Here is a 115,343-nt window from a genome sequence, read left to right as displayed (position 1 = left end):
CGTCCGAACTCGCACCGGGCGTCGCGCGCGCGACGGTCGAGGTGTGGCAGGAAGCCGGGCTGCCGGCCGGCGTGCTGAACCTGGTGCAGGGCGAGAAGGACACCGGCATCGCGCTCGCGAATCATCGGCAGATCGACGGGCTGTTCTTCACGGGCAGCTCGGATACCGGCACGCTGCTGCACAAGCAGTTCGGCGGCCGTCCGGAAATCGTGCTCGCGCTCGAGATGGGCGGCAACAACCCGCTCGTGATCGGCGAAGTCGAGGACCTCGACGCGGCCGTGCACCACACGATCCAGTCGGCGTTCCTGTCGGCCGGCCAGCGCTGCACGTGCGCACGCCGCATCTTCGTGCCGCAGGGCGCGTTCGGCGACCGCTTCCTCGCACGCTTCGCCGACGTTACGTCGAAGATCACGGCCGACGTGTTCGACGCCGATCCGCAGCCGTTCATGGGTGCGGTGATCTCGGCACGCGCGGCCGCGAAGCTGGTCGACGCGCAGTCGCGCCTGATCGAGCAGGGCGCGAAGCCGATCATCGCGATGACGCAGCGCGATCCGCGCCTGGGCTTCGTGAATGCGTCGATCATCGACGTGACCGGCGTGGCCGACCTGCCCGACGAAGAGCACTTCGGCCCGCTCGCGCAGATCGTCCGCTACGCGACGTTCGACGAAGCGATCGAGCGCGCGAACGACACGGCATTCGGCCTGTCCGCCGGGCTGCTCGCCGACGATGAGCACGCATGGACGCACTTCCGCCGCACGATTCGCGCCGGGATCGTCAACTGGAACCGGCCGACCAACGGCGCATCGTCGGCCGCGCCGTTCGGCGGCGCAGGCCGGTCGGGCAACCATCGACCGAGCGCGTACTACGCGGCCGACTATTGCGCGTATCCGATGGCGTCGGTGGAAAGCACGCAACTGACCTTGCCCGCGAGCCTGTCGCCGGGCCTGCATTTCTGATCGAGGGAACGACGATGAACGCACAAGAAGCCAATTTCGACGGACTCGTCGGTCCGACCCACAACTATGCCGGGCTGTCGTTCGGCAACGTGGCGTCGCTCAACAACGAGAAATCGGCCGCGAACCCGAAGGCTGCCGCGAAGCAGGGGCTGCGCAAGATGAAGCAACTCGCGGATCTCGGTTTCGCACAAGGCGTGCTGCCGCCGCAGGAGCGGCCGTCGCTGCGCCTGTTGCGCGAGCTCGGCTTCTCCGGCAAGGACGCGGACGTGATCGCGAAGGCTGCCAAGCAGGCGCCCGAACTGCTCGCCGCGGCGAGTTCGGCGTCGGCGATGTGGACCGCGAACGCGGCCACCGTCAGCCCGTCGGCCGACACGAGCGACGGCCGCGTGCACTTCACGCCGGCCAACCTGTGCAGCAAGCTGCATCGCGCGATCGAGCACGACGCGACGCGCCGCACGCTGTCGACGCTGTTCGCCGATCCCGCGCACTTCGCGGTGCACGAGGCGCTGACCGGCACGCCGGCGCTCGGCGACGAGGGTGCGGCGAACCATACGCGCTTTTGCGCCGAATACGGCAAGCCGGGCGTCGAGTTCTTCGTGTACGGCCGTGCGGAGTACCGCCGCGGCCCCGAGCCGAAGCGCTTCCCGGCGCGCCAGACCTTCGAGGCGAGCCGCGCGGTCGCGCATCGCCACGGTCTCGCCGAAACGGCGACGGTCTATGCGCAGCAGGATCCGGACGTGATCGATGCGGGCGTGTTCCACAACGACGTGATCTCGGTCGGCAACCGTGACACGCTGTTCACGCACGAACGCGCGTTCGTCAACAAGCAGGCGATCTACGACACGCTGACGGCCACGCTCGATGCGCGCGGCGCGCGGCTGAACGTGATCGAGGTGCCGGATGCGGCCGTGAGCGTGAACGACGCGGTCACGTCGTACCTGTTCAACAGCCAGCTGCTGTCGCGCGCGGACGGCTCGCAGGTGCTCGTCGTGCCGCAGGAATGCCGCGAGAACGAGAGGGTCGCCGCTTATCTCGACGAGCTCGCGGCCGGCAACGGCCCGATTCGCGACGTGCTCGTGTTCGACCTGCGCGAAAGCATGAAGAACGGCGGCGGCCCCGCGTGCCTGCGCCTGCGCGTGGTGCTGAACGACGCCGAGCGTGCGGCCGTCACGTCGAACGTGTGGATCAACGACACGCTGTTCGCGTCGCTCGACGCGTGGATCGAGAAGCACTACCGCGACCGTCTCGCACCGGAAGACCTCGCGGATCCGACGCTGCTCGACGAGTCGCGCACCGCGCTCGACGAGCTCACGCAGATCCTGCGCGTCGGGTCGCTGTATGACTTCCAGCGCTGAGCCCGGCATGCCGGCCGCCACGCTGCTCGACGACTTCCTCGCGTTCACGCTCGCGGGCGGTGCGCCGGCCGAGACGGACGGCGCATGCGCGGGCGGCGCGGTGCGCTGGCAATGGCTCGGCGACGGGCTGCTCGCACTCGAGCCGTCCGCAGCCGCGGATACGGCGGCGCGCGCGAGCGTGCTCGTGTCGGCCGGTGTGCATGGCGACGAGACCGCGCCGATCGAGCTGCTGTCGATGCTCGTGCGCGATCTTGCAGCGGGCACGCTGCCGCTCGCGTGCCGATTGCTCGTCGTGCTCGGCAACGTGCCGGCGATGCGCGCGGGCGAACGCTATCTCGACGACGACCTGAACCGCCTGTTCAGCGGCCGCCACGCGCACGTGCCGGCGAGCCGCGAAGCGCCGCGCGCGGTGCAGCTCGAAGCGGCGGCCGCCGCGTTCTTCGCGGCCGCGCCGACGGGCACTGCGCGCTGGCACGTCGACATGCACACGGCGATCCGCGCATCGGTATTCGAACAGTTCGCGCTGCTGCCGCACACGGGCACGCCGCCGACGCGCACGATGGTCGAATGGCTCGGCGACGCGCGCATCGCGGCCGTGCTGCTGCATACCGCGAAGGGCAACACGTATTCGCATTTCACGGCCGAGCATTGCGGCGCGCTCGCGTGCACGCTCGAACTCGGCAAGGTGCGGCCGTTCGGCCAGAACGACCTGTCGCGCTTCGCGCCGGCCGATCGTGCGGTGCGCAAGCTGGTGTCCGGTGCGCCGCGCGACGTCGACGCTCCGCTGCCGCGCGTGTTCACCGTGATCGACCAGATCACGAAGCAGAGCGATGCACTGGAACTGTTCGTCGCGGCCGACGTCGCGAACTTCACCGCGTTCGCGCGCGGCACCGTGCTCGCGCAGGACGGCGATTACCGCTACACGGTAACGCACGACGAGGAACGCATCGTGTTCCCGAATCCGACCGTGAAGCCGGGCCTGCGTGCGGGCCTGCTCGTCGTCGACACGACGCGCGACACGCTCGCCGCGCTCGTCTGACCAATGAACGCTTGCGCGCGGCCGTGGCGACCCGCGGCCCGCGCATCGTTGCGCAGCCGCTCTCTTGTTGCGCTGCTGCCCGCATGCCGCGCAGACGGCGCGCGCGCCGCGCCTTGCGTATTTGCGACATCGTCTTGCAAGTTCGACGGACGTCCCGGCGGCCGCCGTGCTCGCAGCGCAACATCGTGGATTGGCGGCCGCTTTGCCATATCGGGCCGCGCGGATTGGTACAATCGCGGCCTTGCGGCTGTTGCGCCGCATCAAGGCGCGGCATCGGGATTGTCGTTGTCATCCGACCCTGCAATGATGCATGCGCCCGTAGTTCCGGAACATTCGAGTATCGAGGAGAACACCTGATGAAGTTGGATTGGCGTAAAGTGGCCGCGCACGCGGTAGTGGCGGCATCGGCCGTGGCGGCAGGCAGCGCGATGGCTGCGGATCTGAAGGAGATCCGGTTCGGCGTCGAGGCCTCGTACGCGCCGTTCGAATACAAGACGCCCGACGGCAAGCTGACCGGCTTCGACATCGACATCGGCAACGCGGTGTGCGCGAAGCTGAAGACGAAGTGCGTGTGGGTCGAGAACGACTTCGACGGCTTGATCCCCGCGCTGCAGGCGCGCAAGTTCGACGCGATCAACTCGGACATGACGATCACCGACCAGCGCAAGCACGCGATCGCGTTCACCGATCCGATCTACACGATCCCGAACCAGCTGATCGCGAAGCAGGGCAGCGGCCTGCAGCCGACCCCGCAGGCGCTGAAGGGCAAGCGCGTCGGCGTGCTGCAGGGCACGATCCAGGAAGCGTACGCGAAGAAGAAGTGGGCGCCGGCAGGCGTCGACGTCGTGCCGTACCAGACGCAGGACCTGGCCTACGCCGACCTGAAGTCGGGCCGTCTCGACGCGACCTTCCAGGATTCGGAAGCGGGCTCGAAGGGCTTCCTGTCGAAGCCGCAAGGCCAGGGCTTCGGCTTCGCCGGCGGCACGGTCAGCGACGCCGAGATCCTCGGCTCGGGCGTCGGCTTCGGCCTGCGCAAGAACGACGCGGCACTGAAGACCGCGCTCGATCAGGCGCTGAAGGAACTGAAGGCCGACGGCACGATCGACAACCTCGCGAAGAAGTACTTCAGCGTGCCGGTGACGCTCAAGTAAGCGTTTCGATCCGTCGTACGATGCAGCCGGCCGCTTTCGCGGCCGGTTTGCTTTTGGGGCGCGCCGTTTGTTGGCGCTGCCGGCGGCCCGCCGGTTGCGTTACGTGGGGAAGAACCGCCCCAGTTCCCGCGCGAGCTCGTTGAGCACGCTCATCTCCTGCTGCGTGATCTTGCGCGCGGGCTGGACGCCGGCCCAGTCGCCGTACAGCAGCGCGACGGGCTTCGTGCCGACGCGCACGGGCAGCAGCACGAAGGCGCGCGTATCTTCCAGCGCATCGAGATACCACGCGGGCAGGCGCTTCACCATCTTCGGCTCCTGCGCGTGCTCGATGAAGATGCCGACCGAGTTGGTGATCGCGAGATGGAAGACGTCCGGCTCGAAGCGCTCGTCGAAGCGCAGCCGGTCGAGCGCGGCATCGACGCCGGGGCCGAAGCCGAGACGCGCGGCGAACGTGCCGTCGTCGCGACGCACGAACATCACGGTGCGCGTGAACGCGAGGCCGGCGAGCAGGCTTTCCGACGCGAGCGCGAGCACCGGCGTCAGCACGTGTTCGGACGGCAGCGCGCGCAGGTCCGCGAGGCCGGCTTCGAGGCAGGCCTCGGGCTCGGCCTGCGCCCGCGCGATCGCATCGGCGTTCGCGCGCAGCTCGACGATCTCCCGCATGACGGTGTCGCTCGCTTCCTCGCTCGCGAGCCGGTCGGCGATCTCGACGAGCGCGTCGGATTCGATCTCCAGCGCCGTGCCGTAATGCTGCGCGAGCGCCGCGATGCGCGCGTCGCGCTGCGGGCTCGCGGGCATCACGAGCGCACTGGCCACGTCGGTCGAGCAGCGGCTCACCGCGCGCAGCCAGCGCACGCGCTCGGGGCTGTCGTCGGCGGATGCGTCCGGGACGCGCCGGCGGTCGTCGTCATCGTCGTCCCCGTCGAGCGGGCCGGCGAGCGCGGCCTGGTCGTCGCCGTCGGCCATCCCGGCGCGAATCACGTCGGGCAGGCGCCAGCTCGCGGCGGCCTCGAGGCCGATCTCGTCGAAGCCGACGCCCAGCACGTCGATGCACGCCGCCTCTTCGTCGCCGTTCAGTTCGGCGGCGCGGCGGCGGATCCGATCCCATTCGCTGTCGAGATAGCAGACCACCAGGAGCTTGCCGACCTGGCGCATCAGCGTGCAGACGACGGCTTCCTCGCCGCCGCGCAACTCCGCATGCTCGGTCAGCTTGCGCGCGACGCAACCGGACAGCAAGGTGCGGTTCAGCTCGAGTTTCGCGTCGATGCGGCGCGGCGTGCTGTGGTGGAAATGGTCGACGAGCTTCAGCCCGACGACGAGATGGCCGACCGTGTCCATGCCGAGCACCATCAGTGCTCGCGTGACGGTCGTGATGTTGCCGCCGAATGCCATGTACATCGCGGAATTCGCGAGTCGCAGCACCTTCTGCGTGAGCGCGAAGTCCGACAGCACGACGCGCACGAGCGCAGTGAAGTCGAGGTCGTCGTTCTTCATCGCGGCCATCGTCGCGCGCAGCGATTCCGACAGCAGCGGGAAGTCGCCCCGTTCGTTCATCCGGGCCCACAGCTTGTCGAGCAGCGCCGAGCGGGGCAGGTGTTCGGTGATTGACATACGGATTTGTCCGGTTCGCCGCGTGCGTCAGGCGGCGTGCAGGCGTAGTTGCTGCGCCTCGAAGCGCCGTGCGAGCTCTTCGGACGGCAGCGCCTGGCAGACGAGCCAGCCCTGGATATGGTTGCAGCCCATCTCGGTCAGCAGTTCGCGCTGTGCCTCGGTCTCGACGCCTTCGGCGACGAGTTCGAGATCGAGCGTCTGCGCGAGGCCGACCACCGCCGACACGATCGCGCGATCGTTGCGCGACGTCAGCAGGTTCTCGACGAAGCTGCGGTCGATCTTCAGCTTCGCGAGCGGGAAGCGCTGCAGGTACGCGAGGCTCGAATAGCCGGTGCCGAAATCGTCGATCGCGAAGCGGATGCCGAGATCGGTCAGCTCCTCGAGCAGCCCCTTCGCCTGCGCGGGATCGTGCATCAGCAGGCTTTCGGTGATCTCCAGCACGATGCGGCGCGGGTCGATGCCGGTGAGCGCGATCGCCTCGCGCACGCTGTGCGTGAAGCGCGGGTCGCGGAACTGCTGCGGCGACACGTTGACCGCCACATACTGCAGCGCGAGCCCCTGGCGGTCCCACGCGACGAGCTGCATGCACGCGGCCTTGAGCACCCAGTTGCCGAGATAGTTGATCAGGCCGATCGATTCGGCGAGCGGAATGAAGGTCGCCGGCGGCACGAGGCCGTGCACCGGATGGCGCCAGCGGATCAGCGCCTCGACGCCGTCCACCGCGCCCGACTGGCTGCGCGTGATCGGCTGGAAGTGGAGCGAGAACTCGCCGTTGCGCACGCCGTCGTACAGGTCGGCCTCGAGCTTGAGCCGCTCGGCATCGGCCGGATCGTCGACCGGCGCATGAAACGCGAGCGCATTGCCGCCCGATGCCTTCGCCTGCGCGAGCGCATGGTCGGCGCGGCGCAGCAGCGGGCTGTGGTGCTGCGCGCGATGCGGCGCTGCGCGTTCGTCGGGATACAGCGCGATGCCGATGCTCGCGGACAGGTGCACGGTCTGCCCCTGGTACACGTACGGTTCGCGCACCGACGCCTGCAGCCGGCGCGCGAGCGCGTCCGCGGCGTCGCTTGCGCGTGCGCGGTTCGGCGCGGTGAACACGACCGCGAACTTGTCGCTGGCGACACGCGCGAGCTGTTCGCCGGGCGTGACGAGCGCCTGCAGCCGCTGCGCGGTTTCGCGCAGCAGCGCGTCGCCGGCGTCGTAGCCGAGTGCGCGGTTGATACGCTGGTAGTCGTCGAGATCGAGCAGCAGCAGCGCCGCGCAGGTGCCGGCCTCGTCGGCGGCCTGCTGCGCGCGCATCAGCGCGGGCACGAGCGCGGACAGGTTGCCGAGCCCTGTCATCTGATCGTGGTGCATTTCGTACGTCAGGCGCGCCTCGAGTGCGCGCCATGCCGACACGTCGAACGCGGCGATCGCGAAGCCGTCGACGCCGTGGTGGCGGCTCTTGTACGCGCGAACCTCGACGTCGAGCGGGTAGGTGAGCGACTTGACGATGCACATCGTCGCCTTCTCGACCTGGCCGGAACGCGCGGCGCGCGCAAGCAAGCCTTCGAGCACCGCGGTATCCTGTTCCGCGATCAGGTCGCGCAGCGTCAGCGTGTGCAGGTAGTCGCGGTGATAGCCGATGAAGCGCAGGCTTGCGTCGGAGACGTACAGAAAACGCAGCTCGCGGTCGACATGGGCGAGGAAATCCACCGTGCCGACCGTCTGCTCCAGCCAGTTGCGCACGGTATCGTCGCGGCGCGGCGCGCCGGCGCGCGCAGGCATCAGCGCGCCGCCCGACCAGGCGAAGCGGCGCAGCGTATGCAAGGCGTTGCGCCAGGAGCCCTTGCGTGGCGTCTGTTTCCTGTTGGCTTCCATGTGTCTCGCTGACGTGAAGGGCTGGAACCGGTTGTCCGGAAGGAATAACGGCAGGCTGCGCGGAATCTTTAACCGGCCGGCCGGCCGCGGCTGGCGCTACCGCCGGACCGGGTCGTGCAGGCCGGCGTTCGACCGTCGAACGCCGGCGTGGCCTACATCGAGGCTGACTTTATAAGAAATGAGGACGCAGATGAAGCGAAAACTGTTGGTGGGCGCCGCGGCGGCGCTGCTGGTGGCCGGTCATGCGCTCGTGGCGCAGGCGGAACTGAAGCCGGGCGACACGGCGCCCGGCTTTACGACGCAGGCGTCGCTGGGCGGCAAGACTTACACGTACTCGCTCGCCGATGCGCTGAAGCATGGGCCGGTCGTGTTGTATTTCTACCCGGCCGCGTTCACGAAGGGCTGCACGATCGAGGCGCATGCGTTCGCGGATGCGGTCGATCATTACAAGGCTTACGGCGCGACGGTGATCGGCGTATCCGCAGACAACATCGACACGCTGTCCAAGTTCTCGGTGAGCGAGTGCCGCAGCAAGTTCCCGGTCGCGGCCGACCCGGACGCGAAGATCATCCGCGAATACGACGCGAAGCTGCCCGCGCTCGATCGCGCGAACCGCGTGTCCTACGTGATTTCGCCGGAAGGGAAGGTGCTGTACGAATACACGAGCCTGTCGCCCGACAAGCACGTCGAGAACACGCTCGGCGTGGTCAAGGCGTGGGCCGACGCGCACCCGAAGCAATAAGCGCACGGCAAGGCGGCCCGCAGCGCGGGCCGCCGGCAGCAGGAAACGCGCGGCAGCGCGGGGCGCGTTACGCGCGCAACGCCTGCTCGATCGGCACGCCGCCGCCGACGAAGCCGACGACCTTGCGCGTGATGCCAAGCTTGATCGCTTCGATCGCGGCCCATGCGACGTCCTGGCGCGACACGGGCGGCGCCGCGTCGAGCGGCTCCTCGGTCAGCGCGATCTTGCCGACGCCCGGGCCGTCCGCGAGCGGGCCGGGGCGCAGGATCACGTAGTCGATGCCCGACGCGATCACGCGTTCGTCTCCTTCGTGTTTCATCTGTGAATAGTGGCGCAGCGCGTCGCTGGTGCGCTCCGGCCAGTACGCGGTCAGCGAACTGATCACGACCAGCTTCTGCACGTTGTAGGCGAGCGCATGCTCGGCCGCGCGCGCGACCGCGTCGCGGTCGATCTGCTCCTCTTCGGCGGCGCCTTCCGACTCTGCCGAGCCGGCCGCGTAGATCACATGCGTGATGCCCTGGAACGCGTGCGAGAAATCGCCCGTCAGATCGGCCTCGACGACCTTCGCGCCGGGCAGCGCATAGCCGTGCCGGCGCACCAGCGCAGTCACCTCGAATTCCGGCTGCTTGAGCAGCAGATCCGCGCAGGCCTGGCCCGTGCGGCCGGTCGCGCCAATCAGCAGTACCTTCGTCGTCATGAAACCGCTCCTTGCTCGATGCGTCATCCTTCCAGATAGGGACGGACGACTGATACTCAAGTGTATGTCGAATTGGGCAGGCGGCGCGCAGGTAATGAGGGCCGTAGCGCACAAGGCTTGCCGGCGCGGCCGCGCGCGGGGCCCCGTCGGCGCCGCGTCGCGCACGCCGATTGCGGAATCGACCCGCCGACCGGCTATCATGTGCGCGATGCATTTTTCGCCGCTACGCAATACAACGCGGCGACCAACCGGTTGGAGTACACATGGCATTACCCCTGGACAACGTCAGCATGGCCGTGTTCTGCGACTTCGAGAACGTCGCGCTCGGCGTGCGCGACGCGAAGTACGAGAAGTTCGACATCAAGCCCGTGCTGGAGCGGCTGCTGCTGAAGGGCAGCATCGTCGTGAAGAAGGCGTACTGCGACTGGGAGCGCTACAAGGGCTTCAAGGCGTCGATGCACGAGGCGAGCTTCGAGCTGATCGAGATCCCGCACGTGCGCCAGTCGGGCAAGAACTCGGCCGACATCCGGCTCGTCGTGGATGCGCTCGACCTCTGCTACACGAAGTCGCACGTCGACACGTTCGTGATCATCAGCGGCGACTCGGATTTTTCGCCGCTCGTGTCGAAGTTGCGCGAGAACGCGAAGAAGGTGATCGGAGTCGGCGTGAAGAAGTCGACGTCGGACCTGCTGGTCGCGAACTGTGACGAATTCATTTTCTACGACGATCTGGTGCGCGAGCAGCAGCGCGCGCTGGCGAAGCGCGAACAGCAGCGCACCGGCAACGGCGGCGCGAAGCGGCCCGACGAGCCGTCGCGCAAGCCCGAGATCGAAGCGCGCCGGACCGAGGCGATCGCACTCGCGGTCGAGACCTTCGACGCGCTGGCGTCCGAGCGCGACGACGTCGGCAAGATCTGGGCGTCGGTGCTCAAGAGCGCGATCAAGCGCCGCAAGCCGGACTTCAACGAGTCGTATTACGGCTTCCGGGCGTTCGGCAACCTGCTCGACGAAGCGCAGGCGCGCGGCCTGCTCGAAGTGGGGCGCGACGACAAGTCGGGCGCGTTCGTATCGCGGCCGCGCCAGTCGGCCGCGGCCGAGCCTGTCGCCGCGGCGCGCGACATGGGTGCCGCGCCGCACGGCCATGGCGCGCGGCACGCGGAGCCGGCGCCGGCCAAGCGTGCGGCGCGGCGGCGCGGGCAGCGGGCCGAAGCGGCCGTGCATGAAAGCGTGCAGGACGAGGTGGAAGAGGCGACCGTCGCCGACGTCATCAGCGAAGCGGCGATCGTGCCGGCCGAAGTGACGGAAGCGGTGGAAGCGGCCGAAGCGACCGGTACGCACGGCGACGCGAAGGACGGCCGCAAGCGCGCCCGCAAGAGCGCGGCGAAGAAGACCGGTGCGAAGAAGGGTGGCGACGCGAAGGCCGCCGGCCGTCACGCAGCCGCGAAGCCGGACGAGGCGGCGCATGGCGGCGCGAAGCATGGCGCCGACAAGCATGCGGACGGCAAGCATGCGGACGGCAAGCATGCCGAAGCGGCGCATCGCGATGCGGAGCACGGTGAGGATCGGCACGTCGCGGCGCAGCACGCGGTGCCGACGGCCGGCGAGTACGGCGCTTCGGTGCCTGCCGCGCAGCCGTCGCATGAAGCTGCGCCGGCCGAACTGGCTGGTGAATCGGCCGGTGAATCTGCCGCTGAAGCAGTGGCCGCCGCAAAGCCGAAGAAGCCGGCCCGCAAGACGGCCACCCGCGCGCGTCGTCCGCGCAAGACGGCGGCGGCCGCCGAATAACGGTCGTACGGCCGCCCGGTCGCCCGGTCGCCCGGCGGGGCGGTGTCCGACCCAGGGCGCCGCCCGCGCCGCAAACCCGGCCAGCGCCATGCCGGCCGATGCACTCCCTTACCCGTTCAGCACGTACGGCCGCGTCATCACTTCGAGGAAGTGACCGTCCGGGTCGTCGAAATACACGCCGCGCCCGCCGTTGTGGCGGTAAATGTCGCCGGGCTGCCGTTTCGCCGGATCGGCCCAGTGGGGCAGCCCGCGCTCGCGAATGCGCGCGAACACGCGATCGAAGCCGGCTTCATCGGTCAGGAACGCGTAGTGCTGGGCTGTGATCTCTCCCTCCTTTTCGTAGAAATCGAGCGACACGCCGTTGTCGAGCTGGACCACCAGCATCGCGCCGAACGGCGTCGGCGCGGGCAGTTCCAGAAGTTCGGTGAGGAAGCGGCTCGACGCGCGCTTGTCGTGGCACCAGACGATCGTATGGTTCAGCTGGACGTTCATGGCGTGCCTCCGGGACGGGGCGCGAGGGTGGGCATGGACACACGATAGCCGATCGCGGCCGGCGTGCAAGCCGGAGCCGCGGCGAACCCGGCCGCAACGGCGGCGGCAGGCGCGCGGCCAGGCGCGAATCGTCGGCTGAAACGATCTGGACGATCGGCTATTTTTCGGGGGCAAAGGTCGTTGGCGCGGCTGCTTGCGCCGCCAGGAATCTCTGTCAACCATGGCCGTCATCCACCGGATGACGAACCGACGATGCGCAACAGGGAGACAGCCGATGCGCTTTATGCTGAACGGGCAGCCGTTCGATGTCGACGGCGATCCCGATACGCCGCTTCGGTGGGGCATTCGCGACTCGGCCCGGCTGACCGGCACCCAATACGGCTGGGGTATCGGCGCGTGCGGCGCCTGCGCCGTGCATCTCGTCGGCAAGGCCGCGCGCGGTGGCAGCAGGTGCCCGTGATGATCGACGACGCGGTGCAGCGCTTGTCGGACACGCGGCCGACGCAATCGACCGGCGCTGACTATCGCTGAGCGTCGGGTGACGCCGGAGGGGGGCGCCGGAGCGGGACGCCAACGCAGGCCGCGCACGGCGATCGACGCGTTGCGCCGCGACCTTCCCGCGGCGCCGGCCATACACGGAGCGGGGCGGCATGCCCGTTCGTCCCGTGTACGGCCGCTTGCCGTTACCGGCTTACTCGCCGGCCACTGCCGGCCCGCCCGAACTGCCGCGGCGGTTGCGGCGCTTCTCGCTCCACACGCGCAGCCGGTCCATGTACAGATAGACGACCGGCGTCGTATAGAGCGTCAGCACCTGCGACACGACCAGGCCGCCGGCGATCGCGATCCCGAGCGGCGCGCGCAGCTCGGCGCCGTCGCCATGGCCGAACGCGAGCGGCAGCGCGCCGAGCAGTGCCGCCATCGTCGTCATCATGATCGGCCGGAAGCGCAGCAGGCACGCCTCGTGGATCGCATCGAACGACGACTTGTGGGCGTTGCGCGTCTGGTCGATCGCGAAGTCGACCATCATGATCGCGTTCTTCTTCACGATACCGATCAGCAGGATCACGCCGATCAGCGCGATGATGCTGAACTCGGTCTTGAACAGCAGCAGCGCGAGCAGCGCGCCGACGCCGGCCGACGGCAGCGTCGACAGGATCGTGATCGGGTGGATGTAGCTCTCGTACAGGATCCCGAGCACGATGTAGACGGCCAGCAGCGCCGCGAGGATCAGGATCGGCTGGTCGTTCGTCGACTGCTGGAACGCTTGCGCGGTGCCCTGGAAGCTGCCGACGATCGTCGGCGGCACGCCCACTTGCGCCATCGTCTGGTAGATCACCTGGGTCGCTTCCGACAGCGATACGCCCGGCGGCAGGTTGAACGAGATGGTCGTCGCGACGAACAGCCCCTGGTGGCTGACCGACAGCGGCGTCGTGCTCGGGCCGAAGGTCGCGATCGCCGACAGCGGGATCATCGTCGACTTCGACGTCGACACCGCCGCACCCGACGACGCGCTCGACTTGCCGCTCGACGCGATCGAGTTGAGCGCCTGGTTGCGTGCGGAATCGGACGCGATCGCCGCGGCACTGGTGGTGCCCGTGCCGGCGCTCGACGTGCGGGCCGACGTCGCGACGAAGGTGCCGGCGGCCGCGTTGGTCGTCTGCGAGCCGTTCGCGCTGCCGCCCGACGTGCTGATCCACACTTCGTTCAGCATCTGCGGGCTCTGCCAGTATTTCGGCGCGACTTCCATCACGACGTGGTACTGGTTCAGCGGGTTGTAGATCGTCGAGACCTGGCGCTGGCCGAATGCGTCGTACAGCGTGTTGTCGATCTGCGACGGCTTGATGCCGAGCCGCGCGGCGGTCGCGCGGTCGATCGTCACCATCGCTTCGAGGCCGCCTTGCTGCTGATCGGAGTTCACGTCGGTCAGCTCGGGACGCTTTTGCAGCGCCTCGGTCAGCAGCGGCCCCCACTTGAACAGCTCGGCGCTCGAATCGCCGAGCAGCGTGAACTGGTACTGCGCGTTGCTCTGCCGGCCGCCGACACGGATGTCCTGCGCGGCCTGCAGGAACGTGCGTGCACCCGAGACCTCCGACAGCGGCTTGCGCAGCTGCTGGATCACCTGGTCGGCCGACAGCTTGCGCTCGGTGCGGTCCTTCAGCGTGACGAACATGAAGCCCGAGTTGGTCTGCGTGCCGCCGGTGAAGCCCGCGACGCTCTTCACGTTCGGGTTGGCCTGCACGATCCGCATCATCTCGGAGAACTTCAGCTTCATCGCCTGGAACGAGGTCGACTGGTCGGCCTGGATGCCGCCGATCATCAGCCCGGTGTCCTGCTGCGGGAAGAAGCCCTTCGGCACGACGATATACAGGTAGACGTTCAGCCCGATCGTCGCGAACAGGGTCAGCAGGATCAGCAGCGGCCGGCGCAGCGCCCACGACAGCGAGCGCTCGTAGCCGCGCTGCATCCGCGTGAAGAAGTGCTCGAGGAAGCGGCCGAGGCGACCTTCCTCCTGCACGTCGTGCGACTCGCGCAGCAGCCGTGCGCACATCATCGGCGTGACGGTGAGCGACACCGCGAGCGACACGCCAATCGCGAGCGACAGCGTCAGCGCGAACTCGCGGAACAGGCGGCCGACGATACCGCCCATCAGCAGGATCGGCAGGAACACCGCGACCAGCGAAATGCTCATCGACAGCACCGTGAAGCCGACCTCGCGCGCACCGTCGAATGCGGCCTGCAGCCGCGGCTTGCCGTTCTCGATGTGACGCGTGATGTTCTCGAGCACGACGATCGCATCGTCGACGACGAAGCCGGTCGCGACGATCAGCGCCATCAGCGACAGGTTGTCGATCGAGAAGCCGAGCAGGTACATCGCGCCGAACGTGCCGATGATCGAGATCGGCACCGCGACGCTCGGGATCAGCGTCGCGCGCCAGTTGCGCAGGAACAGGAACACGACCATCACGACCAGGCTGACCGCGATCAGCAGCGTGTGCTCGGTGTCCTTCAGCGACGCGCGGATCGTGGTCGAGCGGTCGAGCACCGGCGTGACCGTGATGTCGGCCGGCAGCGACGCGGTCAGTTGCGGCAGCGCCGCGCGCACGCGGTCGATCGTCTCGATGATGTTCGCGCCGGGGGAGCGGTACAGGATCACGAGCACCGCGCGCTTGCCGTTCGACAAGCCGAGGTTGCGCAGGTCCTCGACGCCGTCGACGACCTCCGACAGGTCGGACAGCCGCACGGCCGCGCCGTTGCGGTAGGCGACGACCAGGTCGCTGTATTGCGACGCCTGCGAGGCCTGGTCGTTCGTATAGAGCTGGTAGTGCTTCGGGCCGAACTCGATCGCGCCCTTCGGGCTGTTCGCGTTCGCGGACGCGAGCGCGGCCCGCACGTCCTCGAGGCCGATCCCGTAGTGGAACAGCGCATGCGGTTCGAGCTCGACGCGCACGGCCGGGTTTGCGGAGCCGCTCACCGACACCTGGCCGATGCCGTCGATCTGCGACAGCGACTGCTGCAGCACCGTCGACGCGGCGTCGTACAGCTTCGCGGGCGACGAGGTCTCCGACGTAAGCGACACGATCATGATCGGCGAGTCGGCCGGGTTGACCTTGCGGTACGTCGGGTTGCTCTTCAGCGACGCGGGCAGGTCGGCGCGCGCCGCGTTGATCGCGGCCTGCACGTCGCGCGCGGCGCCGTCGATGTCGCGGTTCAGCCCGAACTGCAGGATGATCCGCGCGTTGCCGACGGTGCTCGTCGACGTCATCTCGCTGACGTTCGCGATCGAGCCCAGGTGCCGCTCGAGCGGGCTCGTCACGCTGGTCGCGACGGTCTCGGGGCTCGCGCCGGGCAGCGATGCCTGCACCGAGATGGTCGGGAAGTCGACCTGCGGCAGCGGCGACACCGGCAGCTTGATGAACGCGAACAGGCCCGCGAGCGCGACGCCGAGCGCGAGCAGCGTCGTCGCGACGGGGCGGTTGATGAAGGGGCGCGACAGGTTCATCGCTTACGCACCCGTATGCTTGCCGGCGTCGGGGCCGTGCCGTTCGAACCAGCCGCGCACGCGGCGCGCGAGCCCGTCGAAGCCGAGGTAGATCACCGGCGTCGTGAACAGCGTCAGCACCTGCGACACGATCAGGCCGCCCGCGATCGCGATCCCGAGCGGCTGGCGCAGCTCGGAGCCCGCGCCGGCGCCGACCATCAGCGGCACCGCGCCGAGCAGCGCGGCGAGCGTCGTCATCAGGATCGGCCGGAAGCGCAGCAGGCACGCCTGGTAGATCGCCTCGCGCGGCGGCTTGCCTTCGACGCGCTCGGCCTCGAGCGCGAAGTCGATCATCATGATCGCGTTCTTCTTCACGATGCCGATCAGCAGCACGATGCCGATGATCCCGATGATGTCGAGGTCGTGCCCGGTGATCATCAGCGCGAGCAGCGCGCCGACGCCGGCCGACGGCAGCGTCGACAGGATCGTGATCGGGTGGATGTAGCTCTCGTACAGCACGCCGAGCACGATGTACATCGTGACGACCGCCGCGAGGATCAGGAACAGCTGGTTCGACAGCGAGGCCTGGAACGCGAGCGCCGCACCCTGGAAGCGCGTCTGGAACGACGTCGGCAGCCCGATGTCCTTCTCGGCCGCATCGATCGCCTTCACCGCTTCGCCGAGCGACGCGCCCGGCGCGAGGTTGAACGAGATCGTCGTCGACGGGAACTGCGACAGGTGCGCGACGAGCAGCGGCGACGGCCGCTCGTGGAACGACGCGATCGACGACAGCGGCACCTGGCCGCCGCCCGCGGACGGCAGGTAGATGTCGTTCAGCGATTCGGCGTAATGCTGCTCCTTCGGCTCCGACTCGAGAATCACGCGGTACTGGTTCGACTGCGTGAAGATGGTCGATACGATGCGCTGGCCGAACGCGTCGTACAGCGCGTTGTCGACGGTCGCCGGCGTGATGCCGAAGCGCGCGGCGCTCGCGCGGTCGATCGCGATGTAGACCGACTGGCCGTTGCTCTGCAGGTCGGTCGCGACGTCGGCGAGCGACGGCTCCTGCTGCAGCCGCGTGACGAGCTTCGGCACCCAGGTCGCGAACTCGTCCGGGTTCGGGCTCGTCAGCATGAACTGGTACTGCGTCGGGCTCACGGTCGAGTCGATTGTCAGGTCCTGCACCGACTGCATGAACAGCGAGATGCCGGTGACGTGCGCGACGCGCTGCTGCAGGTCGCGGATGATCTGCGCGGCCGTCTCGGAGCGGTCGTCGCGCGCCTTCAGGTTGATCAGCATCCGGCCGCTGTTCAGCGTGATGTTGCTGCCGTCGACGCCGATGAACGACGTCAGGCTCTCGACGTTCGGGTCCTTCAGGATCTCGGTCGCGAGCGCCTGCTGGCGTTCGGCCATTGCGCCGTAGGAGATCGACTGCGGCGCCTGCGTGATCGCCTGGATCACGCCGGTATCCTGCGCGGGGAAGAAGCCCTTCGGCACGTAGACGTAGAGCAGGGCGGTCAGCGCGAGCGTCAGCAGCGCGACGACGAGCGTCGAGCGCTGGCGGTTCAGCACCCACTCGAGCGCGACCCCGTAGCGCGCGATCACCCAGTCGATCGCGCGGTGCACGCGCGCCTCGAAGCGGTGGCTCTCGGGCGGCGGCGAATGGCGCAGCAGCTTCGCGCACATCATCGGCACGAGCGTGAGCGATACGACCGCCGAGATCACGATCGTCACCGCGAGCGTGATCGCGAATTCGTGGAACAGCCGGCCGACCACGTCGCCCATGAACAGCAGCGGGATCAGCACCGCGATCAGCGACACCGTCAGCGAGATGATCGTGAAGCCGATCTGCTTCGAACCTTTCAGCGCGGCCTCGAGCCCGGTATCGCCTTCCTCGACGTAGCGCGCGATGTTCTCGATCATCACGATCGCATCGTCGACGACGAAGCCGGTCGCGATGGTGAGCGCCATCAGCGACAGGTTGTTCAGCGAGAAGCCGGCCATGTACATCACCGCGAGCGTGCCGATCAGCGACAGCGGCACCGACAGGCTCGGGATGATGGTCGCGTAGATGTTCGCGAGGAACAGGTACATCACGAGCACGACCAGCCCGACCGCGAGCAGCAGCTCGAACTGCACGTCGCGCACGGCCGCGCGGATCATCGTCGTGCGGTCGGTGACGATCTGCACGTCGAGCGCGGCGGGCAGCGTTTCCTGCAGCTTCGGCAACTGCGCCTTGATCGCGTCGACGGTCTGGATCACGTTCGCGCCCGGCTGGCGCTGCACGTTCAGGATGATCGCGGGCTCCGCGTTGACCCACGCGCCGAGCTTGGTGTTCTCCGAGCCGGCGACGACCTTCGCGACGTCGGTCAGCATCACCGGGCGGCCGCTCTTGTAGGCGACGACCGCGGAGTTGTACTGGTCGGCGCTCGTCAGCTGGTCGTTCGCGTTGATCGTGTACGCGCGCGTCGGGCCGTCGAAGTTGCCCTTCGGCGTGTTCACGTTCAGGTTCGAGATGGTCGTGCGCAGGTCGTCGAGGTTCATCCCGTACTGCGCGAGCGCGGTCGGGTTCGCCTGGATCCGCACGGCCGGCCGGTTGCCGCCCGACAGGCTGACGAGGCCGACGCCCGCGATCTGCGAGATCTTCATCGCGAGGCGCGTGTCGGCCAGGTCCTGCACCTGCGTGAGCGGCAGGGTCTTCGACGTGATGGCGAGCGTCAGCACCGGCGCGTCGGCCGGGTTGACCTTCGCGTAGATCGGCGGGGCCGGGAGGTCGGACGGCAGCAGGTTGCCGGCCGCGTTGATCGCGGCCTGCACTTCCTGTTCGGCGATGTCGAGCGGCAGGTCGAGCGAGAACTGCAGCGTGATCACCGATGCGCCGGCCGAGCTTTGCGACGACATCTGGTTCAGCGACGGCATCTGGCCGAACTGCCGTTCGAGCGGCGCGGTGACCGACGACGTCATCACCTCCGGGCTCGCGCCCGGATAGAAGGTCTGGACCTGGATCGTCGGGTAGTCGACTTCGGGCAGCGCGGCGAGCGGCAGGAAGCGCAGCGCGACGAGGCCGGCCAGCATGATCGCCGCCATCAGGAGGGCGGTGCCGACCGGCCGGAGAATGAAGAGGCGGGATGGATTCATCGAGCGGCCCGCGCGTTACTGGGCCGCGGGGGCCGCTGTCTGCGACGCGCCGTGCTTGTGGCCGCCGCGGTGGGCGGTCGCACCCGATGCGCCCGCGGCCGATGCCGTCGCAGCGGCGCCGTGCGCGCCCGACGCGCCTTTCGGCTTGTCGGCCGGGATCGAGATCGTCGAGCCTTCACGGAGCCGGTCGGAGCCGTCGGTGACCACGCGTTCGCCGACGGCGACGCCGCTGACGATGCTCGTGCGCTCGCCGTCGACCGGGCCGATCGTGACCTTGCGCACCGTCACCGTGTTGTCCGGCTTCACGATGTACACGAACTGGCCGATCGAGCCGGTCAGCACGGCGGGCGTCGGCACGATCGTCGCATTGCGCATCACGTCGACGAGCAGCCGCGTGTTCACGAACTGATTCGGAAACAGCAGGCCTTCCTGGTTGGCGAACGTCGCGCGCAGCTTGACCGTGCCCGTGCTCGTGTCGATCTGGTTGTCGAGCGTTTCGAGCGAACCCGTCTCGAGCGGCACCGTGTTGTTGCGGTTGTACGCGGTGACCGACAGTTTCTGGCCCGCGTTCACTTGCTTGAGGATCTGCGGCAGGTTGTCTTCCGACGTCGTGAAGATCACGCTCATCGGCTGGAGTTGCGTGATCACGACGATCCCGCCCGAATCGCCCGCCGTCACGTAGTTGCCGGGGTCGACCTGGCGCAGGCCGACGCGGCCCGACACCGGCGCCGTGATGCGCGCGTACGTGAGGTTCAGCTTCGCGGAATCGATCGCCGCCTGGTCGGTCTTCACCGTTCCTTCGTATTGCTTGACGAGCGACGTCTGGGTGTCGACCGTCTGCGACGCGATCGAGTCTTGCGCGAGCAGCGTCTGGTAGCGCTTCAAGTCGATGCGGGCGGTCGCGAGCAGCGCCTCGTCACGCGCGTGCGTGCCTTCGGCATTCTCGAGCGCCACCTGGTACGGCCGCGGGTCGATCTGCGCGAGCAGGTCGCCTTTCTTGACGATCTGGCCTTCCTGCGTGACGATCGCGACGACCTCGCCGTCGATCGGCGCGACGATGCGTGTATAGCCGACGTTGGCCTGCGCGGTCTCGATCTGGATGCGCGCAGAGCGGATCTGCGCGGCGAGCGACGCGAGTGCCGCTCGCTGTACGTCGAGCGCCGCACGTGCTGCCTCGAAGGCTTCGCGCGACGTCGCATCGTCGGGCAGCATCGCCTGCTGGCGACGGAATGCGAGTTCGGCCTGAGTGAGCTGCGCGGCGGTCGATTGTTGCTGCGCGCGCAGACTTTCCTCGCTGGCGCGCGCCTGGCGCAGTGCATTCTCGGAAATCACGGGATCGATTTCGGCGAGCCATTGGCCCTTGACGACCTTGTCGCCGAGCTTTGCCTTCAGCGTTTTCAACTGCCCCGACACCTGCGCACCAACGTCGACCTGCTTGAACGCCTGCAGCGCACCAGTCGCGAGTACTGCGTTTTCGAGATCGTTGCGCGTGACGTGTGCAGTCAGGTACTGCGGATGCTTGTTTGGCGCGAATATCGTTAGGGCTACGACGGTGGCGATGACGACGACCGCGAGCGTCCCGATCGCCAGCGTGCGGCGCGGGCGCCGCGCGGCGGGCGAGGCAGGGTCCTTCGAAGGGGGCGTGGGCTTTTGTTGGTTGTCCATCGTGTTCTGTCAGGAAGACGGCGCGGCGTGCCGGAAAACAGGCGGGGCGCGGCGCGTGGGCATACGGTGCCGGGCGGGCCGGCTCGGTCCGGGCCCTCCCGGTTCGCGCGGGAAAAGAGCGGTGCGCACCGCGAATGCGGCGCGACGATGGGCATGATCCTACGTCCCGTCCCCGTTACAGTCCAGTGCGCTATCTTTCAACGGGTTACGGTCGTTACAGAACGCGACGGGACGATGACGGAGCGATTACATGACGCTGCGCCGGGCCGGCGCGCCGCCGATCTCTCGGGTGATTTTCGCGATGCATTCGCGCAGCGCGGGCACCACGTGTTCGTGCAGCCATTCGGGCGGGCACTGGCTGGACGCGCCGCCGCAGTTCACCGAATAGCGCTGGCCCGACGGACCGACGAAACCGGCCGCGACCGCGTTCAGTCCTTCGCGCCATTCGCCGATCGCCATCGCGTGGCCTGCGCGTATCGCTTCGTCGAGCGCCGGGTTCAGGCGCGCCGACACATGCGGCCAGTCGTCGCCGGCCGTCGCGCGCAGCGCATCGAGCAGCGTGCGGCGTTCGTCGTCCTCGAGCGCCGCGAGATACGCGCGGCCGACCGCCGTGCGCGCGATGTCCATCCGCGAGCCGATCTCGAGACGCGTGACGAGCACGGCCGAACGCGGCCGGATCACATCGATCGCGACCATGTCGAGCCGGTCGCGCACCGCGAGGTGCACCGACAGCGACGTGCGCTCGGCGAGTTCGATCATGAACGGCCGCGAGCGTGCGCGGATGTCGAAGTTGCGCAGGAAGCCGTGGCTCAGTTCCAGCACCGACGCGGTCAGCACGAAGCGCTCGCTGTCGGGTAGCTGGAACAGGAAGCCGGCGCTGACGAGCGTCGCCGTGATGCGCGACACGGTCGGCTTCGGGATGCCCGTCAGTTCGGTCAGTTCGCGGTTGCTGACCGGGGCGTCGGCGGCCGCGATGCGGCGCAGCACGGCGAGGCCGCGCGCGAGCGCGGTGATCTCGTCGGGCGACGATTCGCGGTCTCGGGGCGCGGGAGGCGTTACAGGTGTCGACACGAGGGATTCTCTCTATTTCCGAAACTCGATTTCAATTTTGTTGGTATTGTAGGATGATTGTCAAAAGATGCATGTTCCATGGGTGAATCGTTCATCGGATGAGATTTTACGGGTTCACCCTTGGTTTATTAGGAAAACGCTCAAATGAGCATTGCCGGAAACTGCAGGAACCGGTGCAAATACCGCTTGACTTGTCGGGCGGAAACGGAAAGAATGTCTCACGTTTTCGAAACATCGTTTCAAGAGTTTAACCGGCAACGGTGTTTCGCGCAGTCTCTCAGGTTCTAGCACGGCCCTCGGAATGGCTAGAACTTTTTTAGCGCCACGGTCTCCGTGGCGCTTTTTTTTGTCCGTTATCCGGTGACCGCCTGGTTTGCCGCGATCGAAAGTCCTCCGCTCCGGTGCCCCGGGGCCGGCACTGCCTGCCGCTTCCGGCACGATCCATCGCCCCGCCCGCGATTTTAATTAATTTCGACTATCGGGAAAATTCCGGCAATACGTCGTCGGTTCGCGCGCGATGTGCATCGGACCCATCCGGTGCGCCGGCGGGGCGTCTCGGGCATCGCACGTCCGTCCGTACCGAGCCTGTCGCCCCCCACGTGCCGGAGCCCCCCTACGCAAAAGTAGGGGGGTGACCCATCCCGGCCAGGCGCGCACATCTGCAGAATCCAGATACGGGTCGATCCGAAGATGTCGTCGGCCCGCGTCCGCAGCACAGCATGACGTCCAGTGCGTATCGCTGGTTGACCCCTTGGATGGAGGTCATATGTTCAGTACCCGCGCGTGTTGCAGCAGTGTGGCGGCACTGTTGCTCCTGATGTGCGCCGTTCCCTCGTTCGCCCAGTCGTTCCGCGTCCAGTGCCCGTCCACCACGCCGTCCCATCCGACCGCGCTGGCGCCCGGGGTTGGCGAACCCGCCTACACGAAGCCGAGCTACACCGGCCAGAATTCCACGTCGACCGGCACCGTGAACGGCGCGATCAAGTGCCAGCAGATTTCGGGCGGCGACGGCTACGCCACGATGGCCAACGGCGTGCAGACCTACCTGTTCGCGTTCGGCCCGCTGTCCGGGCTCGCGGACATCAAGGCCGGGCTGCCCGGCACCGAGCTCGCGTCGGTGTTCAACACCGTCGGCGATCCCAGGACGGACGTGCACTACAACGGCGCGGTCGGCCTCGCGCCCGATCCGGATGCCGGCGGCGCGCTGACCGGCCACGTCGATCCCCGCCCGATCATGGACATCGGCGTGATGAACGGCAACGAGCCCGCGCCGCTGATGGCGATCGACGAGGACGACGAGTTCTTCCTCACGCTCACGAACGTCGGGATGATCATGCGTCCGGACCTGTTCGAGAAGCATACGGTGCACTTCCACGGCTATCCGAACGCGTCGTCGTTCTATGACGGCGTGCCGGATGCGTCCGTCGCGATCAATATCGGCGCGAGCTTCACGTACTACTATCTCGCGCCGGATGCGGGCACCTATTTCTGGCACTGCCACATCACGCCGCCGGAGCACCTGCAGATGGGCATGGTCGGCCAGGTCTACGTACGGCCGCGCCAGGACCGGGTGCCGAAGGGCGTGTCGCTGTACGAGGCGCTGGTGACGCAGCAGTCGGACCTGCGCACGCGCTGCGGCAACGACATTCTGTGCACGACGCCGCTGCCGCCGCAGAACAACGGCCTCGTGCGCGCGGCCAACCCCAACATTCCGGCGACCACACCGGAAACGCTGTCGCTCTACGCGTACAACGACGGCGACGGCTCGACCGCGTACGACGTCGAGTATCCGATCCAGATCCACGGGTTCGATCCGAACTTCCACTTCGTCGGCATGACGTTCAATCCGGAGCCGTTCACCGACATGAAGGACAAGTTCTTCCTGCTGAACGGCCGCAGCTATCCGGACACGGTGACCGACGGGGCGATGTCGACACCCGCATCGGACAGCTCGATGCATCCGTCGCAACCGCTGTCGACGCTGATCAACATTCCGGCCGGCGGCCGGGCGCTGTTGCGGATCTCGGATCTCGACGTGACCGAATACCAGACGCTGGCGTCGCTCGGCATCCCGATGCACGTGATCGCGATCAATGCCCGCATGCTGCGCGACATGGCCGGCAACAACCTGGCCTACGACACGAACTCGATCACGCTCGGGGGCGGCGAATCGCTCGACCTGATTCTCGACGCCAGCGACAAGACGAAATACCACTCGGGCCAGATTTTCTATCTGTACACGCCGAACCTCGATCACCTGTCGAACGATCAGGAGAACTTCGGCGGCCTGATGACCGAGGTCCACATCTGCAGCGCGGTTGATCCGATTACGAAGCATTGCACCCTTTGAAGACCGGGGCCCGCCCGCGCCATCGGGCGGGCCCGGCCGGGAAGTCCTGCCCTAGGAGAAAAGCCGTGGGACACATCACTCATCATGCGTGGACCGCGACGCTCGCCCGTCTCGGACGGCTCGCGCGCGTCGGCGTCGCGACGCTCGCCGCGTTGCTGTCGATGCACGCGCTAGCCGCCGCACCGGGCATCACCGGCAAGGTCTTCAATCTCACCGCCGAGGAGGCGCGCATCACGCAGCCCGACGGCTCGAGCGTCTACTCGTGGGGTTACGGCTGCGCGACGACCAGCGCGACGGCGCCCGTATTCTCGCCGGCGGCGATCGCCGGCGCGACCTGTCCGACGATGCAGATCCCCGGCCCGACGCTGATCGTCAGGCAGGGCGACACCATCACCGTGACGCTCACCAACAACCTGCCGGTGGCGGCCGGCAACACGTCGATCCTGTTTCCCGGCTTCGTCGTGTGCACCGGGACGCTGAGCCCGGACGGCAAGACCTGCACCGGCACCTCCGGCGTGTCCGGACTGCTGGCGCAGGAGGCGCCGCACGGCACGACGGTCACCTACACGTTCGTCGCGTCGACGCCGGGCACGCATACGTACTACAGCGGCACGCAGGGCGACCTGCAGATCGAGATGGGGATGTACGGCGCGATCATCGTGCTGCCGAACACGTCGGTCAACACGGCGGGCTGCATGGCGTTCCCGGACACCGGCAGGCCGTTCGGCCAGCACGATTTCCGCAACGCGGCGGCGGCGTTTGATAACAGCGCAGCCTGCTATGACCGTGAGTATCTCTTTCAGTTGTCCGAAATGGATCCGCGCATCCATCAGCAGGCGGAACAGCAGGTCGCGGCGAATGCATCGTGCCTGAAGCAGGCCGGCTGCATGACCGTCGAGACCGAGCCTTATCACCCGGCCTATTTCATGGTCAATGGCCGTTCGATGCCGGACGACATGGATCCGAACTACGCGCCGCAGTATCCGCACCAGCCGTACAACGGCAACCCGCACATGCATCCGGGCGAACTGGTGCTGCTGCGGATCGTCGGCACGGGCCGCTGGCAGCATCCGTTCCACGAGCACGGCAATCACGTGCGCGTGCTGGCGCGCGACGGCAACCTGCTGCTCAGCGCGGTTGACCCGGCTCACCAGGGGAACCCGCGGCTGCCGGCCGGCCCGCTGCTGTTCACGACCACCACGACGCCGGGCCTGACGATGGACGGGATCTTCTACTGGACCGGCAAGGGCCTGAACTGGGACGTCTACGGGCATTACCCGGGCGACGGCTCCGTGTGTGTCCCGGACGCGAACGGCTACTACACGACCGCGTCGAATCCGCCGGCCCCGCGCAACGCGCCGAACTACTACGAGTGGTGCCAGGACCACGGCAAGGCGCTCGAGAAGGCGCCGTTCGGCAAGGTCGGCAGCGGCGGGCCGGTCACGCTGCCGGACTCGAACATCCTGACCAACGGCTTCTGGTATGGCGGCAGTCCGTATCTCGGGCCGGACGCGACCACGCGCGCCACGTCTCCGACCGGGACGTCGCCGCCCAGCAACACGAACCTGAACCCGGCGGCGACGGAAGCGGGCTTCGCATTCATGTGGCACTCGCATAACGAACGCGAGATCACGACGAACAACATCTTTCCCGGCGGATTGATGATGATGATGCTCGTCGATCCTCCGGTGTTTGTGATCGACGAATCCAATTAGGGGTGGGGGAGAAACGCGATGAAATCCACCAAGCTCACGGCGACGCTTCTTGGCCTGTTCAAGGCAGGGGTCGCGGCATCCATGTTGCTGACGGCCGGCGAGGCCTGTTTCGCGCAGGCGGTCGTCAACCTGACGGCGAAGGCGTCCACGGCGATGATGCCGGACGGACAGTCCGTGCCGATGTGGGGCTACAGCTGTACGCCGGCCGCCGTCGCGGCGGCGCCGGCCGCGAATGCCACTTGCGCGGCGGCGAACACGACCGCCGGCGCGAACTGGTCGCCGGTGGTGATCACCGTGCCGGCAGGGCAGCTGCAGATCAACCTGACGAACAACCTGCCGGCGCCCGTGCCGACCTCGCTCGTGATCGTCGGGCAACTCGGCGGCGGTCTCGGTGACAAGCCGACGACCACGCCGAGCCCGGTCCATCCGACACAGACCGCCACGACCTGGCCGATCGTCACCGCGACCTCGACCGCGCCGATGGCGTCGTTCGTGCCTCCCGCGCAAGGGCCGCGCGTCGAGTCGTTCGGGACCGAGGTGGCGGCGTCGACCGATCCGAAATCGCATACCACGCTCACCTGGCCGAATCTGAAGCCCGGTACCTACCTGCTGGAATCGGGCACGCACCCGTCGATCCAGGGGCCGATGGGCCTGTACGGCGTGCTGGTCGTGAAGAGCCCGGCCGTCGCAAGTTCAACCTGCGCATCGACGAAGCAGGCGTATCCGAATTCGGCGTCATGCTATGACGCCGACGTGCCGCTCGTGATGAGCGAGATCGATCCGGTGCAGAACGGGGCAGTCGCCGCGGCCGTGGCGACCAAGGGCTTCAGCGAAACCGCCGCGTGGTCGGGTCAGCCCGGCGGGTGCGGCGATTCGAAGTCCACATCGTTCGGTACCTGCTATCCGCCGGTGGTGAATTACGATCCGCGCTACTACCTGATCAACGGCGTCGCATTCGATCGCACCAACCCGAACGCATCGGCGTTCCCGCCGAGCGCGAACGTGCCGGCGTCGACCGGGCAGGTGCTCGTGCGGCTGGTGAACGCCGGCCTGCGCATGCACGTTCCGGCCGTGGTCGGCGCGCAAACCGGCAATCCGTCGGTGCCCGGGTTCTCGCTGATCGCCGAGGACGGCAACGCGTTGCCCGGCGCCGCGCGCATCCAGAACTCGGTGTTCATGGCCGCCGGCAAGACCTATGACGTGATGGTGAACGCGCCGGCCGCCGGGGCGATGCCCGTGTACGACCGCGAGCTGAGCCTGTCGACCAACAATCTGCGTGACGGCGGGATGCAGGCCTACATCGCAGTCAACAACGCGCAACCGTCGGCGACCGCGGGCATCGGCGAAGTGCCGACCGCCGCGGGCGCGAACTACTACTTCGTGCCGGGCACGACGCTCGCCGTGTCGGATCCGGCCAAGGGCGTGATCGCGAACGACTCCGGCGTCTACGGCGTGAAGGTCCAGACGCCGCCCGGCAACGGCACGCTCAAGCTGAACACGGACGGTACGTTCACGTACCTGTCGAGCAGCGCGGCGAACGACAGCTTCGTCTACCAGTCGACGAACGGCACGCCGCCGGTGACGGCGAAGGTGACGCTGACCGCTTGCACCACGAGCAACAAGTGCCTGTCGGTTCCCACGGCCGGCAATGCGAACTTCTCGAGCAACATCGCGTCGCAGGTTCAGATCGGTGCGCCCGGCGTGCTCGCCAGCGCGAGCGATCCGGCCGGGCTGCCGCTCACCGCGCAAATCGTCGCGTCGAGCGCGACGAACGGCACCGTGACGCTGAATCCGGACGGCTCGTTTACCGCGGTGCCGACGACGCCGCCGATGGCCGGCGCGTCTGCGCAGAAGGTGACGTTCCAGTACAAGGTCACCAACACGCAGAACCAGACGAGCACGAACGCCGGGACCGTGACGGTCACGTTCAATCCCGGCAGCGGGCTGGTCGTGAACGTGATGGATGCGCCGAGCATGGCGCCGGATGCGACCGCGCCGAACAAGATGGTCAGGCTGACCGACTATCGCTGGATCATCGAGGAAGACCGCACGATGCAGATCGATCCGGCCTGCCAGGTGAATTCGACGACGGCGCGGCCGGCGAACTGCCCGCCGTTGCCGCAGCCGGTGCCGACGCTCGGCACGAACTTCCATACGAGCTACATGCCGGTGGTGGCGGCCGGCTGCGTCGGCACCGTCGCGTGCGAATCCGGGCAGACCGTGTACGACCCGGTGTCCAACAAGCACTTGGCGACCGTGTGCGACGTCGGCAACGGCGTGTGCCGCACCGGCACGAACGTTTCGCAACAGGCGGCGGTCGATCCGAAATACGTGGCGCTCGATCCGACCAAGCACTACTACATCTCGATCCTGCCGGGCGATGCCGGCAACACGTTCGTGAACAGCGGCGGCGTGCCGCCCAACACCACGCGGCAATTCAGCATCGCGCTCGACTGCCCGTCGGGCCCGAGCGGCGCGGATTTCGCGCCGGGCACCGGCAAGTGCGGCCACAGCATGGGCGGCGCGCCGATTTCGCCCGCGCAGATCGCGGCCGCGCAGGCCGGGCAGACCGCGACCGGGCAAGCCGGGCAGCTCAACGTGCTGCTGACGGAAACGCCTTACCAGACGGCGAAGCTGTCGGTGTTCGTGTTCGAGGACGATGCGCCGCTGAACGGCGAAGTGGATGTCAGCGGCGGGTCCGACGGTTTCGGCACCGCGCGCGAGCCGGGCCTCGGCGGCTTCGAGGTCAAGCTCTGGGACGACGCCGGCGGCACCGGCGACCCGACTGGGCAAATGACCTATGACATGTTCAACATGCCGCTGTCGAATTCGCTGCAGGGCACCGTCGATCCGCTCACCGGGCTCAACGCCTGCCCGATCTCGACGGCGACCGACGGCCTGGTCGGCATGATCCCGACCTGCCCGAAGTACGAATCGGACGGCAAGACGCTGTCGCCGCTGGTGGGCCAGGCTGTCATCGCCAACCTGATGCCGGGCCGCTATGGCGTGATCGCGACGCCGGCCGCCGACCGGATCGGTCGCGGCGAGGAATGGCTGCAGACCAACACGCTCGACGGGCAGAAGGCGCACGACGCGTTCATCAAGGTCGGCGGCCCCGCGTACTTCCAGGAGTTCGGGCCGGCTGGCTATCACGTGTCGATCGGCTTCGCGAATCCGAAGATCATCAACGCGCGGCGCACCAATGCGACGAAGACCGGGCTGTGCGACACCGGCGCGTGCCCGAACACGATCACGGGCCGCGTGACGAACCTGCACTACGGCCGGCCGCCGAACGAGAACCTGTACAGCAGCGGCTCGCACGATTCGCTGGCGTTCTCGCAATGCTACGTGAGCGTCGGCGATCCGGACGGCGAGGATTACGGCTTCACGAAGTGCGACAGCCAGGGCAAGTTCACGATCAGCGGGTTGCCGAGCGGCACGACGCGCATCACGGTCTTCGATCAGTGGAACGACCAGATCGTCGACGGGCTGGCGAAGGCGGTGCAGCTGCCGGCGGCCAACGGGAGTACGACGGTCGACGTCGGCGATCTCTCGGTGCTGCAGTGGCAGACGAACCTCTATACGCGGACCTTCATCGACCTGCACGGCGACGGCATCTCGCATCCGGACGACCCCGGTATCGCGCTGGCGTCGGTCAACATGCGGTTCCGCGACGGCAGCTTCTCGAGCTTCAACGCGAGCGACGGCAATGGCTACGCGCCGTTCAACGAAGTGTTCCCGCTGTTCAACTGGTACGTGGTCGACGACGACCAGACGCGCTACAAATCGACCGGCACGCACGTGGTGTACGACGCGGGCGGCCCGGTCGACCGCACCGGCGTGCCCGGCAGCGGGAACTCGACGATCGCCGCGAACTTCGCGAACACGGTCGAAACCTTGCCCGTGCCGTCGAACCTGCAGGTGCCGGGCGCCCGCTACTGCGCGGACGCGGATTGCGCGTCGACCGGCAGCGGCTCGACCGGCCGGGTCGATCCGCCGTGGGTAAACTCGGAGGCATGGCAGGGCTTCTCCGGCCAGAACTCGTTCATCGAGTTCGGCAAGACGCCGTTCGCGAAGGGCGAGAACGGCGGGATTCGCGGCGAGGTGATCTATGCGTCGACGCGGCCGTTCGACGATCCGACGCTGCTGATCCACACGAAGTGGACCCCCAACGTGCCGAACGTCACGGTGAACCTGTACCAGGAGGGTACGGCCGCGGACGGCACCGCCAACCTGACGCTGGTGGACACGACCAAGACGGCGAGCTGGGACGACTGGGCGCAGGGCTTCCGCGCGGACGGCGTGACGCCGAACATGAACTGCCCGGGCCAGGACCCGAACGACCCGTTCTACTTCACGCTGAAGAACAGCACCAACTGGCTCGATCCGCAGCATCGGCAGTTGCCGGCGAATGCACAGTTCAAGTGCTACGACGGCATGCACGTGTTCAACCAGATCCAGCCGGCGCCGTATGACGGGATGTACAAGTTCCCGAGCGTGACGGCGACGGACGCGGGCGGCAAGCCGGTCGCGTCGAACTGCACGATCTGCGTCGGCAAGAACCCCGTCGACGGCACGCCGATGCTGCCGGCCGGCAAGTACGTGGTCGAGATCATCGTGCCGCCGGGCTATGAACTGGTGAAGGAGGAAGACAAGAACATCCTGATCGGCGACAACTACATCGCGCCGGTGACGCAACAGTTCGCCGGGATTGGCGCGGTCTTCATCCTGCCCGACCAGGCCGCGGTGAACTCGACCTACAACCCGAACAACCCGCAGAACCTGACCACCAACCTCGGTTCGACGCCGCATGCCGAAGGCGACACCGGCAGCGTCGAGCGGTTCTGGCCGTGCGTCGGCGAGCTGCGCATCGTGCCGGACTACATGAGCCTGTTCCCCGGCTCGAAGGAAGTCGCGCCGTTCGCGGGTGCTTCCCGGCATCTGTGCGATCGCAAGGAGGTGATGCTGACCGACGAGGAATCGGTGCTCGCGAAGTTCTGGATCTTCAGCTCGACGCACGTCGCGGCGCACTACACGGGCTTCATGCTCGACGACTTCTCGTCGGAGTTCGACCCGTATTCGCCGCAGTTCGGCGAGAAGTTCGCGGTGCCGAACGTGCCGATCTCGTTCAAGGATTTCTCCGGCAACGAAACCTCGCGCACCTATTCGGACCAGTGGGGCATCTACAACGGGCTGACCTTCTCGACCTGGGAAGTGAACCCGCCGAACCCGACCGGCTATGCGCCGACGATGATGGTCGCGTGCATGAACGACCCGGGCCCGATCCCCGACCCGAACCATCCGGGCCAGACGATCAGCGATCCGCTGTACAACCCGGCCTACAGCCAGTTCTGTTACGAGATTCCGTTCATGCCCGGACAGACGCAGTACATGGATACGCCGGTGGTGCCGGTGCAGTCGTTCGCCGACGGATACAACCAGCCCGACTGCGCGTATCCGGATGCGACGCCGGCGATCTCGAGCGTGACCGGCGACGCGATCGGCGCCGGTGCGGGCCCGTGGGTCAGCGGGCCCGGCAAGACGCTGACGATCAACGCGCTGGGCGACCAGCAGGTGCCGAACCACGCGTACACGGGGCCGAGCCAGAGCACGGCGCCGTTCAACCAGAAGTTCATCACGCGCCACTACGGCTTCGGCGGGTCGCAGGGTACCGGCACGGTCACGATCGCGGGCGTCAACGCGCCGGTCGTGTCGTGGAGCGACACGCAGATCGTCGTGACGGTGCCTGACCTGAGCATTCCGGTGCTGCCGTTGCCGACGGCACCGTCGACCTGCACGATCCAGCAGATGGGCGCGCCGGCGACGCAGTGCGGCGAACTCGTGGTCACGGCCGGCAACGGCAAGCGCTCGATCGACGCGGTCACGGTGACGGTCGGCGGCAAGACGCCGACCTACGTCGGCGGCGAGAACGGCGCGAGCAATGCGCTGCAGACCGCGATCAACAACGCGAGCGCGGGCGACATGATCGTCGTCGGCCCGGGCACGTACAACGAGATGCTGGTGATGTGGAAGCCGGTCCGGCTGCAAGGCGTCGGCGCTGCGTCGGTGACGGTCAACGCGAACACGCATCCGTCCGGCAAGCTCGATCCGTGGCGTCGGCTGATCGCGTGCCTGTTCGGCACGTCGCTGGACGGCGGCGCGATTTCTGCCGCGTACGACCCGACGAAGCCGGTCTCGCCGACCAACAACCCGTACGATCCGTCCGGGACCTACCAGTGCTCGACGCAGATGCAGGGGCACGTGGATCCGATCCCGTTCGAGCCGACCGTCGGTTGGGACAGCATGCAGAACGGCAACCTGGGCGAGCTGCTGATGGAGCCGTCGCTGCTGGGCGCGTATGAGGGCGCGGGCATCACGGTGCTGGCCAAGGGCGTGCAGCCGAGCACGAACTGCACCGCGAATGGCGTCTGCACGCTGCTTACGCGGCACGACTGCACGACGGACCCGAACAACCCGAACTACAGCAACTTCCTGTGCAACCCGTCGCGCATCGACGGGATCACGTTCACCAACAGCTCGCAGGGCGGCGGCGGGATCTTCCTGCACGGCTGGAACCATTACACGGAGGTCTCGAACAACCGGGTGACCGGCAATGCCGGCACGCTGTCGGGCGGCATCACGGTGGGCCAGGTGGAGGTGCCGGACGGCACCATCGCCGCGGACGGCGTGACGCAGTTGCCGTTCATGTACAACACGTTCGTCAACGTTCACCACAACGCGGTGACGGGGAACGCGTCGTACGGCGACGAGATCAACTCGACCACGCCGTCGGCGGCGGGCGGCGTGACCCTCTGCTCGGGCGCCGACTACTACCGGTTCAACTACAACTGGGTATGCGGCAACATCAGCGGCGGTGACGGCGGCGGCGTCGCGCACTTCGGGTTCAGCTACAACGGCGACCTGTCGCACAACGTGGTGTTGTTCAACCAGAGCAACAACCCGACGTTGCCGACGTACGGCGGCGGCATCATCGCGCAGGGCGTGCCGCCCGACGGCACTTTCTGCGAGAACTCGACCGTCGATGTCGATTGCGCGCCGCAGCTGTCCGACGGCATCGGCCCGAATCTCGTGATCGACGGCAACCTGATCATGGGCAATACCGCGGAAAGCGGGAAGGGCGGCGGCCTGCGGCTGCAGAACGTCAACGGCACGGACGTGCAACGCAGTCTCGGCAACCCGAACAACTGGTACCAGGTGAACGTGATCAACAACATCATCGCGGACAACGTGGCCGGCTGGTCGGGCGGCGGCGTGTCGCTGCAGGATGCGTTGCGTGTGAACTTCGTCAACAACACGGTGATCGCGAACGATGCGACGGCGTCGGCGGGCGTGCTGTTCAATACGCCGGCCGCCTCACAGTCGAACGTGCCGCCGCCGGGATGCACGAGCAGCCCGAACAGCGCGGACTCGACCTGCACGAGCTTCATCGAGGCATCGACGCAGCAGCCGGCCGGGCTGGAGACGGCGAACCATACGCAGAATCTGCTGGCCGCGTTCGTGCCGCCGGCGGGTTTCACGGGGCATGTCACGTGTCCCGCGAACGCGCCGAACTGCACGAAGTTCTCGAACCCGGTGCTGACCAACAACGTGTTCTGGCGAAACCGCACGTTCTACATTTCGGTGAGTTCGCAGCCGAACCCGAATATCCCCGGCGTGCAGAACGCGGTCACGTTGAATCCGGTCCTGAACCAGAAGGGGCAGTCGACAGGCTTCTGCGTGACAGGCGGCACGACGCCGCCGGTCTACTGGGATATCGGCGCATACGGCGACACCGGGCCGACCAACCATCAATCCGGGCTGACGATGGACCCCGAGTACTCGATCATGACCAGCACGGCTGGCTACGCCGCGACCAACATGGCGGCGGATCCGCAGACGGTGGGCCAGTACTGCAACGGCTCGCGGGTGCCGCCGGAAGCCGGCGGGAACGGCTTTGCCGTGCCGCCCGGGATCGCCGACGCGGTGATGCCGAATCCGCTGTTCGGGCTGATGCCGACGGCCACGCCCGATGAAGGCAACCAGTGGATCAACATGTCGTACGGACCGCTGTCGCTGTTCAACGAGGCGCTCACGCCGGGGAGCGCGGGTTACAACGTGATGATGGGCAACTACTCGATCAAGGGCACGTCGCCGGCGATCGGGGCGGCCACCGCGAACGGCGCGCCGGATCACGACATCTTCGGCACGCCGCGGCCGCAAGCCAACGGCTACGACATCGGCGCGGTCGAGTACGTGACGCCGGGCCTGCTTGGCGGCCTGCTCGGCGGCGGCGGGCCGATTGATCCGCTGGCGTTGGGCGGGAACCAGCCAACCGGCTTGGCGGGCTTGCTCGCCGGGCTGCGAGGTGCCGGCGGGATCCCGGGCCTGTTCAACGGACTCAAGCCGCTGACGCAGATCCAGGCGCCGGCGTTGCGGCGGCCGCCGGCGGGCGTGCCGCAGGTCGCACCGGCGACGCGGCCGGCCGGTACACTGACGCAGTCTCCGGCGCTCGCGCGGCCGCCGTCGGGCGTGCTGTTGCAAGCCCCGGCCCAGACGCCGCCGCGCACCAGCACGCCGGCGCCGACTCCGGCGCAGGCGACGCCCGCGGCGCTCACCGGGGCGCTGCCATGAAACCGGCCGCTTGGCGCACGGCAGCGGCGCTGCTGCTCGCGGGCGGCGCCTGCGTAGTCGCGGTCCGGCCCGAGCCGGCCGCGGCCGGGCAGGACGCGCCGGCCGCGGCCGCCCGCGGGCACTCGCCGTACGTGCCCGTGAGCCTGCCGCGCGAGGCGAAGGCCTATTACCAGATGGGGAAGGGCGTCGACGACCTGCACGTGCGCAGCACCGCGTCGGGCAACCTGATCCGCTTCAGCTACCGTGTGGTCGATCCGGACAAGGCGCGGCTGCTCGCCGACACGAAGGCGACCGTCTACCTGTACGGGGAAACGAGCCACGCGATGCTCGTGATTCCGGTGATGGACCAGATCGGCGCGCTGCGGCAGACCGGCCGCATGGTCGTTGGTCAGGAGTACTGGATGGTGTTTTCCAACAAGGGAGGGCCGATCAAGCGCGGCGAACGGGTCAGCATCCTGATCGATTCGCTGCACATCGACGGGCTGGTGGTCGAGTAATCACATACGAACGCGTGCCGCCGCGCATCGGCAACGGGCGGCCTGCATGCGGGGAGACAAGTCATGAACCGGTTTCTTTTCAAGTCGATCTCGGTGGCATGCGCCGCCGTCTTTCTGACTTGCGGCCAGGCCGCCTCCGCGGCCTCGGCGGCGGGGAATGCGCAGGCAGCGTCGGCCGCGCACATGGACGCGGCGCAGATCGCCGCACGCAATGTCGCGGCGCGCGGCGGGCTGCAGGCGTGGCAGGCGGTGTCGACGCTCAGGATGACGGGCCAGCTCGACGCGGGCGGCAAGAAGAACGTGAAGCTGCCGTTCACGCTGACGCTGAAGCGCCCGCGCAAGAGCCGGCTCGAAATCCAGTTCGAGCAGCAGACCGCCCTGCAGGTGTACGACGGTTCGCAGGGCTGGCTCGTCAGGCCGTACCTCGGCCGCAACGACGTCGAGCCGTATACGCCGGCGCAGCTCAAGTCGGCCGCGTCGTCCGCCGAGCTCGACGGCCCGCTGATCGACTACGCGAACAAGGGCACCACGATCCAGACGCTCGGCACGGAGCAGGTGGAAGGTCACCGCGCGTACGTGCTGAAGCTGACGACGAAGGACGGCGAGGCGCGGCGCCTGTGGGTCGACGCGTCGAGCTTCCTCGAACTGAAGATCGACGGCGAACCGCGCGTGCTGGACGGCAAGACGCACAGCGTCGCCATCTTCTATCGCGATTACCGCAAGGAGAACGGGCTCGTCATGCCGCACACGCTCGAGACCGTCGTGAGCGGCGTCAGGCAGACGCACCGGATCACGATCGAGCACGTCGCGCTCAACGAGACGGCCGATGACGCGCTGTTCGGCAAGCCGCCGCTCACCATCGCCAGGGCGGCGGTCCACCCGACGGACAGCCCGACGAGGTGACGGCCATGCGACGGATCGGATCGTGGGTGCTCGCCGGCTGCGCGATGGCGGCCCTGTGCGCGTGCGGGCAATTGCCGGGGCAGGACCTGACCGCGGATCAGGTCGTCGAGAAGAACATCGCGGCGCGAGGCGGGCTCGACGCATGGCGCAAGATCCAGACGATGGTCTGGTCGGGCCATGTGGACAGCCCGAACGCGCCCGTGCGCGAGATGCCGTTCATCCTCGCGATGAAGCGGCCGAACAAGACGCGCTTCGAGCTTAGCGTGCTCAACCAGAAGGCCGTGCGCGTGTTCGACGGCCGCGAAGGCTGGAAGCAGGGCGCGAACGGCGGGGCGGGCCTGCGGCCGTATACGCCGGGCGAGTTGATGTCCGCGCGCGACGAGCAGGTGATCGACGGGCCGTTGATCGACCATGACGCGAAGGGCATCGGCGTGACGCTGGACGGCGTCGAACCGCTCGGCGGCCACGACGCGTACCGCCTCGCGGTGAAGCTGCCGTCCGGCGCGGTGCGTCACGTGTGGATCGACAGCCACACGTTCCTGGACGTGAAGGCCGACCGCGTGGTGCGCGGGCCTGGCGGCCCGCTCACCGTGGAGGTGAGCTACAGCAACTTCAAGCGCATCGACGGCCTGCAGATCCCGATGAAGATCGAGAGTGGCACGGCGGCGGCGCCGGCCAAGGACACGCTGATCATCGACAAGGTGTCGCTGAATCCGCCGCTCAACGACGCGATCTTCGCGCGGCCCGCGTCGCCGGGCGGACGCCGTCCGGTGGCAATCGATGCGAACGCGGCGCCGCTGCAGCCCGGCGCCGGCCGGCCGACGGTACGGCCATGAACGGCATCGGGGGGCGGCTGCGCGCCCTCGCGGGGGCGTGCCCGCCTGCGTCGCGCAGACGGCTGGCGCGATGGCTGCTGCTGGCCGTGCTGGGTGCGAGCGCCGGGCACGCGATCGGCGACGAGGCGGCGGCGCCCGCTGTGCCGACTGCATCCGCCGCATCCGCCGCGCCGGCGGACGCGGGCGCGGCGATCTTCCAGCGCGGCATCCTCGGTTCGGGCGCGCCGCTCGAGGCGGTGCATCAGGACGGCGTGCGCCTGCGCGGCGCCGCGGCCGCCTGCATCAATTGCCACCGGCGCAGCGGCCTAGGTTCGAAGGAAGGCAACAATACGATCCCGCCGATCACGTGGCGCTACCTTGCGCATCCTCGCGCGCAAACCGGCGAGGATCTCGACATTCCGTACGTGCCCGGCATGCGCGCCGATCGCGAACCGTACACGGAAGAACGGCTCGCGCGGGCCGTGCGCGACGGGATCGATTCGGAAGGCCGGCCGCTCGGCAGGCTGATGCCGCAGTACGCGCTCGACGATGCCGACATGGCCGCGCTGACCGGCTATCTGAAACGCCTCGACCGGCGCACGCTGCCGGGCGTGACGGACACGGTGCTGCATTTCGCGACGATCGTCACGCCGGACGCGGACCCGGTGAAGCGGGCCGGCATGCTCGACGTCCTGCAGCACTATTTCGCGGACAAGAACGCGTTTCCGTTCGGCGTGACACCGCCGCTGCGCTCGACGCGAAAAATGATGTTCATGGTCAATCGGCACTGGGAGCTGCATGTCTGGTCGCTCACCGGGCCACCCGACACGTGGCATGCGCAGCTGAACGCGTATCTCGCGCGGCAGCCGGTGCTGGCCGTGGTGTCGGGGCTCGGCGGCCGGAACTGGGCGCCGGTCCACGACTTCTGCGAAGAGGCGGCCGTGCCGTGTCTCTTTCCGAACGTCGAAGTGCCGGTCGAGACCGATCACGATTTCTATTCCGTGTACTTCTCGCGCGGCGTGCTGCTCGAGTCGGACCTGATCGCGAAGCGCATCCTGGACGAAGCCGGCGCGCGGCCGGTGAAGACCGTCTGGCAGGTCTATCGCGCGGGCGACAACGGCGAGCGCGGCGCGCAGGCGCTGGCAGCCGCACTGAAGGCGCGCGGCATCGCGGTGTCGAATCACGCGCTCGCGCCCCGCGACGGCGTCGCGCACGCGTTGCGCCGAATGCCGCGCGACGACGTGCTCATGCTGTGGCTGCGGCCGCCCGATCTCGCGGCGCTCGACCATGTGCCGCCCGCATCGGACACGGTGTTCATGTCGGGGCTCCTCGGCGGGCTCGACAGCACGCCGCTGCCGACGAGCTGGCGCGGCGTGACGCGGGTCGCCTATCCGTTCGACTTGCCCGAAGGGCGGCGTGTGCGGGTCGACTACGCCTTCGGCTGGTTCACGATTCGGCAGATTCCGATGGTCGCGCCGCAGGTGCAGGCGGATACCTATCTCGCATGCGGCCTGCTCGCCGAAACGCTGAGTCACGTGGTCGATTCGTTCGTGCCCGAGTATCTGGTCGAGCGCATCCAGGACATGCTCGAACGCCGCATCCTGACCGGCTACTACCCGCGCCTGACGCTCGCGCCCGGGCAGCGCTTTGCGTCCAAGGGCGGCTATATCGTGCGGTTCGCCGGGCCGGACCGCACGAAGATCTCCGCCGACGGAGACTGGATCGTTCCGTGAGCGGCGGTGCGCGCCTGCGGATGGAGTAGGGATCAGACCGCGTATGGAGGGAGTCGCCCCATGCCGGTTTTGATGGCCGCTTCGCACAATGTAGGCATCGTGCGACGTGCCGATGTCGCGCCGGAGCATCGCGGCATACGATGCGGGGAGGGAAACCGCCATGACAACGTTCCTGGTCGGCCATGATGCGCGACATCGCCGGGTACATCGCGGCTGGCTGATGGTGCTCGTGGCGCTCGCGCTGCTGCAGGCGTCCGTCGCGCACGCGTTGCCGATCTTTGCGCGCCAGACCGGGCAGAGCTGCGTCGCGTGCCATGCTGGCGGACAGTTTCCGGAACTCACGCCGTACGGGCGCATGTTCAAGCTGAACGGCTATACGTTGGGCGAGCGCACGATTCCGGTCGCCGCGATGGCCATCGGCGACCTGAGCAAGACGAGAGCGAACAGCGACGCCAGCGGCAATCCGATCAATACCAGGAACGGCCTGCCGATGTTCGATTTCGCGAGCGTGTTCCTCGCCGGAAAGATCACCGACAAGATTGGCGGTTTCGCTCAGTTTACTTATACGAATTACGATCATCAGGACCCGAGCGGAAAATGGAAGGGGCACTGGGGATCGGACAATACCGACTTCCGCTTCGTCGACCGGATCATGTCCGCCGGGACCGATCTGATCCTCGGCTTGACGGTGCACAACAATCCGACGGTGCAGGATGTCTTCAACACGGCGCCCGCGTGGGGTTTCCCGTACATTGCGTCGACGATCAGCCCGGTCGCCAAGATCCCGGCCCTGCCGATCATCGAAGGCGCGCTCGCGACGCAGGTCGTGGGAACAGGCGCCTACCTGTACTGGAACAAGACGATCTACGCCGAGGCGACCGTCTACAGCACGGCTGACGGCATCTGGTCGTTCCTGAGCCACGGCAACGACGAAGGGAACCCGGTGCACCCACAAGCCTACCTGCGCGGCTACAACCCGTATGCGCGCATCGCGCTGACGCGCGACTGGGGGCCGCACAGCGTGATGGTCGGCGCGTTCGGGATGAGCGTCGACGTCTATCCGAACGACCCCAACAATTTCCCGATTTTCGGCACCGGCGTGACGCGCTATCGCGACTACGGCTTCGACGCGCAGTACGAGTACCTGCTGGAGCCGCACACGATTACCGCGCAGGCGCGCTATGTGCGCGAGAACATTCACGATCCGAACAATTTCGTGCTGGCCGACAACACGGCGGCGAATCTCAATTCGTTGCGGCTCAAGGCCGGATATGTCTACCAGAACAAGTACGGTATTGCGCTGTCGTTCTTCAATACGACCGGTACACCGGACAGCGCGCGATACTCGGCAAGCGGGAATTTCCATCCGAACACGCAGGGCTGGATGCCCGAGATATTCTGGATTCCGATGCAATACGTGCGCGTCGGCCTGCAGTACACGCACTTCAGCAAGTTCCTCGGCGCGACGACCAACTACGACGGCAATGGCCGCAACGCACGGGACAACGACACGCTGTTCCTGTACCTATGGGTCGCGTCGTTCTGACCTCCCGGCCGGCGTTCCCCGTTCGCCAGGCCGACTGGAGCACGCGCAGCGAGCGGGTGGCGCGCATCTCGCATCGCGTGTCGATGCAGATGCGCACCGTCGCCGAACGGAATCGGTTCGCGCGGCGGCGGAAATTGCGGCAAGGAGATGCCTGACATGAACAAGGTGGCTTATATCGTGTCGCTTGCGATGGCGCTGGCCGGGGCGGGTTGCCACGACCTGGAGCGGTCGCGGCAGGTCGACAACCCGGCCGTGTCGGGCAAGACCATCGCGCTGCAGGTGTGCTCGAACTGCCATGGCGCGGCCGGCGTGTCGGTGTCGCCGATGTTTCCGAAGCTGGCCGGACAGCGCAAGGAATATCTCGTCGATCAGTTGACCGACTTCAAGCATCACGCGCGCGCCGATCCGAATGCGAAGCGCTACATGTGGGGCTTCACGCATCTGACCGATGCGCAGATCGACGAGCTCGCGGATTATTTCTCGGGCCAGCCGGCGGTGCTCGGCGCAGCCGACGATCACGCGCTGCTCGACGCGGGCAAGGCGATCTTCGTGTCGGGGCTGCCCGACAAGGGCGTGTCAGCCTGTGTCGGGTGTCATGGCCAGCATGGCGAGGGCATGAGCGCGTTTCCCCGGCTCGCCGGCCAGCACGCGGACTACGTGCTGAAGCAGCTGAGGATTTTCCGGGAAACCGACACGCGGCCACGCGGCGCGATGATGAAGGCGGTGTGCGCGAACATGACGGAGCAGGAGATGCGCGCGGTCGCGGCCTACGTCGAGGCCTTTCCGGCGGAAGCCGACGCACCGGCGAGCCCGGCGAGCCCGGCGAGCCGGCAGGCCGAGCAATGAGCAGGCGCCGCCGGACCGGCGTCAGATGCGGCAGGTGCCGCGGGGTTGGCAGATGAACGGCGCCGGCGGCGATCGTTTAGGTGTCTCGCCTTCCCCGGGGCGGGGCGCCTCTTTTTATTCGAACCCGATGGTTCCATTCCGGTGACGCTCATGAAAGCAATTCAATCGTCACGCGGCGGCATGATGTCCGCTGCCGCGTCACTGTATCGGCAACATCGCGCGCCGGCCGCGGTTCGCGCGTGCGAGCCGGGCGGCGACCGTCCGTTTCTCGCACGCCTGTCGATCATCGACTGGCTGTTCGCACTGGCACTCGTGGCGGGCGCAGGCTACGCGCTTGGGCACTACCACGCGCACATGGATGACTACGACAAGGCGGTGCTGATCGGCACCGTGCCCGCGCTGGCCGCGCTCGGCTGGCGCTGGAAACCCGCGCGGGTGCTGATGGCGACGATCGCCGTGCTGTCGCTGCTGTCGATCCAGATCTACCAGGGCGACCTCGCGCGCGCCGATTCGGCGTTCTTCCTCAAGTACTTCCTGTCGAGCCAGTCGGCGATCCTGTGGATGAGCGCGCTGTTCGTGCTCGCGACGCTCTTCTACTGGATCGGCTTGCTCGCGCGCTCGGAATCGGGCGCCGCGATCGGCCAGAAGCTCACGTGGGTCGCCGTGCTGATGGGCTTCACCGGGCTGATGGTGCGCTGGTACGAGTCCTACCTGATCGGCGCCGACGTCGGGCATATCCCCGTGTCGAACCTGTATGAAGTGTTCGTGCTGTTCAGCCTGATTACCGCGCTGCTCTACCTGTATTACGAAGGGCATTACGGCACGCGTGCGCTCGGCGCATTCGTGCTTCTGGTCATCAGCGCGGCCGTCGGCTTCCTGATGTGGTATTCGGTCGCGCGCGACGCGCAGCAAATCCAGCCGCTCGTGCCGGCGCTGCAGAGCTGGTGGATGAAGATCCACGTGCCGGCGAACTTCATCGGCTACGGCAGCTTCGCGCTGTCGGCGATGGTGTCGGTCGCGTACCTGATGAAGGAGCGTGGTGTGCTGGCCGATCGCCTGCCGACGCTCGAGGTGCTCGACGACGTGATGTACAAGTCGATCGCGGTCGGTTTCGCGTTCTTCACGGTCGCGACGATTCTCGGCGCGCTGTGGGCGGCGCAGGCGTGGGGCGGCTACTGGAGCTGGGACCCGAAGGAAACCTGGGCGCTGATCGTATGGCTCAACTACGCGGCCTGGCTGCACATGCGCCTGATGAAGAGCCTGCGCGGCGCGGCTGCCGCGTGGTGGGCGCTCACGGGCCTGCTCGTGACGACGTTCGCGTTCCTCGGCGTCAACATGTTCCTGTCCGGGCTGCACAGCTACGGGCAACTCTGACGCACGCGCGGCGTTTCCTACCATGTTCTACCCATGCACTTCGGCGAGCATTACTACTATGAGCCGCGCGCGTGCCGGACCAGAATGTCCCGACGAGCATCGCTGCATTCCGGGTGTGACGTAGGAGGAGCTGCCATGAGACGCGTCTATTTTCTATTGCCGACGGCGCAATGCGCGCGGTCGATCGTGGGTGAACTGCTGTCGCTGCGCATCGAGTGGCGACATATCCATTGCCTCGCGAATCACGATGTCATGCGCGACGGCTTGCCGGGAGCCACGCTGTTGCAACGCAGCGACCTGCTGCCGTCGCTCGCGCGCGGCACCGCAGTCGGCTTTGCGACCGGCATGCTGCTGGGGCTGCTCGTCCTGGTGTTCCCGCCCGCGGAATTGCCGATCGGCGGCGGCGTCGTCGTGGCGATCACGCTGTTCGGCGCGGCGTTCGGTGCATGGGTGTCGACGATGATCGGCATCGACGTGCCGAGCACGCGCCTGAAGCGTTTCGAGGACGGCATCGAGCATGGCGAATTGCTGATGATGATCGACGTGCCGACCGATCGCGTTCACGAGATCGAAGACGCGATCAAGCTTCGCCATACCGAAGCGCATCTCCAGGGAGAGGATCCGACCATCCCGGCATTTCCGTGAGCCGCCGGCGGGCCGACAGCAGCCCGATATACGCGTTGCCGGACGTCATCGCTTGATGACGCCGGGCAACGGATCGTGCACGCGATGCCCGGCGGCGTCGCCGCGTGCAGGCTGCCGTGTGTCTCAACTTAACTTGCGGCGCGAAGGCGCTTGTAGCGCGCGAGCACGCGCGGCACGTATTCGCGCGTCTGCGGCAGCGACGGGATGCGATACCCGGCCCGGATCACCGCGTTCTCTCCGGCGTTGTACGCAGCGAGCGTGAGTTCGACGTTCTCCTTGAACAGGTCGAGCAGGAAGCGCAGGTACCGTGCGCCGGTCAGCACGTTGTCACGCGGATCGAACATGTCGCCGCCCGAGAAGCGCCGCGCCGTTTCCGGCATCAACTGCATGAGCCCGAGCGCACCTTTGCCCGATACCGCCTTCGGGTTGTATCCCGATTCGACGTCGATGACCGCGCGAAGGAGTTCGGGCGGAACATTGAATGCCTGACTCGCCTCGGCAATCACGTCCGCGAACGACGACGGCGCGGCAGCCGGTTTCGCCGTGGAATGCCTCGTCGCGGATTCGGCCGGCCGGGCGGCCGCGACGATCACTTTCAGATTGGCCGTGCCGGGCTCGTTGGTCAGGACGATGACACCATTGTTCGACACCGTGCCGAATATCTGCGCGTGGGCGGCGCACGACCATGCCGACGCGATTCCCACGCATGCGGCAACGATGGCTTGCTTCAATCCGGATGAAGGTTGGCGGTGCATCTTTCAGGTCTCCTGCACCTGCATTGTCGTGGCCGGGCCATCGCATCGACAATGGGGCACCCTCCTACACTTCGATACCCGAAACGACGCCCGCAGGCAACGCTGCAAGTCTGTTACCGAAGTATTCGTCGGTAACGAGCCGTAATCGATCGAAGTTGACGATTCTTACGCCGAGCAGTTGTTTTCTGCTCAAGGCAATCGTTGCGGTAGAAGAAATGTTTTTGCGCGCGACAAAAGCGATCGGAAACTCCGCCATCCGTAGTCGCACGGATGCAAAGAAAAACGTCGAAACGATTCAACTCTGAAACACATCCTGCTGCTGCGCGACGTTTCCGCTGCGGAATGCGTGGCGCGAGTGCCTAGCGCGGCGCGGTGGCGCGATCCTTGCTGTGTCGACAGGCGTGGCCAGTCGCGCGCGGGAGAGCGGCCACCGGACCGGACAAGGGGAAGCATTGACGAAATGCGTCCGGCGCCGTGCAACGAGACCTCGATGTCCAGCACGGTACAAGCGCGTGAATCCTTGGGGGAAAGTCGTGAATACTAAATATCGCGTGATCCTTGCGGAGGATCACGATCTGCTGAGAAACGGGCTCCGGTCGATGCTTTGCGCGCAAGGCGATTACGATGTCGTCGGCGAAGCGCGGGACGGCAAGGAAGCATGCCATCAGGCAATGACGCTCGCGCCCGATCTGATCCTGATGGATCTGTCGATGCGCGGGATGAACGGCATCGATGCGAGCGCGACGATCAAGCGTAGAACGCCGACCATCCGGATCGTCGTGCTCACGGTGCACCAGAGCGAGGAATACGTGCGCGAGGCGTTGCGCGCGGGCGTCGATGGCTACGTGCTCAAGGACGTTTCGTTTGACGAATTGCTGCTCGCGATGCGCATGGTCATGCAGGGAAAGAAGCACCTGAGTGCCGACGTGTACGGCTACATGGTCGACTCGTTCGTGACCGGTCGCGACATGCCTGCGCCGAAAAAGGCCTGGGACATCCTGACCGCGCGCGAACGCAGCGTGCTGAAGCTGATCGCGGAAGGGCGTACCAACCGGCAGGTCGGTCAGTACCTGAACCTGAGCCCGAAGACGATCGAGAAGTATCGGGCGAGCATGATGCACAAGCTCCATCTTGCGAATCTGACGGAACTGGTGCTCGTCGCGATGAACATGGGGCTGTTGACCACACTCGCGGCGAAATGCGCGGAGCCGAACGCGGACGACGTGGCGCCGCACCCGGTAGTCGACGCAGGGACGGCGGCGGACGTCGTCGTGCGGCTGGACGACTATCCGGCGGGTGGCGCGAAGCGCTGAACGCGGCTGCACGTCAGAGCGGCCAGGTTGCCGAGACGCGCGTACCCGTCGTGGCGGACGACCGGATCGTAAACGTGCCGCCGTGCGACTCGATGCGGTGCTGCATGCCGATCAGCCCGAGCCCCGCCGCGCGCGCGTCGTCCGTCGAGAGCGGGCTGCGCTCGTAGCCGACGCCGTTGTCGTCGATCGTCAGCAGCAGGCCGCCCGCGTCGTGTTGCAGGCCGAGCACGATTTCGGTGGCCTGTGCGTGCTTGACGATGTTGTGGAGCGCCTCCTGCGCGACTCTGAACATGTCCGCCTTCAGATGATCCGGTATGTCGTCGTCGTCGACGTCGCAATTGAACTCGACCGACAGCTGATCCGCGTCGCGCTCGATGCGCCGGCACAGCGACGCGAGCGCGGCCGGCAGTCCGAGCTTGTCGAGCATCGGCGGCCTCAGTTCGCCGCAGATCTGGCGTACTTCGCCGATCGTCTCGCGGATCCGCAACACGGCGTTGTCGAGCAGATTCGTTGCGTCGGCGATGTCGCCGCGGCGAATCCGCATGAGCGCGTCCTCATTCATCAGTTTGATGAGCGTCAGCGCCTGGCCGAGCCCGTCGTGCAATTCCGCGGCCAGCCGATGTCGTTCCTTCTGCTGGCCAATCAGCAGATACGTGTCGCGGGCATGCACGCCCGCATCGTTTGCGGCGCCGCCGCGCCGTTCGGGTTCGGGCGTCGGCGGCTCTTCGAACAGTGTCAGCGACAGGCGTGTGCCGGGAAGCACCTGCTGATGTACGACGAATTGTGCGGGATGGCCGCTTCGCCCGCTGAGCATCGCCGCGAACGAGTGTTGCTGCAGGTCGACGCTCCTGGACAGTTCTTGCGCCAGTTCGACGTGGGTATCCTCGGGCGCCAGCTCGCACAGGTGCAGGCGGACGAGCTCGGCGGGTGTATATCCGAACAGCGCCGCGGCGCTGCGATTGGCCGATACGATGGTTCCGTCGTCGGCGAGAATGGCAAGCGCCGCGCCGCGTGCATCGGTGACGATACCGGTGCGGCGATCGTCCGGACGCACCGCACTGCGCAGCTTGCGCATCGCATCGATCAGATCGAGCAGCCTGATCCGTGGTCCTTCGGGCTGGCGGTCAATCATGGTAGCTCCCGATGCTCAATTTTCAGGAAACCGTAAGGTTTCCGTCATTCTAGGACGTGACTGAGCCCGTCTGCAACATGGGGATTGCGCGTGTACGGCATAGGGACATACCTGCCGCATGCAGCGGGGCATTCCCTCCAAGCGGGCATGTCCTACTGGCCTTTGGGGGGCGTCATCCCATGACGCTCGCGATCAAATTCATGACACTGCAATGGCGGGGCACGGAATTGTCCGCTGCCTGGACTCGTGTCAGGGAGGCCGGTATGAACAGGATCGCCAGATCGACGATGGGCGCATTCGTGGTCGCTGGCGTCGCGCTTGCCGCGACGCCAGCGTGGTGTGCGCCCGATGGCAGCGTGCTCGAGAACGCCGGCGGCGTGGCCGCCGAAAACGCAGCAGCGAACGCGAACGTCACGGAGAACGCCGCGCCGGATGGCGGCAATAGTCTGATGGGACACGACATGCAAAACGGTGTCGAAAATCCCGCCAGCAACGCCGCCGACAGCGCCGCGACGCACGCCGCGGAGCAGGCGGCTGAGCCTGCTGCCGAGTCCATGATGCAGCACGCCGCCGAGCAAGCGACGGAGCCCGCCCCAGAGCCCGTGATGCAGCACGCTGCGGAGCAGGCGATGGAACCCGCGACCGAGCCCCCGATGCAGCCCGCTGCGGAGCAGGCGATGGAACCCGCGACCGAGCCCGCGATGCAGTCCGCCGTGGGGCAGGCGACGGAGCACGCTACCGAGCCCGCGATGCAGCCCGCCGCGGAGCAGGCGACGGAGCCCGCTGCCGAGCCCGCGATGCCGCCTACGGAGCCCGCCACCGGAAGCCCCGCGGCGCCCGTGCCGGCGGCACCCGCCGGGAATGCGGCGGACAAGGCCGAAGCACACATGACCGAGGGCGCGACCGCAGTCGCCGGCATGCACATGCATCACGCCGTCACGCCGGGCACTGTTCACACGATGGTCCAGTACGCGGTGCCGTCGGTTCAGCTCGTGCGCGACGACGGTCAGGCCGTCTCGCTGGCCAAGGAACTCGACGACGGCCGGCCGGTGATCCTGACGTTCATCTACACCAGCTGCACGACCATCTGCCCGATGATCAGCCAGACGCTCGAGCAACTGCAGGGCGAACTCGGCGCCGACCGCAGCAAGGTGCACATCATGTCGATCTCGATCGATCCGGAGGCGGACACGCCGGAGCGCCTCAGGACCTACGCGGCACGCTTCGGCGCCGGCCCCGAATGGCAGCACTACACCGGCACGGTCGATGCGAGCGTCGCGGCGCAGCGCGCGTTCAACGTGTATCGCGGCGACAAGATGAACCACACGCCGGTGACGTTCGTGCGGGCCGCGCCGGGCCAGCCGTGGCTGCGTATCGACGGCTTCGCGACGCCGACCGAGCTGCTCGCTGCCTATCGCGACGTCGTCGCGTCCAACTAGGTGCCACGTCTCTGAAAAGGAGCGTCGAAATTGGACAACAAGCACCGTGTGCTGATCGTCGAGGATCAGCATCTGTTGCGAGTCGGCCTGAGTCACCTGGTTTCGGAGCTGGCCGACTACTGCATCGTCGGCGCGGCGAGCGGCGGGGTCGAGGCCTGCCGTCTCGCCGAGAAAACGCGGCCCGACCTGATCCTGATGGATCTGTCCATGCCGGGCGGCAGCGGCTTCGACGCGATCGCGACGATCAAGCGCGACGTGCCGCATGCGCGGATCATCGTCCTCACGGTTCATCGCAGCGAAGACAACGTGAGAGAAGCGTTTGCCGCCGGCGCGGACGGCTACGTGGTCAAGGATTCGCCGTTCGCTGACCTGGTTCGCGAGATGGGTTTCGTGATGCAGGGCAAGTGCGTGGTCAGCCTCGATGCGTATCGGGCCCGCGCCGGCCTGCCCGGGCTGCACGACACCAACGCGCACCGGGCGCGATTGTGGAACGCGCTGACGAATCGCGAGCGCACGGTGCTGCGGCTCGTCGTCGAGGGGCACACGAGCCGGCAGGTCGGCGAGTGCCTGAAGGTCAGTCCGAAAACGGTGGACAAGCACCGTGCCAATCTCATGCGCAAGCTCGGCGTCGCGAATCTGACCGGTCTCGTTCACTTCGCGATCGACGTCGGTGTGCTCACGCTGAACGACGACGACCGTGTGTGAACACCCTCCATTGGGGCAGGGCCCAACAGGGGGAGATCTACCCATGGGGATGGACGGCACTCCCTACTTCTGACCCGTACCGACGTGAACAAGAATGCAATCAGCGGCATCGGCAATGCCGACGCCGCGGGTCGATACAGGGAGGAAGCCGTGAGCCACGAATCGTTCTCGATCCCGGCCGGCGCGTCGGGCCAGCGGCAGCGTGACGGACGACACGTGTGCCGCGCGTGCGCGAGTCGCGGCTTCACGCTGCTCGAGCTGCTTGTCGTGATGGTCATCATCGGGTTGCTGGCAGGGCTCGTGGCGCCACGGTATTTCGAACAGGTCGGCAAGTCGAACGTGAAGATCGCGCGGGCGCAGATCGTGTCGCTCGGCCAGGCGCTGGATCAATACCGGCTCGACGTCGGTGCCTATCCGACCACCGAGGAGGGGCTGGATGCGCTCGTGAACAAGCCGCAAAGCGCATCGCGGTGGAGTGGTCCCTATCTGCAGAAAGCCGTTCCGGTGGACCCGTGGGAGCGGCCCTATCAGTACCGTTCGCCGGGCGAGCATGGCGACTACGACCTGTTTTCGCTCGGCAAGGACGGACGCGGCAGCGGTACCGGCGAGAACGTGACGATCTCGTCGTGGTAGGGGCAGCATGGCTGCGGTCGCTGCACATATCGTGAGCAGTCCGCAAGGAGAGTCGACGTGAAATTCGTGCTGCGTGTATTCGATACGAGCGGCTCGGTGCAGACGCTTCGCATCGACAGCGACTCGCCGGCGAGCGCGGCATCGCTCGCGCGCGCGCGGGGCCTTCGCGTCGTATCGGTCAGCACGGACTCCGGGCGCCAGCGGCGCGGCGCGAACCGGTTCGGGATACCGGGTGCGCGGTTCGACGTCGACATGTTCGCGCGCGAGTTGGCGGCGCTGCTCGATGCGGGTGTCGGCCTCGTCGACGCATTGCGCACGCTTGGCGGCAACGCGCGGCGCGAAGCGTCCGCACAGGTGTGTCGCGACCTGCTGCGGCAACTCGAGGAAGGGCAGTCGCTGTCGGCGGCGCTCGAGCACGCGAGCCCGATCTTTCCGCCGGTACTGGTGGCGTGCGTGAAGGCGAGCGAGCAGACCGGCGGCCTGGCCGACAGCCTGACGCGCTATTCGCACAATAGCGCGACGCTGCGCGAGTTGCGCGCGCGGGTCGTGTCGGCGGCGATCTACCCGACGGTGCTGCTGTTCGTCGGTGCGGCCGTCGTGCTGTTCCTGCTCGGCTTCGTGGTGCCGCGCTTCGCGACGCTGCTCGAACACAGCGGGCGCGAACTGCCGCTGATGTCTCGGCTGCTGATGGCGTGGGGCAGCATGGTGCATGCGCACGGCCCCGAGCTGACGGGCTGCCTCGCGGTCCTGGCGGTGGCCACCGGTGTCGCACTGCGGCGTCCGGCACTGCGCATCTGGCTCGCCGATCGTCTGCTGGCGCTGCCCGGCATCGGGCAACACTTCCGCGTGTTTCGCCAGTCGCAGTTCTATCGCACGACGGCGATGCTGGTCGACGGCGGCATTCCCGCCATCCGCGCGTTCGACCTCGCGCGCGGCCTGGTCGGCCGCGCGGACCAGGCCGCGCTTGCGGGCGCGCTGCAGCAGGTCCGCAATGGCGCGAAGATTTCCGATGCGTTCCAGCAGGCCGGCCTTGCGAACGCGATCGGCTACCGCCTGTTGACGGTGGCCGAAAAGACCGGCGGGCTCGGGCCCGTCCTCGACCGGATCGCCGCGTTTCAGGAAGCACAGGTGTCGCGCACGATCGACCTGATTTCGAGACTGATCGAGCCTGCAATGATGATCGTGATCGGCGTGGTGATCGGCGGAATCGTCGTGTTGATGTACATGCCGATCTTCGAGATCGCGTCGAGCATTCAGTAGGCCGTCCTGGAGACGCGCGTGGACACCGTTACTTCCTCCCCCGACCACCATCCCGACCCGGATGCCGAACTGCGCGACCTGCTTCGCACGCTCGGCGAACGGCACGGTTCCGGCATTCGCGCACTCGAGGCGTTGACGGCGCAGACGGCGCTGGGCGCGGACGAGATGCGCGAGCGGCTCGCCTCGCAGTTCCGGATGAAGCCGATCGGGATACGCGAGCTGAACCGCCTGGAGCCGGATTTCGAGCTGGTGCCGTTCGTCGAGGCGACGGCGCGCCTCTGCGTGTGCCTGCGCGATCCCGAGCGCGGCGTGCTGCTGTTCGCGATCGCCGATCCGCTCGATGCCCGCACGCGCGGCTGGGTCGAGCACCGGATGCGTGCGCATCCGGCGCTGCCGTACGGCTGGGCGCTCGCGAGCGCGGGCGACCTGGGTGCCTATCTCGCCGTGCGCGAGAAGGACATCCGCGCGATGGATTCGCTCGCGTTCGACGATCCGATCCAGAGTGCGCCCGATCCGGCGTCGCTCGCGTTGACGCTGCAGGGCATCAGTAGCGACGACAGCCCGGTGGTGCGCCTGCTCAATTCGACGATCTACGACGCGCTCAAGATGCTGGCGAGCGACATTCACCTCGAATGCCGCGCGAACGGATTGATGATCAAGTGCCGGGTCGACGGCGTGCTGACGGTGGTGGGGCGCGTGGAGGGCCGCGACGTCGCGGACCAGGTGCTGTCGCGTGTGAAGGTGATTTCCGAGCTCGATATCGCGGAGCGCCGCATTCCGCAGGACGGGCGCTTCAAGGCGATGTATGCCGGACGCGAGATCGATTTTCGCGTGTCGATCATGCCGAACCAGTTCGGCGAGGACGCGGTGTTGCGGATTCTCGACCGCTACCAGCTGTCCCAGTCCGCAGGCGGCCTGACGCTCGAGGCGCTGGGATTCCAGCCCGGCGACACGCGCTTCATGAGGTCGATCGCGTCGATGCCGTACGGGATGCTGCTCGTCACGGGCCCGACCGGCAGCGGCAAGACCACGACGCTTTACGCGATCCTCACTGAAATCAACAACGGACTCGAGAAGATCGTGACCATCGAGGATCCGGTCGAGTACCAACTGGGCGAGATCCTGCAGATTCCGGTCAACGAGGCGAAGGGCCTGACGTTCGCGCGCGGATTGCGCTCGATCCTGCGGCACGATCCGGACAAGATCATGGTCGGCGAAATCCGCGATCCCGAAACCGCGCAGATTGCCGTGCAGGCCGCACTGACCGGCCACCAGGTGTTCACCACCGTGCACGCGAACAACGTGTTCGACGTGATCGGCCGGTTCACGAACATGGAGGTCGATCCGTACAGCTTCGTGTCGGCGCTCAACGGCGTGATCGCGCAGCGGCTGCTGCGTCAGTGCTGCCCGGACTGCCTCGCCGAGGACACGGCGGACCCGGATGCGCTCGCGCGCTCGGGCATCGACCCGGACACGGCCGGCAGCTACCTGTTTCGCCGCGGTACCGGGTGTGCGATGTGCCGCGGCAGTGGCTATCGCGGCCGGCGTGCGATCGCGGAGGCATTGCGCATGAACGACGAACTGCGGCAACTGCTGTCGGAGCGCGCGCCGCTCGGGCATATCAAGGCGGCGGCGCTGCGCTACGGCATGACGACGTTGCGGGCGTCGGCGATCGACCTGGTGAGGCGGGGCGAAACGACGCTCGAGGAGATCAATCGTGTCACCATGGTCGAATAATCCGCTTGCGATCGGCGTCGGAACGCGCGAGATCGTCGTCGGCATCCGCCCACCCGCACTGTGGCGGCCGGGCCGGCGCGGGTTCGTCGCCGATCCGCTGAGCGTCGTCATTCCCGACGAATGCTTCGGGATCGAGACGGCGGTGCTCGATGCCCTGCGTGCAGCGCTTGCCGCGACGCCCGGTAGCGACGGCGGCGCGAAGCGGCCGCAAGCGCGCGGCGCGCACATCGTGCTCGACGATTTCTGGTGTTGCCACGCGATCCTGCGCGGCGACTTCCGCGCGCTGCACGCACGCGAACTCGAGGAAATCGCCCTCGCGCATTTCTCTGACACGTATGGGGTCGCCGCCGAGTCGCTGGTCACGCGCTTCTGCGTGCGGCAGGGCGGCCGTGCGCTCTTTGCCAGTGCGCTGCCGCGCACGCTGTACGACGGCATTCACGAGACGGGCGCAGCCGGCGATGTCCGCATCCGCTGTCTGCGCGCAGGGCTTCCGGAGACGCTGAATCGGGTCGCGGTGAAGATCGACGGCGATGCAATGCTGCTCGTCGTTGGCGAAGCGTTGCTGCAGGCGGTCATGATCGAGCGTGGCGAGTGGGCCGCGTACGATGCGCAGCGCCTCTTTCCGGGCGAGTCCGGCGATGCGTCGCGGCTTGCCGAGCTCGCCGAGCAACTGTTCGAGCGCTCGGCGACGCGCTCGGGCCTGAAGCGCGACGACTGCCACGTCTATCTGTCCGGCGTCGACACGGACGCCGCGCCGTTCGAGGCACGCTTTGCCGCGGCCGTCCTGCCGGACCGCGCGGCGCTCGATGGTTCGCCTGCGCGCCGGTTGCTGGAGTACGCGTCATGATCCGCACGCTCGACATCGATTTTTGCCGGCGCCGCGCCCGCATCGGCACGAGCGGCGCGATCCTGCTCGGCGTCGCCGTGTTGGTGTGGGGCGTGTGCGCCGTCCGGCTCTGGCACGCGTATGCGGAAAATGATCGCGTCAGGGAGAGCCTGGCGGTCGTCCAGCATCGCACGTTCGCGCAGCAACACGTCACGAAGCCGCCGCCGACCGCGGCCGCCCGGCTGGCGGAAAAGCAGAGCCAGGCCGTGCTGGGCGAATTGACCGTGCCGTGGCAGACGCTCTTCTCGATCGTCGAGGACTATCCGGGCCATGACGTCGCACTGATCGGCATCGACCAGAACCCGTCACAGGGCCAGATTCGCATCACGGCCGAAGCGAAGGACCCGGACGCGATGATCGCGTACCTGAAGTACTTGCAGACGAGCGTCGTGCTGCGCGAGGCGACGCTCAACGGTCATCTCGTCGAGGACAACGTGGCGGGCAAGCCGGTGCGTTTCCAGATCACGGCCGTCTGGAGGAAATCATGAAAGCCGATCGTTTGGCGGACCGCCTGCTCACGCTTCGCTTCGAGTGGCGACGCGCATTCGGTCTGCCGGGGCTCGCCGGGATGCTGATGCTCGGCGCCGCAGCCATCACGTATGCGGCGATCGCCAGCGTGGAGTCCGACACGCGCGCGATGCAGGCGCCAGCCGGTGTGGTGCGGGCCGCACGCAGCCATCGTCCGGCCGACACGCCCGGCGCGGCGGCGGACGCGACGACGCTCGATACGTTGCCGGGGCTCTTTCCGCGTTTTTCGCAAAGCGCGGACGACATCGCGTCGATCTTCGAGCAGGCGCGCGACAGCCATCTGACGCTCGGGTCCGCCGAGTATCAGGTGACGACCGAGCCGGGTGCGCGCTTCGCGCGCTACCAGGTGCTGCTGCCCGTGAAGGATGAATACGGCGCGATCCGGCATTTTCTCGCATCGGTGCTGAATAACGTGCCGAACGCGGCGCTGCAGGAAATCCACGTCGAGCGTCCGGCCGTGGGCAGCAGCATGCTCGACGCGCGGGTGCGTTTCGAGCTCGTCTATCGGAGCGCCCAGCCATGATCTCCGCCGTCATGAAGCCCGCTTCGCGCAATCGGCTCGTACTCGCGCTGGGATGCCTCGTCGTCGCCGGCACCGGATATCGCGTGCTGGTGGCGGCGATGCAGCAACCGGCGCCGGCGCCGGCGGCTGCAAGCGTCGTCGTCCATCGCGATGGTGCGCGCGCGGCGCCCGCGCCGGCACGCGCGCGTGTCGCGGCTGCCGCTCATGCCGCGGCGCCTGCGCCCGCGTCGCATGATGCGGCGGCGACCCCGCGGGAAAAGCTCGCCGCATTGCGTGCGCCCGTGTCCGTCGAAGCGGCACACGATCCCTTCACGGCGTCGTCATGGCTGCCGCCGCCGCCCGTCGTGCCGCCGCCGCCCGAAACGCGTCCGGCGCCGCCGACCGCGCCGCCGGTGCCGTTCGTCTATCTCGGCCAACAGGATGCCAAGTCAGCGAAGCCTCACGTGTTTCTCGGCAACGGAGATCAGTTGCTGATCGTTTCTCCGGGCGACGTGATCGACAGCCAGTATCGCGTCGACTCGGTGTCCGAGTCGAACGTGGTGATCACCTATCTGCCGCTGAACCAGACCCAGATGGTGCCCATTCCAGTGGAAGGAAAGTAAATGGAAACCATACATACACGGGGTGCGCGCCGCAATGGGGAAGGCGGCCGGTCGACACGCCTTTGCTCCGCCCCCCCGGCCGATGCGCGACCGGCGCCGGCGAGCCGGTGCGCGACGAAACGCGCGCTGGCGATCGCCGTGGCGCTGCTCGCATGCGGCGGCTGTGCGCATGTGCCGAACGTTCACGACGATCCGACCAACGCGCAGGTGAAGATCGACGCATTGCACGACCGCAACGAAGCAGTCGACGAGCTGCTCGACAACGCGGAGGCGTTTCGCCAGAAGAACGAGTTCGACGACGCGGCGCGCTCGGTCTACATGGCGAAGCAACTCGATCCGACCAGCGAGCGCGCGCGCCGGATCGGCACGATGATCGAGCAGGACCGCAAGCATCTTGCGATCCTGCAGGAAGCGGACCGCATGATGAAGCGCGGTTCGTACGCGCAGGCAGCCGAACGCGTGCATCGCGTGCTGGTCGAGGATCCGGCCAATACGATGGCGACGCGGATGCAGGCGGAACTCGACGAAAAGCGCCGCCAGCAACACGCGGAGCGCGACGACAAGCTCGCGGCGTCATCGATCATGCGCACGCCGGTGTCGCTGCAATTCCGCGACGCGAACGTGCGGATGGTGTTCGAGGCGTTGTCGCGGACGTCCGGGCTGAATGTCATTTTCGATCGCGACGTGCGCGCAGACCTGAAGACGACGATCTTCGTGCAGAACGCGTCGTTGCAGGACACGGTCGACATGATCCTGTTGCAGAACCAGCTCGACAAGAAGCAGATGAACGCGAACACGCTGTTCATCTATCCGGCGACGCCGGCCAAGGAGCTCGAATACCAGGAGCTCAAGGTGCGTACGTTCCAGTTGTCGAACGTCGACGCGAAGCAGATCCAGTCGCTGCTGAAGAGCCTGTTGAAGGTGAAGGAGGCCGTGATCGACGAGCGCGCGAACACGGTGACGATCCGCGGCACGCCGGACATGATCAAGGTGGCCGACGAGATGATTGCCGCCCAGGACTTGCCGCAGCCGGAGGTGATGCTCGAGGTCGAGGTGCTGGAGGTATCGCACGACCGGATGTCGCAGTTGGGTATCAACTGGCCCAATTCGTTTACGGTGTCGACGCCGAGCTCGGCCGATACATGGGGGGTGCTGCACCATCTGCCGATCAATGCGCTGAACGTCAGCAGCCTGTCGGCCACCGCGGACTTCAAGCTGACCGATACCGACGCGAATCTGCTCGCGAGTCCGCGCATCCGCGCGCGCAACAAGGAGAAGGCGCGCATCATGATCGGCGACAAGGTGCCCGTGATTTCCAGCTCGAGCACGCCGAGCACCAGTGGCCCGTCGTTTACGCAGATGATCCAGTACCTCGACGTGGGCATCAAGCTCGAGGTCGAGCCGGAGGTCTATCGCGACGGCGACGTCGGCATCAAGCTGAATCTTGAAGTCAGCAACATCACCAACACGATCTCGAGCGGCAACTCGCAGGGGCTGAGCTCGCTCGCGTATCAGATCGGTACGCGCAGCGCGTCGACCAGCCTGCGGCTGCGGGACGGCGAAACGCAGATCATGGGTGGCCTGATTTCGGACGAGGACCGCCGCAACGCGAACAAGGTGCCGGGTCTCGGCCAGTTGCCGGTGCTCGGCCGCCTGTTCTCGGATCACGGCGGCGATCACAAGAAGACCGAGATCGTGCTGCAGATCACGCCGCATATCGTTCGGCCGCAAGTTGCGGCGGATGCGGACACGCAGGAAGTGTGGTCGGGCACCGACGTCAACGTGCACGCCGATCAGCTGCTTGTCGATCGGATCAATGACCTGTTGATGAAAGGTAACCTCGTGATCTTGTTACGCATTGTCGAATGCGTGCCCCTTGAGCGCCTTGAGCGCGGCGACGTGTCGTCGCCATCATTTTAAGGCCGGTTTCCGTCACCCTCTTTCTTAACGGGGTCGATCGTCGCGATGGTTTCGGGTTTCAAGTTCAGCCTGGTCGCCGGGCAACATGATCATTTGTTCACTTTGGTGTGATCGGTGACCATTGACTCTCCTGAGCTTTTGGGGGGTTGCGTATGTGTTTTGTTTTCCGCCAGGGTCCCGGCCTGCATGTCGAACTGGTTGGACGTACCCACAAATCCGGCGATCTGCGGGTCTGTCCATTGCGTCCTTGCGCAGGGGCGGACCAGCGGGGAGTGAAAAGCAATGCCAAACCGCCCAAATTGTTTATGAATGTCATGTGATTTCTCCAGACCAATGAAAACAAATCGATCATCGCCCTCGGTCCACGACTGAAGGTTCTGCGCCAATCCAACTCACCAATTTCCGCCGTGATCAAGTAGGGTCACGAAAAAAACGCCTCTGTCACCGTGCTGAATGCGAAGATATGGACATCTGTCTATGTTCATCAAATGGCTCCCCAAGGTTCTCGGTTGTCTTGGGATATAGGGAACCGTGCGCGGTTTACTGTTCGGTGTGACGGGCGTGATGCCCAGCCTTCTCGCGCCGCAGCTGTTGATCCAGCCGGGCGACGGGCAATGAAGTGGCGCCCGCAGCGGGCACCACCGTGACGCCGGTTGCGTCGCCGGCACCGGCCGAGCCGGCTGCCGCGGCGGCCGCCGCGCCGGCGGCGCCACCCCCGACGCTGCAGATGCCGGCGGGCGATATCCCGAGCGAAAACCCGCTTCGCCCGGTCGGGAAGTGAGCCGTGGCCGCCCGCAACGCAGCGACGCGCGTCGGCCGCATCGGCCGGCGCGGCTTCACGTTGATCGAGATGGTCATCACGCTCGCGCTCGTGTCGATCCTCGCGCTCGCGATCATGCCGTTTTCCGAACTGATCGTGCAGCGTCAGAAGGAGCAGGAGCTGAGCGCCGCGTTGCGTGAGATCCGCACTGCGCTCGATGCGTACAAGGACGCGTGCGATGCGGGGCAGATCGACAAGGAGGCGGAAGCGTCCGGCTATCCGCCGTCGCTGACCGTGCTGGTGACGGGCGTGAAGAACGCCCGCGACCCGAAGGGCGGCCTGGTGATGTTCCTGCGCCGGGTGCCGCGCGATCCGTTCTTCACCGGCGATCCCGATACGCCCGCCGAGGACACCTGGGACGTGCGCGCGTACGGCACGCCGCCGGACCCGGCGGCCGACGCGGCCCCCGCCGGCATGGAGGCCGGCAAGGACGTGTTCGACGTGACCTCGAAATCCGCCCGCGTCGGCATCAACGGCATTCCGTACAAACAATGGTGACGGTTCATCATGAAACCCGCTCGCATGCGCAGGATCCGCGGCTTTACGCTGATCGAAATCGTGGTCGTGATGGCCATCATCGGGCTGCTTCTGACGTTGGCCGTGCCGCGCTACATGCACAGCATCGAGCGCGGCAAGGAACAGGTGCGGCGGCAGAACCTCGCGGTGATGCGCAATGCGATCGACCAGTATTACGGTGACAACGGGCAATACCCCGAGACGCTCGACGAACTGGTCGCGAAGCACTATTTGCGTGCGGTGCCGGTCGATCCGGTGAATGGCGACGACAAATGGGCGACGATCGCATCGCCGGACGAGACCCAGCAGGGCGTCTACGACGTGGGGCCCGCGAGCAGTGCGCAAGGCGCGCCGCCGGCTGTGGCGGGACCGGCGGGCGCGGGCGGAGCGGCGAAATGAGCCGGTCCGGCCGCGCCGCGGGGATCGCACGCACGCGTGCGATGCATGCCCGCCTGCGCGGCGGGCGGCAGCGCGGGCTCGTGCTGCTCGCGCTGCTGATCGCGCTGATGCTGATGTCGATCGCGCTGGCCGGCGCGCTCGATGTCTGGTCGCTGCAGCGGCGCCGCGAACAGGAGCGGCAATTGCTGTTCGTCGGCGACCAGTACCGGAGGTCCATTATCGGGTACTACCGTCTCGCGCGCGCGTACCCGCAAACGGTCGACGACCTGCTGGACGATACCCGCTTCGCGAAGCCCATGCATCATCTGCGCCGCGCGTATCCGGATCCGGTCAGCGGCAAGAACGACTGGTCGTTCCTGTGGCGGGCCGACCGGTTCTACGGCGTATCCAGCAGCTCGGATGGCGCGACGATCAAGCGCGCGGGATTCCCGCAGCGCTATCTGGACTTCGAGGGCGTCGAAACCTATCGGCAATGGAAGTTCCTGTACCTCGCACCGGGGCTGGCCGCGCCGGTCGACGCAGCGTCGGCGGCCGTGCCGGCGCGGCCGGCCAGTGCGCCGAGCCTGTCCGGGTTTCCGGGCGGCTCGCTGCCCGGACAGCTGCCGGGCGGCCTGCATTGACGCGTGTTCGGCAACGCGCGACGCCGACCGCGCGCAAAAAAAAGCGCGACGCCCGCAATGGGCATCGCGCATAAACCGGCGTGGAGCGCCGACGAATGAAACGTGACGAAGAAGCGAGGCGCAGCGCGCCCCGATGGACCGGTCAGGCCTTCGCGAGCTTGATGCTGGTCGGCTCGGCCGTCAGGTAGCCGACGCTTGCGCCGAAGCGGTCCTTGAAGTTCGCGCGCACGAGCGGATCGAGCGTCGGCTTGACCTTGTCGTGCAGCGGCGACTCCCAGTCGCCCGCGTGCTGGAAGTTGCTCATGATGTAGGTCCAGCCGTTGATCTCGTCGACCGCGTGCAGGCCCGTCGATTCGGCGCCGGCCGGGCACGACAGCACGCGCGTGAGCGCTTTCGTGTCGACGTTGTACGCCCACAGGAAGTTGTTCACGTGCATGCCCGAGTCTTCGCCGATGAAGAGCGTGCGCAGCTTCTCGGAGAACTTCAGGTTGTCGGGGTTCGCGATCTTGTCCGGGTTCGCGAGGTTGCCGAGCGCATCGGCCGCGGCGAGGTCCTCGCCGACGAGCGCGGCCGGTGCGCCCATGTCGACCGGCACCCACTCGCTGTCGATCGCGCCGCCCGACGTGTCGCGCTGGCCGGCCTTCAGGTTCAGCGCGTAGACGGCGCCCGCGGCGATCTTCTTGTCCACCGCGACGTCGCGCGACACCGCATTGCCCTTGACCATCGACGTCTCGATCCGCGACATCGCCGTGTAGACGATCTTGTCCTTCGCGTCGACCGTCGTGCCTTCGAGCTTCGTGAACGCCATGCTGCCGCCGATCAGCGCCGCATAGCGGTGCGTCTCGAGGAACGCGGCCGCCTTTTCCATCCCGGGCTTCACGCGCATCCAGTTGAACTTGCCGCCGAAGTGGATCTTCGTGTAGCTCGCGTCGTTCGGGTCGGTCGTCGTCAGGTCCATGATGTCCGACGCCTTCAGCGTGTTCGCGAGCGTCTCGATCTCGTTGCTCGTCGCGTGGCCGATCTTGAGCCACGTGAGCGTCGCGCTACCTGCGCCGGCCGACGACGTCTGCGTCCACTTCGCGACGAACAGCGTGCCGGCCGACAGGTCGGCGGCCTTGTCGGCGACGAACATGAACAGGCCGCCGTTGGTGGCGTCGTCACCCATCATCACGGTGCGCTGGTCCGGCATCACCTGGATCAGCTCGTGCGAGATGCGGCCGAGGCAGTAGTGCTTCTTCACCGTGCCCGTGCCGTCCGGGTTCACCGTGATCTCCGGCAGATGACCGTAGTGGTAGGGGTTCGCCTTCGTCTCGTCGCCGAACGTGTTCTTGCTGAATGCCTTGAACTGCGCGTCGGTCGCGGCCTTCGTCGCGTCCGGCTCGTATTCCTCGCTCGACAGGTGCGTGCCCCACGGCGACAGGCTCGCGCCGCAGGTGATCCACAGGCCGTGCGCCTTCGACGTGTCGACGTTGTGGTACTTGACGACCTTCAGCGCGCCGCTCGCCGGATCCTGGTCGAGCGTGAGCACCGCGATCGGCGACGGCAGCTGGCCGTACTGCGACGCGCTCGCCTGGTCGCGCGTCGTGTATTCGAACTGCACGACCGCGAACACCGTGTTGCCCTTCACGCCGGCCACGTTCGCGTTCTTCAGCGTCAGCAGCGAGCTGCCGTCCGGGCAGTCGGAATAGAACTGGCGCTCCTTGCCGGCCACCGAGCGGTCGATGATCGGCTGGTTGTTGATGTCGTAGTAGCCGCCCGCGAGCGTCGTGCCGCCCTTGCCGTCCGGCACCAGGTCGCCCGTCACGAAGAACGGCCGGTACGCGAGCTTGAAGTTGCGCGACGAGCCGTCGGAGAACGACACCGCCAGCGTGGAGCCGACCGTCGTCGTGGCCATCGCGGCCGCGTTGTCGAGCGTGGGCGCGGCCATCGCCGAGAACGCCGCCGACGTGAATGCAGCGGCGGCAGGCGTTGCCGCCGGATTGTCGTCGCCGCCGCAGCCCGTCAGCAGTGCCGGCAGCGCGAGGCCGGAGAGCGGCAGCATGGGCGCGCCGGCGAGAATCTTCAGGGCTTGACGACGGGAAGCATTGGGCAACGCGGGCATGTGGAGTCCAGTTTCGGTTGTTGGAAGAATGGCCTTCGCGAAGCAGGCGATCGGCAAGCTTCGTGAAGGCATATTGAAAACTGGACGGAAGTGTAGGGATGCTAGATGAAAGTTTTTTGAATTGAAACCGTAATGATGCGTCGGGCATCCGTCAGGTGTAGTGCCGGACGCCCGTCGCAGGATCGATCGTGCCAGGTCGTGTTCAGTCGCGTTCGGGCGTCGCCGAGATGCGATGGATCGACAGGTCGGCGCCGTCGAATTCGGCTTCGCGATCGAGGCGCAGGCCGACGGTCGCCTTCAGCGCGCCGTACACGAGCGCGCCGCCCGCGGTGGCGATCACGATGCCGCCGAGCGTGCCGATGAGCTGCGACATGAACGACACGCCGCCAAGGCCGCCGAGCGCGGGCACGCCGAACACGCCGGCCGCGAGGCCGCCGAGCGCGCCGCACATGCCGTGCAGCGGCCACACGCCGAGCACGTCGTCGATGCGCCACTTGTTCTGCACGCAGGTGAACATCGCGACGAACAGCGCGCCGGCCGCGGCACCCGTGACGAGCGCGCCGATCGGGGGCATCACGTCGGAACCCGCGCAGACTGCGACGAGGCCTGCGAGCGGGCCGTTGTACGTGAAGCCGGGATCGTTGCGGCCCGCCATCCACGCGGCGAGCGTGCCGCCGACCATCGCCATCAGCGAGTTCACGGCGACGAGGCCGCTGATCTTGTCGAGGGTCTGCGCGCTCATCACGTTGAAGCCGAACCAGCCGACCGCGAGCACCCACGCGCCGAGTGCGAGGAACGGGATGTTCGACGGCGGATGCGCGGCGATCCGGCCGTCCTTCGCATAGCGGCCGTGGCGCGCGCCGAGCAGCAGCACGGCCGGCAGCGCGACCCAGCCGCCGAATGCGTGCACGACGACCGAGCCCGCGAAATCGTGGAACGGCGCGCCGAATGCATGCGTGAGCCAGTCCTGCACGCCGAAGCGGTCGTTCCATGCGATCCCTTCGAAGAACGGATAGATGAAGCCGACGATGATCAGCGTCGCGACCAACTGCGGGTTGAATTTCGCGCGTTCCGCGATGCCGCCGGACACGATCGCCGGGATCGCCGCCGCGAACGTCAGCAGGAAGAAGAAGCGCACGAGTGCGTAGCCGCTGTGCTGCGACAGCGTGCCGATGTCGTCGAAGAACTCGACGCCGTACGCGATCGTGTAGCCGATGAAGAAGTACGCGAGGGTCGACACCGAGAAGTCGACCAGGATCTTCACGAGCGCGTTGACCTGGTTCTTCTTGCGGACCGTGCCGAGTTCGAGGAATGCAAAGCCCGCGTGCATCGCGAGCACCATGACGGCGCCGATCAACAGGAACAGTGTATCGACGCCGGATTTCAGACCATCCATGCCGTGGCTTCCTTGCGCAAAAATCGGGCAAGGAACGCAAGTATCGAGCCAACTTGGGGAGCGATTGCGTGGAATTGGTGCGGAGGGCCGTGCGGTGCGGCATTCCGGTGAAACGTGCACGGTTGCGGGGCAGGCCGTGCGCGGCCGGGGTGTTGCAGCCGGTGCACGCGCGTGGTGCGAAGCGTGCGGGACTGGTGCGTGCGATGCGCGGCGTGGTGCGCCGCGATGCACCGGTCTGGCGCGTCAGCGGCGCGCGAACAGCATGCGCGGCCGGCGCAGCCGCAGCGCGCACGCCGACCAGTACGTGGCGACGGTCGCGAGCCCGAGCGCGGCGAACGCGAGCGCCGCGAAGCCCGCAAGCGACTGGCCGTCGCCGTCGGCGCCGAGGATGCCTTGCGCGACGATCAGCGCGGCCGTCCAGAAGCCGATCACCGCCTGGGCGAGCAGGCGCGCGCACGCGACACGGCGCGGGCGCCCGGCCGCGCGCAGGCGCGATGCGGACGGTGAGCGCAGACACAGGAGCAGGGTGGTGGCGAGCACGGCGGCCAGCGCGATGAACCAGTCGATGAGGAAAGCCATGAATACGCGGGAAGCGGGTGGAGCAGATTGAATCCTGTCCACTTTAGTGTCGCCACGCCTGCGATTGAATCAGACGAATCCGAAATTGAAAGGCATTTTTAATCGCGAGTCGTCAGTGGCCAGGTTCCGCAGGCGGTATCATCGACGTCGGTCCAACCATTCAGGCCGTGCGACGCGCGGCCGGAGATTGCTGATGAAGATGAATACTTGGCGGGCACGTGGCGTGCCCGGGGCCGTGCTGGCGGCCGCGACCGTCGGTGCGGTGCTGTTGCTCGCGGGCTGCGAGAAATCCGGCGCGCCGGCCACGCAACCCGATACGGCCGCGAGCGCGGCTGCCGACGCCGCGAGCAATGCGGCCAAGGCGCTCGACCAGGTGGCGAGCACCGTCAACCAGCAGATCAATGCCGCGAAGGCCGGCATCGCGACGGCGGCATCGGCCGTGCCGCCGCTGTCCGCGAGCGGTCTCGCGTCCGCCGCGCAGGCGCAGATCGATGCGGCTGCATCCGCGGTGGTCGCGCATGCAGCGTCCGAAGCCGGCGCGAAGATCTCGGAGGCCGGCAAGAAGCTCCAGCAGTGGAGCCAGCAGAATGCCGCCGGCGCGAAGCCCGCCAGCGGCGAGTGACGGCGCGCTTGCGCAATCCGCTAAATGTAATTATAGTGGTTACACATTGTCGCCGGCTGCGGTTCGGGCCGGCGTCGCCGAGTGAGTGAGGAATGAATACCAGCAGCCGGTTCGCGTTTGCCGTTCACGTGCTTGCCTTGCTGTCGATGCAGGAAGGCGTGCCGCTGTCGTCCGACATCATCGCGGGCAGCGTGAACACGAATCCGGCGCTGATCCGCCGGCTGCTGTCGATGCTGGCGGCCGCGGGGCTGACCACGTCGCAGCTCGGCGCGGGTGGCGGCGCGCTGCTCGCGCGGGAGCCCGGCGAGATCACGCTGCTCGACGTGTATCGCGCGGTCGACGATGCGCAGCTGTTCGCGTTGCACCGCGAGGCGCCGAATCCGGCGTGCCTCGTCGGGCGGCACATCCAGGGCGTGCTGATCGACTATATCGGCGATGCGCAGCGCGCGATGGAAGCGTCGCTTGCCACGCGCACGCTCGCCGACGTCACGGCGGACGTGCTCGAATCGGAGCACCGCAGCCGGCCGGCAGGAAGCGCGGGCGCATGAGCGCAGGCAACGGATGGCGCAGGGCAGGAGGCCGGGCGGCGCGCAGGCGCGGCGACCGGCACGACGGAGTTCGGCTCCGTTTTTTTTCGGTCTTATATGTAATCGTAGTAGTTACTTTTTATTTGTGGAGAATCGACATGACGCAACCTACCTTGAACATCGCACTCTTCGGCGCCACCGGCATGATCGGCTCGCGCATCGCCGCGGAAGCCGCGCGCCGCGGCCATCGCGTGACGGCGCTGTCGCGCCATCCCGGCACGGCCGATGACGGCATCACCGCGAAGGCGGCCGACCTGTTCGACGCGGCCAGCATCGCGGCCGCGCTGCCGGGTCACGATGTCGTCGCCAGCGCGTACGGCCCGAAGCAGGACGATGTCGCGAAGGTCGTCGCGGCGGCGAAGGCGCTGGTGGCCGGCGCGCGTCAGGCCGGCGTGAAGCGGCTCGTCGTCGTGGGCGGCGCCGGTTCGCTCGAAGTCGCGCCGGGCAAGCAGCTCGTCGATACCGAAGGTTTCCCGGACGCGTACAAGGCGGTCGCGCTTGCGCACCGTGATGCGCTCGGCTATCTGGAAACGGTCGAGGATCTCGACTGGACGTTCTTCGCACCGGCCGCACTGATCGCGCCGGGCGAGCGCACGGGCACGTTCCGCACCGGCGTCGGCAAGCTGATCGCGGATGCGCAGGGCAACAGCAAGATCTCGGTGGAAGACTACGCGGTCGCGTTCGTCGACGCGCTCGAGCAACACAGCTTTGTGCGCGAGATCGCGACGGTCGCGTATTGAGCGGCATCACGGCCGGCGGCGCGCCAGCGCGGGCATTCGCCGCGCGCGGTGCGCGGGGCGTGACGGGCAGTGACTTCAGGCGATTCCACCTCGACGGGCGGAATCGCCTGTTTCGTCTGGTGTGCGAATTTCCGCCGTGCCGACGCGAGCGGGATCGTGTGCGTTGCGGATGTTTCGATGACTGATTGGTATTTATCCCGGTCGACGCCGGGCGGCGCTTTCCATATTGTTCCCCGTCATGCAGGATGTATAGAAAAAATTTCTATCCACGAGGGACTGGGTAAATGGATGCCATCGATCGCAAGCTGCTGGAGTTGTTGCAGGCAGACGCCACATTGCCGATCGCGGAGCTCGCGCAGCGCGTGAACCTGTCGCAGACGCCGTGCTGGAAGCGCGTGCAGCGGCTCAAGGAAACCGGCGCGATCCGCGCTCAGGTCGCACTGTGCGATCCACGCAAGCTCGGCGTCGGCACGACCGTGTTCGTCGCGATCCGCACGAACCAGCACACCGAGGAATGGGCGCAGCGCTTCACTCAGGCGGTGCGAGACATGCCGGAAGTCGTCGAGGTGTACCGGATGAGCGGCGAGACCGACTATCTGCTGCGGGTCGTGGTGGCCGGCATCGACGATTACGATCGCGTGTACAAGCAACTGATCCGTGCGGTGCCGCTGTTCGACGTGAGTTCGTCGTTCGCGATGGAGCAGATCAAGTATTCGACCGCGCTGCCGGTGCGCGATCTGGCCGAGCCGGCGTAGCGCGGGACCGCGGCGGTGCGTGGCTGAGCATCCGCCACCGGCGCTTGCCGCCGGCGCTCGTTCAGCGGCCGCGCGCCAGTGCGCGCGCACGTTCGTCCGCCAGCGCGTCGCGGCGCACGAACTCCGCGACGAACGGGCTGGCCGGATGGTGATGCAGCGCGTAAGGCGTGTCCCATTGCGCGAGCTGGCCGTCCTTCATCACGCCGATCCGGTCGGCGATCGCGAACGCTTCCGCCTGGTTGTGCGTGACGAGGATCGCGGTGTGACCGGTACGCTTCAGGATGTCGCGCAATTCGAATGCGAGCCGCTCGCGCGTATCGACGTCGAGATTCGAGAACGGCTCGTCGAGCAGCAGCAGCTCCGGCGACGGCGCGAGCGCGCGGGCGAGCGCGACGCGCTGCTGCTGGCCGCCCGACAGTTCGTGCGGATAGGCGCCGCCAGAATCGGCGAGGCCGACGAGTTCGAGCAGGTCCGCGGTGCGGGTGCGGCGTTCGGCCTTCGGCATGCGCCGCAGCCCGAAAGCGACGTTGTCGGCCGCGCTCAGGTGCGGGAACAGCGCATAGTCCTGGAACATCATCCCGATGCGCCGACGCTCGGGCGGCACGTCGAGCGACGGCGCCGCGACGGGCGAGCCGTCCAGCACGATGCGCCCCGTGCGCACGGGCTCGAAGCCCGCGATCGCGCGCAGCACGGTGGTCTTGCCGCAGCCGGACGCGCCGAGCAGGCAGCCGATGTCGCCGCGCGGCAGCGCGAGGCTCAGCCCGTCGACCACCGTGCGGCGGCCGTGCGGCGTGTCGTAGGCGACGCAGAGGTTGTCGAGTTCGAGCAGGTTCACGGTGTCAGGCTCCGATCTTGTGGCGGGTGCGGGCGAGCAGGATCACGGGCACGAGCCCGGCCAGCACGATCGCGAGCGCGGCGACCGCGCCTTCCTCGTAGGTGCCGCGCGCGGCTTCCGCATACAGCCAAGTCGCGAGCGTGTCGAAATTCAGCGGGCGCAGCAGCAGCGTCGCCGGCAGCTCCTTCATCGCGTCGACGAACACCAGCAGCGCGCTCGTCGTGAGCGCGGGCCGCAGCAGCGGCAGGTGCACGCGGCGCAGCGTGCCGCCGGCCGTCTCGCCGAGCGAGCGTGCCGCTTGCTCGAGCGACGGCGGAATGCGCGCGAGGCCGGCCTCGATGCTGCCGGCCGAGATCGCGAGAAAGCGCACGGTGTACGCGATCACGAGCGCGGCCGCCGACCCCATCAGCAGCAGTCCGTCGCGGCCGAGCGCCGCGCCGAGCAGCCGGTCGGCCGCGGCGAACGGGATCAGCAGGCCGATCGCGAGCACGGTGCCCGGCACCGCGTAGCCGAGGCTCGCGAGCCGTGCGCACAGACGGGCCGGGCCCGCCCGCGCGCTGTCGCGCTGCGCGCGGGCCGCCCACGCGACGACGAGTCCGCACGCAAGCGTTGCGACGGTCGCGGCGGCGGCGATCGTCAGCGTGTGCGTGAGTCCGGTGAGCAACTGCGCGGAGACGCCGCCGACGAGATGCAGCCGCTTGCCGGTCTCGACCGCGAGGTACGCGGCCGGCGCGCCGAAGCCGAGCAGCACGGGCAGCCAGCCCAGCGCGGCGGCGCTCCACGCGGCCGCGCCCGTCAACCGGCGCGGTGCGATCGGCCGCATGCGCCGGCCATGCGCGTAGCGCTGGCGGCGGCGTCCGTAGCGTTCGAGCACGATCATGCCGACGACGATCGCGAGCATCGCGAGCGCGATCTGCGCGGCGCCTGCGAGATCGGAGCGCGTGATCCACGTGGTGTAGACCGACACGGTCAGCGTCTGCACGCCGAGGAATTCCGACGCGCCGATGTCATTCAGCGTTTCGAGCAGCGCGAGGCTCATGCCGACCGCGATCGCGGGCCGCGCGAGCGGCACGACGACGCGCCAGAACGTCGCGATGCGTCCCGCGCCGAGCGTGCGCGCGGCTTCGAGCAGGCTCGCGGACTGCGTGACGAACATCGCGCGCGTGCTCAGGTAGACATACGGATACAGCACGAAGCCGAGCACGAAAATCGCGCCGGGCAGCGAGCGCAGGTCGGGCAGACGGAACTGACGCGGGCTGTCGAAGCCGAGCAGCCAGCGGACCGCTCCCTGCACGGGGCCGATCGGGTGGAGCAGGTCGAGATACGCGAACGCGACGATATAGGTGGGCACCGCGAGCGGCAGCAGCAGCGCCCAGGTCAGCATCCGGCGGCCGGGAAAGTCGTAGGCGGTGACGAGCCACGCGCAGCCGGTGCCGACCACCGACACGATCGCGCCGACGCCCGCGAGCAACAGCAGCGTATTCGCGAGCGCCTGCGGCAGCACGAATTCGCCGAGATGGCGCCAGTGCGCGAGATCCGCGCCGAACGCGGCGGCGACCAGCACCACGAGCGGCGCCGCGACCGCCGCGGCGATCGCGACGGCCGCGCTCAGCCAGAGGCTGCCCGCGCGCAGGCGGAACGGCTGGCGGCGCGCGCGGACGGACGGTGCATCAGTTGTCAAAGCCGACCCGGTCGACGAGCTGGCTGGCCGCCTTGCGATGCTTCGCGATGTCCGCCAGCGGCAGCGGATCGACCTTCAGCGTGCCGAAGCTCGCGATCACCGGATCGAGCTTCACGTTCGCGCGCACCGGGTATTCGTAGTTGGCCTGCGCATACAGCGCCTGCGCTTCCGGCGACACCAGGTATTCGAGCAGCTTCACCGCGTTGGCCTTGTGCGGCGCGTGCTTCGCGACCGTCGCGCCGCTGATGTTCACGTGCGTGCCGCCGCTCTTCGCGTTCGCGAACGTCGGCCGCACGACCTTGATCGCGTCGCCCCACTTGCGCGCATCGGTGCCGGCTTCCGCGTTCTTCATGTGGCCGACGTAGTACGCGTTCGCGAGACCGACGTCGCAGATGCCGCCGAGGATGTCGCGCGCGACGTCGCGGTCGCCGCCCGTCGCCTTGCGCGCGAGGTTCGCCTTCACGCCACGCAGCCACTTTTCGGTCGCGGCTTCGCCGTCGTGCGCGATCATCGCCGCGACGAGTGCCGTGTTGTACGGATGCTGCCCCGAGCGGATGCAGACCTTGCCCTTCCATTTCGGATCGGCGAGATCCTCGTAGCGGAACGCGTCGACCTTCAGGTCCTTTTCCACGTACAGCACGCGATCGCGCAGCGACAGCGCGTACCAGTCGCCCTGCGCGCCCCGCAGGTTCGCGGGAATCGCGTCGTCGAGCACCTTCGAACGCACCGGCTGCGCGAGCCCGCCGTCGACCAGGTCGAGCAGGTTGCCGATGTCAACCGTCATCAGCACGTCGGCCGGCGACTGCGCGCCTTCGGCCTTCACGCGCTCGAGCAGGCCGTCCTTCACGAACACCGTGTTGACCTTGATGCTGCTCTGCTTCGTGAACGCATCGATCAGCGGCTGGATCAGCTTCGGTTCGCGGGTGGTGTACAGGCTCACCTCCTCGGCCGCCTGGGCAAGCGGCGCGAACGCGGCGGCGGCAAGGGCGAGGGCGCCGGCGAGCGGCAGCAGGCGGGTGCGCGGATTCGACATGGAGACTCCGGTGAGGCAGGCGGACGAAGAGGTGTTCCGGGGCGTGCCTGCCGCCCGAGCGACCCGAAACATTACAAAGCGAAAGATTTCGGATTCTAGATCGGAATGGGAATGATTATCAAATGAAAGCTTGCGGAATGCGGCGAGGAAGACGGGAGGAGCGCGCGCAACGGGGCGTCGCAGCGCGTGCGCAAGCGCGTAGAATGCCCGCTTCAACGAATTTGACGGAGCCGCACCGACCATGAACGATCAGCGCAAGAAGAACCCTGTCCGCAACGTGAGCATCCTGATCGTCGTGGCCGTGCTGCTCGTGATCGGGACGATCCTGTACAACGCGATCTCGCAGAAGCGCGCGTACGACGAGGCCCATCCGGCCGAGGCCGCGAGCGCGAGCGCCGCGTCGCACTGACGCTGACGTGCGCGATCGCTCAGCGGCCCGGTTGGGCCGTGAGCGACGCTCAGGAACGGCGGGGGGACGGCCAAGGACGGCTGGCGACGCGCGATGCGTCGCCCGGTGCCGGGAGAGACGCGGGCGCCGAAGCCGGCGCGCCGCGCAGAGCGGTCAGCCGTGCGTCAACGTGACGCAGGCGCAAACTTCGGGCGGATCCGTGCATAGAACACGACCGCGAGCAGTACGAGCCACGCCGCGCCGACATAGAGCGCGACCCGCGTGTCCTCGAACCAGCCGAGTATCACGATCACGAAACCCATGAACGCGATCGTCAGTGCGGGGGCGACGGGCCACAGCGGCACCTTGAACTTCAGCGCCGCGACCTCCGCGCGCGACAGGCGACGGCGCATCGCGACCTGCGACAGCAGGATCATCAGCCACACCCACACGGTCGCGAACGTCGCGATCGCCGCGACCACCAGGAACACGTCCTTCGGCATCAGGTAGTTGAGCAGCACGCCGATCAGCAGCGCGCCGGCCATCACGAGCACCGTGACCCACGGCACGCCGTGCCGCGACGTCGTCATCAGCACGCGCGGCGCCTGGCCCTGCCGTGCCATCCCGAACATCATCCGGCCCGCGCCGAAGATGTCGCTGTTGATCGCCGAAATCGCCGCGCTGATCACCACCAGGTTGAGGATCGTCGCGGCCGACTTCACGCCGAGCGCCGAGAAGATCTGCACGAACGGGCTGCCGTCGTTGCCGACGCTGGTCCACGGGCTGATCGACATCAGCACGACCATCGTCAGCACGTAGAACAGCAGGATGCGCGCGGGCACCGCGTTGATCGCACGCGGAATCACGCGCTCCGGGTCCTTCGCCTCGCCGGCGCTCATCCCGATAACCTCGATGCCGCCGTACGCGAAGATCACGACCGACAGCGACGCGATCAGCCCGCCGATCCCGTTCGGCAAGAAGCCGCCGTGGTTCCACAGGTTCGTGAACGTCGGCACGTCGGCCGAATGGCCGAAGTGCATGCCGGCCAGCAGGATCGCGACGCCGCCGCCGATCATCGCGATGATCGCGCCGACCTTGATGATCGACAGCCAGAATTCGAGCTCGCCGAACACTTTCACGTGGCACAGGTTCAGCCCGCAGATGACCGCGACGACGCCGAGCACCCAGATCCATTGCGGGACATCCGGAAACCAGAAGCCCATGTAGATGCCGAACGCGGTGATGTCGGCGATCGCGACGATCACCATTTCGAGCGTGTAGGTCCAGCCGGTGACGAAGCCGGCAAACGGGCCGAGGTTTTCGGTCGCGTAGTGGCCGAACGAGCCGGCGACGGGTTCGCGCACGGCCATCTCGCCGAGCGCGCGCATCACCATGTAGACGGCCGCGCCGCCCAGGATGTAGGCCAGGATCACGGCGGGGCCCGCGAGCTGGATCGCGGACGCCGAGCCGTAGAACAGGCCGGTGCCGATCGCCGAGCCCAGCGCGAGAAAGCGGATGTGCCGCGAGCTCAGGTGGCGCTGCAGGTTCTTCATCGAGTCTCCGATATCGTTATGCGACGGACCGGGCGAGCAGGGCCGGCCCGGTTGGCTCAAGTTGTCTATACAACTTAAATGTGAACGAATGATAACAAGCCGGGCCATGTGACCGGAATCGGGTATTCCCTGACTGGCGCAACCGGTGGAATCGAGGGTGGGGCGAACGCACGGTGTGCGGGCGGGCCGTGCGGAGCGGGCGGGTCATGCTGCGGGGGGCGTGCTGGAACGGGGGGGCGCCGCCGGGCCGGCCCGCTGCGTGCGCGGGCGGCCGGCGGCGGCCGGACGACGTTATGCGGTCATGCGGGCAGCCGGATCACGCTCGCGTCCTTGCGGATCAGCAGCGACGACGCGAGCATCTGCTTGCACTGGTGCGCGAGCACCTTCAGGTCGTGCGTGAGCTCGGCGCCCACCGCGTCGGATTTTTCCGCGGACACGACCATCGCGTCGAGGTCGCGGGTGAGCTGTTTCGTCGCGTCGAGCTGGTCGGCCGGCGGCGGCTCGCCGGCTTCCGCCTTCTCGAGGTTATCGAGCACGGCGGACAGGCCGCGGCGCAGCGCATCGTCGCGGACGAAGTTGTCGTCGGCCGTGCATGCGCTGCGGATCAGCGGCGCGGCCGCGGTGATCTGCGCGCCGAGCACGTGCGTCTGCACGAGCAGATCGTTGAGTTCCGGCACGAAGCGCTGGTGTGCCTTCGGTTCGATCATCATCCGCTGGAACGCCTGGCCGAGGTTCGCGAACGCGATGTGCACGTCCTTGCGCGCGAGGCGGTAGCGGTAGTCGTCGTCGAGGGTGGCGGCGGGCGTCTCGATCGCCGCGGCGACGACCGGCACGACGGCCGCGCCGTCGGCGGCCGGCACCGGCGGCGGCGACGCGCCGCGCCCGGCGCGCCACACGGCCTCGAAATACTTGCGGGTCGACGTCAGCATGTCGGTGACGAGCTTGCCCATCAGCCGGTATTCCCAGTACGGGAACAGGCGGCTCGCGGCGATCGCGATCATGCAGCCGACCACGGTATCGATCGCGCGCTCGCCGATGATCCGCATGCTGCCCGGCGCGAGCAGGTGGAACATCAGCAGCACGTACGACGACGTGAACACGACGCTTGCCGCGTAGTTGAACAGCAGCAGGCTGTAGCTCATCACCATCGACCCGAACATGATCGCGATCAGCAGGTGCGGCGACTTCACGGTGTAGATCAGCGCGATGCTCGCCGCGCAGCCGATCAGCGTGCCGACGATACGCTGCGCGTTGCGCTGCTTGGTCAGCGAGTAGCCGGGCTTCAGGATGATGATGGTCGTCATCACGATCCAGTATGCGTTCGTGAGCGGCAGCAGCCGGCCGAGCCAGAACCCGACCGCCACCGCGATCGTCACGCGCAGCGCGTGGCGGAAGCTCGGCGAGCGCATGTTCAGGTTCGAGAAGATCAGGAGCGGCGACATCCGGCGGCGCTGCAGAAAGCGCGTGAGCGCCTTGTCGATCTTCAGTTCCGTCTGCTGCGGGTCGGCGTGACCCGACAGGTTGCGGCGCATCCGGTCGATCAGGCGCGTCGCGCTCCAGATGCGCCGGAACGTCGCGAGCACCGCCGCATACGCTTCCGCGTTGCTCGCCGCGAAGTTCTTCTTGCGCATCAGCTCGATCTCGTACTCGATCGCGCGCAGTTCGGCCTTCACGCTGATCCGCGAATGCGGCGCGCGGTTCTCGAGCACCGCGAGGCCGATCTCCTCGAGATCGGCGGCCGCCTTGCAGATCAGGTCGCGGTAGAAAATGATCAGGTCCGAGCCGCCGAACGTGTTGCGCACGAGCGGGTAGTCGGTGTGTGCGCCGACGAACAGCTCGTGCAGGTCGACGCTGTTGATGAACAGGTTGTACATCGTCGTGCGGCCGGGATCGAGCTTGCCGCGGCGCAGCTTCGGCAGGTTGCGCAGCACGATGTCGCGCGCGGTTTCCTGCGTTTCGACCGCGGTGATCTGCTTCGCGACGAGATTGCGGTAGCACTCGTCGAGATCGGCGTCGAGATCGTAGAACTGCGCGCGCGCGAGCAGGTAGTCGGCGCACGCGAACAGGCTTTCGGCGAGCGCCTGCTGCTCGATCCGGCGTGCCTGCCATTGCGACACGAGCGTCGCCCAGTAGGTGTACCAGAGGCCGCCCGCGAGAATCCAGCCGGCGTTGATGAACGCCTGCAGCGGCGTGAATTTCTCCTCGAGCGTCATTACCATCATGAACAGCGTCGCGAAGCTGATCTGCGGCCAGCGGTTGCCGTAGACGACGATCAGCGACAGCACGAACGTGAGCGGCACGATCGTCAGCCACAGCGCGAAGATGTTCGGCGTGGCGAGGCCGGTCGCGAGCGCGGCCAGGAAGCCGATCACGCTGCACGCGAGCATTTCGTTGTGCTTGTACTTGAGCGGGCCGGGCATGTCGACGACGCACGCGCCGAGCGCGCCGGTCGAGATCGTGAAGCCGAGCTCCCGGTTGTGAAACACGATCAGGCACAGCACGGCCGGCAGCGACACGCCGACCGCGATCCGCAGGCCGCCGAAAAAGTACTGGCTGTAGAAAAATTTTCTGATTTCGACCGAATAGCGCATCGATGGGCTGAATGACAGACGAAGACGCCGGGGCGGCGTATTGACTGGCGACGAGTCTATCGTATTTCGCGGTCCGCAAAACCTGGCTTTCCGGACGATGCGCTTCGCGACGGCCCTTTTGCTATCCTTGGTGATCCTGTTCGCCCGGCCCGGCCGGCGCGAGGCTCCGACACCCGCTTCATGCTCCATCTCTTCTACTCGAACCGTCACGAAACCCTGGCCGACGCGCTGCTCGACGATCTGGCTGCATTCCCGGCCCGCAACGGCCCGTGGGCGCCGCAACAGGTCATCGTGCCGAGCGCCGCGCTGCGCCGCCGTCTCGAACTCGACATCGCCGCGCGCCACGGCGTGTGCGCGAACGTCGAGTTCACGTATCTCGCGCAATGGCTGTGGGCGCAAATCGGCCGCGTGATGCAGGTACCCAAGCGCTCGCCGTTCGCACCCGACCGCCTCGTGTGGCGCTGCTACCGGCTGTTCGCGCAGGCCGCGGACGGCGCGCCGTGGCTCGCGTCGCCGCGGCTGGCCGCGTATCTGTCCGCGTCCGACGATGCGATGCGCTACGAACTCGCGCATCGCGTCGCGGCCGTGCTCGATCATTACCTGACCTATCGGCCCGAATGGCTGGCCGCGTGGCAGGCCGGCGAGTCGGTGCTCGCGGGCGACGCCGCGCCGCGCGGGATCAGCGACGCCGCACGCGACGACGAGCACTGGCAGGCCGCGCTGTGGCGCGCGCTGCTCGCCGAGCTGAGCGAGAGCGGCACGCCGCCCGCACACCGTTTCCTCGTCGACGCGCGCCACCTCGATCCCGATACCGTCGCGGGCGCCGACTGGCCGGAATCGGTCAGCGTATTCGCACTGCCGACGATGCCGCCGCTGCACGTCGCGCTGCTGCGCGAGCTGTCGCGCTGGATCGACGTGCGCGTCTATGCGCTGAACCCGTGCCGCGAGTTCTGGTTCGACATCGTCACTGCCGCGCATGCGGAGGCGCTCGACGCGGCCGGTCGGCTCGACTACCAGGAAGTCGGTCATCCGCTGCTCGCGGAGTGGGGCAGGCAGACGCAGGCGCAACTGCACATGCTGCACGAACTGACCGAAAGCGCCGCGTCAGGCGATGCGTCGCGTTTCGTCGGGAATCCCGCACCGACCTGGCTCGCGCGCGTGCAGAACGCGATCCTCGACCTGCAACCGGAGGCCGAACTCGGCGACGTACCGGCCGAGCGCGGGATCGAGGTGCACGTGTGCCACAGCCTCGCGCGCCAGCTCGAAGTGCTGCACGACCGCCTGCTCGCATGGTTCGACGCCGACGCGACGCTGCAGCCGGCCGACGTGCTGGTGGCGGTGGCCGATCTCGCGGCGGCGGGGCCGCTGATCGATGCCGTGTTCGGCACGGCGGGCGCCGGCGGCGCGCGCGTGCCTTACCGGATCACCGGCCTGCCGCCGTCGCAGGCGAACCCGGTCGCGCGCGTGCTGCTCGAGTGGCTCGCGTTGCCGGAGCGGCAGGTCGGTGCGCCGGAGCTGGTCGAATGGCTGCGTGTCGACGCGGTGGCGGCCCGCTACGGGATCGACGCGGCCGCGCTCGAGACGGTGCAGACCTGGCTCGCGGCCGCCGGCGCGCGGCGCGGGCTGTCGCCGACGGTGAGCGACGATGCGGCGGTGCCGGCACCGCGCCACACGTTCTCCGATGCGCTCGCACGGCTCTTTCTCGGCTATGCGATGCCCGAAGGCGCGGCACCGGTCGGCGCGTGGCTGCCGATCGAGGCGGCCACCGGCAGCGAGGCCGAACTGCTGGGCCGGCTTGCGCGCTTCACCGACGATCTCGACGGCTTCGCGCGGCGGCTTGCCGACGCGCACACGCCGCGCGCCTGGAGCGAACTGTTCGCCGACACGCTCGCGCGATTCTTCGACTCCGGCGCCGCGTATGCCGACGCGCTCGCCGGCGTGCGCGACGCGCTCGACGCGATGCTCGCCGCGATGACGGAAGGCGCACCCGACGAGGCATTGCCCGCGGCCGTCGTGCGCGCGGGGCTGGCTGCCGCGCTCGACGACCCGGCCCGCGGCGGGGTGCCGTGGGGCGGCGTCACGTTCTCGTCGCTGACGAGCCTGCGCGGGCTGCCGTACCGCATCGTGTGCCTGCTCGGGATGGACGACGGCGTGCTGCCGAGCCTCGCGCGCGCCGACGAATTCGACCTGATGGCCGTGCTGCCGAAGCTCGGCGACCGCCAGCGCCGCGACGACGAGCGCAACCTGTTCCTCGACCTGCTGCTCGCCGCGCGCGATCGGCTGCTGATCGCGTATACCGGGCGCAGCATTCGCGACAACGCGCCGTTGCCGCCCGCGGCGCTCGTCGACGAACTGCTCGACCATCTCGCGCTCGTCACGGCCGGCGCGGATGCCGCGCCGGATGAGGTCGACGCGGCGCGCCGTGCGTTCATCGTCGAGCATCCGCTGCAGCCGTTCGCGGCCGAGTATTTCCGGCCCGGCAGCGAACTGGCTTCATACGACGCCGAGCGCGCAACCCTGGCGTCGCTGCTGGCGGCCGAAGCGTCCCGCGACGCGACGCGCGAGCAGCCGTTCTTCGCGCAGCCGCTGCCGGCCGAGCCGGTCGAACCCGTCGCGTTCAGCGAATTCGAACGGTTCTGGCGGCATCCGGCCCGCGCGCTGCTGCGCGCGCGGCTCGGCATCGTGCTGTCCGACGCGCAGGCCGAACTGCTCGACACGGAGCCATTCGCACTCGACTTCGCCGGCAGCGACGCGCTCGCCGAGCGCGTGCTGCCGCTCCTGATCGAAGCGGGCGACGGCGGCGTGCTCGATCATGCGCTGCGTATCGCGGACGCGAGCCCCGAACTGCCGGGCGGTGCCACGGGCGCCGTCTGGCGCGACCAGGCGCTCGGCTCGATGACGCAGCTTGCGTCGAACGTGCGCGGTGCGCTGGCCGACGGGATGGAGCGGCGACCGTTCACGCTTTCGGTCGCACCCGCGTGGCCCGACACCGACCAGGCGCTGTTCGGCGCCGACGACGCGCTGCTGTCCGGCGATGCGGTGCGTGCGCCGCTCGAACTGCACGGCACGCTGAACCGGCTGACGCCGGCGGGCCAGGTCATCTATCGCTATGCGCGACCGAGCGCGCGCGATTACCTGTCCGCGTGGCTCGCGCACCTCGTCTACTGCGCGGTGGAACCCGACGGCCCGCGCCGCACGCTGTGGTTCGGCAGCGGCGGCGCGTTCGAACTCACGCCGGTCGCGGCGCCGCTCGAGCGTCTCGCGCCGCTCGCCGCGCTGTTTCGCGCGGGGCGGCGCATGCCGCTGCGGTTCTTCCCGCGCAGCGCCTGGGCACGCATCTCCGACGGCGAGGCGAAGGCGGCGAGCGTGTGGATCAACGAGCGCGTCGCGAGCGAAGCCGACGATCCGGCCATCGCGATCGCGTGGCGCGGTGCGCATCCGTCGCTCGACGAACCGTTCGGCACGCTCGCACGGCTCGTGTTCGAGCCGATGCTCGAACATCTGAAGGAGGTCGCATGAGCGCCGTATCCCAGCCGCAAGCGGCGCTCGAACTCGACGTGTTCGCGTGTCCGCTCGACGGCGTCAACCAGATCGAGGCGTCGGCCGGCACCGGCAAGACGTGGAACATCTGCGCGCTGTACGTGCGCTTGCTGCTCGAAAAGGATCTCGGCGCGGACGAAATCCTCGTCGTGACCTTCACGAAAGCGGCCACGGCCGAACTGCACGAGCGGATCCGCGGGCGCCTCGCACAGCTCGCGCATGCGCTCGACACGGGTGACGACGGCGGTGATCCGTTCGTCGCACGCCTGCTCGAGACGACGCTCGGCGAAGCCGGTGCGCTCGATCCCGAGACCGCCGCGAAACGGATTCGACGCGCGCTGCGCGCATTCGACCAGGCGGCGATCCACACGATCCACGCGTTCTGCCAGCGCGCGCTGCAGGAGGCGCCGTTCGCGGCCGCGATGCCGTTCGCGTTCGACATGCAGGCCGACGATGCGGCATTGCGCTTCGAGCTCGCGGCGGACTTCTGGCGCACCCGCGTCGAGCCGATGGCCGCGCGCTGGCCGGGCTTCGCGACGTGGCTCGTCGATTCGGGCGCAGGCCCGGCCGCGCTCGACGCGCAGCTCGCGCGCCGGCTGAAGAAGCCGCTCGCTGCGCTGCGCTGGGACGGCGTGGCCGAACCGGACGAAGCGGCGGAGGCCGCCGCCGCCGAATGCTTTGCGGAGGCTGCGCGGATGTGGGCCGACGAGCGCGACGCGATCGACGCGCTGCTGCGCACCGCGCAGCCGGTGCTCAACCAGCGCTCGCACAAGCCCGACGCGGTCGCCGATGCGCTCGGCGCATGGTCCGCGCATTTCGCGCAGGGCAATGCGGCGGCCGCGCTGCCCAAGGCGGCGCTCAAGCTCACGCGCAGCGCGCTCGTGAAAGCGACGAAGAAGGGCGGCGTGACGCCCGAACACGCGTTCTTCGACGTGGCCGACGCGCTCGAAGCGGCGGTGGCCGCGGCCGAGGCCGCGCAGCGCGCGCGCTGGCTCGCGCTGGTCGCCGACTGGCTCGACACGGCGCCGGCCGAACTGGCCGAGCGCAAGCGTACGCGACGCGTCGTGTCGTTCGACGACCTGCTCGCGAACCTGTACCACGCGCTGCATGCGCATCCGTGGCTCGCCGAGACGCTGCGCGCGCGCTATCCGGCCGCGCTGATCGACGAATTCCAGGATACCGACCCGCTGCAGTTCGCGATCTTCGACCGGATCTTCGCGCCGGGCGGGCCGCTGTTTCTCGTCGGCGATCCGAAGCAGGCGATCTACAGTTTCCGCGCCGCGGATCTGCATACCTATCTCGCCGCGCGGGCAAGCGCGAGCGCGTGCTATACGCTCGCGGTCAACCAGCGTTCGACCCCCGCGGTCGTCGACGCGAGCAACCGTTTCTTCATGTCGAATCCGCGTGCGTTCGTGCTCGACGGGCTCGACTATTACCCGGTGCGGGCCGGCACGCGCGTGCGCGCGCCGTTCGTCGACGCGACCGATCCGGGCCCGCCCGGCGATTTCCGGATCTGGGCGCTGCCGGGAGGCGACGGCACGCTGCTCAAGCGCGACGCGCAGGCACAGGCCGCGCAGGCATGCGCGGCCGAGATCGCACGGCTGATGCGCGGCGCGCGCGAAGGGCTGGCGCGGCTCGGCGGCACGCCGCTGTCGCCGGGCGACATCGCGGTGCTCGTGCAGACGCACCGGCAGGGCAGCCTCGTGAAGCGCGTGCTCGCCACCTGGGGCATCGGCAGCGTCGAACTCGCGCAGGCGTCGGTGTTTTCGACCGGCGACGCGGAGCAACTCGAGCGCGTGCTCGCGGCGATCGATGCGCCGGGCGACCTGCGGCGCCTGCGCGCGGCGCTGGCGGCCGACTGGTTCGGCCTCGACGCGGGTGCGCTGTGGCGCATGGAGCAGGGCGACGGCGACGCGTCGCACGAAGCGGCCGACCACGCGGATGCGATGAGCTGGGTCGAGCGCTTCTCGCGCTATCGACTGCTGTGGCGCGAACGCGGTTTCGCGGTGATGTGGCGCACGTTCGCGCGCGAGCTGCGGATCGCCGAGCGGCTGATGGCCGGCGCGGACGGCGAGCGCCGCGTGACCGACATCAACCACCTGGCCGAGCTGACGCAGGCGCGCGCGTCCGCGCAGCCGGGCATCGCGCCGACGCTGCGCTGGCTTGCCGCGCAACGGCTCGACGGCGGCGGCGAGGAAGCGCAGCTGCGGCTCGAATCCGATCGCAACCTCGTGCAGATCGTGACCGTGCACAAGTCGAAGGGCCTCGAATACGCGGTCGTGTTCTGTCCGTTCCTGAACGACGGCGGGCTGCGCGAGCCGCCCGCGTCGGCGCTGCCCGATGCGCGCGAGTATCACGACGACGCGGGCGACGCCGTGCTGCATTACGGCTGCGACGACGAAGCCGCCGCGCATGCGGCGCGCCAGGCGCTGCGCGAGCAGGCCGCGGAACGCGCGCGGCTCGTCTATGTGGCGCTCACGCGTGCGGTCTACCGGTGCTATCTCGTCGCCGGGCCTTATCAGTCGTCGCGTTCGACCCGCGAGGCGCGGCGCAGCGTGCTGAACTGGCTCGTGGCCGGCGCCGGCCAGTCGTTCGATGCGTGGCTCGACGAGCCGCCGGACGAAGCGGCGCTCGACGCGGCATGGCAAGCGCTCGCCGGCGGCCCCGTGAGCGTCGCGCCGTTGCCGGTGCCGGCGCGCCGCGAGCGCCTGGCGGCCGGGCACGATGCTTCGCAGACGCTCGCGGCGCGTCATGCGACGCGCGTGCTGCGCGATGCATGGCGGATGGCGAGCTTCAGTTCGCTGACGGCGTCGATGGCGCGCGAGGAGGCGGGCGTCGCGGTCGTGCCCGACGACGAACTGCGGCCCGATCACGATGCGCTGGCCGCCGTCGTGCCGGACGGCGGGTTCGCCGTGGCCGACACGGTCGCGGTCGAGCCGCCGGACGACGACATCCTCGTGTTTCCGCGCGGCGCGGCAGCGGGCGAGTGCCTGCACCGCCTGTTCGAACTCAGCCGGTTCACGGAGCCGGATTCGTGGCACCAGGCCGCGCTCGGCGCGCTGCACGACCGGCCGGTCGAGGCCGAGCCCGAACTCGCGACGCGCCTGCCGGCGATGATGGCGCGGCTCGTCGACGACGTCGTGCGCACGGAGCTCGTGCCGGGCATGCGGCTGGCCGATCTCGATCCCGCGAAGCGGCTCGACGAAATGGGTTTCCTGTTTCCGGCGCGGTCGCTCGAGCTGGGCGCGCTGCGCCGGCTGCTGGTCGCGCACGGTTATCCGGACGTTGCACTCGAGGCGGGCATGCTCGCCGGTTTCATCAAGGGTTTCATCGACATGATCGTCGAACACGACGGCCGGTTCTGGATCGTCGACTGGAAGTCGAACCATCTCGGCAATACACCTGATTCCTATGGCCCGCGTGCGCTCGACGTCGCGATGGCCGATCACGCGTATCACCTGCAGGCGCTGCTCTATACGGTCGCGCTGCATCGCTATCTGCGCGGGCGGCTGCCCGATTACGACTACGACACGCATATCGCGGGCTACCTGTACCTGTTCGTGCGCGGCGTGCGGCCCGGCTGGCGCAGCGGCGGCGAGCCGGCCGGCGTGCATGCGCGGCGGCCCGCGCGCGAACTTGTCGACGCGCTCGACCGGATGATGGAAGGGGGCCGCGCATGAACGCGTCCGACGACACGCTCGAATTCACCGGCGGCCTCGTGGCGCGCCTGCCCGAGCCCGCGGATTTCGGCATCGCGCTCGCGGAAGGTTTCGCACGCCGCATCGGCGACCTGTCGCGCCGGGCGGGCGCGCCGGCCGCTTCCGCGCGCTGGGCGGCGCGTGCCGCGTTCGCGACGAGCCGCGCGACGGCGGGCGGCCACGTGTGCGTATCGCTGGGCGCGCTCGCGCAGCGCTACGAGGAGCCGCTCGACGACGTGCGCGCGGCGCTTGCCGCGAGCGGCCTCGTGGCGTTCGGCACGCTCGCGCGCGGCGACGAACGGCCGCTGATCGTCGACCGGCACGACCATCTCTATCTGTCGCGCTACTTCGACTACGAGCGCCGGCTCGCCGATGCGCTCGTCGCGCAGGCCGGCGTCGCCGCACCGGGCGATGCGCTGTCGCCCGAGCGGCTGCGCGACAGTCTCGCGCGTTACTTCGGGCCCGCGACGGGCGAAGTGGACTGGCAGCGCGTCGCGGCGATCGTCGCGTTGACGGGGCGCGTGACGATCGTCAGCGGCGGGCCCGGCACCGGCAAGACGACGACCGTCGTCGGCGTGCTGGCTTGCTTGCTCGACGCGCAGCCGGGCTTGCGTGTCGCGCTGGCGGCACCCACCGGCAAGGCCGCGCAGCGGATGCAGGAAGCGCTGCATGCGCGGGCGGGCGACCTGCCGCCGGCGCTCGCCGCGCGCCTGCCCGACACGTCGTATACGTTGCATCGCCTGCTGGGCGGCGGCGGGGCGGCGGGGTTCCGCCATCATCGCGACAACCCGCTGCCGTACGACCTGATCGTGGTCGACGAGGCGTCGATGATCGACGTCGCGCTCGCCGCGCACCTGATCGATGCGCTCGCGCCGGGCGCGCGGCTCGTGCTGCTCGGCGACAAGGACCAGCTTGCCGCGGTCGAGGCCGGCGCGGTGTTCGCCGAGCTGAGTGCGCGGCCGACGTTTACCGCCGCAGCGCGCACGCGCATCGCGGCTGCGCTCGGCATCGACGAGGCGGTATTCGTCGCGGCGTTGCCGGTGCCGGACGGCGAGGCGGTGGAAGCGGTTGCCGCCGCTGCTCCGGCTCCGGCTCCGGCGTCCGCGCCGGTGTTGGCCACTGCCGCACGCAAGCCGCCGGCACGGCGGAACGTGGATACGCGACAGGCCTCGTTGTTCGACGACGAACCACCGGACGAAGCGGTTGCTTCGCCTGACGTCGCGCCATCGGCTGCTTCGTTGCAGCCTGCGGCGACCGGCATCGATGCCGGCGCTGCGGGTGCCGATCCGGCATGGATCGAGGCCGACGAGCTCGCGTGGCTCGACGCGGTCGAACTGGCGCCGTTCGATGCGCACGATGCGGGGGCAGCGGCATTCGCGTCGGCCATCGCAACGCGGGTCGACGAAACCACCACCGCGCCTTCCGCGCCCGCACCGCTTGCAGACTGCGTCGTATGGCTCGAACGCAATTACCGTTTCGGTCTCGATTCGCCGATCGGCCGCCTGTCGCTCGCGATCCGCCGCGGCGACGTGCAGGCCGCGCTCGACGCGTTGCCGGCGGACGATGCCGCTGCCGCGTCGTTCCACGACGATGCGGGCGATACGCTGGCGGCATCGACGGTCGAGCGGCTGGCACGCCGGTTCGGCGCGTACCTCGACGCATTGCGCACCGCGTTGTCCGAGCCGGTGCCCGATCCGCTGCCGCTGTTCGATGCGCTCAACCGCTTCCGGATCCTGTGCGCGACCCGCACCGGTTCGCGCGGCGCCGAGCACGTGAATGCGCTGGTGGCCACGCACGTGCGACATGCCGCGCGCGTGCCGCTCGCGGTCGGTGCACACTGGTTCACCGGGCGGCCGATCATGGTGACGCGCAACGACTATGCGCTCGGGCTGTTCAACGGCGACATCGGCATTGCGTTGCCGGACGCGCACGGCGTGCTGCGCGTGTGGTTCCGGCGCGCGGACGGCACCGCGCGCGCGGTGTCGCCTGCCGCGCTGCCGCCGCACGAAACGGCGTTCGCGCTGACGGTTCACAAATCGCAGGGCTCCGAATTCGACGAGGCCGCGCTCGTGCTGCCGGCGTCGTTCGGGCGCGTGCTCACGCGCGAGCTCGTCTATACGGCGGTCACGCGCGCCCGCACGCGCGTGCAGGTGATCGGTCCGCGACGCGTGCTCGCGCAGGCGGTCGCGACGCGCACCCAACGCGATTCGGGGCTTGCGGCGCGCGTCGACGAGGCGCTCGCGCGGCGCCGCAAGGAGGCGTCGCGATGATGATCCGCTATATGCTCGATCCGGCCGACGTCGAATGGACCGCCGTGCGCGCGCAGGGCGCCGGCGGGCAGAACGTCAACAAGGTGTCGAGCGCGATTCACCTGCGCTTCGACATCCGCGCGTCGTCGCTGCCGCCCGTCATCAAGGAGCGGCTGCTCGCGCTGTCCGACCAGCGCATCACGCGCGACGGCATCGTCGTGATCAAGTCGCAGGAATACCGGACCCAGGAGAAAAACCGCGAGGCGGCGCTCGCGCGGCTCGATGCGTTGATCGGCAGCGTCGCGTACACGCCGCGTGCCCGGGTCGCGACGCGGCCGACGCGCGCGTCGAAGGAGCGGCGGCTCGAACACAAGTCGCGCCGCAGCGTGGTGAAGTCGGGAAGAGGGAAGGTGATCGACTGACGAAACGCCGCGGCGGCAGGCGCGACCGGCGAACGCCTGCCGCCGCGCGCGCTACCGCATCACGGTTCCTGCGCTGTCGAGCACGAAGTCGACGCAGAACACGACGAGGCGGCTCTGCGCGCGAATCGCGACGGCTGCCGTATAGCAGTCGCGGCCTTCCGTCAGCGAGAAGTGCGGGCCCATCAGCGCGACACGCCCCGGCGCCGCGATTGCGCGCTGGAAGTACGGGCGCCGCGACCAGTTGCTGTGCGTTTCCGGAAACAGCGGTGCGAGCCGTGTGCTGCTTGCCTGGCCATCCTCGGGGCGCGCGCCGATCGACGGCAGGAACTGTTCGCCGATCTCGTCGGTGACGAACACGCGGCGCGCGGCCGGCACCGTGAACACGCGCTGCGCGGCATCGCTGAGGTTGCCGCTCGCCGAGAACGCGGCCGCGCCGGCGAGCACGAGCCGCTCGATCGCGTCGAAGCCCGGCTGTTCGGCGATGGGCGGCGTGTGCCGGTGCGCGATGAAGCGTCGCCACGCGGCGTCGAGCATCGCGGGCGCCGCGGCGCTCGCGTGCGCGATCGACGCATCGGGCTGGCCGAACTGGAAGCCCTGGACGAAATCGATGTCGGCCTCCATCAGTGCCTGCAATGCGTCGTCGCTTTCGACGCCCTCGGCGAGCACCATCGCGCCGGCCTGATGCAGCATCGATACGAGGTGATGCATGATGCGGCGATCCTCGGCCGACCAGGTCGCGCGCTCGACGAGCGAACGGTCGAGCTTGACGATATCGGGCCGTGCGCGCCACACGCGGTCGAAATTCGAGAATCCGGTGCCGAAATCGTCGATCGCGATCAGGAAGTCGCGATGCTGGATCATGTCGATCGTGCGGGCGAGCGCGGCTTCGTCGCGGGCCGGCTGCTCGATCACTTCCAGCACGATGCGGTTCGGCGGCAGCGCGAAATGCCGGCACAGTGCCTCGACGAATTCGCGCTGCACGAGGCCTGAATCGAGCACGCGCGGCGTCACGTTCAGGAACAGCCAGCCGTCGCCGATGCCTTGCGCGACGAAGTTGGCGGTATGCAGGCAGCGGGCGAGGCGATCGAGCAGCAAGGCGTCGGCGGCGGCGCGCGTCTTGTCGAACAGCGCGACCGGCGAGACCAGCGTGCCGTTCGGTTCCACGACGCGCAGCAGCGCTTCGTAGCCGACCACGCGCTTGTGCGTGATCGACAGCACGGGCTGGAACACGCTGCGCAGCGTCGTGTCGCGATACGTGGCGATCCAGCCGCTGGGCGTCGGCGTCAGGCTTTCGAGCAGGGAATCGAGCGATAGGTCGCGGGAGGGCTTCATGTCAACGGTGCCCTGGGGCGAACGGGGGGGGCAGTGTCGTGCCGCCACGCAGAAGCAGTCGCACGCGCAGGTGGGCGCGAGAGAACGTGGAGCATCGTAACCGCCTTCTGCGGATGAGTGTTACGAGTGTAACGGGAATGGCAAGGCGCGCGTATCAGGGTAACTCCAGACGCAAACGGTACACCGCTCGCGCGTCTCCGGCGGGGCCGCCCGTCGGACCCCCGCCGCGACCGAGCCGCGGGTGCCGAATGCAGAGGGTGCGACGCGTGCGGGAATGGGGTAGATGGAAGGCAGCGCCCGCAAGCCGGGCGAACGCGCAACCGTGCGGGGCCGTCGGCATCGGCTTGAAACCGACGCCATCCGGGGCGGTGCCGGCCGAGCCGGGCGGGTCCGACGATTGACGGGCGGCGTGGCGACGCGCGTCGCGAGCAACCGCCCGACCGCCGCGGGCGCGTGCTGCTCAGGCCGCTTCGCCGCCGCGCGGGCCGAGCCCGGGAATCCGCTTGATCACGCCGGTCGCGAGCGCGGTGCCGACGAGCACGATCGCGCAGCCTTCGATCATCACGACCGATACGCGTTCGCCGAGGAACAGCGCGCCCCACAGCAGGCCGAACACCGGGATCACGAACGTCACGGTAATCGCGCGGGCCGGGCCGATATGCGCGATCAGGTAGAAGAAGATGAAATACGCGACGCCCGTGCACGCGATGCCGAGCGCGAGCACGGCACCCCATGCGTGCGCGCTGACCGCCGCGGCCGGCCAGGTCGCGATCGCGAACGGCAGCAGCAGCACGGTCGAGCCGATCATGCTGCCGGTCGCGTTGACGAGCGGATCGACGCCGGTGAGCTTGCGCTTCGTATAGTTGGCCGCGATGCCGTACAGCAGCGTCGCGCCGAGCGCGGCGGCGGCAGCGAGCGCGGTTGCGCTGGCGCCGGTGCTGCCGTGCGCGTTCGCGATCTGATCCCACACGAGCGTGAGCACGCCGGCAAAGCCGATCACAAGGCCGAGCGCGCGCGGCAGCGACAGCTTGTCCTTCAGCCACAGGTACGCGACCAGGGCGCCCCACAGCGGCGTCGTCGCGTTGATCACCGACGTGACGCCGGCCGACAGCGTCAGTTCTGCAAACGCAAACAGGCAGAACGGCGCGCCCGAGTTCAGTACGCCGACGACGAACAACGGCCACGCGTGCCGGCGCAGCCGGGTGGCGAGGTCGGCGGGCTTGAAGCGCGTCAGCGCGAGGCCCGTGAGGAACAGTGCGCCGATGCCCACGCGCAATGCCATCAGCGGCGCCACGCCGAATTCGGCGACGCCGATCCGGATGAACAGGAACGACGCGCCCCACAGGGCGGCGAGGATGGCCAGCAAAAAGGCGTTCTTGGGTGACATCGAGCGTGACGGGCGAGGGGACGGGATGCGGAGAATCTTACACCGCGTGATCGCGCCATCGTTTCACGATCGAATGAAACGGCAAGAAACGGGAAACCCGCGTGCTGCCGATGCGAACCGGCAGCGCGGCCGGTGTGACCACTCAGTGATGGTGCCAGCCGCCGCGTCCGCCGAAACCGAAGTTCAGCGACAGCGCGGGGCCCCAATAGCCGCCCCATGCCGGGGCATAGGCGGGCGCCGGATAGTAGTACGCGGGGCCGGGGTCGACATACACGGGCGCGGGCTGGACGGGGGCAGCCGCGTAATAGCCGCCCGGATAGTAGCCGTAAGGGTAGTAGCAGCCGGCGAGTGTCGCGCACGCGAGCGTCGCGGCGACGAGGGTCCTGTTCATGATGTTTCTCCGGCGGCGCCGGCAATCGGCAGATGCTTAAGCTTAGGCCGCACGGTGATGACAAGGTGCGCAAAACGGTAACGGATCATTTCCGGGCGCGGCCGGGCGAACGGTCGGACGAATGCGAAAACGGCGTTGCCGCAGTGCGAAAACGCCGTCTGGTTGAAACGCGTCGTACGGCAGGCTGGTGCCGCCGGGCCGCGTTACTTGCCGATCTGGTTGCCGATGATGCCGCCGGCCGCCGCGCCGCCCAGCGTCGACAGCGCGTTGCCGCCGATCGCCGCGCCGGCGACGCCGCCGACACCCGCACCGATTGCCGTATCGCGCTGGCGTCGTGACATCGAATCGCAGGCCGACAGGCTGGTCACCATCGCGATGAGCAGAGCGCATACCCCAAAACGCCGAATCGAATTCATGATCGTTGTCCTTGTGGTGGTGGGCGGAGGGCGCGCGACCGGCTGGCCGGCCGTGCATGCACCCAATCTACGCGCGGCCCCGCGGCGCTGCTGTAAGGACTTGTTAAGGCTCGGGCGGTTTCGTAATCAATTGTTTCCCTCGCGCCGGCAGGCACGCGGCGTGCGGGTGCGCACGCAAAACCCGCAAAACATGCAAAAAAAGCCCGCTCGAAAGCGGGCTTCCTGCCGTGCGCTGCACTGCGGTCCGTGCGGACCGCAGCGTTCGCTTACTGACGGTGATAGATCTCGGCGCCGGTCTTCACGAACTCGACCGCCTTGACTTCCATCCCTTTCTTCAGCGCCTCGGTTTCCGACACACCCTGCTGCGCGGCGAACTCGCGCACGTCCTGCGTGATCTTCATCGAGCAGAAGTGCGGGCCACACATCGAGCAGAAGTGCGCGACCTTCGCCGAATCCTTCGGCAGCGTCTCGTCGTGGAATTCGCGTGCCTTGTCCGGATCGAGACCGATGTTGAACTGGTCTTCCCAGCGGAACTCGAAACGAGCCTTCGACAGCGCGTTGTCGCGCACCTGCGCGCCCGGGTGACCCTTGGCCAGGTCGGCGGCGTGCGCGGCGAGCTTGTACGTGATGATGCCTTCCTTCACGTCGTCCTTGTTCGGCAGCCCGAGGTGTTCCTTCGGCGTCACGTAGCACAGCATCGCGGTGCCGAACCAGCCGATCATCGCGGCGCCGATACCCGACGTGATGTGGTCGTAGCCCGGCGCGATGTCGGTGGTGAGCGGCCCGAGCGTGTAGAACGGCGCTTCCTTGCACCAGTCGAGCTGGAGATCCATGTTCTCCTTGATCAACTGCATCGGCACGTGGCCGGGGCCTTCGATCATCACCTGCACGTCGTGCTTCCACGCGATCTGCGTGAGTTCGCCGAGCGTCTTCAGTTCGCCGAGCTGCGCTTCGTCGTTCGCGTCGTAGATCGAGCCGGGGCGCAGGCCGTCGCCGAGCGAGAAGCTCACGTCGTACGCCTTCATGATCTCGCAGATCTCTTCGAAGTGTTCGTACAGGAAGCTTTCCTTGTGGTGCGCGAGACACCACTTCGCCATGATCGAGCCGCCGCGCGACACGATGCCCGTCATCCGGTTCGCGGTGAGCGGCACGTACTGCAGGCGCACGCCTGCGTGGATCGTGAAGTAGTCGACGCCTTGCTCGGCCTGCTCGATCAGCGTGTCGCGGAAGATTTCCCAAGTCAGGTCCTCGGCCTTGCCGTTGACCTTTTCGAGTGCCTGGTAGATCGGCACCGTGCCGATCGGCACCGGGCTGTTGCGGATGATCCACTCGCGCGTTTCATGGATGTGCTTGCCGGTCGACAGGTCCATCACCGTGTCGCCGCCCCAGCGGATCGCCCACGTCATCTTGTCGACTTCCTCGCCGATCGACGACGTGACGGCCGAGTTGCCGATGTTCGCGTTGATCTTCACGAGGAAGTTGCGGCCGATGATCATCGGCTCGGATTCCGGGTGGTTGATGTTCGCGGGGATGATCGCGCGGCCGCGCGCGATTTCGTCGCGCACGAATTCCGGCGTGATTTCCGCGAGTGCATTCGCGCCGAAGGCCGCGGCGCCGAACGCCTGGCCCGGGTGCTGGCGGCCCATCATCGCGGCGAGCTTCGCGCCGTTCGGGCCGCTCGACTTCAGGCTCTCGATGTACTCGGCGCGGCGCTGGTTCTCGCGGATCGCGATGTATTCCATTTCCGGCGTGATGATGCCCTGGCGCGCATAGTGCATCTGCGTGACGTTCTTGCCGGCCTGTGCGCGGCGCGGGTTGCGGTGCAGGCCCGGGAACCGCAGGTCGGCGGTGGCCGGGTCGGCCGCGCGCTCGAGGCCGTACTCGCTCGACAGGCCGCCGAGCACTTCGGTGTCGCCGCGTGCCTCGATCCAGCCCTGACGCAGCGCGGGCAGGCCCGCGCGGATGTCGATCTTGGCGTCCGGATCGGTGTAGGGGCCCGACGTGTCGTACACGTAGATCGGCGGGTTCTTCTCGCCGCCGAAGCCGGTCGGGGTATCGGCCTGCGTGATTTCGCGCATCGGCACGCGGATGTCGGGCTGCGAGCCGGTTACATACACCTTTCGCGAATTGGGCAGCGGCGCGACGGCAGCGGCGTCGACGTGGGCGTCGGCAGACAGAAACTTCGGATTGGCGTTCATGCAATCTCCTGTGTGAGCGCCGGACACGCGCTTCGGCGCTTGCCCGGAGCCCTTGACGAATGTGGGGCTCGAGCTAAGCAGGAGACGAGGTTTGGTGAGGCGGCGGATTCGTCAGAAGGAAGGCGGCGAAATCCGTACGCTTCCCTGCGCTGGCATTATCCAGATCAGGTTCAAAGGGTATTTCTCACCCGCAATGCCGGTTGTTTGACCGAACGCATTGCAGGACCCCCGCGTTAGCAGCGCACACGATACACTGGCTTCGCGGCGGTTTCAACCGGGAGAGGATCGGCTGTCCCGGCGCGGCCGCAGCATGGCGGGTCGTGCGATGGCCCGTCGAAATGGCAGCGCGCGTCGCCGCCGCATGGCCCCACGGCTTGGCCGGTGGCGGCGACGCGGTGCAACATGACGCGCTTTCGCGCAACCTCAAAAAAAAATTTCGCAGCGGCTGTCATTTCCCGCGACGTCGTCCGTCTATTCGGCTCCTTAAACCCATGTTTTGGAGAGATGTCATGAAAAAAGTACTGATTGCCGCTTGTGTCACCGCTTTCGCCACGCTTGCCACGGGCGCGTATGCGCAGAACGACGCGATGTCGCAGCCAGGTTCGTCGATGTCGAAGGACGCGATGGGCCACGACGCGATGGCGAAGGACGGCGCGATGAAGAAGGACGGCATGAAGAAGCATGCGATGAAGAAGGACGCGATGAAGAAAGACGCGATGTCGCACGACGAAATGGGCAAGTCGTCGTCGGGCGACAAGATGGCGCCGTCGAACTGACGGAGGCGGGCGGGGCGCGGCCAGCGCGTGCGGCACACGAGGCCGCCCGCGCATCGCGCACCGCCGCTACGTTCCGGGAGTCTTCATCATGCAAACCGTTCCCGCTGCCGGGCGCGCGACCGCCACGCCGCCCGCGCGCAAGATTCATCCGCTGTGGGTGCGCGTGAGCCACTGGCTCAACGCGCTCGCGGCGATCCTGATGGCGCTGTCCGGCTGGCGCATCTACGATGCGTCGCCGATCTACCCGCCGTTCACGTTCGCGCACGGCATTACGCTCGGCGGCTGGCTCGGCGGCGCGCTGCAATGGCATTTTGCGGCGATGTGGCTGCTGGTCGGCAACGGGCTGTTCTATCTCGCGATGTCGATCGCGACGGGGCGCCTCGCACGCAAGATGCTGCCGGTCACGCTGGCATCGATATGGCGCGACGTGCGCGCGGCGCTGGCCGGCCGGCTGTCGCACGACGACCTGAGCGTCTACAACGCGGTGCAGCGTGCCGCGTACCTGACCGCGATCGTCGACCTCGTCGTGCTGGTGCTGTCGGGCCTCACGATCTGGAAGTCCGTACAGTTCCCGCTGCTGCGCGAACTGTTCGGCGGCTACGACAACGCGCGCGTCGTGCATTTCTGGGCGATGTCGCTGCTGGTCGCCTTCTTCGTCGTCCACGTCGCGATGGCGTTGCTGGTGCCGCGCTCGCTGCTCGCGATGCTGCGCGGCCGCTGATCCGCAAGCCGCGGGCGGAGGAAATCATCATGTCGGAATCCGAACAAAGACGCGGCCAGCCACGCTGGACGCTCGACCGGAAGTCGCTCGAACTCGACCTGCGCCGCGAGCTCGAGATGCCGTCGCGGCGGCTCTTCAACCAGCGCGTGCTGACGCTCGGCGGCCTCGCGATGCTGACCGGCTGCACGCTGCAGGACGATGCGTCGGTCAACACGTTCCTCGAGAAAGTGTCGCGCATGAACGATCGCGTGCAGGCCTGGCTGTTCAGCGGCGAGCGCCTCGCGCCGACCTACACCGAAGCCGACCTCACGCGGCCGTTCCCGTTCAACGCATACTACGGCATCGACGACGTGCCGCACGTCGACGCATCGACGTATCGGCTCGTGCTGTCCGGCCGCGTGACGGGCAAGCGCGTGTGGACGCTCGACGAACTGTATGCGCTGCCGCACGCGGAGCAGATCACGCGGCACATCTGCGTGGAAGGGTGGAGTGCGATCGGCCGCTGGGGCGGCACGCCGTTCGGCGCGTTTCTGGCGCGCGCCGGCGCCGATACCCACGCGAAATACGTCGGTTTCAAATGCGCGGACGATTACTACGAAAGCATCGACATGCCGACCGCGCTGCATCCGCAGACGCTGCTCGCGTTCGACTACGACGGCCGCCGGCTGCCGGCGGAATTCGGCTTTCCGATGAAGCTGCGGATGCCGACCAAGCTCGGCTACAAGAATCCGAAGCACATCATGGAAATCTTCGTGACCGATACCTACCCGGGCGGCTACTGGGTCGACCAGGGGTACAACTGGTTCGGCGGATCGTGAGCGGCGGCGCGCCGCGCCCGCCGCGGCGCCTCACGGCGCTATGCGGACTCGCGCACCTGCAGGTCGACGCGCAGGCCGACCGCGGCCGCCATGTTCACGAGCGCATCGAGCCCGAACAGGTTGATCTTGCCGCGCAGCAGATCCGACACGCGCGGCTGCGTGACGCCCAGCTGCTGCGCGGCCTGCGCCTGGCTGAGCTCGAGCTGCGCGATGCGCTGCTTGAGCGCGATCATCAGCTCGGAGCGCAGCTTCATGTTCTCGGCTTCGGCCGGCTGGCCTTCGATTGCGTCCCAGACGCTCGCATGGCGTTCGTTGCTCATCGTTTCCTCTCCATCATCAGCGCCCGGTAGCGCCGGGCAGCCAGTTCGATATCGGCCTTGCAGGTGCGTGCCGACTGCTTGCGGAAGCAATGCAGCACATAGATCGCGTCGGCGAAGGTCGCGACGTAGACGATCCGGAACGCGCCGCTTGCATCGCGCAGGCGAATTTCCCGCACGCCGGGGCCGATGGTGCGCGTCGGCTTCCAGTCGTCGGGCGCGAGGCCGCGCTGCACCTGGTCGATCTGGTGGCCGGCTTCGCGGCGCGCGGGAAGCGGAAAGCCGCGCAGGTCGTCGAGTGCGGTGCCGACGAACGAAACCGGCTTCGGCGGAAGAATGGCGGAATTATACAAAATTTTGTATGGATGGTGTGCGGGTCGAAAGGGCGAATGTCAGGGGCCGGACGCGCCTGCCGACCGTCACCATAAGCGCGAAGTGACCGCTGAGCGCATGACTGGCCATCAGGCCGATGGAGCGATCGCAACGGGCGGGAACGGATGCCGGGCGGCCCGGGAGACGCTCGCGCAGCGCGTATCCGGCCCCCGATCCGATTCGTCCGGATCCCGAAAAATGTCGCGCCGAAACGTCAGTCGATATGCTTTCAGACAGGTCTGACGATGCTTTCGAATCCTTGATGCCATAATGCCGAGCGTGCGCAACCGAAGCCGTTTGCGCACGCTTTTTGACCCTCTGCCGCCGCTTGCCGGTTTTTATCCGTCGCCGTTCGCACTGCCATGTCGTTCCGCACGTTCGCCTCCGCCTTCCCGGTCCCGTCAGGGCCGTTTGCCGGCATCGCCGGCGTCTTTCAGCGGAGCACGCGACACGTCGTGCGGGCGGGCTGAACGATGACACCGCTCGACCGCCTCCTCGATTTCTTCGCCCGCCTGCCGATCCGGATCCGCCTGCCGCAAAGCCGCGGCGGCCGCGTCGCGCTGGCCCTGGTCTTCATCTATTTCGTCTGGGGTTCGACCTACAGCGGCCTGCATTTCGCGCTGCAGTCGTTCCCGCCGCTGCTGCTGTCGGGGCTGCGCAACCTGCTCGGCGGGATCGGCCTGTTCATCTTCGCGCTGCGGCGCAAGCCCGAATGGCCGACGCTGCTGGAAATCCGCAACTCGGCGATCGTCGGCACGATGCTGGTCGCGCTGTCGTCCGGCACGATCGCGCTCGGGATGCGCACGGTCAGCAGCGGCTCGGCCGCGGTGATGGTCGCCACGGTGCCGCTGTTCGCGACCGTGATCGCGGCGGTCGCCGGGCGTCCGGTGACGAAGGGCGAGTGGGCGGCCGTCGCGCTCGGGATGGTCGGCATCGTCGTGCTGAACTCGGGCGGCGCGGCCGCCGCGAACTCGGCGCTCGGCACGATCTGCGTGCTCGCCGGCGCGCTGTTCTGGGCGGGCGGCGCGCATCTCGCGACGCGCCTCAAGCTGCCGTCGGACCTGTTTCTGTCGACGTCGCTGCAGATCGGCCTGGGCGGGTTGATGTCCACGCTCGCCGCGTGGCTGATGGGCGAGCGCATCGAGCAGGTCGCGCCCGGGCCGGTGTTCGCGTTCGTGTACCTGATGGTGTTCTGCACGATGGCCGCGTACGTCGCGTACGGCTACCTGATTCGCCATACGAGCCCGATCATCGCGAGCAGCTGCATGTACGTGAACCCGATCGTCGCGGTCGCGCTCGGCGCGCTGATGCTCGGCGAGCCCGTGACGATGGCAACCGTGGTCGCGACGGTCGCGATCCTCGGCAGCGTCGGGCTGTCGTTCCTGTTCGATCCCGCGCGCCGGCCCGCGGCGCGCACGGCGGCCGACGCTTCGCCGGCCGTGGCGATCGTCGCGGTGGAGGCCGCAGCAGGCGCGGCGTCCGTGCCGGATCAGCCGCCGATGCCGGAACCCGCGCCGATTCTCGCGCCTTCCGCGGTACCGCTCGCGGTGCCCACACCGGCCGCCGTCGTCGACCCGACCGCGGTCGTGGATCCCGCTCCGGCCTTCACGGTGCCGCCGCCGGTCGAAGAGCCGGCCGCATCGCGCGCGGATGCGTGACGCCCGCGCGCGCGGCCGCGTTCACGCGTGCCGGGCGCCGCGATGGTGGAACCAGCCGGCGAGCGCGGTAAACAGCAGTCCGGCCGCGCACATGCCGGTCCAGCCGAAGGTGCGCCACGCGACGACACCGACCGACGAGCCGAGCGCGCCGCCGATGAAGTAGCACACCATGTACACAGTGTTCACGCGGCTGCGCGCCTCGGGCTTCAGCGCGTAGATGCGCGACTGGTTCGAGATCTGCGCGGCCTGCACGCCGACATCCAGCACGATCACGCCGATCACGAGCCCGACGAGGCTCGTCCCCGACAGCGCAAAAATCACGAACGACGCCGCCAGCAACGCGATCGCGAGCGAGATGATCGCGCGCGGGCCGCGCTTGTCCGCGAAACGGCCCGCGTACGGCGCGGCCAGCGCACCCGCCGCGCCGACGATCCCGAACAGACCGGCGGCCTGCGGGCCGAGATGGAACGGCGCGCCGGCGAGCAGCAGCGTCAGCACCGGCCAGAACGCGCTGAACGCGGCGAACAGCGCGGCGCCCGTCAGCGACGCTTCGCGCAGCCCGCGCAATTCGACCGCCAGGTGCCACATCGAGCCGAGCAGCTTGCCGTACGGCAGCGTCGACGTCGGCGAACTGCGCGGCAGCCGTAGCACGATCACCGCGGCCAGCGCGACGAGCGCCGCGACCGACGCGCCGAACACCGCCCGCCAGCCGAAATATTCGGCGACGAAGCCGGCCGCCGTGCGTGCGAGCAGGATCCCGATCAGCAGGCCGCTCATCACGGTGCCGACCGCATGCCCGCGCTCGGCCGGTGGCGCGATCTCGGCCGCGAACGGCACGGCCTGCTGCGCGATCGTCGCGAGCACGCCGATCGCGAGGCTCGCCGCGGCGAGCACCGCCAGCGTGGGAGCCGTCGCGGCGACGATCAGCGCGATCGACAGGCCCGCGATCTGCATCAGGATCAGGCCGCGGCGATCGAAACGGTCGCCGAGCGGCGCCAGCAGGAACATCCCGGCCGCATAGCCGAGCTGTGTCGCGGTCGGCACCGCGCCGATCCACGACGCACCGTCGGGAAAGGCCGAGCGGAAGCTGTCGAGCAGCGGCTGGTTGTAATAGATGTTCGCGACCGACACACCCGCGATCGTCGCGAGCAGCAACAGCAGGCTGCGCGAGTAGTGGGGCGAGGCGGCGTCGGTCGGACGGTCGGTGGAGGCGGCAGACATGGCGGCAACGGAACGGAGTTGAACGGCGTGGCGCGCGACGCAGCGGCGGTTGCGCTGGCGGCCGGGCGCCGATCGAGGCTGCCGATCATACCGGAGCACCGTGAATCCTGCCGGGCGGGTGGGCGGGTGGACAGGCGGTCGGGCAGTCAGGCAATCAGGCGGCCGGCCGCCGCACTCGTGGCATGACGGGCCGCGAGCGACCGCTATCGGCCGCGATCAGCGCGCAACGCGCGCCGACCGGCCTCGGTCGCCCGTCATGCGCACGCGATTCACGCCGTCAGTCGACCAGTTCCCCGCTCGGTTCGTAGAACGGATAAGGCCCGTCGCCTTCGTCCACGTACACGTGATGGGAGGTCATCCCCGCGTCCGGCGTATGGAAGTGCACCGCGAACGCGGGCGGCTCGAGCCGGAACGCGGACGGTGCGTCCGCGCGCAGGTCGAACGCGACCTGGTGCGCGGGTGCCGGCACGGCGGATGCGAGCGTGCCGCCGAAGCGCGTGAACATCGTGCGGTGCACGTGGCCGCACAGCACGCGTTCGACGTTCGGATGGCCGCGCAGCAGCGCGTCGAGTTTCGCGGCGGCGGCGGGCGCGAGGCGCAAGGCATCCATGTGCCCGATGCCTGACGCAAACGGTGGGTGGTGCAGCGCGACGATCACGGGCCGATCGCGCGCGGCGTCGAGCTGCGTGGCGAGCCACGCCAGCCGCGCGTCGCACAGGTCGCCGTGGCTCGCGCCGGGCACCTGCGAATCGAGCGCGAGCACGCGCACCGCGCCGACATCGAACGCGTACTGCACGAATTCGCCGTCCTGCCATTCGGGGCGATCGGCGAACGCGCGGCGCAGCCCCGCGCGGTCGTCGTGGTTGCCGACCATCAGGTAATACGGAATCTCGAGCGGCGCGAGCAGGTCGCGCAGATGGCGGTATTCGTCGTCGTGGCCGAAGTCGGTCAGGTCGCCCGTGACGAGCACCGCGTCAGGCCGCGGCACGAGCGCGTTCAGCTTCGCGATGCAGCGCGCGAGCGCGGCGGCCGTGTCGACGCGCCGGTACGCGAGCTGGCCCGGACGCTTGATATGGAGATCGCTGATTTGAGCAAGCAGCATCGTCGTTCCTCGGAATGTCTGGTTATCGTGGGGCGGCATCACGCGGCGAGCGCGATCAGGCCTTCCGCCGCGATCGCGATGCCGACGGCCGTGCCGCGCGCGAGTTCGATGCGGCCCGGTACGTCGATCACGAGCGGGTCGGGCGCCGCATGCTCGATCGTGAGCCGCGTGCGCTCGCCGAGGAACGCGCACGCGCCGATCGCGCCGCGCAGCGGCGCATGCGCGGGATCGGCGAGCTGCGCGTCCTCCGGGCGGAAGAACCACTCGTCGGCGGCGTGCGGCGTCACGATCGACCCGCCCGTCGTCACGAGCGCGCCGTTGCGCCATTGTCCCGCAAGCCGGTTCAGCGTGCCGATGAACTGCGCGACCGTGCGGTTCGCCGGCCGGTAGTAGATGTCGCGCGGCGTGCCGATCTGCTCGATGCGGCCTGCCCCCATCACTACGATCCGGTCGCCGAGCTCCATCGCTTCGGCCTGGTCGTGCGTCACGTACACGGTCGTCACGCCGAGATCGCGCAGCAGCGCATTCATCTCGCGGCGCAGCACGTCGCGCAGCTTCGCGTCGAGCGCGGTCAGCGGCTCGTCGAGCAGCAGCACGCGCGGGCGCACCGCGAGCGCACGCGCCAGCGCGACGCGCTGCCGCTGGCCGCCCGACAACTGATCGACCGGTTTGTCCGCATGCGCATCGAGCCGCATCATCGCGAGCAGCTCGTCGACGCGTTCGCGCAGCGCGCGCGGCTCGGTCTTGCGGATCTTCAGCCCGTAGCCGACGTTGCCGCGCACCGTCAGGTTCGGGAACAGCGCGTAGTTCTGGAACACCATGCCGACCTGCCTGCGCTCGATCGGCAGCGCGGTCACGTCGTCGCCGCCGAACGCGATCGTGCCGCCGGCGTCCGGCGTGTCGAGGCCGGCGATCAGCCGCAGCGTGGTCGTCTTGCCGCAGCCCGACGGTCCGAGCAGCACGAGCGTCTCGCCCGCGCCGATCGACAGGTCGAGCGGTTCGAGCACGCGCGTGCCGCGGAACGTTTTCGCGCAGCGGGTCAGGGTGATGGGGGTGGAATCGAGTTTCATGGGAACGGTGAAGTCTGCGCGGGGTTCAGCGCGGGCGGCGCTTCAGTGGGCGCGTGCCGGACGGATCGACGCCGAGCCACTGCATCGCGACGAGGAGCGGCAGCGTCATCAGCAGGAACACGATCGTATAGGCGCTGCCGACTTCGAGACGCAGCGACGCGTAGGTGTCGGCGAGCCCGACGGGCAGCGTCTTCGTGTCGGGTGTATGCAGCATCCAGGTGAGGTTGAATTCGCCGATCGACAGCGTGAGCACCGCGAGTGCGCCCGCGACGATGCCGGGGCGCAGGTTCGGCAGCACGATCGTCACGAAGCGCGTGACGAACGACGCGCCGAGGCTCGCGGCGCCTTCTTCGAGCGTGCGCAAGCCGGCACCCGCCGCAACGGCCGCGACCGCCCGCACCATGAACGGCAGCGTGAACACGACGTGGCCGACGACGATGAACCACAGGCTCATCCGGAACGCGGTGAAGCCGCCGTAGACGACCAGCAGCGCGAGCGCCGACGCGAGGCCCGGCAGCGCGACCGGCAGCACGAGCGCTTCCTCGATCACACGGGCCGTGCGGCTCTGGCTGCGCGCGAGCGCATAGCCGGCCGGCACGCCGACGACGAGCACGATCGCGAGCGTCGCGAACGCAACGCCGAGCGACAGCGCGACCGAGCCTTGATACTGCTGCCACACCTGTTCGAGCCAGCGCAGCGTGAGGCCGCTCGACAGCCCGCGGAAATAGTTGACGGTGAGACCCGCGAGCACCGACATCACGACGGGCACGATCAGGAACGCGCACAGCAGCAGCGTGACGCCCCATTGCAGCGCGGCGATCGCGCGCGCGCCCGACACACGCGGCGCCCGTCGGGCGGCGCCGTTCGCATGCGACGGAGCGGGCGCCGGCGACGGCGCGGACGAACCGGAAAGCGATTGCATGAAGGAATCCTCAGGCCGCGGCGGCGGCGGTGTGGCCGGTGAACCGGCGCGCGAGCGCGAGCACGGCCCACGTGACGATGCCGAGCACGATCGACAGGCCGGCCGCCGTCGCGATGTTCGCGTTCAGCGTGAACTCGGTGTAGATCGTCATCGGCAGCACGTTCAGGTCGGTGGCGAGCGTGAACGCGGTGCCGAACGCGCCCATCGCGGTCGCGAAGCAGATCGCGCCGGCCGCGATCAGGCCCGGCGCGAGCGCCGGCAGCACGATGTCGATGAAGATGCGCCACGGCGACGCGCCGAGCGAGCGCGCGGCTTCCTCGAGCGACGCGTCGAGCTTCGACGCGGCCGCGATCACGGTCACGATCACGCGCGGAATCGAGAAGTACAGGTAGCCGACGAACAGCCCGGCAACCGAATACGCGAACACCCACTTGTCGCCGGTCAGCTTCGCGGACAGCATCCCGATCAACCCCTGGCGCCCGGCGAGCATGATCACCATGAAGCCGACCACGACACCCGGGAACGCGAGCGGAAAGGTAAGCAGCGCGAGCAGCACGCGCTTGCCCGCGAACTCGCGGCGCGCGAGCAGCAGGCCCGAGATCGTCGACAGCACCAGCGTCGCGAGCGTGACGCCCGCGGACAACGCCACCGTTTCGCCAAGGCTCTTCATGTAGCGCGCATTGCCGAGCAGCGCCGCGTACTGCGTGAAGAGCGCACCGTCGGCGGACACCTGCACGAGCGAAACGATCGGCAGCAGCCAGAACGCGGCGAACACCGCGAGCGCGGGCGCGACGAGTGCGACGCGCCAGCGCAGCGGGAAAGTCAGGTCGAGCATGGGTTGGGTCCGGCCGCTTACTGCATCACCTGCAGGTATTGCAGGCCGAACGCTTGCTGGCCGGCCGCCATCTTGCCGAAGTCGACCGACTTCGCGCGTGCGTATTCGCTCGCCGGCAGGAACTTCGCGGCGACGTCGGCGCCGAGCGTCTGCGCGCGCACCGGGCGCAGGTACGCGTTGGCCCACAGCTTCTGGCCTTCGTCGGACAGCACGAAGTCGAGCACCTTCCTGCCGTTTGCGTCGTGCGGCGCGCCCTTCACGAGGCTCATCACGTACGGCACCGCGATCGTGCCTTCCTGCGGAATCACGAACTCGACGTTCGCGTGATCCTTGTACTTCGCGCGATACGCGTCGAAGTCGTAGTCGAGCAGGATCGGAATTTCGCCGGACAGCACACGCGCGTACGCGGTCTGCTTCGGCACGATCGGCGCATTCGCCTTCAGCTTGCGGAACCAGTCGAGCGCCGGCTTGAAGTTGTCGAGGCTGCCGCCGAGCGCCTGGTTGACGGCGACCGCGCCCGCATAGCCGACGAACGCGCTCGACGGATCGAGGTAGCCGACCATGCCTTTGTACTCAGGCTTCAGCAGATCGGCCCACGAGCGCGGCACTGGCTTGCCGTCGAGCGCGTCCTTGTTCACGAAGAAGCCGAGCGTGCCCGAGTGGATCGCGAACCAGTAGCCTTGCGGATCCTTCAGGTTCGCGGGAATGTCGTTCCAGTGCGCGGGCTTGTACGGCGCAATCACGCCCTTGTCCTTCGCCTGGAAGGCCGACGACACGCCGAGATAGACGACGTCGGCGACCGGGCTCTTCTGCTCGGCGATCAGCTGCGCGATCGCCTGGCCCGAGTTCTTGTTGTCGAACGGCACGCGGATGCCGGTCTTCTGCTTGATCGCGGCGATCTGTGCGGCCCAGTCGGCCCATTCGGGCGGGCAGTTGTAGCAGATCGCGGTGTCGTCGGCATGGGCTGCGGGTGCGAACGCGACGAGCGCGGCGCAGGCGAGCGGTGCGGCGAGCGTGCGCAGCAGCGAGGTCAGGCGAAGGGACACGGTGGGTCTCCGGGCGGGGTGAGGGTAGGGCGCCGCGCGCGGTGGCGCGGCGCGCGCGTTCAGGCGTGGCGCAATTGCAGGTCGGCGGCCGGCGGTGCGACCGTCGCGCCGTCGCGCACCGTGTGCGGCAGGATCAGCGAAGCGCGCTCGATCGTCGCGCCGCCGATGCATTCGACGAGGCGCCGCCAGGCATGGCGGCCGATGTCCTGGTTCGGCGTCGCGACGCTCGCGAGCGGCGGTGCGAGCAGCTCGCCGATCGCGATCCCGTCGAAGCCGAGCACCGACAGGTCGTCGGGAATCGAGAAGCCGGCGCGGCGCAGGCCGCGCATCACGACCATCGCGAGCAGGTCGTTGCTGCAGAAGAGGGCGGTCGGGCGCGTGGCTTGCGCGGTGAGATGCGCGAGCACCGCGTCGGGCAGCTCGGCCGCGTTGAAGTCGACCTCGACCGGCGGCAGCGTCGCGACGCCGCATTCCTCGAGTGCCTGCGCGTAGCCGAGATGACGCTGGCGCGCGCGATCCGACGCGGCGAGCGAGCCGGCCAGCATCAGCACGCGGCGATGGCCGCGCTGGGTCAGCAGACGCACGCCGTCATAGGCGGCGCGGCGGTTATCGACCGACACCGACGGGCGGCGTTGCGTGTCGTTGTGCATCAGCACGTAGTGCGGGCCGTCGCGGTCGAGCATGTCGAGCAGCGGATGCGTGTCCGCATCGGCGACGGTCAGGATCAGCCCTTCGACGCGCTGCTCGCGCAGCGTCTCGATCGCGTGACGCTCGCGCGCCGCGTCGTATTCGGTCGTCATCAGGATCAGCTTGAAGCCGGCCGCGGTCGCGAGTTCGTCGATGCCCTGCAGGCAGTCGGCGAACACCGGGTTCGACAGCGTCGGCACGACGACGCCGACGAGCCGGGTGCGCTCGCCGCGCAACTGCCGGCCGAGCGGGCTCGGGCGGAACTGCAGCGTGTCGATGGCGGTGCGGATCGTCGCCAGCGTGGCGGGGCTCACGGTATGCGGCGAGTTGATCGCGCGCGAGACGGTGGCGATCGAGAAGCCGGCGAGCGCGGCGACATCCTTGATGGTCGGGGTCATGAAGTTACGCGATGTAAACGTTTTCGGCAGGGAAATTATCGAAAACGTTTGTGACTTCGCGATGACGCGCATGACGTCTGTTTCGCAAAAAGCACGACACAAACATCTGACGTTTGGCGCCCGGCGAGCGGGGCGGACTCGATTGTATCGGCGGATGCTGCGGCGCGGGACGAAATCGGTGGCGGTGTCGCGTCGATATCGATTGCGGCGTATGAATTCGGCCGCGGACGAGGTGGGCAGACGTGCTGCGTCGCGACGTACTGCGCGCGAATCAGCTAACGCATGTGCAAGCAATGGTAGAATCGCGTCCGCCCTTTTGCCGGGGTGATGAAATTGGTAAACATAGCGGACTTAAACGATTGAGTGCCCGGTCGGAAACGGTCGGTGCAGAACCCTTCAAATTCGGTGAAACCCCTGATGCACGCATCGAGGCAACGCCGAGCCAAGCCTCGCGGTCACGCGAGGAAGGTGTAGAGACTAGACGGGGGGCGCCTAAGGCGCACGGGCGGCGATCACGCCCGCGCGCGACGGCGAAGGCATAGTCCAGCGCACGAACGGCATCGTTCCGACGACGCCGACTTCGAAAGAAGCAGTGTGACGAAAATCCGCCGCCTTAATTGGCTTGCCGGTTCGAGTCCGGTCCCCGGCACCACCTCTCTCTGTAGTCTGGTATTCCTATCCCAAGCAAACCCAAGTCAGGCAAGGGTTTGCGTGCTGTTCTCTCACTGCTCTGACGTAGTCGGGAAGTAGCCTAATCAAGCCTTTTTTGCACCCGACTGCACCTGATATGCACCAGGATTTGCACCGGGGAAATGCACGGCAACTTGTACGAAGCGGGGCGGCATGTGGCGCGTGCAGGTGCGCCGGAAGGGCGTGAGCCTCTCGGAGACGTTCAAGCGCAAGGCCGACGCCGTGCAGTGGGCGACCCAAAAAGAACACGAGATCAATCTCGGCAAGGTCACGGCCGGCATTTGATCATGAAAAATTGCTTTGGCTTCCGAGTTTACCAGCGGCCCGCAAATGCACGAGCGAAGTGTGCCGATTGGATAAGTCGCTAGCGAGCAGGACCGGCAGCCGACGGTTAGAACCGAACTGACTACGCGGGGTTCGGTGCTCGTTTAGCGATCAGGAGGCGATAACTCCACTCTTGATTCGTGCACCAAGTCGCTGACTTTCTCGCCAGTAGCTGGCCCGAGTTGCTTGCTTCGTAACTCCAAGCGCAGCGCGTCGAGTGCCACTGATCGGTGTCCCACTCGCCAGATCAGGTGTGTGTGGACGTTTGCGACTTCCGGTGGTAGCGGAAGGATCTTCACAAGACTTTCTGCCTGCATGACTCCCAGCACAGAGCGCGGCACGATGGCGATGCCCGAACCAGCCGCCACACAGGCAACGATAGCGTGATAGGACGCGAGTTCAAGCACTCGAACTGGAACTACGTCACACGCGGCGAGCCAATCGTCGAGGATTTTTCGATAGGAGCAGCCGGTTGCGAAAGCGATAACCGTGCACTGCTGCAAATGTGTTGCCGATTCGATGTGCTTGGCTTGTAACGGCGCGACGATTACGAGCTCTTCGGAGAATGCAGTCTGAGTTTCCAGGTTGCTGGCACGGAATGGTTCCGAGATGAAGGCTGCCTCGATGTCATAGCGGTGCACGCGGCTGATAAGGGCGGTGGTTGTGCCGGTTACCAGTTCGATATGCACGTCCGGATAGTGTCCATGATAGCTCGACAGGAACGGTGGAAGGCGCGCTGCCGCAGTGCTTTCTAGCGTGCCGATGCGTAACGTCCCGTGCGGAGTCCCGCTTCGCATTGCCATCTCTGCTTCGTGCGACAGTCGAAGCAGTTGTTCGGCATATGTGATCAAAAGTCGCCCTTCCGCCGAGAGAACGAGCTTGCCACCTTGACGTTGAAATAGTGCGACCCCGAGCCTTTCTTCCAGATTCTTGATGCGCGTCGTTATATTGGACTGGACCCTATTAAGGTGCGCCGCGGCTTTCGTTATTCCGCCAAAGTCAACTACGGCTTTGAAGATCTGTAATGAGTCGAGATCGATGTTTCTCATTTTGGGAATCCGCGTTCGAAACTATTCATTTTTCAAGATATCACGGCCTGGCTAGACTTGCTTGTCTGCCCCCTGTTTGCAGACTTCCCATCGACACTTTCGCCTTGCACGTCATGACACTTTTGCCGTTGCTCATTGTCCAGGTCGGCACGCCGCCCGACGAAGTTCGTAACGCGCATGGAGACTTGCCAGATTGGTTCTGCCGGGCGTTGGAGCGGCCGCGTCATTCTGTCGAAGTTGTGCGTGTGTTCGAAGGAGAGGCGCTGCCGGCCCCGGATGTGAGCCGTGTCGCGGTCATTACGGGCGCGTGGTCGATGGTCACGGACCTGCTGCCGTGGAGTGAAACGACGGCGCAGTGGATTCGCGACGCAATGAAGGTTGGGATGCCGCTGTTCGGCGTCTGCTACGGACACCAACTCATGGCGCATGCGCTGGGTGGCCGAGTCGACTACCCCCTGCAAGGCCGAGAGTTCGGATGCAAACCAATTACTTTGCTGCCCGCCGCCGCGAGCGATGCCCTGTTCGAAGATTGCCCCGCGACGTTCGCCGCCCATTTGGCGCACGAGCAAAGCGTCATCGAACTGCCGCCGGATGCGCAGGTTCTGGCTTATTCAGATCAAGATCCACACCAGGTTGTTCGATATGGACCCAACGCCATTTCGACGCAGTTTCATCCGGAATTTTCGACCGCAGTGTCAGCGGCACTCATCAAACGACGTGCTGATGATTTGCGTGCAGACGGCAACGATCTTGACGAAATGCTGCTCGCGCTTGAAGACACGCGACACGCTGGCCAACTGCTCAGACGGTTCGTGGAGTCGTTCCGATGAACCCATTGAACGGTGTTGGGATGCGTGCGGTGGATTGTCGGTAGCACGCGAACCACCGCGGTGCGCATCGTGACGGGGGCAGTGTTTCGGTCGAGGCAGGTGACGAGCCTTGGAAAGGAGTTTGAAATGCGTAAGATTGGATTGATTGGCGGCATGAGCTGCGAAGCTACAGCTGTCTACTATCGCCAGATCAACGAACTGGTGCGTGCACGCCTCGGCGGCTTGCACCAAGCGGAGTTGCTGTTGTATTCGGTTGATTTCCAGAAGATTGTCGACATGCAGAAATCTGGTCGATGGGAGGATGCTGGTAACTACCTTGCGGAGATTGGTCGCACTCTCGAAACCGCAGGCGCAGATTGCGCGCTGATTTGTGCGGTCACCATGCATCTCGTTGCACCGGACGTCGAAGCCGCAGTGACGGTGCCGTTCATCCATGTCATCGATGAAACTGCGAAGCACCTGAAGGCTGCTGGCTGCCAGCGCCCGTTCTTGCTCGCCACGCGGTACACGATGGAGCATGGCTACTATCACGAGCGCATGAAGCAGCACGACATTGATGTGATGGTGCCGGACGCTGATGGCAGAACCTTGGTTCACAACATTATTTTTGAAGAGTTGTGCGCTGGCAAAGTACTGGACCGCTCTCGCGATGTCTTCATTTCGCTCATTGAAGGGGCGAAGGCGGAAGGAGCTGATTCCGTGATTTTTGGCTGCACGGAGCTTTGCTTGATTCTCAACGCCAACGAACTGCCGCTGCCGGGTTTTGACTCTGTTGCCATCCACACAGATGCCGCCGTGCAGTTTGCACTCGGCGAGTTGTCGTAAACCGAGCCGAACCATGTCGCAACAATCATTGGAATGTGATTGAGGCCTCTCCGGAGAGGATTAGAGCGTAGGTCTTGGCGTAGCTTTGTGTGCTAAGCCTTGGCAGATAAGGTGCAGTTACTGCCGCATCATGGAGGTGACGGTTGCAGGTGCTGCTACGGGTTGCGTGCTTATGTGATCGGGAAAAGTTGCTTTGGCAGCCCGAGTCTATCAGCGGTGCGACGCGCGAGCGTGACGTTGGTCTTTTGGACTTATCGCCGCCTGTAGCAAGGAGAGGGGTGCTGGCAAAGTGCTGTCCGGCGTAATCGCTACGCCCCATGTCGGGCAGTGAATTGATGCATTTGGTGCAGATATGATCTGCAATATGTGGCACTGGTGATTGTTTGTTGGGTAATTAAACTACAACTCAATACACACCCAGGAGATCACGATGGTACGTACGGTCAGAATCCATGAAGCTGGCGGTCCGCAAGTATTGCGCCTTGAACAGACTGGAGTGCAAAAGCCGGGGCCGGGAGAAGTCTGGCTGGAGCAGGCGGCGATCGGCGTGAATCCACTGGACGTCAGCCAGCGGTCCGGCGCAGTCCGTATCGCGCTGCCGTCAGGTCTGGGCCTTGAAGGGGCAGGCTATGTCGCTGCAATCGGGCCGGGCGTGACCGAGGTTGCGGTCGGTGACAGGGTTGCATATGCTGCCGGCCCGCTTGGTGCGTACTCGATGGGCCGCCTCTATCCCGCAAATCGGCTCGTAAAGTTGCCGGATGGCGTGGGTTTCGACGAAGCGGCGGCCGTGCTCTTCAAGGGCATAACTGCTCAATACTTGCTGAAGGCAACGTATCCTGTCGGTTCGAACTCGAACGTTTTGCTTTACGGCGCAGCGGGTGCGTTGGGGCAGATCATGGTGCCGTGGGCTAAGGGCCTGGGTGCGTTCGTGATAGGCGTTGTATCGCGGCAGGAAAGTGTCGACCGTGCCAAGGCAGCGGGTTGCGACGAGGTTGTGGTGTTCGATCCTGCAACGCTGGCAGCCCAGGTTGCCGAAGTGACGTCCGGCAGAAAGGTCGATGTCGCTTACGATCCCATCGGCCGCGTCTCTTTCGAGGCATCGCTGGACAGCCTTCGGCCCCGTGGGCTGCTGGTTTCGTTCGGCATGACGTCCGGCGCACCGCCTGCCATCGAAGTCGGTGCGCTCAACGCCAAGGGCTCGCTTTTCCTGACGCGACCATCGCTCGCCGCTCACACGGCGACGCCCGAGGAATATCAAGAGCGGGCGCAGGAGGTACTGAGGGCGATCGCAGACGGTATCATCCAGCCGCGAGTCTGGCGTCGCTACCCGTTGGCCGATGTTGCCGAGGCGCATGCCGATCTCGAGAATGGTCGATCACAGGGCGCGATCGTGCTCACACCCTGAGTGAGCTGTCACACGCGTGTTCGCTCGGGTCGCTGCCGGACAATTCAGCTACTGATTCTGCGAGGCCCGAAAGCGGCATGGACTTTCTCGATAGTCGACAGGCGGACGAGCGGTCGGCGCTCTTGGCGCTTTGGGAACACGGCTCGTTTGCTGCAGCCGGCCGGGCACTGCAGCGTCATCCGACCGTGCTCTCAAAGCGGCTCAGCGCATTGGAGCACCGTTTGGGCATACGCCTGATCGAACGAACCACGAGGCAACTGCGTTTTACTGCCGAAGGGGAGCGGTTGGTGACGCGCTTGCGTCATGCGGTCGACATGATTGCCGAGGCCGAGCAGGACGCGACGCAAGGTGCGGCACAGGTCAGGGGGCGTCTGCGGATCGCATTGCCGGCCGCGATGGGACGTATCTGGCTGAGTTCGGTCGTGTCGGAATTCGCAATGGCCTATCCGGGTGTCGTGCTGGACGCTGAATATTCGGAACGGTTCGTCGACATTGTTGCGGAAGGCTTCGACGCGGCGATCCGGATCGGCGAGCTTTCGGACAATCGACTGATTGCCAGAAAACTATGCGATCACCGCCGCATTCTGTGTGCCTCGCCTGCGTATCTGGAGCGGCATGGAACGCCGACAGAACCGGCAGATCTTGCTGTGCACCACTGCCTCGGATTTACGGGTCTGCACACGTACCCCGAATGGAAGTTGACGCGTGACTGCGAGCAGCGCGCGGTCAAAGTAGGCTGCGGCATGATCAGCAACGACAACGAGGCCCTTTTGTCGGCAGCTCGTCTCGGGCTGGGGATTCTCGCGGGTGGCGACTGGCTGATGACGAAGGATATCGATGCCGGAAATTTGACGAGGGTGCTGCCGGATTGGCTGCTGGGTGATGCTGCGGGTGTCTATCTGGTTCGTCCGTCCGCCAAGTACAGCTCTGCAACGACAACCGCATTCAAACAGTGGATCGAGGAGGCGTTTGTGCGTGGCGCACCTTGGCAACAGGGGGGCGCACGGTAGGGCGGCAGCTTGCGCGTCAACGCGCAAATTGGCGTAGCTTTGTCCGGGATGCGTTGTCAGATAGGGCGCAGGTACTGCTGCATCATCGGTGTGTGCCGGTTCGACTCCCGATGCGGGACTGGTGTTCACTCTTGGGTGGCATGCTACAAACGTACACCATGCGAATGTAAATATATGATTATATTGATTAATTGATTTCGGTCCCCGGCACCATGGATTCATCCCGCTGAATCTCGTGCGACCGCAGAACCCCGTTCGGAACCCTGTCCCGGCGGGGTTTTTTGTCGCATTGTGCTCGCTATGGCGAGGGCGTCAGCGCTGTCCCTCATGTCGACACGGTGTCCGTCGATGCGCCGGAGCCACCGGGACTGCCGATCGACTCGCCGTTGCACCGGCAGGGCGACTCGACCGCCGCCCGCATCTAGTGGCTTTCCCTAGCGGCGTTGAGCGCGCTCCGCTTTTCCCCTATAAACCGGTGAACAACGGGGAAGCACCAGAATCTGTACGGGGAGCGCATGAAAAGGACAATAGCCAGTCTCGAGGGACTGCGCGGGTGCGCGGCGTTGCTCGTCGTCATCTATCACATGCAGTTCGACAGTGCCGGCCGTGGCGTGAGCCGGAACGGGTACCTCGCAGTCGACCTGTTTTTCGTCTTGAGTGGTTTCGTGATCTGCAGCGCATATGGCGCGAGGATGGGCGACACGCGGCAATGGCTCAGCTTCATGGTTCGCCGGTTCGGCCGGATCTGGCCGACGCACATGGTCGCGAGCGTGCTCTTCTATGTCATGCTCAACTGGATGGTCATGCTGGCGGTTTTGGCGGGTAGCCCGAGTGCGCCACCTTTTGTGCCAACCCTTCGCGAAGTCGTCGCGATCGTGACGATGACGCAAGGGTTCCATCTCTTCCAATACGACATAGGCACCGGCGTCAGCTGGAGTACGGCCGACGAGTTCTACGTCTATCTGTTGTTCGGCGCGCTCTGCCTGATGATGCCAGGGCGACGCCGCGTCGTCGTGTTCGCGGCATTGGCGATGACCGGCTATGCGATTGCGGCGTGGGCGTCGATCGTTCCCAAGTCGTGTCTGGCCGAGGGGGATTGCTTCGGAATGACGTTCGACTGGGGATGGGCCCGATGTATGGCCGGCTTCTTTATCGGCGCCGTCATCGCGCAGCACCGCGACCACCGTGTGGTGATGCATGCGACCGGATCAGCGCCGCAAATTGCGATCGTCGCCATCACGATCGCACTGATCCTGTTTGCGGATCGCGTCCCCGGCTCGGCGCTCGCGGCCCCCGCCGTATTTGCGATGCTCATCGCATCGCTGAGTCGCGACGAAGGTCCGATTGCCCGATTGCTGCACTGTCGTGCCCCGCAGTATCTCGGCGGCATATCGTATTCGTTGTATCTGGGGCATGCGGTGTTCCGGCCGGCGCTGCTTCTCTCGGAAAAGGTCGCTACCGGTCCAGTCGCGCTTGCAATTGAATACGTCGTTTTTCTGGCGGCATCGTTCGTACTTGCAAACCGCCTGAATCGATCGGTCGAAACGCCGTTTCGGAAGCGGTTCAACGCTTGGGCCGACGTGATGTTTCGGCCATCCGCACTCGGCCGTCCAGCCGTCGACTGAGAATCCTCGCGCGCGGCGGCCGGACCGTGCCATCGATGCAGCCTCTGTTGCCTGCTATCCGTCGGCATACGGCCGTTGACACGCAGCGACCGCGACGTGCTGGTCAAGCGAACTGGCGGATCCGGTCGGCACGCGCACGATCGTCGCACCGCTGACCGTGCCTTCCTGATTGCGCAGCGCCTCGCCCAGTTCCCTGGCGAGCGGATGGTCGCCCGCGGAGGAGAACAGCGGGCCATATTGCCGGCTGACGGCTCGTTGCATCGCGTCGAGCATCGAATGACCGTCAAGCATGTTGCTTGCGACACTCAGCAGCGTTTCGTCCTCGTGCGGCCACAGCGCTCTTCCCAGCGTGGGTGTCAGCGTGTTCCGCAGTGTCGCCGCGATCCGGCTCGTGCAATCGACACGATGCAGGTCGTCGATCAGCAAATCGCCGATTCCACGCTCGAGCGTGATCGCAATCCCTTCACGACAGGTCAGATCCCGGTTGTTTGCGATCATACGCCGCATGCACCTGAACTCGTCGCCGGACTCGCCAGGTTCGATCGTGATCTCTTCGCGCCTGAAATCGCTGGCCGAGCCGGGACGGCCCAGGAGAACGGGCCGGGTCAATCCGGTCATATTTGGTAGTGCGAATAGATCGACCCGGATCGTCGGATCCGTCTCGTCGCGCCAACCACTGATCGACTGTAGCCTGAGTGCATATGATTCGCCGTCGTAGTAGCAACCGGAGGAATCGCGGTGCACGCGAACTTTTCCAGGATGAGCCATGATGGGCAATTCCGTTGACTGGCAACCTGCGCCACCGCTCGGGCAGGTTGCATGGATACACGAGTGTGAGGCCGCCGTGCAGGTGACGTGCCGCGTCGATGAGCCGCGGCAGGTCGCGCGTCGTGTCCGTGCCGTGGTCGATTCACGTCGCGGTCGCAAACGCCGCGACACCACTGCGCGCGTTTGCGTCGGCGGCGAGACGTCTTTCCAGCTCGGTCGCATGGTTGCGATCCCAGGCGAGCACCTTGGGGGTCATCAGCTTGTGCCAAAGCGGCGGGATCATCGCGACGACGATCGTCGTCAGGTAGCCGCCGATCATCATCGGGGCATCGGAAAACGGCTTGAGGTCCTGATAAGGCACTTCGCCCTGGGCGTGATGGTGCGAATGGCGCGTCAGGTTGAACATGGACCACGAGCTGATGCGCCGGTTCGTATTCCATGAGTGGCGCGGCTGGACGGGCGTACCGGGATCCCGGACGATACCGTAGTGCTCCATGTAGTTGACGATTTCCAGCAGTGCCTTGCCCCACAGCGCGCAGAGCAGGAAGTATGCGCCCGTTCTGTACCCGCCGATGCTCCATGCGCCTGCGAGCAGGAGCACGCTCATCAGGTGGCCGCGAATCACCGCGTTGAACGGCGTAAGCCGCCCGTGTCCGGCGCGCTTCAAGCGCTTCGCCTCGATCTTCCATGCGCTGACGTTACCTTTGAGCGTCGAGACGAGGATGTGAAAGTAGACGTTGCGGCCGCGCGGGGCCGTAGCCGGATCTTCCGTTGTCGACACGTAGCGATGGTGTCCATAGACGTGCTCGATCGAGAAAATCGTATCGAAGCTGAACGCCAGCAGCCAGCGGCCGATGAACATCGACATCCGGTCCCAGGTGCGATGCGTGAGCTCGTGCGCGGGAATGGTGCCGATCATGCCGATCATCAGGCCGGTCAGCACCACGCCGGATACGCGATGCCCCCAGTTCCCCGCGGTGCGTGCGGCCAATGCGTCGTATCCGGTCAACCTTTCGACCAATGCGCCGAAGCCGAACGGGTCCGACGTGGCGATCGACCAGACCGACGCAAAGACGATCAGCGACAGCAGCGGCAGCGCCATCCACAGTTGAAACGTCAGGACACCGGGATGACGCAGGACGGGGGTCGACGTATCGTCGCCGCAGATCGCGTCGCCGACGATATAGAACGCGAGGATCGCGACGAGATCGATCGTGATCCACGCACCGCCCGCGACGAACGCGATGATCGAAGAGATGCCGATCACGTGGAACAGGAAGTACTTCAGATAGTGATGCATGTGGACGTGTCCTCCTCCAGGTTGGTATTGAAATTCAGGCGACTGCCGGTATGTCGTGTTGCGTGGTGAAGCGATCCGCGTGAATGTGTGCCCGGGAAAGGCCGCGCGCCGTCAGGACTTCGGCGGCTGCGTCGATCATCCGGGGCGGCCCGCACAGGTAGGCATGTGCGTCGGCCGGCAGGTCGTCGGCGATGCCGTCGGTGACGAGCCCGCGCGCACCGCGCCAAGACGAATCGATCGGTTCTTCGGAAAGGATGGGCAGGAAATCGAAGCGGTCGTGCCAGCGATCGGCGAGTTCGGCAATCGTGTCGAGCGCGTACAGATCGCGCTGCGCGCGCGCGCCGAACAGCAGCGTGACCGGACGCGCCACGCGTGCCGCCGCGCCGTCTTCCAGCAGCGCGAGAACCGGCGCGAGCCCGCTGCCTCCGGCAATCAGGATCAACGGGGTCGTGGCGGCGCGCATCCAGAAGTCCCCGAGCGGGCCTTCGAGGGTCACCGTCCGGCCGACGAGGTCATGTTCGTGGACATGGCCGGAAAATACGCCGCCGGCCACCTTGCGCACGAAAAAGACGGCCTGTGCATCCGGCCGTACGCGCGTCGCGAACGAGTAGCTGCGCACCTCGCCGGGCAATGACGCGATCGACAGCAGCGCATACTGCCCGGCCTTGTACGGAAGCGCTTCGTCCAGCTGGACGCGCAGGCGCAGGATGTCATGCGTCAGCCGGTCCTGGCCGATCACGCGCCCGGCGATCGTCCGTCGCGCGCCGTAACGGCTCATGTCGACGGCGATACTCACGTCCGATCGAGGGATGCTCTGGCAGGCCAGGATGAACCCCTGATCGAGGTCCTCGTCCGGCAGGACGTACTCGGTACGCGTGAGCTCCTTCACACGCCCGTGGATCAGCTTGCACTTGCATGTCGCACATCCGCCGACCCGACAGCTATGCGGAAAGTCGATACCCTGGCGCAATGCCGCCTGCAAGAGCGTTTCCCCCGGTTGAACCGTGATGGCGCGATCGTTGATGACGGCCGTAACAGTCTTGGATTTTGTTAGGAACCTGAACATATTGCCTTCCGGCCGGTACGGTTGAGGTACGTTCATCGTAGGGAACCGGCGGCCGTTACGGGAGTGCTCGAATTGACATCGATGGCGCATTTGACGTCAATTGAGGTCCGTCACCCAGCGAGGATGTCCGATATGTCCGAGACGGACTTTTTTCTTCAACCGCAATACGCGCTCCAGATCTCGGATCAGGTCGTCCGGATGGGGGCGCGTCTGCCCGACTGGTTCGTGCAATTGCAGCGCCCCGGCGCGAACGGCGAGCTCACCCTCCAGGATTTTTCCTTCGATGCCTTCAAGCGGCTGGTGAGCGATGCGATCGATGCGACCGGCGAGCCGGCGCTCGGGCTGCTCGTAGGGGACCGCTTGCGTATCGGCAGTCACGGGCTACTGGGTTACGCGATGACCAACAGCGTGACACCGCGACAGGCGCTCGAACTCATCGAGCGTTTCGTGCAGGTGCGCACCTCGCTCGTTTCCGCGAAGCTCGAGATCGTGGGCGAGCATGCACGGCTTGCGTTCGTCGAGCGTCATCCGCTCGGCGACATCCGGCAGCCGGTGATGGAAGCGATCGTGTTGACGATCAAGAATCTGCTCGACTACATCGCGAGGGGCGCGAGTCCGGCATCGTTCGTGGCGCTGCCGTTCGACGTGCCCGACTATGCGAATCTGGCGAGGGACTTGTTCGGCTGCGAGGTCCGCTATGGTCTGAACTGGACGGGCCTGGCGTTCCAGGTCGGCGATCTGGATCGGCCGCTCGACAGCAGCAACGCGCGCGCGTTGACGGAGGCGGTGCGCCTCTGCCAGATCGAGCTCGCCAACCTGAATCGGCAGCATGCGCTTCCCTCCAGGGTCCGACGGCTGATGTTCGAGAAGGTGGGCGCGTTTCCGTCGCAACAAGCGGTCGCCCAACTGCTGAACATGACGCCGCGCACATTGCATCGGCGCTTGGCCGACGAGGGCACGTCGTATCGAGACATACTGGAAAGCGTGCGCCATACGCTGGCGGTCGAGAGCGTGAGGTCGGGCAAGCTCAGCCTGCAGGAAATCGCGTTTCTGCTTGGCTACGACAGTCTCGGCAATTTCCGGCGTGCATTCATCCGCTGGGAGGGCAAGTCGCCGTCGGAATTTCGTCGGGCCGCCACCAGTTAGGGACAGGGTTCGAGTGCCCCCCGATCAGGTGGGTGCGCACACGATGACGACGGTCTGAACCGGCGAGTGCGATGGTGCGCCGGATCGCCGGCGCGTTGCAACGCCGTGGCGTGTCCCCCCGAAAGTGGGGGTGTCTGGCGCATGCACGTGCGGTATCGTGAATGTCATCGTGGCCGACGCAAACGCGCGTCGAAAACGGCCCGCACGGTTGCCCGTGATCGGCGTCGCGTCATGTCGGCTGTTCACGGAGACCTTCATGAACCCGTCGTATTCGCGCCCTCGGGACGAGCCGTCGCCGTCCGTCTACACGTATCCGCTGCTGGTCAAGCAATTGCTGCATACGCCGCTGGCGACACGGCCGAATTGCTGGCACACGTCAAGCAGGTCGCCGATCGCGGATTGATCTCTCGATACGCGGTGCCGGAACGGCTGCTCATCGTCGATGCGATCGAAAAGACCAGCGTCGGGAAAATCAACAAGCGCGCATTGCGCGAGCGCTATCAGGCAGCCTGACCGGCGTTGAAGGCGGCCGTGCGGCGAGCGGCCGTCATCGACGTTGCGTTATCCGAGCGTCGTCTTGCCGAGGTCTTCGAAGAGTTTGACGTTGTCCCAATAGGCAGTGAGCCGCGTGATGCGTGCGTCGGCATCGAACTCGAACACAAATGCGTGCCGGAGCGAAAACGACTTGCCGCGATGCCGGATGCCGAGGAAATCCTGTGCCTGCGTCCCGCGAATCGTGACCTCGACAGTCGCGTGACGTCCGGCACCGTCCGCATGGATCGCGTCGATCTCATTGGACAAATCCGGAAAAGCGTCGGTAAGCGCGGTCCAGATCGCCGCGCCTTGGACGGCGGCGGCGCCGGTTGCGGCGATCGGCACGTAGTCGATGGTGGCGTCCGGCGCAAAGAGGGCGAGCATGCCTTCGATGTCGTGCTGTCGATAGCGATCGAAAAATGCTTGCGCGATGTCTCGGCAATTCATGACGGCTCCTGGGCGGTAAGGGCGGTTCAACGGGTGTCGGCGACCGGCTGCCCGCTGGTCGCGTCCGCGGCCGGACACGGTGGCGGGTGGCATCGAGCGGCGGCACTGCCGAGTCAGCATGGAGCGAGTTTCCCGATCGAGGTAGCCCCCCGAACGGGGGGAGGTGGATCGGGCACGACAGGAATCCGTGGGATTCGATCGGGATGGGTTGCAATTCTGGTGCTTGGCCAGTCGGGACATCACCTACTGTTGATGCTCGAGGTCGCGTGGCTATGCTGTATGAGTCGCGCGTCGAACCTTGACACCATGTCGGGCAGGTGGACCGCGGGCCTTTTACCCGTGCGGGCAGACAGTACCGGGAGAAGCGGAAAGCGATGACGTCCACGGACAGCGGAGCGTCGGCTATGCCTGCGGACGCCGACGGGATCGAGGTACTGGTGCGTGCCAAGCTGATGCCGGCGTCGGCGCGCGAGATCGTGCCGCGCCTGGCCAGGATCGGCCGGCTCGCCCGTGCGCTGGACCGCCGGGTCACGCTCGTGTGCGCACCGGCCGGCTACGGCAAGACGACGCTGCTTGCGGAGTGGCGCAAGGAACTCATGGCGACGGATGCCAAGGTCGCGTGGGTGAGCCTCGACCCGGACGACGACAACGCGTCGATCTTTTCTTCATATGTTGTCGCGGCCGTCGTCGAGGCGACGGGCGGTATTGGCAGCCATGCCCGGCAATTGCTGCGCGACCGTGCGCTGATTCCGCTGAAGATCGTCTTCGACGAGTTGCTCAACGAACTCGAAACCTCGGGCGTCGAATTATTCCTGATGCTCGACGATTTCGATCGTCTCGCTTCGCCGGTCATTCACGACGCGATGTTCGAGCTGCTGCGCTACGCGCCGTCGAACCTGCACGTCGTCCTGGCATGCCGATCCACACCGGCACTGCCGCTCAGCTATTTCGAGTCGCGTGACGAACTGGTGCGGCTGGACGCGGATGATCTCTGTTTCGACGAGACGGAAACGCGATCGTTCTTCGACCGGGTCGCGGGCAAGCAACTCAATGCCGAGAGCATCGAGCGCCTGCGTGCCGCGACCGAGGGCTGGGTGTCGGGTTTGCAACTGGCCGCGCTTGCGCTGCGCGACGACAGCAACGCGGCGCATGTGGCCGAGCAGGTGAGCCGTGCGCGGGCCGGGATCGCCACCTATCTCAACGAAAATGTGATGTCGCGCGTGCCGGAAGCCGTTCACCACTTCCTGCTGTGCACGGCGGTGCTGGAGCAGCTGACCCCCTCGTTGTGCAACGCACTGACGAGTCGCGACGATGCGGCCGACTGCCTCGAATGGTTGAGCACCCACAATCTGTTCATCAAGTCGGTCGACGGCGGGCGTCAGAACTATCGCTACCACGCGCTGTTTTCGCAGTATCTGCGCGAGGAACTGGCGTTGCACAAGCCTGGTGCGATCGCCGCGCTGCATCGCCGCGCGAGCGAATGGTATGCGCGCAAGCGCCAGTG

At 67.1% G+C, this 115,343-nt stretch carries 92 protein-coding genes, 1 pseudogene and 1 riboswitch (2 of these 94 running past the window's edge); of the genes and pseudogenes, 54 read left to right on the top strand and 39 right to left on the bottom strand.

Annotated features, from left to right (window positions below; translation table 11 throughout):
• The 4 genes from astD to GEM_RS11580 all read left to right on the top strand — a co-directional run.
• Positions 1-956: the 3' portion of a succinylglutamate-semialdehyde dehydrogenase gene (astD, locus tag GEM_RS11595; protein ID WP_014897598.1), read on the top strand. It extends 508 nt beyond the left edge of the window; only the last 956 of its 1,464 coding nucleotides appear in the window; its start codon lies off the left edge, out of view; its stop codon occupies positions 954-956.
• 14 nt (positions 957-970) lie between these two features.
• The gene (astB, locus tag GEM_RS11590) at positions 971-2,311 is read left to right on the top strand and encodes an N-succinylarginine dihydrolase (RefSeq protein WP_014897597.1); all 1,341 of its coding nucleotides are present in this window, start codon (positions 971-973) and stop codon (positions 2,309-2,311) included.
• Positions 2,312-2,318: 7 nt separating this feature from the next.
• A complete protein-coding gene (astE, locus tag GEM_RS11585; RefSeq protein ID WP_014897596.1) occupies positions 2,319-3,350 on the top strand; it encodes a succinylglutamate desuccinylase in 1,032 nt (343 codons plus the stop codon).
• 356 nt (positions 3,351-3,706) lie between these two features.
• Complete coding sequence (locus tag GEM_RS11580; RefSeq protein ID WP_014897595.1) at positions 3,707-4,501, top strand: ABC transporter substrate-binding protein; 795 nt, start codon at positions 3,707-3,709, stop codon at positions 4,499-4,501.
• Between the two features lie 99 nt (positions 4,502-4,600).
• On the opposite strand, the gene GEM_RS11575 is transcribed toward GEM_RS11580, so the two are convergent.
• Together GEM_RS11575 and cdpA are read right to left on the bottom strand one after the other, a co-directional pair.
• Positions 4,601-6,112, bottom strand: coding sequence for an HDOD domain-containing protein (locus tag GEM_RS11575; RefSeq protein WP_014897594.1), 1,512 nt, complete (start codon positions 6,110-6,112; stop codon positions 4,601-4,603).
• 27 nt (positions 6,113-6,139) lie between these two features.
• Complete coding sequence (gene cdpA / locus GEM_RS11570) at positions 6,140-7,879, bottom strand: cyclic di-GMP phosphodiesterase CdpA (RefSeq protein ID WP_194293628.1); 1,740 nt, start codon at positions 7,877-7,879, stop codon at positions 6,140-6,142.
• A gap of 283 nt (positions 7,880-8,162) precedes the next feature.
• On the opposite strand from cdpA, the gene GEM_RS11565 reads away from it, so the two are divergent.
• Positions 8,163-8,714, top strand: coding sequence for a peroxiredoxin (locus tag GEM_RS11565; RefSeq protein WP_014897592.1), 552 nt, complete (start codon positions 8,163-8,165; stop codon positions 8,712-8,714).
• Positions 8,715-8,781: 67 nt separating this feature from the next.
• Here the strand turns inward: GEM_RS11565 and GEM_RS11560 are convergent, their stop codons facing one another.
• Positions 8,782-9,411, bottom strand: a complete 630-nt coding sequence (locus tag GEM_RS11560; RefSeq protein ID WP_014897591.1) for an NAD(P)H-binding protein — start codon at positions 9,409-9,411, stop codon at positions 8,782-8,784.
• Between the two features lie 263 nt (positions 9,412-9,674).
• Between GEM_RS11560 and GEM_RS11555 the strand changes: the two genes are divergently transcribed.
• The gene (locus tag GEM_RS11555; protein ID WP_014897590.1) at positions 9,675-11,195 is read left to right on the top strand and encodes an NYN domain-containing protein; all 1,521 of its coding nucleotides are present in this window, start codon (positions 9,675-9,677) and stop codon (positions 11,193-11,195) included.
• A 108-nt stretch (positions 11,196-11,303) separates the two neighbouring features.
• Here the strand turns inward: GEM_RS11555 and GEM_RS32445 are convergent, their stop codons facing one another.
• Positions 11,304-11,687, bottom strand: a complete 384-nt coding sequence (locus GEM_RS32445) for a VOC family protein (protein WP_014897589.1) — start codon at positions 11,685-11,687, stop codon at positions 11,304-11,306.
• A gap of 220 nt (positions 11,688-11,907) precedes the next feature.
• Between GEM_RS32445 and GEM_RS29860 the strand changes: the two genes are divergently transcribed.
• Positions 11,908-12,147, top strand: coding sequence for a hypothetical protein (locus GEM_RS29860; RefSeq protein ID WP_272148347.1), 240 nt, complete (start codon positions 11,908-11,910; stop codon positions 12,145-12,147).
• 231 nt (positions 12,148-12,378) lie between these two features.
• Here GEM_RS29860 and GEM_RS11540 read toward each other — a convergent pair whose 3' ends face one another.
• From GEM_RS11540 to GEM_RS11525, 4 genes and pseudogenes are all read right to left on the bottom strand, one after another.
• Positions 12,379-15,687 carry an efflux RND transporter permease subunit gene (locus GEM_RS11540; RefSeq protein WP_014897587.1) on the bottom strand — a complete coding sequence of 1,103 codons (3,309 nt, stop codon included), beginning with the start codon at positions 15,685-15,687 and terminating at the stop codon, positions 12,379-12,381.
• Between the two features lie 3 nt (positions 15,688-15,690).
• Positions 15,691-18,804, bottom strand: a complete 3,114-nt coding sequence (locus tag GEM_RS11535) for an MdtB/MuxB family multidrug efflux RND transporter permease subunit (RefSeq protein WP_014897586.1) — start codon at positions 18,802-18,804, stop codon at positions 15,691-15,693.
• Between the two features lie 15 nt (positions 18,805-18,819).
• Positions 18,820-20,226: pseudogene (locus GEM_RS31825) on the bottom strand (efflux RND transporter periplasmic adaptor subunit); the annotation flags it as partial.
• A gap of 489 nt (positions 20,227-20,715) precedes the next feature.
• Complete coding sequence (locus GEM_RS11525; RefSeq protein ID WP_014897584.1) at positions 20,716-21,540, bottom strand: IclR family transcriptional regulator; 825 nt, start codon at positions 21,538-21,540, stop codon at positions 20,716-20,718.
• Positions 21,541-22,306: 766 nt separating this feature from the next.
• On the opposite strand from GEM_RS11525, the gene GEM_RS11520 reads away from it, so the two are divergent.
• The 11 genes from GEM_RS11520 to GEM_RS11470 all read left to right on the top strand — a co-directional run bounded on the left by GEM_RS11520 (position 22,307) and on the right by GEM_RS11470 (position 42,595).
• Positions 22,307-23,890, top strand: coding sequence for a multicopper oxidase domain-containing protein (locus GEM_RS11520; protein WP_014897583.1), 1,584 nt, complete (start codon positions 22,307-22,309; stop codon positions 23,888-23,890).
• A gap of 65 nt (positions 23,891-23,955) precedes the next feature.
• Complete coding sequence (locus GEM_RS11515) at positions 23,956-25,605, top strand: multicopper oxidase domain-containing protein (protein WP_014897582.1); 1,650 nt, start codon at positions 23,956-23,958, stop codon at positions 25,603-25,605.
• Positions 25,606-25,623: 18 nt separating this feature from the next.
• A complete protein-coding gene (locus GEM_RS11510) occupies positions 25,624-34,236 on the top strand; it encodes a choice-of-anchor Q domain-containing protein (protein WP_014897581.1) in 8,613 nt (2,870 codons plus the stop codon).
• Entirely contained in the window at positions 34,233-34,733 is a 501-nt protein-coding gene (locus GEM_RS11505) for a hypothetical protein (RefSeq protein WP_014897580.1), read from the top strand. The genes GEM_RS11510 and GEM_RS11505 overlap by 4 nt, the downstream gene beginning before the upstream one ends.
• A gap of 63 nt (positions 34,734-34,796) precedes the next feature.
• Positions 34,797-35,636 carry a hypothetical protein gene (locus tag GEM_RS11500; RefSeq protein WP_014897579.1) on the top strand — a complete coding sequence of 280 codons (840 nt, stop codon included), beginning with the start codon at positions 34,797-34,799 and terminating at the stop codon, positions 35,634-35,636.
• Positions 35,637-35,641: 5 nt separating this feature from the next.
• Entirely contained in the window at positions 35,642-36,472 is an 831-nt protein-coding gene (locus GEM_RS11495; RefSeq protein ID WP_014897578.1) for a hypothetical protein, read from the top strand.
• Positions 36,469-38,184 (top strand): c-type cytochrome, encoded by a 1,716-nt coding sequence (locus tag GEM_RS11490; RefSeq protein WP_014897577.1) that lies wholly within the window; start codon positions 36,469-36,471, stop codon positions 38,182-38,184. Before GEM_RS11495 ends, GEM_RS11490 begins: the two co-directional genes overlap by 4 nt.
• 160 nt (positions 38,185-38,344) lie before the next feature.
• On the top strand, positions 38,345-39,730 hold the full coding sequence (locus tag GEM_RS11485; protein WP_014897576.1) for a hypothetical protein: 1,386 nt from the start codon (positions 38,345-38,347) through the stop codon (positions 39,728-39,730).
• Between the two features lie 156 nt (positions 39,731-39,886).
• On the top strand, positions 39,887-40,576 hold the full coding sequence (locus GEM_RS11480; RefSeq protein ID WP_014897575.1) for a c-type cytochrome: 690 nt from the start codon (positions 39,887-39,889) through the stop codon (positions 40,574-40,576).
• Between the two features lie 183 nt (positions 40,577-40,759).
• Entirely contained in the window at positions 40,760-41,950 is a 1,191-nt protein-coding gene (gene ccsB, locus GEM_RS11475; RefSeq protein WP_014897574.1) for a c-type cytochrome biogenesis protein CcsB, read from the top strand.
• 135 nt (positions 41,951-42,085) lie between these two features.
• On the top strand, positions 42,086-42,595 hold the full coding sequence (locus tag GEM_RS11470; protein ID WP_014897573.1) for a hypothetical protein: 510 nt from the start codon (positions 42,086-42,088) through the stop codon (positions 42,593-42,595).
• 128 nt (positions 42,596-42,723) lie between these two features.
• Here GEM_RS11470 and GEM_RS11465 read toward each other — a convergent pair whose 3' ends face one another.
• On the bottom strand, positions 42,724-43,350 hold the full coding sequence (locus tag GEM_RS11465; RefSeq protein ID WP_014897572.1) for a lytic transglycosylase domain-containing protein: 627 nt from the start codon (positions 43,348-43,350) through the stop codon (positions 42,724-42,726).
• A 533-nt stretch (positions 43,351-43,883) separates the two neighbouring features.
• Between GEM_RS11465 and GEM_RS11460 the strand changes: the two genes are divergently transcribed.
• Complete coding sequence (locus GEM_RS11460; RefSeq protein ID WP_014897571.1) at positions 43,884-44,663, top strand: response regulator; 780 nt, start codon at positions 43,884-43,886, stop codon at positions 44,661-44,663.
• A 13-nt stretch (positions 44,664-44,676) separates the two neighbouring features.
• On the opposite strand, the gene GEM_RS11455 is transcribed toward GEM_RS11460, so the two are convergent.
• Positions 44,677-45,795 carry an ATP-binding protein gene (locus GEM_RS11455; RefSeq protein WP_014897570.1) on the bottom strand — a complete coding sequence of 373 codons (1,119 nt, stop codon included), beginning with the start codon at positions 45,793-45,795 and terminating at the stop codon, positions 44,677-44,679.
• Between the two features lie 797 nt (positions 45,796-46,592).
• Between GEM_RS11455 and GEM_RS31235 the strand changes: the two genes are divergently transcribed.
• The 10 genes from GEM_RS31235 (at position 46,593) to GEM_RS11405 (ending at position 56,028) form a co-directional block, all read left to right on the top strand.
• Complete coding sequence (locus tag GEM_RS31235) at positions 46,593-47,234, top strand: SCO family protein (RefSeq protein WP_187293246.1); 642 nt, start codon at positions 46,593-46,595, stop codon at positions 47,232-47,234.
• Positions 47,235-47,264: 30 nt separating this feature from the next.
• Complete coding sequence (locus GEM_RS11445; protein WP_014897568.1) at positions 47,265-47,939, top strand: response regulator; 675 nt, start codon at positions 47,265-47,267, stop codon at positions 47,937-47,939.
• Between the two features lie 216 nt (positions 47,940-48,155).
• Positions 48,156-48,572: a type II secretion system major pseudopilin GspG gene (gspG, locus tag GEM_RS11440; RefSeq protein WP_085963784.1), complete on the top strand. Its 417-nt coding sequence runs from the start codon at positions 48,156-48,158 to the stop codon at positions 48,570-48,572.
• A gap of 57 nt (positions 48,573-48,629) precedes the next feature.
• Positions 48,630-49,832: a type II secretion system F family protein gene (locus tag GEM_RS11435; protein ID WP_014897566.1), complete on the top strand. Its 1,203-nt coding sequence runs from the start codon at positions 48,630-48,632 to the stop codon at positions 49,830-49,832.
• Between the two features lie 18 nt (positions 49,833-49,850).
• Positions 49,851-51,569 (top strand): GspE/PulE family protein, encoded by a 1,719-nt coding sequence (locus GEM_RS11430; RefSeq protein WP_014897565.1) that lies wholly within the window; start codon positions 49,851-49,853, stop codon positions 51,567-51,569.
• The gene (locus GEM_RS11425) at positions 51,550-52,416 is read left to right on the top strand and encodes a hypothetical protein (protein WP_014897564.1); all 867 of its coding nucleotides are present in this window, start codon (positions 51,550-51,552) and stop codon (positions 52,414-52,416) included. The genes GEM_RS11430 and GEM_RS11425 overlap by 20 nt, the downstream gene beginning before the upstream one ends.
• Positions 52,413-52,943 carry a membrane protein gene (locus GEM_RS11420; protein ID WP_014897563.1) on the top strand — a complete coding sequence of 177 codons (531 nt, stop codon included), beginning with the start codon at positions 52,413-52,415 and terminating at the stop codon, positions 52,941-52,943. The genes GEM_RS11425 and GEM_RS11420 overlap by 4 nt, the downstream gene beginning before the upstream one ends.
• Entirely contained in the window at positions 52,940-53,506 is a 567-nt protein-coding gene (locus GEM_RS11415) for a hypothetical protein (RefSeq protein ID WP_014897562.1), read from the top strand. The genes GEM_RS11420 and GEM_RS11415 overlap by 4 nt, the downstream gene beginning before the upstream one ends.
• A complete protein-coding gene (locus GEM_RS11410; protein ID WP_014897561.1) occupies positions 53,503-54,108 on the top strand; it encodes a hypothetical protein in 606 nt (201 codons plus the stop codon). Before GEM_RS11415 ends, GEM_RS11410 begins: the two co-directional genes overlap by 4 nt.
• Positions 54,109-56,028 carry a type IV pilus secretin PilQ gene (locus tag GEM_RS11405; RefSeq protein WP_014897560.1) on the top strand — a complete coding sequence of 640 codons (1,920 nt, stop codon included), beginning with the start codon at positions 54,109-54,111 and terminating at the stop codon, positions 56,026-56,028.
• Between the two features lie 89 nt (positions 56,029-56,117).
• Here GEM_RS11405 and GEM_RS32225 read toward each other — a convergent pair whose 3' ends face one another.
• The gene (locus GEM_RS32225; RefSeq protein ID WP_272148345.1) at positions 56,118-56,414 is read right to left on the bottom strand and encodes a DUF4142 domain-containing protein; all 297 of its coding nucleotides are present in this window, start codon (positions 56,412-56,414) and stop codon (positions 56,118-56,120) included.
• A gap of 154 nt (positions 56,415-56,568) precedes the next feature.
• Complete coding sequence (locus tag GEM_RS31815) at positions 56,569-56,886, bottom strand: hypothetical protein (RefSeq protein ID WP_187293248.1); 318 nt, start codon at positions 56,884-56,886, stop codon at positions 56,569-56,571.
• Between GEM_RS31815 and GEM_RS11395 the strand changes: the two genes are divergently transcribed.
• The 3 genes from GEM_RS11395 to GEM_RS11385 are packed head-to-tail and all read left to right on the top strand — an operon-like array spanning position 56,879 to position 58,383.
• Positions 56,879-57,346, top strand: coding sequence for a general secretion pathway protein GspG (locus GEM_RS11395; protein WP_272148382.1), 468 nt, complete (start codon positions 56,879-56,881; stop codon positions 57,344-57,346). The two genes, GEM_RS31815 and GEM_RS11395, sit on opposite strands and share 8 nt — an antisense overlap.
• A gap of 9 nt (positions 57,347-57,355) precedes the next feature.
• The gene (locus tag GEM_RS11390) at positions 57,356-57,763 is read left to right on the top strand and encodes a type IV pilin protein (protein WP_014897558.1); all 408 of its coding nucleotides are present in this window, start codon (positions 57,356-57,358) and stop codon (positions 57,761-57,763) included.
• On the top strand, positions 57,760-58,383 hold the full coding sequence (locus tag GEM_RS11385; protein WP_014897557.1) for a type II secretion system protein: 624 nt from the start codon (positions 57,760-57,762) through the stop codon (positions 58,381-58,383). The genes GEM_RS11390 and GEM_RS11385 overlap by 4 nt, the downstream gene beginning before the upstream one ends.
• 142 nt (positions 58,384-58,525) lie before the next feature.
• On the opposite strand, the gene GEM_RS11380 is transcribed toward GEM_RS11385, so the two are convergent.
• The 3 genes from GEM_RS11380 to GEM_RS11370 all read right to left on the bottom strand — a co-directional run bounded on the left by GEM_RS11380 (position 58,526) and on the right by GEM_RS11370 (position 62,459).
• Positions 58,526-60,484, bottom strand: a complete 1,959-nt coding sequence (locus GEM_RS11380) for a PhoX family protein (protein ID WP_014897556.1) — start codon at positions 60,482-60,484, stop codon at positions 58,526-58,528.
• A 202-nt stretch (positions 60,485-60,686) separates the two neighbouring features.
• Positions 60,687-61,880 (bottom strand): ammonium transporter, encoded by a 1,194-nt coding sequence (locus GEM_RS11375; RefSeq protein WP_014897555.1) that lies wholly within the window; start codon positions 61,878-61,880, stop codon positions 60,687-60,689.
• Positions 61,881-62,123: 243 nt separating this feature from the next.
• Positions 62,124-62,459, bottom strand: coding sequence for a hypothetical protein (locus GEM_RS11370; RefSeq protein WP_014897554.1), 336 nt, complete (start codon positions 62,457-62,459; stop codon positions 62,124-62,126).
• 193 nt (positions 62,460-62,652) lie between these two features.
• Between GEM_RS11370 and GEM_RS11365 the strand changes: the two genes are divergently transcribed.
• From GEM_RS11365 to GEM_RS11350, 4 genes are all read left to right on the top strand, one after another.
• Positions 62,653-63,081: a hypothetical protein gene (locus GEM_RS11365; RefSeq protein WP_014897553.1), complete on the top strand. Its 429-nt coding sequence runs from the start codon at positions 62,653-62,655 to the stop codon at positions 63,079-63,081.
• A 92-nt stretch (positions 63,082-63,173) separates the two neighbouring features.
• Positions 63,174-63,629 (top strand): Rrf2 family transcriptional regulator, encoded by a 456-nt coding sequence (locus tag GEM_RS11360; RefSeq protein WP_014897552.1) that lies wholly within the window; start codon positions 63,174-63,176, stop codon positions 63,627-63,629.
• Between the two features lie 137 nt (positions 63,630-63,766).
• Entirely contained in the window at positions 63,767-64,408 is a 642-nt protein-coding gene (locus GEM_RS11355) for an NAD(P)-dependent oxidoreductase (RefSeq protein ID WP_014897551.1), read from the top strand.
• A 284-nt stretch (positions 64,409-64,692) separates the two neighbouring features.
• Positions 64,693-65,163: an Lrp/AsnC family transcriptional regulator gene (locus GEM_RS11350; protein WP_011351482.1), complete on the top strand. Its 471-nt coding sequence runs from the start codon at positions 64,693-64,695 to the stop codon at positions 65,161-65,163.
• Between the two features lie 61 nt (positions 65,164-65,224).
• On the opposite strand, the gene GEM_RS11345 is transcribed toward GEM_RS11350, so the two are convergent.
• From GEM_RS11345 to GEM_RS11335, 3 genes are read right to left on the bottom strand one after another with little or no spacing between them, the layout of a single operon-like run.
• Positions 65,225-65,998: an ABC transporter ATP-binding protein gene (locus GEM_RS11345; RefSeq protein ID WP_014897550.1), complete on the bottom strand. Its 774-nt coding sequence runs from the start codon at positions 65,996-65,998 to the stop codon at positions 65,225-65,227.
• Positions 65,999-66,002: 4 nt separating this feature from the next.
• Complete coding sequence (locus tag GEM_RS11340) at positions 66,003-67,679, bottom strand: ABC transporter permease (protein ID WP_014897549.1); 1,677 nt, start codon at positions 67,677-67,679, stop codon at positions 66,003-66,005.
• Positions 67,669-68,712: a Fe(3+) ABC transporter substrate-binding protein gene (locus tag GEM_RS11335; protein ID WP_014897548.1), complete on the bottom strand. Its 1,044-nt coding sequence runs from the start codon at positions 68,710-68,712 to the stop codon at positions 67,669-67,671. The genes GEM_RS11340 and GEM_RS11335 overlap by 11 nt, the downstream gene beginning before the upstream one ends.
• Positions 68,713-68,953: 241 nt before the next feature.
• Here GEM_RS11335 and GEM_RS30915 point away from each other — a divergent pair, with 241 nt between their 5' ends.
• On the top strand, positions 68,954-69,121 hold the full coding sequence (locus GEM_RS30915; protein WP_014897547.1) for a hypothetical protein: 168 nt from the start codon (positions 68,954-68,956) through the stop codon (positions 69,119-69,121).
• Positions 69,122-69,285: 164 nt separating this feature from the next.
• On the opposite strand, the gene GEM_RS11330 is transcribed toward GEM_RS30915, so the two are convergent.
• The gene (locus GEM_RS11330) at positions 69,286-70,653 is read right to left on the bottom strand and encodes an amino acid permease (protein WP_014897546.1); all 1,368 of its coding nucleotides are present in this window, start codon (positions 70,651-70,653) and stop codon (positions 69,286-69,288) included.
• A 299-nt stretch (positions 70,654-70,952) separates the two neighbouring features.
• The gene (locus GEM_RS11325) at positions 70,953-73,244 is read right to left on the bottom strand and encodes an FUSC family protein (protein ID WP_014897545.1); all 2,292 of its coding nucleotides are present in this window, start codon (positions 73,242-73,244) and stop codon (positions 70,953-70,955) included.
• Positions 73,245-73,424: 180 nt separating this feature from the next.
• Here GEM_RS11325 and recC point away from each other — a divergent pair, with 180 nt between their 5' ends.
• The 4 genes from recC to arfB are packed head-to-tail and all read left to right on the top strand — an operon-like array spanning position 73,425 to position 83,153.
• Positions 73,425-76,763: an exodeoxyribonuclease V subunit gamma gene (recC, locus tag GEM_RS11320; protein WP_014897544.1), complete on the top strand. Its 3,339-nt coding sequence runs from the start codon at positions 73,425-73,427 to the stop codon at positions 76,761-76,763.
• Positions 76,760-80,464, top strand: coding sequence for an exodeoxyribonuclease V subunit beta (gene recB, locus GEM_RS11315; protein WP_014897543.1), 3,705 nt, complete (start codon positions 76,760-76,762; stop codon positions 80,462-80,464). Before recC ends, recB begins: the two co-directional genes overlap by 4 nt.
• Positions 80,461-82,752, top strand: a complete 2,292-nt coding sequence (locus tag GEM_RS11310) for an AAA family ATPase (RefSeq protein WP_014897542.1) — start codon at positions 80,461-80,463, stop codon at positions 82,750-82,752. Before recB ends, GEM_RS11310 begins: the two co-directional genes overlap by 4 nt.
• Positions 82,749-83,153 carry an alternative ribosome rescue aminoacyl-tRNA hydrolase ArfB gene (arfB, locus tag GEM_RS11305; protein ID WP_014897541.1) on the top strand — a complete coding sequence of 135 codons (405 nt, stop codon included), beginning with the start codon at positions 82,749-82,751 and terminating at the stop codon, positions 83,151-83,153. The genes GEM_RS11310 and arfB overlap by 4 nt, the downstream gene beginning before the upstream one ends.
• A gap of 51 nt (positions 83,154-83,204) precedes the next feature.
• Here arfB and GEM_RS11300 read toward each other — a convergent pair whose 3' ends face one another.
• From GEM_RS11300 to thiC, 5 genes are all read right to left on the bottom strand, one after another.
• On the bottom strand, positions 83,205-84,485 hold the full coding sequence (locus tag GEM_RS11300) for an EAL domain-containing protein (RefSeq protein WP_014897540.1): 1,281 nt from the start codon (positions 84,483-84,485) through the stop codon (positions 83,205-83,207).
• Positions 84,486-84,945: 460 nt separating this feature from the next.
• Complete coding sequence (locus GEM_RS11295) at positions 84,946-85,872, bottom strand: DMT family transporter (RefSeq protein WP_014897539.1); 927 nt, start codon at positions 85,870-85,872, stop codon at positions 84,946-84,948.
• A 142-nt stretch (positions 85,873-86,014) separates the two neighbouring features.
• Positions 86,015-86,263 (bottom strand): hypothetical protein, encoded by a 249-nt coding sequence (locus GEM_RS11290; RefSeq protein WP_014897538.1) that lies wholly within the window; start codon positions 86,261-86,263, stop codon positions 86,015-86,017.
• 203 nt (positions 86,264-86,466) lie between these two features.
• Positions 86,467-86,679, bottom strand: coding sequence for a glycine zipper 2TM domain-containing protein (locus GEM_RS11285; RefSeq protein ID WP_014897537.1), 213 nt, complete (start codon positions 86,677-86,679; stop codon positions 86,467-86,469).
• 266 nt (positions 86,680-86,945) lie between these two features.
• Positions 86,946-88,877, bottom strand: coding sequence for a phosphomethylpyrimidine synthase ThiC (gene thiC / locus GEM_RS11280; RefSeq protein ID WP_014897536.1), 1,932 nt, complete (start codon positions 88,875-88,877; stop codon positions 86,946-86,948).
• Between the two features lie 123 nt (positions 88,878-89,000).
• Positions 89,001-89,117, bottom strand: a riboswitch (TPP riboswitch).
• Between the two features lie 269 nt (positions 89,118-89,386).
• Between thiC and GEM_RS11275 the strand changes: the two genes are divergently transcribed.
• The 3 genes from GEM_RS11275 (at position 89,387) to GEM_RS11265 (ending at position 91,192) form a co-directional block, all read left to right on the top strand.
• Positions 89,387-89,653, top strand: coding sequence for a pentapeptide MXKDX repeat protein (locus tag GEM_RS11275; RefSeq protein ID WP_014897535.1), 267 nt, complete (start codon positions 89,387-89,389; stop codon positions 89,651-89,653).
• An 88-nt stretch (positions 89,654-89,741) separates the two neighbouring features.
• Positions 89,742-90,374: a cytochrome b/b6 domain-containing protein gene (locus tag GEM_RS11270; protein ID WP_014897534.1), complete on the top strand. Its 633-nt coding sequence runs from the start codon at positions 89,742-89,744 to the stop codon at positions 90,372-90,374.
• Between the two features lie 29 nt (positions 90,375-90,403).
• A complete protein-coding gene (locus GEM_RS11265; protein WP_014897533.1) occupies positions 90,404-91,192 on the top strand; it encodes a molybdopterin-dependent oxidoreductase in 789 nt (262 codons plus the stop codon).
• Positions 91,193-91,230: 38 nt separating this feature from the next.
• Here GEM_RS11265 and GEM_RS11260 read toward each other — a convergent pair whose 3' ends face one another.
• Both GEM_RS11260 and GEM_RS11255 read right to left on the bottom strand, forming a co-directional pair.
• Positions 91,231-91,512, bottom strand: coding sequence for a helix-turn-helix domain-containing protein (locus GEM_RS11260; RefSeq protein ID WP_014897532.1), 282 nt, complete (start codon positions 91,510-91,512; stop codon positions 91,231-91,233).
• Positions 91,509-91,862, bottom strand: a complete 354-nt coding sequence (locus GEM_RS11255) for a type II toxin-antitoxin system RelE/ParE family toxin (protein WP_014897531.1) — start codon at positions 91,860-91,862, stop codon at positions 91,509-91,511. Before GEM_RS11255 ends, GEM_RS11260 begins: the two co-directional genes overlap by 4 nt.
• A gap of 492 nt (positions 91,863-92,354) precedes the next feature.
• Here GEM_RS11255 and GEM_RS11250 point away from each other — a divergent pair, with 492 nt between their 5' ends.
• Positions 92,355-93,539 (top strand): EamA family transporter, encoded by a 1,185-nt coding sequence (locus tag GEM_RS11250; RefSeq protein ID WP_014897530.1) that lies wholly within the window; start codon positions 92,355-92,357, stop codon positions 93,537-93,539.
• Between the two features lie 21 nt (positions 93,540-93,560).
• On the opposite strand, the gene GEM_RS11245 is transcribed toward GEM_RS11250, so the two are convergent.
• From GEM_RS11245 to GEM_RS11215, 7 genes are all read right to left on the bottom strand, one after another.
• Positions 93,561-94,760 carry an MFS transporter gene (locus tag GEM_RS11245; protein ID WP_014897529.1) on the bottom strand — a complete coding sequence of 400 codons (1,200 nt, stop codon included), beginning with the start codon at positions 94,758-94,760 and terminating at the stop codon, positions 93,561-93,563.
• Positions 94,761-95,037: 277 nt separating this feature from the next.
• Positions 95,038-95,862, bottom strand: a complete 825-nt coding sequence (locus GEM_RS11240; protein WP_014897528.1) for a phosphodiesterase — start codon at positions 95,860-95,862, stop codon at positions 95,038-95,040.
• A gap of 38 nt (positions 95,863-95,900) precedes the next feature.
• Positions 95,901-96,932 carry an ABC transporter ATP-binding protein gene (locus GEM_RS11235; RefSeq protein ID WP_014897527.1) on the bottom strand — a complete coding sequence of 344 codons (1,032 nt, stop codon included), beginning with the start codon at positions 96,930-96,932 and terminating at the stop codon, positions 95,901-95,903.
• 25 nt (positions 96,933-96,957) lie between these two features.
• Entirely contained in the window at positions 96,958-97,854 is an 897-nt protein-coding gene (locus tag GEM_RS11230) for an ABC transporter permease (protein WP_014897526.1), read from the bottom strand.
• Between the two features lie 10 nt (positions 97,855-97,864).
• Entirely contained in the window at positions 97,865-98,689 is an 825-nt protein-coding gene (locus tag GEM_RS11225) for an ABC transporter permease (protein WP_014897525.1), read from the bottom strand.
• Positions 98,690-98,706: 17 nt separating this feature from the next.
• Complete coding sequence (locus tag GEM_RS11220) at positions 98,707-99,735, bottom strand: ABC transporter substrate-binding protein (protein WP_014897524.1); 1,029 nt, start codon at positions 99,733-99,735, stop codon at positions 98,707-98,709.
• A gap of 59 nt (positions 99,736-99,794) precedes the next feature.
• A complete protein-coding gene (locus GEM_RS11215) occupies positions 99,795-100,820 on the bottom strand; it encodes a substrate-binding domain-containing protein (protein ID WP_041490526.1) in 1,026 nt (341 codons plus the stop codon).
• Between the two features lie 843 nt (positions 100,821-101,663).
• Here GEM_RS11215 and GEM_RS31220 point away from each other — a divergent pair.
• Positions 101,664-101,795 (top strand): hypothetical protein, encoded by a 132-nt coding sequence (locus tag GEM_RS31220; RefSeq protein WP_014897522.1) that lies wholly within the window; start codon positions 101,664-101,666, stop codon positions 101,793-101,795.
• Between the two features lie 143 nt (positions 101,796-101,938).
• Here GEM_RS31220 and GEM_RS11210 read toward each other — a convergent pair whose 3' ends face one another.
• Complete coding sequence (locus tag GEM_RS11210; protein WP_014897521.1) at positions 101,939-102,883, bottom strand: LysR family transcriptional regulator; 945 nt, start codon at positions 102,881-102,883, stop codon at positions 101,939-101,941.
• Between GEM_RS11210 and GEM_RS11205 the strand changes: the two genes are divergently transcribed.
• The 5 genes from GEM_RS11205 (at position 102,859) to GEM_RS11185 (ending at position 108,578) form a co-directional block, all read left to right on the top strand.
• Positions 102,859-103,713, top strand: coding sequence for a glutamine amidotransferase (locus GEM_RS11205; protein ID WP_272148344.1), 855 nt, complete (start codon positions 102,859-102,861; stop codon positions 103,711-103,713). The two genes, GEM_RS11210 and GEM_RS11205, sit on opposite strands and share 25 nt — an antisense overlap.
• 126 nt (positions 103,714-103,839) lie before the next feature.
• Complete coding sequence (locus GEM_RS11200; protein WP_014897519.1) at positions 103,840-104,538, top strand: aspartate/glutamate racemase family protein; 699 nt, start codon at positions 103,840-103,842, stop codon at positions 104,536-104,538.
• Positions 104,539-104,968: 430 nt separating this feature from the next.
• Entirely contained in the window at positions 104,969-105,943 is a 975-nt protein-coding gene (locus GEM_RS11195) for a quinone oxidoreductase family protein (RefSeq protein ID WP_014897518.1), read from the top strand.
• A gap of 77 nt (positions 105,944-106,020) precedes the next feature.
• Positions 106,021-106,953 (top strand): LysR family transcriptional regulator, encoded by a 933-nt coding sequence (locus GEM_RS11190; protein WP_014897517.1) that lies wholly within the window; start codon positions 106,021-106,023, stop codon positions 106,951-106,953.
• 515 nt (positions 106,954-107,468) lie between these two features.
• Positions 107,469-108,578 (top strand): acyltransferase family protein, encoded by a 1,110-nt coding sequence (locus GEM_RS11185; RefSeq protein ID WP_014897516.1) that lies wholly within the window; start codon positions 107,469-107,471, stop codon positions 108,576-108,578.
• A 54-nt stretch (positions 108,579-108,632) separates the two neighbouring features.
• Here the strand turns inward: GEM_RS11185 and GEM_RS31215 are convergent, their stop codons facing one another.
• The 3 genes from GEM_RS31215 to GEM_RS11170 form a co-directional block, all read right to left on the bottom strand.
• Positions 108,633-109,346 (bottom strand): hypothetical protein, encoded by a 714-nt coding sequence (locus GEM_RS31215; protein WP_148283820.1) that lies wholly within the window; start codon positions 109,344-109,346, stop codon positions 108,633-108,635.
• 142 nt (positions 109,347-109,488) lie between these two features.
• Entirely contained in the window at positions 109,489-110,646 is a 1,158-nt protein-coding gene (locus tag GEM_RS11175) for an alkane 1-monooxygenase (RefSeq protein WP_014897514.1), read from the bottom strand.
• A 34-nt stretch (positions 110,647-110,680) separates the two neighbouring features.
• A complete protein-coding gene (locus GEM_RS11170; RefSeq protein WP_272148343.1) occupies positions 110,681-111,748 on the bottom strand; it encodes a 2Fe-2S iron-sulfur cluster-binding protein in 1,068 nt (355 codons plus the stop codon).
• A 96-nt stretch (positions 111,749-111,844) separates the two neighbouring features.
• Between GEM_RS11170 and GEM_RS11165 the strand changes: the two genes are divergently transcribed.
• Both GEM_RS11165 and GEM_RS29835 read left to right on the top strand, forming a co-directional pair.
• Positions 111,845-112,858, top strand: a complete 1,014-nt coding sequence (locus GEM_RS11165; RefSeq protein ID WP_014897512.1) for an AraC family transcriptional regulator — start codon at positions 111,845-111,847, stop codon at positions 112,856-112,858.
• 231 nt (positions 112,859-113,089) lie between these two features.
• The gene (locus GEM_RS29835; protein ID WP_080599390.1) at positions 113,090-113,371 is read left to right on the top strand and encodes a hypothetical protein; all 282 of its coding nucleotides are present in this window, start codon (positions 113,090-113,092) and stop codon (positions 113,369-113,371) included.
• Positions 113,372-113,419: 48 nt separating this feature from the next.
• On the opposite strand, the gene GEM_RS11160 is transcribed toward GEM_RS29835, so the two are convergent.
• The gene (locus GEM_RS11160) at positions 113,420-113,959 is read right to left on the bottom strand and encodes a nuclear transport factor 2 family protein (protein ID WP_272148342.1); all 540 of its coding nucleotides are present in this window, start codon (positions 113,957-113,959) and stop codon (positions 113,420-113,422) included.
• Positions 113,960-114,243: 284 nt separating this feature from the next.
• On the opposite strand from GEM_RS11160, the gene GEM_RS11155 reads away from it, so the two are divergent.
• A protein-coding gene (locus tag GEM_RS11155) for a LuxR C-terminal-related transcriptional regulator (RefSeq protein ID WP_014897510.1) crosses the window boundary here: on the top strand, positions 114,244-115,343 show its 5' end (the start). 1,636 nt of this gene lie beyond the right edge of the window; only the first 1,100 of its 2,736 coding nucleotides appear in the window; its start codon is at positions 114,244-114,246; its stop codon lies beyond the right edge, outside the window.

The sequence above is a fragment of the Burkholderia cepacia GG4 genome (genome assembly GCF_000292915.1).
GTDB classification, from domain to species: Bacteria; Pseudomonadota; Gammaproteobacteria; order Burkholderiales; family Burkholderiaceae; genus Burkholderia; species Burkholderia cepacia_D.
The sequence above is the reverse complement of the archived record's forward strand: the minus strand, read 5'-3'. Positions and strand labels throughout refer to the sequence as shown.

What these genes read in the sequence shown, in the direction of transcription:
- GEM_RS11325 (WP_014897545.1), bottom strand. Translation starts at nt 73,244, where the DNA reads ATGCGCTATTCGGTCGAAATCAGAAAATTTTTCTACAGCCAGTACTTT.
- GEM_RS11165 (WP_014897512.1), top strand. Translation starts at nt 111,845, where the DNA reads ATGTCCGAGACGGACTTTTTTCTTCAACCGCAATACGCGCTCCAGATC.
- GEM_RS11240 (WP_014897528.1), bottom strand. Translation starts at nt 95,862, where the DNA reads ATGCTGCTTGCTCAAATCAGCGATCTCCATATCAAGCGTCCGGGCCAG.
- GEM_RS11295 (WP_014897539.1), bottom strand. Translation starts at nt 85,872, where the DNA reads ATGTCACCCAAGAACGCCTTTTTGCTGGCCATCCTCGCCGCCCTGTGG.
- GEM_RS11350 (WP_011351482.1), top strand. Translation starts at nt 64,693, where the DNA reads ATGGATGCCATCGATCGCAAGCTGCTGGAGTTGTTGCAGGCAGACGCC.
- GEM_RS11245 (WP_014897529.1), bottom strand. Translation starts at nt 94,760, where the DNA reads ATGTCTGCCGCCTCCACCGACCGTCCGACCGACGCCGCCTCGCCCCAC.
- GEM_RS11290 (WP_014897538.1), bottom strand. Translation starts at nt 86,263, where the DNA reads ATGAACAGGACCCTCGTCGCCGCGACGCTCGCGTGCGCGACACTCGCC.
- GEM_RS11390 (WP_014897558.1), top strand. Translation starts at nt 57,356, where the DNA reads ATGAAACCCGCTCGCATGCGCAGGATCCGCGGCTTTACGCTGATCGAA.
- GEM_RS11190 (WP_014897517.1), top strand. Translation starts at nt 106,021, where the DNA reads ATGGACTTTCTCGATAGTCGACAGGCGGACGAGCGGTCGGCGCTCTTG.
- GEM_RS31215 (WP_148283820.1), bottom strand. Translation starts at nt 109,346, where the DNA reads ATGGCTCATCCTGGAAAAGTTCGCGTGCACCGCGATTCCTCCGGTTGC.
- GEM_RS11560 (WP_014897591.1), bottom strand. Translation starts at nt 9,411, where the DNA reads ATGACGACGAAGGTACTGCTGATTGGCGCGACCGGCCGCACGGGCCAG.
- GEM_RS30915 (WP_014897547.1), top strand. Translation starts at nt 68,954, where the DNA reads ATGAACGATCAGCGCAAGAAGAACCCTGTCCGCAACGTGAGCATCCTG.
- GEM_RS11210 (WP_014897521.1), bottom strand. Translation starts at nt 102,883, where the DNA reads ATGAGAAACATCGATCTCGACTCATTACAGATCTTCAAAGCCGTAGTT.
- GEM_RS31815 (WP_187293248.1), bottom strand. Translation starts at nt 56,886, where the DNA reads ATGACCATCTCGATCAACGTGAAGCCGCGCCGGCCGATGCGGCCGACG.
- GEM_RS11250 (WP_014897530.1), top strand. Translation starts at nt 92,355, where the DNA reads ATGACACCGCTCGACCGCCTCCTCGATTTCTTCGCCCGCCTGCCGATC.
- GEM_RS32445 (WP_014897589.1), bottom strand. Translation starts at nt 11,687, where the DNA reads ATGAACGTCCAGCTGAACCATACGATCGTCTGGTGCCACGACAAGCGC.
- GEM_RS11520 (WP_014897583.1), top strand. Translation starts at nt 22,307, where the DNA reads ATGTTCAGTACCCGCGCGTGTTGCAGCAGTGTGGCGGCACTGTTGCTC.
- GEM_RS11205 (WP_272148344.1), top strand. Translation starts at nt 102,859, where the DNA reads ATGAGTCGAGATCGATGTTTCTCATTTTGGGAATCCGCGTTCGAAACT.
- GEM_RS11265 (WP_014897533.1), top strand. Translation starts at nt 90,404, where the DNA reads ATGTCGGAATCCGAACAAAGACGCGGCCAGCCACGCTGGACGCTCGAC.
- GEM_RS11535 (WP_014897586.1), bottom strand. Translation starts at nt 18,804, where the DNA reads ATGAATCCATCCCGCCTCTTCATTCTCCGGCCGGTCGGCACCGCCCTC.
- GEM_RS29835 (WP_080599390.1), top strand. Translation starts at nt 113,090, where the DNA reads ATGTCGGCTGTTCACGGAGACCTTCATGAACCCGTCGTATTCGCGCCC.
- GEM_RS11415 (WP_014897562.1), top strand. Translation starts at nt 52,940, where the DNA reads ATGAAAGCCGATCGTTTGGCGGACCGCCTGCTCACGCTTCGCTTCGAG.
- GEM_RS11260 (WP_014897532.1), bottom strand. Translation starts at nt 91,512, where the DNA reads ATGAGCAACGAACGCCATGCGAGCGTCTGGGACGCAATCGAAGGCCAG.
- recB (WP_014897543.1), top strand. Translation starts at nt 76,760, where the DNA reads ATGAGCGCCGTATCCCAGCCGCAAGCGGCGCTCGAACTCGACGTGTTC.
- GEM_RS11160 (WP_272148342.1), bottom strand. Translation starts at nt 113,959, where the DNA reads ATGCTGACTCGGCAGTGCCGCCGCTCGATGCCACCCGCCACCGTGTCC.
- GEM_RS11455 (WP_014897570.1), bottom strand. Translation starts at nt 45,795, where the DNA reads ATGATTGACCGCCAGCCCGAAGGACCACGGATCAGGCTGCTCGATCTG.
- GEM_RS11195 (WP_014897518.1), top strand. Translation starts at nt 104,969, where the DNA reads ATGGTACGTACGGTCAGAATCCATGAAGCTGGCGGTCCGCAAGTATTG.
- GEM_RS11510 (WP_014897581.1), top strand. Translation starts at nt 25,624, where the DNA reads ATGAAATCCACCAAGCTCACGGCGACGCTTCTTGGCCTGTTCAAGGCA.
- GEM_RS11215 (WP_041490526.1), bottom strand. Translation starts at nt 100,820, where the DNA reads ATGACCCCGACCATCAAGGATGTCGCCGCGCTCGCCGGCTTCTCGATC.
- ccsB (WP_014897574.1), top strand. Translation starts at nt 40,760, where the DNA reads ATGTCCGCTGCCGCGTCACTGTATCGGCAACATCGCGCGCCGGCCGCG.
- thiC (WP_014897536.1), bottom strand. Translation starts at nt 88,877, where the DNA reads ATGAACGCCAATCCGAAGTTTCTGTCTGCCGACGCCCACGTCGACGCC.
- GEM_RS11365 (WP_014897553.1), top strand. Translation starts at nt 62,653, where the DNA reads ATGAAGATGAATACTTGGCGGGCACGTGGCGTGCCCGGGGCCGTGCTG.
- GEM_RS11375 (WP_014897555.1), bottom strand. Translation starts at nt 61,880, where the DNA reads ATGGATGGTCTGAAATCCGGCGTCGATACACTGTTCCTGTTGATCGGC.
- GEM_RS11575 (WP_014897594.1), bottom strand. Translation starts at nt 6,112, where the DNA reads ATGTCAATCACCGAACACCTGCCCCGCTCGGCGCTGCTCGACAAGCTG.
- GEM_RS11360 (WP_014897552.1), top strand. Translation starts at nt 63,174, where the DNA reads ATGAATACCAGCAGCCGGTTCGCGTTTGCCGTTCACGTGCTTGCCTTG.
- GEM_RS29860 (WP_272148347.1), top strand. Translation starts at nt 11,908, where the DNA reads ATGGCCGTCATCCACCGGATGACGAACCGACGATGCGCAACAGGGAGA.
- GEM_RS11175 (WP_014897514.1), bottom strand. Translation starts at nt 110,646, where the DNA reads ATGCATCACTATCTGAAGTACTTCCTGTTCCACGTGATCGGCATCTCT.
- GEM_RS11385 (WP_014897557.1), top strand. Translation starts at nt 57,760, where the DNA reads ATGAGCCGGTCCGGCCGCGCCGCGGGGATCGCACGCACGCGTGCGATG.
- GEM_RS11380 (WP_014897556.1), bottom strand. Translation starts at nt 60,484, where the DNA reads ATGCCCGCGTTGCCCAATGCTTCCCGTCGTCAAGCCCTGAAGATTCTC.
- GEM_RS11580 (WP_014897595.1), top strand. Translation starts at nt 3,707, where the DNA reads ATGAAGTTGGATTGGCGTAAAGTGGCCGCGCACGCGGTAGTGGCGGCA.
- GEM_RS11235 (WP_014897527.1), bottom strand. Translation starts at nt 96,932, where the DNA reads ATGAAACTCGATTCCACCCCCATCACCCTGACCCGCTGCGCGAAAACG.
- GEM_RS11505 (WP_014897580.1), top strand. Translation starts at nt 34,233, where the DNA reads ATGAAACCGGCCGCTTGGCGCACGGCAGCGGCGCTGCTGCTCGCGGGC.
- astB (WP_014897597.1), top strand. Translation starts at nt 971, where the DNA reads ATGAACGCACAAGAAGCCAATTTCGACGGACTCGTCGGTCCGACCCAC.
- GEM_RS11335 (WP_014897548.1), bottom strand. Translation starts at nt 68,712, where the DNA reads ATGTCGAATCCGCGCACCCGCCTGCTGCCGCTCGCCGGCGCCCTCGCC.
- GEM_RS11310 (WP_014897542.1), top strand. Translation starts at nt 80,461, where the DNA reads ATGAACGCGTCCGACGACACGCTCGAATTCACCGGCGGCCTCGTGGCG.
- recC (WP_014897544.1), top strand. Translation starts at nt 73,425, where the DNA reads ATGCTCCATCTCTTCTACTCGAACCGTCACGAAACCCTGGCCGACGCG.
- astE (WP_014897596.1), top strand. Translation starts at nt 2,319, where the DNA reads ATGCCGGCCGCCACGCTGCTCGACGACTTCCTCGCGTTCACGCTCGCG.
- GEM_RS11495 (WP_014897578.1), top strand. Translation starts at nt 35,642, where the DNA reads ATGCGACGGATCGGATCGTGGGTGCTCGCCGGCTGCGCGATGGCGGCC.
- cdpA (WP_194293628.1), bottom strand. Translation starts at nt 7,879, where the DNA reads ATGCCTGCGCGCGCCGGCGCGCCGCGCCGCGACGATACCGTGCGCAAC.
- GEM_RS11500 (WP_014897579.1), top strand. Translation starts at nt 34,797, where the DNA reads ATGAACCGGTTTCTTTTCAAGTCGATCTCGGTGGCATGCGCCGCCGTC.
- GEM_RS11285 (WP_014897537.1), bottom strand. Translation starts at nt 86,679, where the DNA reads ATGAATTCGATTCGGCGTTTTGGGGTATGCGCTCTGCTCATCGCGATG.
- GEM_RS11465 (WP_014897572.1), bottom strand. Translation starts at nt 43,350, where the DNA reads ATGCACCGCCAACCTTCATCCGGATTGAAGCAAGCCATCGTTGCCGCA.
- GEM_RS11395 (WP_272148382.1), top strand. Translation starts at nt 56,879, where the DNA reads ATGGTCATCACGCTCGCGCTCGTGTCGATCCTCGCGCTCGCGATCATG.
- GEM_RS11270 (WP_014897534.1), top strand. Translation starts at nt 89,742, where the DNA reads ATGCAAACCGTTCCCGCTGCCGGGCGCGCGACCGCCACGCCGCCCGCG.
- GEM_RS11485 (WP_014897576.1), top strand. Translation starts at nt 38,345, where the DNA reads ATGACAACGTTCCTGGTCGGCCATGATGCGCGACATCGCCGGGTACAT.
- GEM_RS11540 (WP_014897587.1), bottom strand. Translation starts at nt 15,687, where the DNA reads ATGAACCTGTCGCGCCCCTTCATCAACCGCCCCGTCGCGACGACGCTG.
- GEM_RS11470 (WP_014897573.1), top strand. Translation starts at nt 42,086, where the DNA reads ATGAGACGCGTCTATTTTCTATTGCCGACGGCGCAATGCGCGCGGTCG.
- GEM_RS11410 (WP_014897561.1), top strand. Translation starts at nt 53,503, where the DNA reads ATGATCTCCGCCGTCATGAAGCCCGCTTCGCGCAATCGGCTCGTACTC.
- GEM_RS11420 (WP_014897563.1), top strand. Translation starts at nt 52,413, where the DNA reads ATGATCCGCACGCTCGACATCGATTTTTGCCGGCGCCGCGCCCGCATC.
- GEM_RS11405 (WP_014897560.1), top strand. Translation starts at nt 54,109, where the DNA reads ATGGAAACCATACATACACGGGGTGCGCGCCGCAATGGGGAAGGCGGC.
- arfB (WP_014897541.1), top strand. Translation starts at nt 82,749, where the DNA reads ATGATGATCCGCTATATGCTCGATCCGGCCGACGTCGAATGGACCGCC.
- GEM_RS11275 (WP_014897535.1), top strand. Translation starts at nt 89,387, where the DNA reads ATGAAAAAAGTACTGATTGCCGCTTGTGTCACCGCTTTCGCCACGCTT.
- GEM_RS11355 (WP_014897551.1), top strand. Translation starts at nt 63,767, where the DNA reads ATGACGCAACCTACCTTGAACATCGCACTCTTCGGCGCCACCGGCATG.
- GEM_RS31220 (WP_014897522.1), top strand. Translation starts at nt 101,664, where the DNA reads ATGTGGCGCGTGCAGGTGCGCCGGAAGGGCGTGAGCCTCTCGGAGACG.
- GEM_RS11555 (WP_014897590.1), top strand. Translation starts at nt 9,675, where the DNA reads ATGGCATTACCCCTGGACAACGTCAGCATGGCCGTGTTCTGCGACTTC.
- GEM_RS11565 (WP_014897592.1), top strand. Translation starts at nt 8,163, where the DNA reads ATGAAGCGAAAACTGTTGGTGGGCGCCGCGGCGGCGCTGCTGGTGGCC.
- GEM_RS11490 (WP_014897577.1), top strand. Translation starts at nt 36,469, where the DNA reads ATGAACGGCATCGGGGGGCGGCTGCGCGCCCTCGCGGGGGCGTGCCCG.
- GEM_RS11185 (WP_014897516.1), top strand. Translation starts at nt 107,469, where the DNA reads ATGAAAAGGACAATAGCCAGTCTCGAGGGACTGCGCGGGTGCGCGGCG.
- GEM_RS31235 (WP_187293246.1), top strand. Translation starts at nt 46,593, where the DNA reads ATGCCGCCTACGGAGCCCGCCACCGGAAGCCCCGCGGCGCCCGTGCCG.
- GEM_RS11225 (WP_014897525.1), bottom strand. Translation starts at nt 98,689, where the DNA reads ATGCTCGACCTGACTTTCCCGCTGCGCTGGCGCGTCGCACTCGTCGCG.
- GEM_RS11170 (WP_272148343.1), bottom strand. Translation starts at nt 111,748, where the DNA reads ATGAACGTACCTCAACCGTACCGGCCGGAAGGCAATATGTTCAGGTTC.
- GEM_RS11200 (WP_014897519.1), top strand. Translation starts at nt 103,840, where the DNA reads ATGCGTAAGATTGGATTGATTGGCGGCATGAGCTGCGAAGCTACAGCT.
- GEM_RS11330 (WP_014897546.1), bottom strand. Translation starts at nt 70,653, where the DNA reads ATGAAGAACCTGCAGCGCCACCTGAGCTCGCGGCACATCCGCTTTCTC.
- GEM_RS11300 (WP_014897540.1), bottom strand. Translation starts at nt 84,485, where the DNA reads ATGAAGCCCTCCCGCGACCTATCGCTCGATTCCCTGCTCGAAAGCCTG.
- GEM_RS11480 (WP_014897575.1), top strand. Translation starts at nt 39,887, where the DNA reads ATGAACAAGGTGGCTTATATCGTGTCGCTTGCGATGGCGCTGGCCGGG.
- GEM_RS11230 (WP_014897526.1), bottom strand. Translation starts at nt 97,854, where the DNA reads ATGCAATCGCTTTCCGGTTCGTCCGCGCCGTCGCCGGCGCCCGCTCCG.
- GEM_RS11370 (WP_014897554.1), bottom strand. Translation starts at nt 62,459, where the DNA reads ATGGCTTTCCTCATCGACTGGTTCATCGCGCTGGCCGCCGTGCTCGCC.